94 protein-coding genes, 3 tRNA genes and 1 pseudogene (1 of these 98 cut by a window edge) are annotated in these 95,593 nt (G+C 66.8%); 60 read left to right on the plus strand and 38 right to left on the minus strand.

Translation table 11 applies throughout. The annotated features are described in order from the left end of the window. Positions 1-103: 103 nt before the first annotated feature. The gene (locus ACTHQV_RS15680; RefSeq protein WP_440491580.1) at positions 104-415 is read right to left on the minus strand and encodes a hypothetical protein; all 312 of its coding nucleotides are present in this window, start codon (positions 413-415) and stop codon (positions 104-106) included. A gap of 929 nt (positions 416-1,344) precedes the next feature. Here ACTHQV_RS15680 and ACTHQV_RS15685 point away from each other — a divergent pair. From ACTHQV_RS15685 to ACTHQV_RS15750, 14 genes are all read left to right on the plus strand, one after another. After that, entirely contained in the window at positions 1,345-1,770 is a 426-nt protein-coding gene (locus ACTHQV_RS15685; protein ID WP_440491581.1) for a LexA family protein, read from the plus strand. Continuing rightward, on the plus strand, positions 1,721-2,509 hold the full coding sequence (locus ACTHQV_RS15690) for a hypothetical protein (RefSeq protein ID WP_440491582.1): 789 nt from the start codon (positions 1,721-1,723) through the stop codon (positions 2,507-2,509). Before ACTHQV_RS15685 ends, ACTHQV_RS15690 begins: the two co-directional genes overlap by 50 nt. A gap of 129 nt (positions 2,510-2,638) precedes the next feature. After that, a complete protein-coding gene (locus tag ACTHQV_RS15695) occupies positions 2,639-2,869 on the plus strand; it encodes a hypothetical protein (RefSeq protein ID WP_440491584.1) in 231 nt (76 codons plus the stop codon). After that, positions 2,866-3,027, plus strand: a complete 162-nt coding sequence (locus ACTHQV_RS15700; protein WP_440491586.1) for a hypothetical protein — start codon at positions 2,866-2,868, stop codon at positions 3,025-3,027. Before ACTHQV_RS15695 ends, ACTHQV_RS15700 begins: the two co-directional genes overlap by 4 nt. Positions 3,028-3,113: 86 nt before the next feature. After that, the gene (locus ACTHQV_RS15705; RefSeq protein WP_440491588.1) at positions 3,114-3,662 is read left to right on the plus strand and encodes a DUF3164 family protein; all 549 of its coding nucleotides are present in this window, start codon (positions 3,114-3,116) and stop codon (positions 3,660-3,662) included. A 2-nt stretch (positions 3,663-3,664) separates the two neighbouring features. After that, complete coding sequence (locus ACTHQV_RS15710; RefSeq protein ID WP_440491590.1) at positions 3,665-4,021, plus strand: HNH endonuclease; 357 nt, start codon at positions 3,665-3,667, stop codon at positions 4,019-4,021. Positions 4,022-4,118: 97 nt separating this feature from the next. After that, positions 4,119-4,550 carry a P27 family phage terminase small subunit gene (locus tag ACTHQV_RS15715; RefSeq protein ID WP_440491592.1) on the plus strand — a complete coding sequence of 144 codons (432 nt, stop codon included), beginning with the start codon at positions 4,119-4,121 and terminating at the stop codon, positions 4,548-4,550. A 2-nt stretch (positions 4,551-4,552) separates the two neighbouring features. Continuing rightward, positions 4,553-5,926, plus strand: a complete 1,374-nt coding sequence (locus tag ACTHQV_RS15720; protein WP_440491593.1) for a terminase large subunit — start codon at positions 4,553-4,555, stop codon at positions 5,924-5,926. Next, positions 5,887-6,783, plus strand: a complete 897-nt coding sequence (locus ACTHQV_RS15725; protein ID WP_440491815.1) for a cellulase family glycosylhydrolase — start codon at positions 5,887-5,889, stop codon at positions 6,781-6,783. The genes ACTHQV_RS15720 and ACTHQV_RS15725 overlap by 40 nt, the downstream gene beginning before the upstream one ends. Before the next feature lie 15 nt (positions 6,784-6,798). Then, positions 6,799-7,029, plus strand: coding sequence for a hypothetical protein (locus ACTHQV_RS15730; protein ID WP_440491595.1), 231 nt, complete (start codon positions 6,799-6,801; stop codon positions 7,027-7,029). A 109-nt stretch (positions 7,030-7,138) separates the two neighbouring features. Continuing rightward, entirely contained in the window at positions 7,139-7,906 is a 768-nt protein-coding gene (locus ACTHQV_RS15735) for an N-acetylmuramoyl-L-alanine amidase (RefSeq protein ID WP_440491596.1), read from the plus strand. Next, positions 7,906-8,217 (plus strand): hypothetical protein, encoded by a 312-nt coding sequence (locus tag ACTHQV_RS15740; RefSeq protein ID WP_440491598.1) that lies wholly within the window; start codon positions 7,906-7,908, stop codon positions 8,215-8,217. The genes ACTHQV_RS15735 and ACTHQV_RS15740 overlap by 1 nt, the downstream gene beginning before the upstream one ends. A gap of 25 nt (positions 8,218-8,242) precedes the next feature. Further along, on the plus strand, positions 8,243-8,509 hold the full coding sequence (locus ACTHQV_RS15745; RefSeq protein WP_440491600.1) for a spike base protein, RCAP_Rcc01079 family: 267 nt from the start codon (positions 8,243-8,245) through the stop codon (positions 8,507-8,509). Further along, complete coding sequence (locus tag ACTHQV_RS15750; protein WP_440491602.1) at positions 8,509-11,433, plus strand: hypothetical protein; 2,925 nt, start codon at positions 8,509-8,511, stop codon at positions 11,431-11,433. The genes ACTHQV_RS15745 and ACTHQV_RS15750 overlap by 1 nt, the downstream gene beginning before the upstream one ends. Before the next feature lie 12 nt (positions 11,434-11,445). Here ACTHQV_RS15750 and ACTHQV_RS15755 read toward each other — a convergent pair whose 3' ends face one another. Continuing rightward, complete coding sequence (locus ACTHQV_RS15755; protein WP_440491603.1) at positions 11,446-11,580, minus strand: hypothetical protein; 135 nt, start codon at positions 11,578-11,580, stop codon at positions 11,446-11,448. Between the two features lie 107 nt (positions 11,581-11,687). Here ACTHQV_RS15755 and ACTHQV_RS15760 point away from each other — a divergent pair, with 107 nt between their 5' ends. Together ACTHQV_RS15760 and ACTHQV_RS15765 are read left to right on the plus strand one after the other, a co-directional pair. Next, the gene (locus tag ACTHQV_RS15760; protein ID WP_440491605.1) at positions 11,688-12,722 is read left to right on the plus strand and encodes a hypothetical protein; all 1,035 of its coding nucleotides are present in this window, start codon (positions 11,688-11,690) and stop codon (positions 12,720-12,722) included. A 368-nt stretch (positions 12,723-13,090) separates the two neighbouring features. Then, positions 13,091-13,888: a DNA adenine methylase gene (locus ACTHQV_RS15765; protein WP_440491606.1), complete on the plus strand. Its 798-nt coding sequence runs from the start codon at positions 13,091-13,093 to the stop codon at positions 13,886-13,888. Between the two features lie 104 nt (positions 13,889-13,992). Here the strand turns inward: ACTHQV_RS15765 and ACTHQV_RS15770 are convergent, their stop codons facing one another. Then, entirely contained in the window at positions 13,993-14,235 is a 243-nt protein-coding gene (locus ACTHQV_RS15770; protein WP_440491608.1) for a DUF6894 family protein, read from the minus strand. 143 nt (positions 14,236-14,378) lie between these two features. Here ACTHQV_RS15770 and ACTHQV_RS15775 point away from each other — a divergent pair, with 143 nt between their 5' ends. Beyond that, a complete protein-coding gene (locus tag ACTHQV_RS15775) occupies positions 14,379-15,593 on the plus strand; it encodes a tyrosine-type recombinase/integrase (RefSeq protein WP_440491610.1) in 1,215 nt (404 codons plus the stop codon). Positions 15,594-15,813: 220 nt separating this feature from the next. On the opposite strand, the gene ACTHQV_RS15780 is transcribed toward ACTHQV_RS15775, so the two are convergent. Next, a complete protein-coding gene (locus ACTHQV_RS15780) occupies positions 15,814-16,587 on the minus strand; it encodes a hypothetical protein (protein ID WP_440491612.1) in 774 nt (257 codons plus the stop codon). Between the two features lie 602 nt (positions 16,588-17,189). On the opposite strand from ACTHQV_RS15780, the gene trxB reads away from it, so the two are divergent. Continuing rightward, the gene (trxB, locus tag ACTHQV_RS15785) at positions 17,190-18,161 is read left to right on the plus strand and encodes a thioredoxin-disulfide reductase (RefSeq protein ID WP_440491614.1); all 972 of its coding nucleotides are present in this window, start codon (positions 17,190-17,192) and stop codon (positions 18,159-18,161) included. A gap of 39 nt (positions 18,162-18,200) precedes the next feature. Here trxB and ACTHQV_RS15790 read toward each other — a convergent pair whose 3' ends face one another. The 3 genes from ACTHQV_RS15790 to ACTHQV_RS15800 form a co-directional block, all read right to left on the minus strand. Beyond that, positions 18,201-19,157 (minus strand): aldo/keto reductase, encoded by a 957-nt coding sequence (locus tag ACTHQV_RS15790; RefSeq protein WP_440491615.1) that lies wholly within the window; start codon positions 19,155-19,157, stop codon positions 18,201-18,203. After that, the gene (locus ACTHQV_RS15795; RefSeq protein ID WP_440491617.1) at positions 19,154-19,336 is read right to left on the minus strand and encodes a hypothetical protein; all 183 of its coding nucleotides are present in this window, start codon (positions 19,334-19,336) and stop codon (positions 19,154-19,156) included. The genes ACTHQV_RS15790 and ACTHQV_RS15795 overlap by 4 nt, the downstream gene beginning before the upstream one ends. Positions 19,337-19,409: 73 nt before the next feature. Beyond that, the gene (locus tag ACTHQV_RS15800; RefSeq protein ID WP_440491619.1) at positions 19,410-19,751 is read right to left on the minus strand and encodes a hypothetical protein; all 342 of its coding nucleotides are present in this window, start codon (positions 19,749-19,751) and stop codon (positions 19,410-19,412) included. Positions 19,752-19,881: 130 nt separating this feature from the next. On the opposite strand from ACTHQV_RS15800, the gene ACTHQV_RS15805 reads away from it, so the two are divergent. The 4 genes from ACTHQV_RS15805 (at position 19,882) to metH (ending at position 25,655) form a co-directional block, all read left to right on the plus strand. Further along, the gene (locus tag ACTHQV_RS15805; RefSeq protein WP_440491621.1) at positions 19,882-20,835 is read left to right on the plus strand and encodes an ArsR/SmtB family transcription factor; all 954 of its coding nucleotides are present in this window, start codon (positions 19,882-19,884) and stop codon (positions 20,833-20,835) included. Further along, positions 20,832-21,773 (plus strand): methylenetetrahydrofolate reductase [NAD(P)H], encoded by a 942-nt coding sequence (gene metF, locus ACTHQV_RS15810; RefSeq protein ID WP_440491623.1) that lies wholly within the window; start codon positions 20,832-20,834, stop codon positions 21,771-21,773. Before ACTHQV_RS15805 ends, metF begins: the two co-directional genes overlap by 4 nt. A 23-nt stretch (positions 21,774-21,796) precedes the next feature. Further along, on the plus strand, positions 21,797-22,846 hold the full coding sequence (locus tag ACTHQV_RS15815) for a homocysteine S-methyltransferase family protein (protein ID WP_440491625.1): 1,050 nt from the start codon (positions 21,797-21,799) through the stop codon (positions 22,844-22,846). Between the two features lie 118 nt (positions 22,847-22,964). Beyond that, the gene (gene metH, locus ACTHQV_RS15820; RefSeq protein WP_440491627.1) at positions 22,965-25,655 is read left to right on the plus strand and encodes a methionine synthase; all 2,691 of its coding nucleotides are present in this window, start codon (positions 22,965-22,967) and stop codon (positions 25,653-25,655) included. Here metH and ACTHQV_RS15825 read toward each other — a convergent pair. The 3 genes from ACTHQV_RS15825 to ACTHQV_RS15835 are packed head-to-tail and all read right to left on the minus strand — an operon-like array spanning position 25,642 to position 27,343. Continuing rightward, the gene (locus ACTHQV_RS15825; protein ID WP_440491629.1) at positions 25,642-26,433 is read right to left on the minus strand and encodes a hydrolase 1, exosortase A system-associated; all 792 of its coding nucleotides are present in this window, start codon (positions 26,431-26,433) and stop codon (positions 25,642-25,644) included. The two genes, metH and ACTHQV_RS15825, sit on opposite strands and share 14 nt — an antisense overlap. Then, positions 26,418-27,074: a hypothetical protein gene (locus ACTHQV_RS15830; protein WP_440491631.1), complete on the minus strand. Its 657-nt coding sequence runs from the start codon at positions 27,072-27,074 to the stop codon at positions 26,418-26,420. Before ACTHQV_RS15830 ends, ACTHQV_RS15825 begins: the two co-directional genes overlap by 16 nt. Next, positions 27,071-27,343 carry an acyl carrier protein gene (locus ACTHQV_RS15835; protein WP_056451629.1) on the minus strand — a complete coding sequence of 91 codons (273 nt, stop codon included), beginning with the start codon at positions 27,341-27,343 and terminating at the stop codon, positions 27,071-27,073. Before ACTHQV_RS15835 ends, ACTHQV_RS15830 begins: the two co-directional genes overlap by 4 nt. A gap of 320 nt (positions 27,344-27,663) precedes the next feature. On the opposite strand from ACTHQV_RS15835, the gene ACTHQV_RS15840 reads away from it, so the two are divergent. The 13 genes from ACTHQV_RS15840 (at position 27,664) to ACTHQV_RS15900 (ending at position 45,758) form a co-directional block, all read left to right on the plus strand. Next, a complete protein-coding gene (locus tag ACTHQV_RS15840) occupies positions 27,664-29,157 on the plus strand; it encodes an AMP-binding protein (protein WP_440491633.1) in 1,494 nt (497 codons plus the stop codon). Further along, the gene (locus ACTHQV_RS15845; RefSeq protein ID WP_440491634.1) at positions 29,154-30,386 is read left to right on the plus strand and encodes a pyridoxal-dependent decarboxylase, exosortase A system-associated; all 1,233 of its coding nucleotides are present in this window, start codon (positions 29,154-29,156) and stop codon (positions 30,384-30,386) included. Before ACTHQV_RS15840 ends, ACTHQV_RS15845 begins: the two co-directional genes overlap by 4 nt. Before the next feature lie 133 nt (positions 30,387-30,519). Further along, complete coding sequence (locus ACTHQV_RS15850; RefSeq protein ID WP_440491636.1) at positions 30,520-31,152, plus strand: XrtA/PEP-CTERM system exopolysaccharide export protein; 633 nt, start codon at positions 30,520-30,522, stop codon at positions 31,150-31,152. Between the two features lies 1 nt (position 31,153). Beyond that, positions 31,154-32,677 carry an XrtA system polysaccharide chain length determinant gene (locus ACTHQV_RS15855; protein WP_440491637.1) on the plus strand — a complete coding sequence of 508 codons (1,524 nt, stop codon included), beginning with the start codon at positions 31,154-31,156 and terminating at the stop codon, positions 32,675-32,677. A gap of 14 nt (positions 32,678-32,691) precedes the next feature. Then, the gene (locus ACTHQV_RS15860) at positions 32,692-33,582 is read left to right on the plus strand and encodes an AAA family ATPase (RefSeq protein ID WP_440491639.1); all 891 of its coding nucleotides are present in this window, start codon (positions 32,692-32,694) and stop codon (positions 33,580-33,582) included. After that, a complete protein-coding gene (locus ACTHQV_RS15865; RefSeq protein ID WP_440491640.1) occupies positions 33,582-35,183 on the plus strand; it encodes a hypothetical protein in 1,602 nt (533 codons plus the stop codon). Before ACTHQV_RS15860 ends, ACTHQV_RS15865 begins: the two co-directional genes overlap by 1 nt. A 115-nt stretch (positions 35,184-35,298) precedes the next feature. Beyond that, on the plus strand, positions 35,299-36,420 hold the full coding sequence (locus ACTHQV_RS15870; RefSeq protein WP_440491642.1) for an AAA family ATPase: 1,122 nt from the start codon (positions 35,299-35,301) through the stop codon (positions 36,418-36,420). A 9-nt stretch (positions 36,421-36,429) separates the two neighbouring features. Next, a complete protein-coding gene (locus tag ACTHQV_RS15875) occupies positions 36,430-37,269 on the plus strand; it encodes an XrtA system polysaccharide deacetylase (protein WP_440491643.1) in 840 nt (279 codons plus the stop codon). After that, positions 37,221-38,315, plus strand: a complete 1,095-nt coding sequence (locus ACTHQV_RS15880; RefSeq protein ID WP_440491645.1) for a FemAB family XrtA/PEP-CTERM system-associated protein — start codon at positions 37,221-37,223, stop codon at positions 38,313-38,315. Before ACTHQV_RS15875 ends, ACTHQV_RS15880 begins: the two co-directional genes overlap by 49 nt. After that, the gene (locus tag ACTHQV_RS15885) at positions 38,312-39,448 is read left to right on the plus strand and encodes a TIGR03087 family PEP-CTERM/XrtA system glycosyltransferase (RefSeq protein WP_440491647.1); all 1,137 of its coding nucleotides are present in this window, start codon (positions 38,312-38,314) and stop codon (positions 39,446-39,448) included. Before ACTHQV_RS15880 ends, ACTHQV_RS15885 begins: the two co-directional genes overlap by 4 nt. A 5-nt stretch (positions 39,449-39,453) precedes the next feature. After that, positions 39,454-40,965 (plus strand): exosortase A, encoded by a 1,512-nt coding sequence (xrtA, locus tag ACTHQV_RS15890; protein WP_440491649.1) that lies wholly within the window; start codon positions 39,454-39,456, stop codon positions 40,963-40,965. A 2-nt stretch (positions 40,966-40,967) separates the two neighbouring features. Beyond that, entirely contained in the window at positions 40,968-42,854 is a 1,887-nt protein-coding gene (locus tag ACTHQV_RS15895; protein ID WP_440491650.1) for an XrtA/PEP-CTERM system amidotransferase, read from the plus strand. 96 nt (positions 42,855-42,950) lie between these two features. Further along, positions 42,951-45,758 carry a DUF3857 domain-containing protein gene (locus ACTHQV_RS15900; protein ID WP_440491652.1) on the plus strand — a complete coding sequence of 936 codons (2,808 nt, stop codon included), beginning with the start codon at positions 42,951-42,953 and terminating at the stop codon, positions 45,756-45,758. A 78-nt stretch (positions 45,759-45,836) separates the two neighbouring features. Here ACTHQV_RS15900 and ACTHQV_RS15905 read toward each other — a convergent pair whose 3' ends face one another. Beyond that, positions 45,837-46,889 carry a 1,9-bis(guanidino)-5-aza-nonane synthase gene (locus ACTHQV_RS15905; protein WP_242115386.1) on the minus strand — a complete coding sequence of 351 codons (1,053 nt, stop codon included), beginning with the start codon at positions 46,887-46,889 and terminating at the stop codon, positions 45,837-45,839. 184 nt (positions 46,890-47,073) lie between these two features. Then, entirely contained in the window at positions 47,074-48,315 is a 1,242-nt protein-coding gene (locus tag ACTHQV_RS15910; RefSeq protein WP_440491654.1) for a type III PLP-dependent enzyme, read from the minus strand. Positions 48,316-48,454: 139 nt separating this feature from the next. Between ACTHQV_RS15910 and ACTHQV_RS15915 the strand changes: the two genes are divergently transcribed. After that, positions 48,455-49,417 carry a threonine ammonia-lyase gene (locus ACTHQV_RS15915; protein WP_440491656.1) on the plus strand — a complete coding sequence of 321 codons (963 nt, stop codon included), beginning with the start codon at positions 48,455-48,457 and terminating at the stop codon, positions 49,415-49,417. After that, positions 49,414-49,581 carry a hypothetical protein gene (locus tag ACTHQV_RS15920; protein ID WP_440491657.1) on the plus strand — a complete coding sequence of 56 codons (168 nt, stop codon included), beginning with the start codon at positions 49,414-49,416 and terminating at the stop codon, positions 49,579-49,581. The genes ACTHQV_RS15915 and ACTHQV_RS15920 overlap by 4 nt, the downstream gene beginning before the upstream one ends. Before the next feature lie 3 nt (positions 49,582-49,584). On the opposite strand, the gene ACTHQV_RS15925 is transcribed toward ACTHQV_RS15920, so the two are convergent. Together ACTHQV_RS15925 and ACTHQV_RS15930 are read right to left on the minus strand one after the other, a co-directional pair. Beyond that, positions 49,585-49,812 carry a hypothetical protein gene (locus tag ACTHQV_RS15925; RefSeq protein WP_440491659.1) on the minus strand — a complete coding sequence of 76 codons (228 nt, stop codon included), beginning with the start codon at positions 49,810-49,812 and terminating at the stop codon, positions 49,585-49,587. A 171-nt stretch (positions 49,813-49,983) separates the two neighbouring features. Continuing rightward, the gene (locus ACTHQV_RS15930) at positions 49,984-50,640 is read right to left on the minus strand and encodes an alpha/beta hydrolase (RefSeq protein ID WP_440491660.1); all 657 of its coding nucleotides are present in this window, start codon (positions 50,638-50,640) and stop codon (positions 49,984-49,986) included. A gap of 86 nt (positions 50,641-50,726) precedes the next feature. Here ACTHQV_RS15930 and ACTHQV_RS15935 point away from each other — a divergent pair, with 86 nt between their 5' ends. Genes ACTHQV_RS15935 through ACTHQV_RS15945 form a run of 3 tightly spaced genes read left to right on the plus strand, consistent with a single transcriptional unit; the run spans position 50,727 to position 53,208 of the window. After that, positions 50,727-51,782, plus strand: coding sequence for a cysteine desulfurase family protein (locus ACTHQV_RS15935; RefSeq protein WP_440491662.1), 1,056 nt, complete (start codon positions 50,727-50,729; stop codon positions 51,780-51,782). Continuing rightward, a complete protein-coding gene (locus ACTHQV_RS15940) occupies positions 51,779-52,885 on the plus strand; it encodes a cysteine desulfurase family protein (RefSeq protein WP_440491664.1) in 1,107 nt (368 codons plus the stop codon). The genes ACTHQV_RS15935 and ACTHQV_RS15940 overlap by 4 nt, the downstream gene beginning before the upstream one ends. Then, positions 52,882-53,208: a 2Fe-2S iron-sulfur cluster-binding protein gene (locus tag ACTHQV_RS15945; protein WP_440491665.1), complete on the plus strand. Its 327-nt coding sequence runs from the start codon at positions 52,882-52,884 to the stop codon at positions 53,206-53,208. The genes ACTHQV_RS15940 and ACTHQV_RS15945 overlap by 4 nt, the downstream gene beginning before the upstream one ends. Here the strand turns inward: ACTHQV_RS15945 and ACTHQV_RS15950 are convergent. Next, complete coding sequence (locus ACTHQV_RS15950) at positions 53,133-53,558, minus strand: DUF2809 domain-containing protein (protein WP_440491667.1); 426 nt, start codon at positions 53,556-53,558, stop codon at positions 53,133-53,135. The two genes, ACTHQV_RS15945 and ACTHQV_RS15950, sit on opposite strands and share 76 nt — an antisense overlap. 93 nt (positions 53,559-53,651) lie before the next feature. Here ACTHQV_RS15950 and ACTHQV_RS15955 point away from each other — a divergent pair, with 93 nt between their 5' ends. After that, a complete protein-coding gene (locus tag ACTHQV_RS15955; RefSeq protein WP_440491669.1) occupies positions 53,652-55,103 on the plus strand; it encodes a helicase HerA domain-containing protein in 1,452 nt (483 codons plus the stop codon). A gap of 24 nt (positions 55,104-55,127) precedes the next feature. On the opposite strand, the gene ACTHQV_RS15960 is transcribed toward ACTHQV_RS15955, so the two are convergent. Genes ACTHQV_RS15960 through serS form a run of 6 tightly spaced genes read right to left on the minus strand, consistent with a single transcriptional unit; the run spans position 55,128 to position 61,671 of the window. Continuing rightward, on the minus strand, positions 55,128-56,510 hold the full coding sequence (locus ACTHQV_RS15960; protein WP_440491671.1) for a leucyl aminopeptidase family protein: 1,383 nt from the start codon (positions 56,508-56,510) through the stop codon (positions 55,128-55,130). 59 nt (positions 56,511-56,569) lie between these two features. Next, positions 56,570-57,898, minus strand: coding sequence for a 30S ribosomal protein S12 methylthiotransferase RimO (rimO, locus tag ACTHQV_RS15965; protein WP_440491673.1), 1,329 nt, complete (start codon positions 57,896-57,898; stop codon positions 56,570-56,572). A 52-nt stretch (positions 57,899-57,950) separates the two neighbouring features. After that, positions 57,951-58,295 (minus strand): DMT family protein, encoded by a 345-nt coding sequence (locus ACTHQV_RS15970; protein ID WP_440491675.1) that lies wholly within the window; start codon positions 58,293-58,295, stop codon positions 57,951-57,953. After that, the gene (locus ACTHQV_RS15975) at positions 58,295-59,305 is read right to left on the minus strand and encodes a potassium channel family protein (RefSeq protein ID WP_440491677.1); all 1,011 of its coding nucleotides are present in this window, start codon (positions 59,303-59,305) and stop codon (positions 58,295-58,297) included. Before ACTHQV_RS15975 ends, ACTHQV_RS15970 begins: the two co-directional genes overlap by 1 nt. After that, complete coding sequence (locus ACTHQV_RS15980) at positions 59,302-60,372, minus strand: peptidoglycan DD-metalloendopeptidase family protein (RefSeq protein WP_440491679.1); 1,071 nt, start codon at positions 60,370-60,372, stop codon at positions 59,302-59,304. Before ACTHQV_RS15980 ends, ACTHQV_RS15975 begins: the two co-directional genes overlap by 4 nt. A gap of 21 nt (positions 60,373-60,393) precedes the next feature. Continuing rightward, positions 60,394-61,671, minus strand: coding sequence for a serine--tRNA ligase (serS, locus tag ACTHQV_RS15985; RefSeq protein WP_440491680.1), 1,278 nt, complete (start codon positions 61,669-61,671; stop codon positions 60,394-60,396). 95 nt (positions 61,672-61,766) lie between these two features. On the opposite strand from serS, the gene ACTHQV_RS15990 reads away from it, so the two are divergent. The 3 genes from ACTHQV_RS15990 to dksA all read left to right on the plus strand — a co-directional run bounded on the left by ACTHQV_RS15990 (position 61,767) and on the right by dksA (position 64,095). After that, entirely contained in the window at positions 61,767-62,219 is a 453-nt protein-coding gene (locus tag ACTHQV_RS15990; protein WP_440491681.1) for a host attachment family protein, read from the plus strand. A 214-nt stretch (positions 62,220-62,433) separates the two neighbouring features. Further along, positions 62,434-63,453 carry a hypothetical protein gene (locus ACTHQV_RS15995; RefSeq protein ID WP_440491682.1) on the plus strand — a complete coding sequence of 340 codons (1,020 nt, stop codon included), beginning with the start codon at positions 62,434-62,436 and terminating at the stop codon, positions 63,451-63,453. A 183-nt stretch (positions 63,454-63,636) separates the two neighbouring features. After that, a complete protein-coding gene (gene dksA, locus ACTHQV_RS16000) occupies positions 63,637-64,095 on the plus strand; it encodes an RNA polymerase-binding protein DksA (protein WP_242115402.1) in 459 nt (152 codons plus the stop codon). A gap of 45 nt (positions 64,096-64,140) precedes the next feature. On the opposite strand, the gene ACTHQV_RS16005 is transcribed toward dksA, so the two are convergent. Next, positions 64,141-64,296 carry a YdcH family protein gene (locus ACTHQV_RS16005; protein ID WP_242115403.1) on the minus strand — a complete coding sequence of 52 codons (156 nt, stop codon included), beginning with the start codon at positions 64,294-64,296 and terminating at the stop codon, positions 64,141-64,143. Positions 64,297-64,446: 150 nt separating this feature from the next. On the opposite strand from ACTHQV_RS16005, the gene ACTHQV_RS16010 reads away from it, so the two are divergent. Together ACTHQV_RS16010 and ACTHQV_RS16015 are read left to right on the plus strand one after the other, a co-directional pair. After that, positions 64,447-64,644 carry a YdcH family protein gene (locus tag ACTHQV_RS16010; protein ID WP_440491684.1) on the plus strand — a complete coding sequence of 66 codons (198 nt, stop codon included), beginning with the start codon at positions 64,447-64,449 and terminating at the stop codon, positions 64,642-64,644. A gap of 83 nt (positions 64,645-64,727) precedes the next feature. Continuing rightward, positions 64,728-65,186, plus strand: a complete 459-nt coding sequence (locus ACTHQV_RS16015; RefSeq protein WP_440491685.1) for a DUF1465 family protein — start codon at positions 64,728-64,730, stop codon at positions 65,184-65,186. Here ACTHQV_RS16015 and ACTHQV_RS16020 read toward each other — a convergent pair. Continuing rightward, on the minus strand, positions 65,181-66,125 hold the full coding sequence (locus tag ACTHQV_RS16020) for an NAD(P)H-dependent flavin oxidoreductase (RefSeq protein ID WP_440491686.1): 945 nt from the start codon (positions 66,123-66,125) through the stop codon (positions 65,181-65,183). The genes ACTHQV_RS16015 and ACTHQV_RS16020 overlap by 6 nt on opposite strands. A 306-nt stretch (positions 66,126-66,431) precedes the next feature. Here ACTHQV_RS16020 and ACTHQV_RS16025 point away from each other — a divergent pair, with 306 nt between their 5' ends. Beyond that, positions 66,432-66,827 (plus strand): hypothetical protein, encoded by a 396-nt coding sequence (locus ACTHQV_RS16025; protein WP_440491688.1) that lies wholly within the window; start codon positions 66,432-66,434, stop codon positions 66,825-66,827. A gap of 7 nt (positions 66,828-66,834) precedes the next feature. Here the strand turns inward: ACTHQV_RS16025 and ACTHQV_RS16030 are convergent, their stop codons facing one another. From ACTHQV_RS16030 to cysS, 6 genes are all read right to left on the minus strand, one after another. Further along, positions 66,835-68,169 carry an Nramp family divalent metal transporter gene (locus ACTHQV_RS16030; RefSeq protein ID WP_440491690.1) on the minus strand — a complete coding sequence of 445 codons (1,335 nt, stop codon included), beginning with the start codon at positions 68,167-68,169 and terminating at the stop codon, positions 66,835-66,837. 26 nt (positions 68,170-68,195) lie between these two features. Further along, the gene (locus ACTHQV_RS16035) at positions 68,196-69,197 is read right to left on the minus strand and encodes a ferritin-like domain-containing protein (RefSeq protein ID WP_440491691.1); all 1,002 of its coding nucleotides are present in this window, start codon (positions 69,195-69,197) and stop codon (positions 68,196-68,198) included. Positions 69,198-69,217: 20 nt separating this feature from the next. Further along, positions 69,218-70,246, minus strand: coding sequence for a ferritin-like domain-containing protein (locus tag ACTHQV_RS16040; RefSeq protein ID WP_440491693.1), 1,029 nt, complete (start codon positions 70,244-70,246; stop codon positions 69,218-69,220). A 368-nt stretch (positions 70,247-70,614) separates the two neighbouring features. Beyond that, the gene (locus tag ACTHQV_RS16045; protein WP_440491695.1) at positions 70,615-71,988 is read right to left on the minus strand and encodes a class II 3-deoxy-7-phosphoheptulonate synthase; all 1,374 of its coding nucleotides are present in this window, start codon (positions 71,986-71,988) and stop codon (positions 70,615-70,617) included. Positions 71,989-72,085: 97 nt separating this feature from the next. Next, positions 72,086-72,526 (minus strand): TM2 domain-containing protein, encoded by a 441-nt coding sequence (locus tag ACTHQV_RS16050; protein WP_440491697.1) that lies wholly within the window; start codon positions 72,524-72,526, stop codon positions 72,086-72,088. A gap of 71 nt (positions 72,527-72,597) precedes the next feature. Then, positions 72,598-74,037, minus strand: coding sequence for a cysteine--tRNA ligase (cysS, locus tag ACTHQV_RS16055; RefSeq protein ID WP_440491698.1), 1,440 nt, complete (start codon positions 74,035-74,037; stop codon positions 72,598-72,600). Between the two features lie 190 nt (positions 74,038-74,227). Between cysS and ACTHQV_RS16060 the strand changes: the two genes are divergently transcribed. From ACTHQV_RS16060 to ACTHQV_RS16070, 3 genes are read left to right on the plus strand one after another with little or no spacing between them, the layout of a single operon-like run. Continuing rightward, a complete protein-coding gene (locus tag ACTHQV_RS16060; protein ID WP_440491700.1) occupies positions 74,228-74,800 on the plus strand; it encodes an SRPBCC family protein in 573 nt (190 codons plus the stop codon). Between the two features lie 13 nt (positions 74,801-74,813). Then, positions 74,814-76,016, plus strand: coding sequence for a zinc-dependent alcohol dehydrogenase (locus ACTHQV_RS16065; RefSeq protein ID WP_440491702.1), 1,203 nt, complete (start codon positions 74,814-74,816; stop codon positions 76,014-76,016). After that, the gene (locus tag ACTHQV_RS16070) at positions 76,016-76,786 is read left to right on the plus strand and encodes an SDR family NAD(P)-dependent oxidoreductase (RefSeq protein ID WP_440491704.1); all 771 of its coding nucleotides are present in this window, start codon (positions 76,016-76,018) and stop codon (positions 76,784-76,786) included. The genes ACTHQV_RS16065 and ACTHQV_RS16070 overlap by 1 nt, the downstream gene beginning before the upstream one ends. A gap of 207 nt (positions 76,787-76,993) precedes the next feature. On the opposite strand, the pseudogene purU reads toward ACTHQV_RS16070, so the two are convergent. The 7 genes and pseudogenes from purU to ACTHQV_RS16105 form a co-directional block, all read right to left on the minus strand. Next, positions 76,994-77,876, minus strand: a pseudogene (gene purU, locus ACTHQV_RS16075) (formyltetrahydrofolate deformylase). A gap of 48 nt (positions 77,877-77,924) precedes the next feature. Further along, positions 77,925-78,833, minus strand: a complete 909-nt coding sequence (locus ACTHQV_RS16080) for a copper resistance protein B (protein ID WP_440491706.1) — start codon at positions 78,831-78,833, stop codon at positions 77,925-77,927. After that, entirely contained in the window at positions 78,830-80,647 is a 1,818-nt protein-coding gene (locus ACTHQV_RS16085; protein WP_440491707.1) for a copper resistance system multicopper oxidase, read from the minus strand. Before ACTHQV_RS16085 ends, ACTHQV_RS16080 begins: the two co-directional genes overlap by 4 nt. Before the next feature lie 51 nt (positions 80,648-80,698). Next, positions 80,699-81,265, minus strand: a complete 567-nt coding sequence (locus ACTHQV_RS16090) for an RNA polymerase sigma factor (RefSeq protein WP_440491709.1) — start codon at positions 81,263-81,265, stop codon at positions 80,699-80,701. Beyond that, positions 81,262-81,702 (minus strand): periplasmic heavy metal sensor, encoded by a 441-nt coding sequence (locus ACTHQV_RS16095; protein WP_440491711.1) that lies wholly within the window; start codon positions 81,700-81,702, stop codon positions 81,262-81,264. Before ACTHQV_RS16095 ends, ACTHQV_RS16090 begins: the two co-directional genes overlap by 4 nt. Further along, a complete protein-coding gene (locus tag ACTHQV_RS16100) occupies positions 81,699-81,965 on the minus strand; it encodes a hypothetical protein (protein ID WP_440491713.1) in 267 nt (88 codons plus the stop codon). The genes ACTHQV_RS16095 and ACTHQV_RS16100 overlap by 4 nt, the downstream gene beginning before the upstream one ends. Before the next feature lie 118 nt (positions 81,966-82,083). Continuing rightward, a tRNA-Cys gene (locus ACTHQV_RS16105) sits at positions 82,084-82,157 on the minus strand. A 282-nt stretch (positions 82,158-82,439) separates the two neighbouring features. Between ACTHQV_RS16105 and ACTHQV_RS16110 the strand changes: the two genes are divergently transcribed. From ACTHQV_RS16110 to ACTHQV_RS16130, 5 genes are all read left to right on the plus strand, one after another. Next, entirely contained in the window at positions 82,440-84,296 is a 1,857-nt protein-coding gene (locus ACTHQV_RS16110; protein WP_440491715.1) for an acyltransferase family protein, read from the plus strand. A 138-nt stretch (positions 84,297-84,434) separates the two neighbouring features. After that, positions 84,435-85,106: a protein-L-isoaspartate O-methyltransferase family protein gene (locus ACTHQV_RS16115; protein ID WP_440491717.1), complete on the plus strand. Its 672-nt coding sequence runs from the start codon at positions 84,435-84,437 to the stop codon at positions 85,104-85,106. Positions 85,107-85,113: 7 nt separating this feature from the next. Then, the gene (locus tag ACTHQV_RS16120; protein WP_440491719.1) at positions 85,114-86,685 is read left to right on the plus strand and encodes a TolC family outer membrane protein; all 1,572 of its coding nucleotides are present in this window, start codon (positions 85,114-85,116) and stop codon (positions 86,683-86,685) included. A gap of 32 nt (positions 86,686-86,717) precedes the next feature. After that, complete coding sequence (locus ACTHQV_RS16125) at positions 86,718-87,281, plus strand: DUF2497 domain-containing protein (RefSeq protein WP_440491816.1); 564 nt, start codon at positions 86,718-86,720, stop codon at positions 87,279-87,281. A gap of 42 nt (positions 87,282-87,323) precedes the next feature. Next, positions 87,324-89,999 carry a valine--tRNA ligase gene (locus ACTHQV_RS16130; protein ID WP_440491721.1) on the plus strand — a complete coding sequence of 892 codons (2,676 nt, stop codon included), beginning with the start codon at positions 87,324-87,326 and terminating at the stop codon, positions 89,997-89,999. A gap of 33 nt (positions 90,000-90,032) precedes the next feature. On the opposite strand, the gene ACTHQV_RS16135 is transcribed toward ACTHQV_RS16130, so the two are convergent. After that, entirely contained in the window at positions 90,033-90,917 is an 885-nt protein-coding gene (locus ACTHQV_RS16135; protein ID WP_440491723.1) for a diacylglycerol/lipid kinase family protein, read from the minus strand. Between the two features lie 83 nt (positions 90,918-91,000). Here ACTHQV_RS16135 and hemB point away from each other — a divergent pair, with 83 nt between their 5' ends. The 3 genes from hemB to ACTHQV_RS16150 are packed head-to-tail and all read left to right on the plus strand — an operon-like array spanning position 91,001 to position 94,706. Then, complete coding sequence (hemB, locus tag ACTHQV_RS16140; RefSeq protein WP_440491725.1) at positions 91,001-91,987, plus strand: porphobilinogen synthase; 987 nt, start codon at positions 91,001-91,003, stop codon at positions 91,985-91,987. Then, positions 91,984-92,514 (plus strand): GNAT family N-acetyltransferase, encoded by a 531-nt coding sequence (locus ACTHQV_RS16145; RefSeq protein ID WP_440491727.1) that lies wholly within the window; start codon positions 91,984-91,986, stop codon positions 92,512-92,514. The genes hemB and ACTHQV_RS16145 overlap by 4 nt, the downstream gene beginning before the upstream one ends. Continuing rightward, positions 92,511-94,706, plus strand: a complete 2,196-nt coding sequence (locus ACTHQV_RS16150; protein WP_440491729.1) for a spermidine synthase — start codon at positions 92,511-92,513, stop codon at positions 94,704-94,706. The genes ACTHQV_RS16145 and ACTHQV_RS16150 overlap by 4 nt, the downstream gene beginning before the upstream one ends. A gap of 17 nt (positions 94,707-94,723) precedes the next feature. Here the strand turns inward: ACTHQV_RS16150 and ACTHQV_RS16155 are convergent, their stop codons facing one another. Beyond that, positions 94,724-95,218 (minus strand): hypothetical protein, encoded by a 495-nt coding sequence (locus ACTHQV_RS16155; RefSeq protein ID WP_440491731.1) that lies wholly within the window; start codon positions 95,216-95,218, stop codon positions 94,724-94,726. Between the two features lie 83 nt (positions 95,219-95,301). On the opposite strand from ACTHQV_RS16155, the gene ACTHQV_RS16160 reads away from it, so the two are divergent. After that, positions 95,302-95,378, plus strand: a tRNA-Arg gene (locus tag ACTHQV_RS16160). A gap of 158 nt (positions 95,379-95,536) precedes the next feature. Then, positions 95,537-95,593 (plus strand) — tRNA-Arg (locus tag ACTHQV_RS16165) (it continues 120 nt past the right edge of the window).

Genomic DNA, 95,593 nt, shown 5'->3' on the forward strand with positions numbered 1-95,593 from the left:
TACCGCGGGACAGATTGCGGGTATCGTCTGCCTTGGAAACGACGGACATCCGCGATAGCGACGGACGGTACGTCCGCCATTCCTAGGGTTACGACAAATCGTGTTAGTACTCGTATTCCAAGCCACTGACCGCCGGAAACGAGTATGCCATCAAGACGAAGTCGAGAATAAATATTGGCATAACTGCGATAGTAAGGCTGGGCATCCAATCGCCCCCCGCGGCGTACAGAGCTCCGCAATGGAGTGTCGAGAACCCAGCGAGGGTAAGCCAATATCGGGGCTCGTTCACACCTTCTCCATATTGGTAACCGGTGCTCGCTATAACCACCGCAGATAGGGCGGATAGAAACGCTACATTCTGGCTTGTTCCGGCGAGAAGCAGGAAGCCGCCCACGACGATCATCAGCGGGATCATCCACACCACATTTCGTCTTCGCACTGTGCGAACTTGGCGTGGTCGCGAGCACATTATAGCAGATACCGCCCAGAAAAAGATTGTAGTATTACCGGTAGATAGCCTTGCGACCGTGCGCAAGTTGCTGCGGGTACGGAACGGGTATCGTTCTTTCTAGGTCTTGAGATGCCGATGCCTGTTGCGGCTTCGCCAGGCGCAGCGGCGGACGGGTCGTCCGCCTCCACCTGTCATGTAACGGGGGAAAGCAGTTCGTTGCGCAGCATCCGGTACCTAAGGTGAAATGCTGCTAGTCGCGCTTAGAGGTACATTTCAATGAGAGGTTGGCGACAAACTTATCGAAGAGTGCCACTTCGTCTGCTCTTGGCTTCTCGCGCGCGACGGCGGTCACGTACAATGGTGCCCTCGGAGAATACGTGACGATGAAGTTCAGGCGCTCATTCGTAAGAATTGTTGCAAAAGCGTTGGAACGGGCTCGAAAACCATACTGGGCGGCGAACTCCGTTGCTTGTTTGACTACTCGCGAACTGGTTGGCGCATTTAGATCGCACGAAAGGTTGCGAAACGGAGATACGTTTACAATGACGTCGTCATTGAGTCCTGAACAGCAGGATAAACTCAGCAACATTGGAAGTAGCGCTCTCAGCATGATGCCATACTACGTAATCACCCGAATGTCGGCAATGTGGCTTTAGCATGCCGAAATGGGGTATCTTGTGGGTATGGACCGTCCTTTCGATCATAGGGACGGCAGATTTCTCCTGTCATCGACCGCTAGCGGCGGAGCGCATGTCCGCCGTTCCCACCGCCTAGGGCTTTTCACTGCCAAACTGACCGCTGCGCGTCACCGGAATAGCCGCCCCCTCGGCGATACCAGTCGTGCAAAATCAACAGATTCCGCTTATGTTCGCGCTGGGGATACCGGGGTGAATATGGATGTTGGTGATCGACTGACGGCCGAGATGGTGAGCCGTGCGCAACTCGCGCTGCACTTTATCGAGCGGTACTGGGATCGACACAGCACGTCGCCGAGCTATGGCGAGATTGCTGCCGGGATCGGTGTCGATCGATATCGAGCGCGCGACGCCGTGCGGGCGCTCGAACGGACTGGGCGTGTCCTGCGAAAGCGGGGAAAGGCGCGCGGCATCGTGTTGCCGACCCGGCGCGAAGCGGTGCTGAACGAACTGCGCCGCGAAGGCTGGCACATCAACGACGAAACCCTAGAGCTCTTCTCGCCCACATATACGCCACTGTCCGTCCCGGCCGCGCTCGATCACATCAGTGCCGTAGAGGGATGGGGGAATAACGGTGCGGATCGAGACAGCGGCGGAAGCAAAGGTGATGCGGGCGATCGTTGATCGCGAGCATCGCACAGCCATGGCGGAACGCCGCGCGGCGCGTGAAGCGCACGCCGGCGCAAATGCGGCGGCGGCGCGGCCACGGGTAGGGTGGTCGACGAAAGCGCCACCGCGCCGGAAGCCCAGCGATATCGATCGCGCGATCGCCGCGCGTGCCGAGGAGCATCGTCTCAATTGGGCGCGCCGTCATCCTGATGCTGCCAAGGCCGAACGGGCGTTTCGCAAGGGCCGGGCCGAGATGACCGACCGGTGGGACCACAAGCGTGAAGGCACAGTCGAGACCCACGAACGCGCGAGCCGCACCCATCAAGGCGCGCTGGCCCGCCTCTGGCAGAGCGGCGCCATCACTGCCGACCAACTAGCGGCGGCGGTCGAGATCGCGATGGTCGCCGAGCGGATCGGCGCCGACGTCGCTGTCCGCACCGCCAGTCTTGAAACGCGGATCAGCTCCGGGCGGCATGGCGACGGTGCGTTCTATGAGGCGTTGAGCCGCGTCCGGCACGAGGTGGCCTATACCCGGTGGCGCGCGGGGATTGACGGGCCGATCGGCGCGGTGCTCGACATGGTGGTTGGGGAAACGGTCGGCTTCACTGTCGTCGCAAAGCGGTACCGCATGCACAACCGCCGGGCGAAGAAGCTGCTGATCGACGCCTTGGACCTTTGGCCGCGCATCCTCGGGCAGGTCTGCAAAGAGATCGATCGGGCTGCGGTCGACCAGGCGCATGCAACCATTGCGTAGCTTCGCACATTTTCGCCACTCCCCGAACGGCCATAATTCGGCCAAATCCGACGCAGCGACACTTGCGTCCTTCGCCCGTCAGCCTCCCCCCCTTGGGCTGACGGGCGTTGTCGTTTTCGGGAGGTAGCGATGCCCCAGAGCACCCCGCTCCTCGACGCACTCGAGCGTCTCACCGACGAGATGGACCTCCTCATCGCCCGCGGTCGTGCCAGCATCCCCAGCCATCGGTTGGTGGAAGAGCTGGCTGACGAGGCGCGTGGAATTGCCCGCCGGCTCGATGAAGCCGCGCGGGGCGGGTGTCGCCCCCTTTCCAATCCGCCGGTCTACGTCAGCCCGGACAGGACCAAGGCAGGCTGGTGAGCACTATGCAACGGGTCGATATCGTGAAGCTTCAGGCAGCGGCAGCGGGCAAGGCCGATGAGGTTGTGCCGGTCACGCGCGGCCTGCTGGACATCATCGCCCGCGAGCTTGCCACGCTGCGCCATACGGTGGCAGCGCAGCCGGGCGCGGCATCGTGACGGACCAGCGTCACCCCGGCGCGATCGACGTCAACGGCGAACTGTACCTGCGGGACGCGAAGGGCAACCTCGTGCCCCTCACTGCGGTGAAGCCGGTCGACCTGCTGGTCGACGAGCTGGTGCGTAGCATCATCCAGCGTGCGCAGGTCATGTCCGATGCGCTCGCGCAATTCCGCGTCGATACGTTCGAACAGATCCGTTCGCTTCAGGAACTGCTCGACCAACAGTATGGCGCGACGGTCGGCGGCAAGAAGGGCAACATGACCCTGTCGACGTTCGACGGATGCCAGCAGGTCAAGGTGCAGGTCGCCGACTTGTTCGACTTCGGCCCTGAGCTGCTGTCTGCCAAGGCGATCATCGACGAATGCCTGAAGGAATGGGCGGGCGGCAGCCCGGCCGAGCTGCGGGCGATCGTCAACAGTGCCTTCTCGGTCGAGAAAGAAGGCCAGATCAACCGGGCTGGCCTGCTGATGCTGCTGCGCGTCCACAGCGACGATCCGCGCTGGAACCGCGCGATGGATGCCATCCGCGACTCCATGCGCACGATCGGCTCGCGCGAGTACATGCGTTGCTATCGTCGCCCGGCCCATGACGGCAAATGGCAGGGCATCACGCTCGACGTCGCTTCGGCCTGACGATGCCGGTGCAACCGCCGCGCTTCGGCCGGCAGGCGCCCCAGAAGGCCCATCGTGGCACCTACCAGCACAAGCGCCTGCGCGGCCGTGCTGGCGTCCGCCTGCGCGAGCTGGTGCGCCGCGAGGAGCCGCTCTGTCGCAAGTGCCTTGAGAACGGCGTGACCCGTGCGACCGAAGAGATCGACCACATCCGCCCGCTCAGCGCTGGCGGATCGAATGCCCGGTCGAACCTGCAAGGTCTCTGCATCCCCTGCCACAAGGCCAAGTCCGACAGCGAGCAACCGAACGGCAGGCCGGGGGGGTGGGTCAATCCCTCCAGGACGGCCCGAGCGGACACCGCACCGTCGCCAGATTTTTGAATAGGCCTATTCAAACCCCTTTTTGTGCGAGGTTTTCATGAGCCGTGGTGGTGCCCGCCCCGGCTCGGGGCCAAAGCGAAAATCGCCGATCATCTCGATGACCGCGAACGAGCGGGCGCTGGTGCCGGCGTCGCCCGGCGCCGCGATCAAGATGTTGCCGCCGCTCCATCTGGGCGAGCTGGCGCAACTGATTTTCGGCGAGATCGTCGATCAGCTCGAGCGCGATGGGCGCGCCGATGTTCGCTACGTCCAGCACGTCGCGCTGCTGGCGATGCGGCTAGAACAGGTCCAGCGCTGGCAGGCGGTACTGGAGACGACCGGCGACACCGCCACCAGTCGGTCGATCCGGAAGGTGGATGGCGAAACCGTGGTGACGGAGATGATCCGCGCCCGTCCCGAGGTCACGATGCTGTCGGACGCGATGCGGCAGGCGCAGTCGCTGATCGGCGAGCTGATGCTCAATCCCATGGCGGCGCTGAAGATCGCCAGCGGCAAGGATAATCTGCCGGGCGAATTCGACGACTTCTAGGCGTGGTTCGTGCGCCGGGCGCGCCGGCGCGGGACTATCCCGCGATCGCGCGTAAGTATGCCGCCGACGTCGTTTCAGGCACGATCCCGGCCGGCAAGTCGATCCGGCTGCAATGCCAGCGGTTCCTCGACGAGCTGAAGCTCGCTGAAGGCGTCGTCTTCCCTTACCGGTTCGACGACGATCGCGCTGCCCGGCCATGCCGGTTCATCGAGAAACTGCCGCATACGAAGGGGGAATGGGCGCGGCAGAAGAAGCGGTTGGTCCTCGAGCCGTGGCAGATCTGGAACATCTGCGTCGTCTTCGGTTGGCTCCACCGCGACGGACCGCAGAAGGATACCCGGCGATTTCGGCGCTGGGTGCTGGTGGTACCGCGCAAGAACGGCAAATCGGCGATCGCCGCCGGCATCGGCCTGTACATGCTGTGCGCGGACGGGGAGTTCGGCGCCGAGGTCTATTCGGGGGCGACCAACGAAAAACAGGCATGGGAGGTTTTCCGCCCCTCGCGCCTGATCGTCGACCGCTTCAAGCCGCTGCGCGACCGGTTCCGCATCCAGCTGCTCGCGAAAACGCTGCTGCGGCCGGACGATGGATCGAAGTTCGAGACGATCGTCGGCGATCCGGGCGACGGCCAGTCGCCAAGCTGCTCGATCCACGACGAGTATCACGAACACGTCGACGACGGACAGGTCGACACGATGATCACCGGCATGGGCGCGCGGACGCAGCCTCTGCAGCTGCTCATCACCACCGCCGGCGAAAACCTTGCCGGGCCTTGCTATGCGCTGATTCTTGAACAGCGCGAACGGCTCGCCGGCATTGGTCACAACGGCGGCCCGCCGATCGAGGACGACACCTTCTTCGCCGAATATGCGGCCGACGAGGGGGACGACTGGAAGGCGGAAGCCACGCTCCACAAGGCCAATCCCAATATCGGGATTTCGGTCAGTCTCGAGTTCCTGCTGGCCCGCCAGCGTGACGCGATCGCCACCCCGCGCAAGCGGGGTATCTTCAAGACCAAGCACCTCAACCTGTGGGTCGCGGCGAAGGCCGCCTTCTTCGATATCGAGGCGTGGCGACGGTGCGCCCACCCGGACCTGCCGAAGCGTTTCGCCGACGCGATCGAGCAGTTCCGCGGCCGGCGCTGCATCATCAGCCTCGATCTGGCGTCGAAGATCGACATTGCCGCGATCGAGTATCTGTTTCCGCCGATCGGCGACCGGCCGACGAAGGAAGATCCGTTTATCTGTCGCCGATCACCCTGCCAGTCATCCCGCCGAAGCAGTTCGGCATCAACTGTGCCGGCGCCGAGTTCGACACGAAGAACCTGCCCGGCGCGATCGGCACGAATTACGCCTATCCCAGCCAGACCGAGATGAACTGGTACTGGGCTAACAAGCTCAGGATCATGCGCGTACCGGTGAAGTGGGAGCGCCTTCAGCTGGAGCTGTTTGGGCCGCTCGCCGGCGCGAATGATGACATGACGCGGCTCGACAACGTCATCAACCATTTCGAGAAATTGGGCGGCACCGTCATCCTCGACGTCCATAATTACGGAGGCAACAAGGCGGGCGGCAAGATCGCGTTCGACAACCCGATCGTCTCGACGGCAGCGTTCGTCGATCTCTGGGTCAAGCTCGCCGCCCGGTATGCCAACCGTGCCGTTTGGTTCGACCTGATGAACGAGCCGGAGGGTGATCGGCAGGGGGCGATCCGGGTCGCCGCGTACATGCAGTGCGTGGTCAATGCGATCCGGGCGCGCACGGACGCGCTGAACATGATCCTCGTCGAAGGGCAGCGTTATTCCAGCGCGCAATTCTGGGTCCGCGAGGGGCAGGCCGCCGCGCTGGAAACGTTCTACGATCCGGCCGATAACTTCTGCTTCTCGCCGCACAGCTATGTCGATGGCGATGCTTCGGGCACATCGGCTGTCTGTGTGTCCGGGTCGGCGCGACTGACCGCGATTACCAAATGGGCGGCCGAGCGCGGCTTCAAGCTCTGGCTGGGCGAGATCGCCGGCGGCGACCATCTGATCCCGCTGCAGGAAAACTGCCTCGGCATCATGACCCAAGCCTATACCTACATCCGAGATCAGTCGCCTTGGCTGGGGGTCTCGGTCTGGGGAGGCGGCCGGCGCTGGCCCCTCAAGTATGAATTTCGGTTCGACCCGGCGAACTACGTGGATGCGCCGAACACCGGCTGTTTCAAAGCCGTGCAGCCGTTTCTGCCGGCCTGACCCGAAAGGACCGACATGACCGACACGACGCCGCCGGCGCCGCCGCGGTGGCTGGCGTGGATGCCTGCTGTTGCCGCCTGCTCGACTATCTTCGGCGGGCTCGCCGCCGGCGGAAGCCTGATCGCAGACGTACGCCAGAACAAGGTGACGGCCGAGCTTCAGGCGCGCGATATCCGCGAAATGCGCGAACGGCTCGCTCGCGTCGAGGTGCGGCAGGAAATGCAAGACCGAGGAGCGAGGCCATGATGATCGACCTTGGCATCGTCCTGCTGCTGATCGGCGGCGTCATGCCGATCGCGCAGGCGATCGCCGACACCATTCGCGGCTGACGCCGCCCTTTCCAAAGGAAATCGGAATGCTGAAAACGCTCCTCGATCGGGGGCGCGTCCTCGCACACGCCTATTCCGTCCAGCTCGCCGCGATCGGCGCGATCTTCTCAGCGCTGGCGGCGATCGACCCCGTCGCCCTGCAGACGTCGTGGCAAACGATGCCGACCGAGCTGCGCGCGCTGATCCCGGCGAATGTCGCGACGTGGATCTCGACCGCACTGTTCGTGCTCGTCATGCTGGTCCGCGCGGTACCGCAGCCGGCGGTCGTCCAGCGGCTCGGCCTGATCGGCGATGCGCCGCTGCCGGCGTGGATCCGCGTAGCCCGCGCGACGGTCAATCGCGCGATCGACGGCATCGTGATCCATTGTCTGGCGACGCCTGAAGGTCGCCACGTCGACGTCGCCACGGTCCGCAACTGGCACGTCCGCAACAATGGCTGGGCCGATATCGGGTATCACTTCCTGATCTGGGTCGACGGCACGATCGAAGTCGGCCGCCCGCTTGCCAAGGCCGGTGCGCACGTCGCGGGCTACAACGCCCGGACGATCGGCGTCTGCTATGTCGGCGGTTGCGCGGCCGACGGCGTGACGCCGAAGGACACCCGTACGCCCGCGCAGAAGGCGGCGCTGGTCCATCTGCTGACCGAGCTGCGCGCGAAGTATCCGAACGCGTCGATCAAGGGCCACCGCGACTATTCGCCCGATCGCAACCGGAACGGTTCGATCGAGGCGAACGAGTGGATCAAGGCGTGCCCGAGCTTCGACGCCGGCCGCGAATATGCGGGGCTCGTCTGATGCGCCGCGCCGCGATCGCGCTGGTGGTGGCGGTTGCCGCCGCCTCGCAGTCTGCATGTGTCGGCCTGCCAGCGCCATCGGCCGACACCATCGAGCGCATCCAGTCGCGCTTCGACCGGGCGCGTCCCTATGCCGAGCTGGCCCTGCCGCACCTGTCGCCTGCCCGGGCGGACCGCGTGCGGCTTGCGCTCGCCCTTGTCGAGCGTGCGCTTACGGCCGCGCGGACCGCGACCACGCTGATCGAGCAGCAGCGCGCCCTCAAGGCGGCCGAGACCGCCCTGTCGATCGTGCCGGCGCCCGTCGCCCGCTGATCGCCCACAACCAAAGGACCGAACCATGGCCGATCGTTTCCCCGGCATTGCCGACACCCTCATCAGCCCCGGCACGCGCGCGACGCCGGTGGTTCCCAGCGACACGGTCGATCTGCCGAACATCGGCAAGGCGCTGTATGTCGGCACCGGCGGCACGATCGTCATGATCGGCACCGGCGGGTCAACGCCGCGGACGTGGCTGAATGTGCCCGATGGCGCGATGATCCCGTTCCGCGCTTCGCGGATCTTCGCCACCGGCACGACCGCCACCGACATGCTGGTGATCGACTGATGCCGGGCCTTGGTATCTCGCTCGGCATCAGTGCCGGCGGTGGCGGCGGCGGCGGTGGTGGCATCGCTAATCCTGCCTCCGTCGATGCTGCGAAGACCGGTGCGGTCGCGCAGCTGCGGTCGTCGCTTAAGGGCGCACTGACGTGGTCGAAGCTGTCCGGTGCGTCGACGATCGCGATCTCGGCCGCCGGCGTCCTGTCCTTGTCCGGCGCTCTCGGCGCCGGCGGCAGCGCGAGCGCGGTCGTTCGGGTTCAGAACACGACCAACGATGCTGTCGAACGGTCGATCACGATCCGCGCGGCTGCCGTGACGCCGGCACCGGCACCGGCACCGACGCCTAGCGGCGCGCAGGAATGGCTCGCTGGCGATCAGCTCTCGTGGCCTACCGATCTCTCGGCCGCGACGACTGCTGACAACACCTGCATGGTGACGGCGATCGTGATGGAGGGGCATCCGTGGGTCTCAACCGGCCCGAGCTTCTGCTTTCACAACTATTATCGGTCGAGTTCGACGGCGGCCGAGAACGTCAGCCCGAGCAGCTACAGCTACGAGAACGTTTACATCGAGCTGCCTGACGGGACGCGCAAGCAGGTCTTCTTCGGCGGCAGCCCCTCGCTGTCGTTCACCGGCGGGACCGGAAAGTTCGCTTGGAATGACGTCGACCCGTCGATCGTCATCCCTGCCAACACCAGCTACCGCGTCGTCTATTCGATTTCCGCTCCGGTCGGTTCGCAGCTTCTCGCCAAGGGCAAGCCGGTGGTGCCTGCCTCGCAGCACTCGACGCCGCAGGGCGGCGACGTGTTTGCGACAGGCTCGGCTAGCTTCGCGGATAGCGTCGCCTCGGGAAACCTCCCCGCGACGCTGCCTCCGGGCACCTTCATAATGGGTGCACCCTGCCTCGCGACCCTGACCGGCGTGAACGATGGGCGGGACGTTGCGCTCGTCACATGGGACAGCCTCGGCCGCTATCACATGATGTATGCCGGGTACGCGGCCGGCAACATGCGCGGAAACTTCGGGTACGGTTATGCCCTCGCGGACCCGACCAATGGGCGCATCCCCTATGGATGTCTCTCGGTCAGCTCGAGCGGGCCGTTAAACCTCAGCGCCTCGGGTTTCGCTGCGCGCAAGGCGATGCTCGCTGCGAAGGGCTACCCCTTCAACAAGATCCTCAACGGCATGGGCGGTAACTCGCTGCGGTCGGCGTGGAAGAGCGATTTCGACAATATGTGGGCCTTCCTGGGGACGCTCACCAACGGCAGCCCGAAGCCGATTGTGCAGGCTACCGTCCCGCCGCGCCCCGACATGACGACGTCCAGCGGCGGCACCACCCTTTCGGGTCAGACCGCGGAGGTGAATTCCCTTCGGGACGCGGTGAACGAATACATCCTGTCCCTTCCCAGCGGCATCAGCGCCTATTGGGATCTCAACCGTGTGACCGAAGAGGCCGCGGGCGTGAGGGGCAAGATGCCCGTTCCGGGGTTCACCACCACCTTGGCGGCGCCGGCGGCCGTCGGCGCCACAGTGATCGTCCTGAACGCCGCTCCGCAACCCGGCGACTTCCTCGCGGTCGGGGTGGGCCTGTCGTCGTGCGAGAACGTGTTCGTCACGACAGTAACCAGCAATGGCGACGGCACGTTCAACGTCGGTCTCCAGAATGCCGGCCAATACACCGGCGGCATCAAGACTGCGCGTGCTGCCGGAGTAACGGTAGGCGGACAGGCTTCGATCGACGGCACGCACTATTCGAAGCAGCAGATGGTCGGCGTGCTCGCGCCAGCGCTCGTTAGCATCAAGGTCAACGGGCGCCTTATCGGCAAGACCACGCCGGCGCCGACCGTCGCGCTTTCCGACGCGCAGTCGAAGCCGGAAGGCAACAGCGGCACGACCGCCTTCGCCTACGTCATTACCCGGTCGACCAGCGTCGGTGCGGTGAACGTCTCGTGGGCGCTGGGATATGGCACCGCCGACGCCAGCGACTTCGATGCGGGACAAGCGACGAGCGGTGTCGTGACGATCGCGGATGGCAGTACGACCGGGACGATCACGATTCTGGTGAAGGGCGATACGTCTCCCGAGGCCGACGAAGCCTTCTCCGTCTCGATCAGCACGCCATGGGGCTACATTACCGGCGCGGTCATGAGCGCCAGCGGGACGATCCTGAACGACGATACCTCGTCAGCCGCGCCCACAGTGCCGGCGACGAACCTGCGGTTGCGCTATCCCTTCTACGACACTTCGAAGCTGTACAAGGACAGTGGTCGTACGCAGCAGGTGGCGGCAGATGGAGACGCTATCCAGTCGGTCACCGACACCGGTAGTGCGGGTGATGCTCCCCTCAGCGGCAACGCCACGTACCGCGCGAACGCGGCGAACGGGAAGGGTGGTGCGCAATTCAACGGCACCTCCGACGCACTCGTCGCCGCTACCTCGGCGATCGCGGCGATCTTCTCGGGCACCGACGTCCCGTACACGGTCCACTGGCTGGAAAAGGTAACTGCGACCCCCACCGCAACCGCCGCGCCGTGGGCGGTTAGCGGCACCGGCTTCTCACGCTTCAGCGCAAGCACCTCGAACAACTATTCGCACGGGAAACGCAACAACTCGGGCTCCAGTCAGTCGGTGATTACCGACACCTCGCACAACCCGGCAATCGGTAGCGGCAACGTCTGGTCTGTCGTCCACAAGGGCGCGAGCGTCGATATCTGGAAGAATGGGGTGCTCGTTAAGAGTGGCACGATCGTCGCAGGCGCCACGTCGTTGGCACGCCTGATTCTCGGTTCGAGCATGGTGACTGGCTCGACAACGCTCGAGCGGTTCTGGCCCGGCATCATCCTCGACTTCCTCGTCTATACCGGCGTGCAGGCCGAGGCCGATATCCAGTCGGTCCATGCCTATGGTAAGAATTTCCTCGGCACCGCCTAAGCCGTCGCCGGGTCAGATCGGGACGACGAAACCGTTCTCGCCCGGTTCGCTACGGGGTTCCGATAGCCCCCAGACAGTCACGGCCGTCAGCGCGATCGCAGCGATCAATACGATCACCGCGTAAATCCACTCTTCCTTGGTTCGCATGCATCCCATCCCGTTCCGGGTTCGGATTTTCTGCGTCCCGGCCGAGCACATTCGCCCGGTTTCCTAGCCCAAATCAATCACCTATCCAGAATGGAGCATTCTCTGCCATGACCCTTCCCGTCATCATCGCGAAGCACGGCCAAATGCCGACCCTGCAGCCCGGCCAGCTGATCAAGTTCCCCGCTGCGCTGAACACTACGGAGGGCTCGTGGCGCGCGGACAAGCGCCGATATGCGTATAAATGGGGTAGCCGCGTGTGCTTCCTCGCCGGCATCGAACGGCTGTATCTGGTAGAGGGGACGACCTACAGCGCGACCGCCCCGGTCGTCGTGCAGCCGCCGGCGCCTGAACCGTCGCCGGCGACGAAGGTCCGCACCGGCACCTTCACCACGGACGCCGGCGGGCTCGAGGCTTTCCTCCTGACCGACTTCTACGCCCTCGGCGTCGGTAGCCGCGGTAGCTTTGGCACCGCCGGCCGCCTGCCCGCCGACATTCCAACCGATGCCGACCGCGGGTTTCTTCGCGCCGGTATCTTCTGCCACGCCACGGTGCCGCTGATGGGCGACGCGGTCCTGTACGGCCGATCGGTCGAGGGCTTCGTCATCGCCCATCGCGCCGGCGGAAAGCAGGTCCAGTCGGCTTCGGCGCTGCTGACCGGCTATTACCAGATCCCCGGCGCCGTGTCGGCTGAGCCGGACGCGGTCCGCTTCATCGGTACCACGTCCGACAAGATCGGCGTCGACCAGCGGATCTCGGTCGACGGCAAGCTGATCCTGATCGACGTCGAGCTGACCAACCGGACCGGCGCCGATCTGGTCGACCTGCGATACATGCGCCTGATCGACTTCGATCAGCCCGGGGCCTTTGAGACCGTCAACGAGATCGTCGAGCGCGGCCGGGCCCGGGCGACGATGGCAGGTAATCGCGTCCTGCTGGTCGGTAGCGACGACCCGCGCGCGACGGTCGGGCTGGCGATCGCCGTCCCGCCCACGCTCGACCCGTACGCCATCAAGGCGCTGCCGGTCGGCACGAAGCGCAAGGGCGACGATTCGATCCACGTCTGCTTCGATATCGGCACGCTAGCGATCGGCGCGTCAGCGACGCTGCGGATCGTGATCGACGGGTCGGCGATCGCCTCTTGAGGCGTCCAGCTCGCCCGGGCATACCGGGCGAGCTGGTTCGAGCGCAGCCGTTAGGCCAGCCCGCGCGCGCGGTAAGCTCCCGGGTTCCGGTTCGCCGGGTGGCCCGCGGAATATAAGACCCCTTGGGGAAATACGCAGGGCGTAGATCCTCGGGAGCCTGCGTGGCTGACCACCCGGTTCGTCCGGAGATTGGTCACGCAGGCAACCCGCCAGCTCAGGTCTAAGCTTAGATCGCAACTTCGGACAATCGCGATCCTCCCAACCTTCGGACCAGAGGTCCGGAGGTTCGAAGGGTTGCGACCCTCGCCGCCGATCGCGGCGTCATCAGCGCGCGCAGCCATCGCGCTTCCTCCAGGAAGAAGCTGACCTTGACCGATCTCCCGAACGCATGCCCGCCGGCGCCATACCTCGGCGGCAAGCGCAATCTCGCCAAACGCCTCTGCGCGATCATCGAGACCATCCCCCACAAGGCGTATATCGAGCCGTTCGTTGGCATGGGCGGGATCTTCCTGCGCCGCGCCCGGCCGGCGGCCGTCGAGGTCATCAATGACTTGTCGGGCGACGTGTCGAACCTGTTCCGGATCGTGCGCCGGCATTACGAGCCCTTCGTTGACGAGATGGCTTTCCTGTTCGCCGGCCGGGCCGATTTCGATCGGATGCGGGCGGTCAATCCGTCGACCCTGACCGACATCGAGCGCGCGGTCCGCTTCCTCTATCTCCAGCGGCTCGGCTTCGGCGGGAAGGTCGTCGGCCGGACATTCGGCCTGCGACGCGAGCAGTCGTCGCGGTTCGATCACGCGCGGCTTCGCGCGGACCTGCGGCGGTTGAGCGCCCGCCTCGCGCCGGTGACGATCGAGCAGCTGGATGCCGTCGAGCTGATCGGCCGGTACGACAGCCGGGACGCGCTGTTCTACCTCGACCCGCCCTACCATGAGACGACCGGGTACGGGCTCGACTTCGGACCCGATCAATATCGCGCGCTTGCCGACCGACTGGACACGATCACCGGCAGCTTCGTGCTGTCTATCAATGATACGCCGCTGATCCGCGAGATCTTCGCGCGGTTCGCGATCGAGGAAGTCGCGACGACGTGGACGGTCTCGGGACATGCCGCCCGCGCTGGCACGAAGGTGACTGAGCTGATCATCCGCAACCACCCTCGGTAAGTGCGGGTACGGCGCGGGTATCGCCAGTTTGCGCAATTTCGCAAACTGGCGGTTTTCTGCGGCCTGTCAGATGCCAGCGGCGGACGGAATGTCCGCCGTGACGGTTACTCGGAGAGCGTCTCGCCACGGTCAATGGCTACGCTGATCTCGTATAAAAATTCGCCGCCTTCATCTCTTGCTTGGACGCGCCATGTGCCGGCCTGCCAAATCGAGGCCGCTTCTTCCTTCAGCAACTGCCCGGCGAAGCCCGCCATTTGCAATCGGAGTTGCGCGCGGTCGACGAGTAGCGCGGTTATCGTTTCGACTGACCCGTCGCTGCGATGTACGGCAATTTGATAATTTGGCATCGTCCATTTTCTCGCGTGCAGTGCCCTGAATTGGAGCCGCAGCGATAAAGCACGATCTGACCGCGCGCCTCCGCATGCATCAGTTTTCGCTCGGCGAGCGCCTTTCGTGCTTTCGGGTATAATTCTTAACATTGGAGACGGTCATGCTGACCAACGCTGCGGTGCGATCCGCGCGGCCGAAGCCGCGCGCCTTTAAGCTGTCGGACGGACAGGGCCTGCACCTGTACGTCGCGCCGACCGGCCTCAAATCATGGCGCGTCCGATTCCGCGTCGCCGGCCGCGAGCAGCTGCTGACGATCGGCCAGTTTCCCGACGTCGACCTGACCGCTGCACGCGAGGCGGCAGCAGCTGCGCGGGACGCACTGCGCGCCGGGCGAGATCCGCGCGAAGAGCGCGCAGCGCGTGTCGAGATCGACCGGACCTTCGCCACCGTCGCGCGCGCATGGCATGCGCACTGGCGGTCGAGCTGGACCGACGTCCACGCTAGCGACGTCATTACCAGCCTCGAACGCGATGTCTTCCCGGCGATCGGCGCGATCGAAGTCGACGATATCGGCGCCGGCGACGTCCGCGACCTGCTGCGCGCCGTCGAGGCGCGCGGCGCGATCGAGACCGCGAAGCGGCTTCGCCAGCGCGTCAGCAAGGTGTTCGGTTACGCGATCGCCAACGAGCTGGCCGAGGTCGATCCGTCGACCGCGGTCCGCCACGCGCTGTCGGCGGCGCCGATCGCAGGCGAGCAACTGGCGCTGATCACGCTCGACGACGCGCGCGAGTTGCTGGCCGCGTCGACCGCCGCCGGCGGCCCGGCGATCGTCGATCTTGCCTCGCGGTTCCTTGCGCTGACCGCCGTCCGGCAAGGCACGCTGCGAGGTATGCGCTGGGACGAGGTCGAGGGGCTGGACTGGACCGGTGACGCGATCGGCCCGGCGGCGCCGGTGTGGCGCGTGCCGGCGGCACGTATGAAGCTGGCGAAGGCGAAGAAGGGTGACGCCCGGTTCGATCACCTTGTGCCGCTGTCGCGGCAGGCGGTAGAGATCCTGCGGATCGTCCGTGCGTTCGGCATTGATGCGGATCTCGTCTTCGGCCGCCTCTCGGAGAGCGCGATCGGCGCGCTCTATCGGAAGGCCGGCTTCGCCGGCCGGCATGTGCCGCACGGTTGGCGCGCCACCTTCTCGACGATCCTGAACGAGCGGTTCCCGACCGAGCGGGTTACGATCGATCGCGCGCTGGCGCACGCGGGCAAGAAGGAGGCGGACGTCAACGTGAAGGTCGAGGGTGCCTATAATCGATCGAAGCAGATCCGCGCACGCCGCCGGCTGATGCAGGTCTGGGCCGATCTCCTATTTCCCGCCGCATGACCTGTGCGCGCGGGGGGCGGGGCGGCTCTTTCGGCACGATCCGTGCTCGTCCCCGTCGCTAAGCCTCGGGGCGGCGCAGCCGCCCTGTCCCGCGGCGTCCGCTGGACGCGAGGGCTCGTCTGCCGGGCGGTGGCGGGCGGGGACAAAACGCAAGGCGATCCGGTTGAGCTGGGTGGTGCTGCCTATTGATGCGTGTCGCGGGAGCGACACCTTCTAATCTTCATTCTGAGGGGGGAGACAGTCCATTATCCAGACTCGGGCCTGATCCTCGATCGACGGCGGCTCCCAAGGCGGCAAGGGCGGCAGCGAGGCCGATGGTCGCGGCGGGGCGGGGAGTAGGGCTGGGCGTGGGTGGGGGTGGCGCTTCGGGGCGCTGCTTCGCCCGCAGGACCATACGGGCCTTCGCGCGGGCGAGCAGTTGACGAAAGCGGTCGCGAACGTTCCGGCCGGCTCGGGAGGCGATGCGCGCCTCGTCCACGAAATAGGAGTTGTTCGTCTGCTGTCGGATCGGACCGCCCGCTATAGGGTTGCTGATCCGGATCGTGCGGCGGACCCACCCGATGAAGCCGTGACGCTCGAGGCGCGCTAGCGCGTCGACGATCGTCTGCCGGACATAGCCGGTCGCCTTCATAAGTTGGCTGATGGCCGGATCGATCCGGCCGGTCTTAAACTCGTGCCAGTGCTGCCGCAGCAACGCTTCCAGCACGACGATGCCGGTGTCCTTAAGGGGCCGCACTTTACCCTTGCCGCGCTCGAACAGGTCGAACTCGCGCGCGGTCTTCACCAGCGCATCAATGAAGGCGTGCGTTGCCGCCTCCGTGCCGTCCGCCAACTGGCGGGAGACCTGCGCGCGGCTGTCATGAACGTCATAGCTTTCGCGATGGACGGCGCGATCGCGTCCGCGCTCCCGGCCCGCGAAGCGCGCGCCGGTGCTGCGGATAAGCGCGCGGGTTGCGCGGGTTTGCTGAGCAGAATGGTGTTGGGCACGCGACATCGCGCCGGCTCCCGGATCGGAAGTCGATGGGGCGCACGAATGCGGCGCCGGAAGCAGCTTCCGACGTCGCCAGACGTGTTCGGATTGTTCAGCGAAGGCACGTCGCTACGGCGGCGCGCGCGTCCGTGCTTTTGCTTCGGGGGGAAGGGGACCGCCTACGGCGACCCGGGGGTTCAAACTTTCAGCGTTCGAATCGCTCGGTTATGCTGGGAGCGTTCCTTCGCTACCACCGAAATGTCGAGGATCGGAAAGCGCAAGCCGTTGCGAAGCTATGATTGGCGTCGCTGCGGCTTTTTCTGTGCCAAAATCGAACTGTTGCCACCTTCGTTCGTTAAGATTGAACAACGAAACCGGAGAGGTTCGGATAATGGGTACCATCAGTCAGCGTCGCCCGATGCTCGACGGATCGCGCGATCGTCCACGCAATATGACGGGCCTGATCCTCTGCACGCTATTGGCGTTGCCGTTTTGGGGGGTGGTGCTCGCAGTCGTTCTCTAGGGCGGCCGGCGGCGTGGGTTGCGGTAGCCTGGGGACGACCCATGTTGCGTTCGAACGGCGCGTCTGATTAGACGGCGCAAAGGCTTCGAACGGAACTATTGCAATGTCTGTGACCCATCATACCCGCATGCTCGTCCTTGGCTCGGGGCCAGCGGGATTGTCTGCCGCAATCTATGGCGCGCGCGCTGGTATGGAGCCGATCGTCGTGCAGGGCATTCAGCCCGGCGGTCAGTTGATGACCACGACCGACGTCGAAAACTATCCGGGCTTTCGCGATGTAGTGCAGGGCCCATGGCTTATGGGCGAGATGCAGGCGCAGGCCGAACATGTCGGCACGCGGATGATGTGGGACACGATCGTCGACGTCGATCTGACTCGCCGTCCGTTCCGGCTGACCGGCGACAGTGGCGACGTCTACGAGGGCGACGTCTTGGTGATCGCGACGGGCGCGCAGGCGCGCTGGCTGGGATTGGATAGTGAGGAGTTGTTGAAGGGCAAGGGCGTGTCTGCCTGCGCCACCTGCGACGGGTTCTTCTATCGCGGTAAGAAGGTGGCAGTGATCGGTGGCGGCAACACCGCCGTCGAAGAGGCGCTGTATCTGACCAATCACAGCGACGACGTGACGATCATCCATCGCCGGGACAGCTTCCGCGCCGAACGCATCCTGCAACAGCGGCTGTTTGCCAGCGACAAGATCAGCGTGCTGTGGAACAAGCAGGTCGAGCGCTTCGTCGGCGGTGGTGATCCGCATGGGTTGGTCGGTATCGAACTCAAGGATACTGTGACCGGCGAGTTGTCGATGCTGGACGTCGATGGCGGATTTGTCGCGATCGGCCATCACCCGGCGACCGAACTGTTCCGCGGCCATGTGGCGCTCGACGAGGACGGCTATATTACAGTCGAAACCGGATCGACACGGACCAGCGTGCCCGGCGTATTTGCGTGCGGCGACGTGATGGACAAGGTCTATCGTCAGGCGGTGACGGCGGCCGGCACCGGGTGCATGGCTGCGCTTGATGCCGAACGCTTCCTGCAAGCGGCCGAGTTCGACGAGCTGGCCGAAGCTGCCGAATAACCGATTGGGCGGGGGTGTGTGAACACCCCCGCGCTGTCATCACGCGCCGGCGTCGGTCAACCGAGCGAGCTGGTCGGTAGTCAGTTCGACCCGCCACGACCCGACTAATTCCTCGAGTTGCGCGACGCTGGTCGCGCTGGCGATCGGCGCGGTCACCCCCTCTTGCGCGGCGAGCCATGCCAGCGCCAGCTGCGCGAGCGTCGCGCCGGTTTCCTCGGCGACCGTATCCATCGCCGCCAGCACCGCCGCACCCTTGCCCTCGAGCAGCTTCGCCATGCCGGCGCCGCGCACGCTCTGCGACAGGTCGTCGGTCGTGCGATATTTGCCGGTCAGGAACCCGGCGGCGAGGCCGTAGTATGGCGCGACGCCGATATTGTGCTCGACGCAGAGGTTCTGGAGCTCGCCCTCATATTTGTGGCGGCTGACCAGATTATATTCGGGTTGCAGGACGTGGAAACGCGGCAGCCCCTCGGCAACCGCCAGATCGATCGCCGATTTGAGGCGCAGCGCTCGAAAGTTGGAGGCGCCGAGCACGCGCACCTTGCCGGCATCGATCAGCCGCCCGAACGCGGCGAGATATTCGGCCTGCGGCACGTCCTCGTCATCCTGATGGGCGTAATACAGGTCGATGCGATCGGTGCCGAGCCGGGCGAGCGACGCCTCCGCCGCCGCCGCGATCCGCGCCGGGGCCAGCTTCTCGCCGCCCTCGCCGGGCAGCATGCCGACCTTCGTCGCGATCAGTACGCGGTCGCGCTTGCCCGATTGCCGCAGCCATTCGCCGATGATCGTTTCCGACTCGCCGCCCTTATGCCCATCGACCCAAGCCGAGTAGACATCGGCGGTGTCGATCATCGTGCCGCCCATGTCGACAAAGGCGTCGAGGATGCGGAAACTCTGTGCACGATCGATCGTCCAGCCGAAGACGTTTCCGCCGAGGATCAGGGGCGGGGTGGCAAGGTCGGTCGCACCGAGCGTGCGCATCGGAACATCGGTCATCGGGGTTCTTTCTGTTGGGACGTCAGTACGTTGCCGTCGATGCTGTTCGCGTCGAGCATCGCCGCTGCATCGTTGAGCGCTGCGGCTTCGCTCTGGGTTACGCCACCCGGCCCGGACGGTTCGTCACCCCCGCTACAGGCGGCGAGAAGCAGCGGGGCGAGGGCAAGCAACTGGCGCATCGATCATCTCCCAACGAAAAAGGCCGCCCCCCGTTGCATCGGGGAGCGGCCTGTCGCTTCCAATCGGTTCGGGTCAGCGCTGCATGTCTTGCCCGGCCTTTTCCAGTTCCCGGCCAGCATCGCGCTGCGCGTTGTCGGCGGCGGCATCGGCCTTGGCAGCGCCACGATCGATGGCCGCACCGGCACTATCGGCGGCGTTCTCGATCTTGTCACCCGCGCGATCGGTCGCATTTTCTGCGGCGCCCAGTGCGCGTTCGCCGGCGGCCTGCACGTCGTCGACAGCCTCACCCATCGTGGCGTTCACGTCGGCAGCGACAGCATCGGCGGCCTCACCCGTTTCGTTCTGCGCCTTCTGGCTGCAGGCGCCGATCGAGAGGGCGGCAGCGGCGAGCGGCAGCAGGAGAAGCTTTTTCATGGCGGTTTCCCTTCCGTTATGATCCGCCGCCCAACGCGCCAACCCGGCGACAGTTTCCTTGGCGGAATGATGGTGCAGCACAGCGCACGATCGATTGACCTCATATAAAGATATCTTTATATGAAGATTCATGATTCCAGCCCTCGATATCCTGCGCGCGGCGAGCGACGCCACTCGGTTACGGGTGCTGATGTTGTTGCGGGCGATGGAATTGTCGGTCGGCGAACTGGCGCAAGTGCTCGATCAAAGCCAGCCACGGGTCAGCCGTCACGTCAAGATCCTGTGCGATGCCGGACTGGCGGTACGGCGCAAGGAAGGCAGCTGGGTCTTCGTTGCACTCGGACAGCGGGCGCTCGTCGGTCCATTGCTGGCGGCACTCGATGCATGGGTGCCGGCGGACGATAAGGCAACGGTTGCGGATCGCGAGCAGCTGGCGGCCGTACGCGCGGACCGGACCGCGGCGGCTGCGGCCTGGTTCGAGGCGCATGCCAGGGAATGGGATGCGATCCGATCGCTCCATGTTGCCGAGGAACAGGTCGAGGCGGCGATGGTCGCGGCACTGGGTGCCGAGCCGATCGGGCTGCTGGTCGATATCGGTACCGGCACCGGGCGGATGCTCGAACTGTTCGCCCCGCAGGCAACGCAGGCGATCGGCATAGACCGTTCGTCGGAGATGCTGCGACTGGCACGTGCGAAGCTGACCGAACAGGGGCTCGACCATGCCGAATTGCGGCAGGCGGACATTCATGCGCTGCCGCTGGCCGCAGCCGTCGCTGATGCGGCGGTGTTGCATCATGTGCTGCATTTCGTGCAGCATCCCGGCGCCGCAATCGAAGAGGCGGCGCGGGTCCTGCGCCCGGGCGGGCGGCTGCTGATCTGCGATTTCGCACCGCATGCGCGCGAGGAACTGCGACAGCGTGATGCCCATGCCCGGCTCGGCTTCTCGGACGAACAGATGCTCGGATGGTTCGCCGATGCGGGGTTAGCGCCGGTATCGACTCAGACGCTGGGTGGCGGCGAATTGACGGTAAAACTCTGGATGGCACGGCGAACGTTCGACGTGCGAGAGGTGAAGGCGGCATGACTCCTACCATTTCCGACCTCGAAGAAGCGCGGCGCGCGCTCGATGCGCCGTTGTTCGCCGATCTGGCGGGCGACTGTGCGGTCAGCTTCGAATTCTTTCCGCCCAAAACCGAAAAGATGGAAGCGGCGCTGTGGGAAACGGTGCGCGCGCTGGAGCCGTTGGCGCCGAAGTTCGTGTCGGTGACCTATGGCGCGGGCGGATCGACCCGCGAACGGACCCATGCCACCGTGGCCCGCATCGCCCGCGAGACGTCGATGCCCGCCGCCGCGCATCTGACCTGTGTCGAGGCGAGCAAGGCCGAGATCGATCAGGTCGCCGAGGAATATTGGCAGGCGGGGGTGCGCCACATCGTCGCGCTGCGCGGCGATCCGCCGACGATGGGGCAGAAGTTCGTCGCGCATCCCGATGGCTATGCCAATGCCGCCGATCTGGTCGCGGGATTGCAGAAGCTGCACCCGTTCGAGATTTCGGTCGCCGCCTATCCCGAATGTCACCCGGATTCGGCGCACCAGGCCGCCGATCTCGACAATCTGAAGCGCAAGATCGATGCCGGCGCGACGCGGGCGATCACGCAGTTCTTCTTCACGCCCGAGGCGTTTTTCCGCTTCCGCGACGCGGCGGGCGCGGCGGGGATCACCGCCGATCTGGTGCCGGGTATCCTGCCGGTGTCGAATGTGGGGCAGGTGCGCAAGTTCGCCGGGCTGTGCGGCGCGTCGATCCCCGCCTGGATGGACCGGCTGTTCGAAGGACTGGACGACCATCCGGGCGCGCGGCAGTTGGTCGCGGCGACGGTCGCGGCCGAGATGTGCCGCAAGCTGTATGCGGGCGGCGTGCGCGATTTCCATTTCTACACGCTCAACCGCGCCGAACTATCCTACGCCATCTGCCACCTGCTAGGGTTGCGGCCCAAGCCGACGCCGGTCGCGGCAGCCGCCTGATCCGAACGTCCGAAGGAAGACTCATGACCTCCGCCCGCGAACGGCTGAACGCCGAAGCTGCCAAGCGCGTCCTCATCACCGATGGCGCGTTCGGCACCGAGATCCAGAACTGGAAATTGTCCGAGGCCGACTATGCCGGCAGCCTGACGCTGGGCCACGATCAGAAGGGCAATAACGACATTCTGGCGATCACCAAGCCTGAGGTGCCGGAGACGATTACGCGCGCCTATCTGGACGCCGGGTCGGATATCGTGTCGACCAACACGTTCAGTGCCAACCTCATCAGCCAGGCGGATTACGGTGCGGAGGCGCTGGTCGCCGACATCAATATCCAGAGCGCGCGGATCGCGCGGGTATTGGCGGACGATTATGCCGCGCGCGACGGTCGGCCGCGCTTCGTCGCCGGGGCGATCGGGCCGACGAACAAGACACTGTCACTGTCGCCCGACGTTAACGATCCGGGCTATCGTGAGATCGATTTCGATTATCTGAAGACCGTCTACCGCGAACAGATCGACGCGCTGGTCGATGGCGGCATCGATTTCGTGCTGATCGAGACGGTGTTCGATACGCTCAATGCTAAAGCGGGGGTGATGGCGGCGATCGAGGCGGGGCAGGCACTCGGCCGCGACCTGCCCATCATGCTGTCGATGACGCTGACCGACCTGTCGGGCCGCAACCTGTCGGGGCATACGGTCGAGGCGTTCTGGCACGCGATCCGTCATGCCAAGCCGGTGACGATCGGACTCAACTGCTCGTTCGGCGCGGAACAGCTTCGCCCGCATGTGAAGACCCTGTCGGACATCTGCGACACGCTCATCATGGTCTATCCAAATGCTGGGCTGCCCAACGAACTGGGCGCCTATGATGAGGCGCCGGCGACCACTGCTGCGCTGGTCGGTGATTGGGCCGATCATGGCCAGGTCAATGTGCTGGGCGGCTGCTGCGGATCGACGCCTGCGCATATCAAGGCGATGGCCGAGCGAGTGCGCGGCGTCGCTCCGCGCCGGGTGCCGAGCGTGCCGGTTAGAACGCGGCTTGCGGGTCTCGAGCCGTTCACGATGGCAGCGTGACCCACTTAGCCCTCTCCCGTTCAGGGGAGAGGGTTGGGAGAGGGGCAGTCCACCGCCCTCTCCGATTTCCCCTCTCCCCGACCCTCTCCCCTGAAGGGGAGAGGTAGAGAAAGTTTCGATGACCAACGCCTCGACCAATTTCGTCAATATCGGCGAACGCACCAACGTTACCGGCTCCGCGCGCTTCAAGAAGCTGGTGATGGCCGGCGACTATGCCGCTGCGGTCGAGGTCGCGCTGCAGCAGGTCGAGAGCGGGGCGCAGGTGCTCGACGTCAATATGGACGAGGGGCTGCTCGACGCGCACCATGCGATGACGACGTTCCTGAAGCTGATCCAGGCCGAACCGGATATCGCGCGCATCCCGGTGATGGTCGACAGCTCGAAATGGGACGTGATCGAGGCCGGGCTGAAATGCGTCAGCGGCAAGCCGATCGTCAATTCGATCAGCATGAAGGAGGGCGAGGAGCAGTTCCTGCGCCATGCCCGCATCTGCATGAACTATGGCGCGGCGGTCGTGGTGATGGCGTTCGACGAGGTCGGGCAGGCCGATACCCAGGCGCGCAAGGTCGAGATCTGTACCCGCGCGTACGACCTGCTGATGACCATCGGCTTCCCGCCCGAGGACATCATCTTCGATCCGAACATCTTTGCGGTGGCGACGGGGATCGAAGAGCACAACAACTACGGCGTCGACTTCATCGAGGCGTGCCGCGAGATCAAGGCGCGTTGCCCGCACTGCCATATCTCGGGCGGGCTATCGAACCTCTCGTTCAGCTTCCGCGGCAACGAGCCGGTACGGCGCGCGATGCATTCGATCTTTCTCTACCACGCCATTCCCGCGGGGATGGACATGGGGATCGTCAATGCCGGGCAACTCGACGTGTACGACACGATCGATCCCGACCTACGCACCGCCTGCGAGGATGTGATCCTCAACCGTGATCCGGGCGCGACCGACCGGCTGATCGCGCTGGCGGAGAAGTATAAGGGCACCGACGCGGTCGCCGAGAAGGCAGCGGCGGAATGGCGGTCGCTGCCGGTCGTCAAGCGGCTCGAATATGCACTGGTCAAGGGCATCGACGCGCACGTCGTCGACGATACCGAGGAATGCCGTCAGCAATTCGCCCGCCCGATCGAGGTGATCGAAGGACCTTTGATGGACGGGATGAACGTCGTCGGCGACCTGTTCGGGTCGGGCAAGATGTTTCTGCCGCAGGTCGTGAAATCGGCGCGGGTGATGAAGAAGGCGGTCGCCCATCTCCTGCCCTTCATCGAAGCCGCCAAGGAGCCCGGTGCGAAGGGCAAGGGCAAGATCATCATGGCGACCGTCAAGGGCGACGTGCACGATATCGGCAAGAACATCGTCGGCGTCGTGCTTCAGTGCAACGGCTTCGACGTGGTCGATCTAGGCGTAATGGTGCCGTGGACTAAGATCCTCGAAGCGGCCAACGAGAACGACGCCGACATGATCGGACTGTCGGGCCTCATCACGCCGTCGTTGGACGAGATGGTCACCGTTGCCGAGGAGATGAAGCGCGCGGGCATGACCATGCCGCTGCTGATCGGCGGCGCCACCACGTCCAAGGTCCATACCGCGCTGCGCATTTCACCGGCCTATGACGGGCCGATTGTCCATGTACTCGACGCGAGCCGGGCGGTGGGTGTCGCGACGACGCTGGTGAGCGAGACCGGGCGGGATGCCTATGTCGAGCAGGTCGCGGCGGATTACGAGGCGGTGCGGATCGCGCGGGCGGGCAAGGGGCAGAGCGAGCTGACCCCGATCGCCGACGCGCGGGACAACGGCTTCAAGACCGATTTTGCGCAGAAGCCGGGTGCGCCGGCACAGCCCGGGCGGCATGTGTTCGACGATTGGGATTTGGCGGACCTGCGCGACTATATCGATTGGACGCCGTTCTTCCGGGCGTGGGAACTGGCGGGGAATTTCCCGGCGATCCTGACCGATGAGGTCGTGGGCGAGAGTGCGTCGTCACTGTACGAGGATGCCCAGGCGATGCTCGACCGGATCATCGCCGAAAAATGGCTAACGGCGAAGGGGGTTGCGGCACTGTGGCACGCCCATGCGCAGGGCGACGACGTGATCGTCGACGTGCCCGCAGAACAGATCGAACCAGCGCTGGAGGCGGGGCGGGTATCGCCGCTGTCGGGGGTGCCGCACGAGTTCGCGACGCCGCTGCAGAACAGCCATGCAACCCATGCCATCCGGATGCCGTTCCTGCGCCAGCAGGTGCAGAAGCGCGAGGGACGGGCGAATATGTGTCTGGCCGATTTCGTCGATCCGGCGGGCGACTGGATGGGCGGGTTCGCGGTCGGCATCCACGGCATCGACCCGCATATCGCGCGGTTCAAGGCCGAGAATGACGATTATCAGGACATCCTTCTCAAGGCGCTGGCCGACCGGCTGGCGGAGGCGTTTGCCGAGCGGCTGCACCATCATGTGCGGACGGTGCTGTGGGGCTATGCGCCCGACGAGCAGTTGACCAACGAGGCGATGATCCGCGAGCAATATCGCGGTATCCGCCCGGCGCCGGGCTATCCGGCGTGCCCCGACCATAGCCAGAAACCGATCCTGTTCGAGATGCTGGGCGCGACCCAAGCCACTGGAATCACGCTGACCGACAGCTTTGCCATGCTGCCGACGGCGGCGGTGTCGGGGTTTTATTTCGGGCATCCGGACAGCGCCTATTTCGGGGTGGCGCGGATCGGGCGGGACCAGTTGGCCGACTATGCGACGAGGCGCGGGGTGAGCGTCGAGCAGGCGGAGCGGTGGCTGCGGCCTAATCTCGATTGAGGGCGGCCAGGACCTGTGTCCGCAGCCAGTCGCGGTCGGCGGGGCGGGCGAAGCTGTGGCTGGCGGAATCGTGCTGGTGCAAGGGGATACGGGCGCGCAGTTGCGAAAGGTGACGAAGGTGCCACGCAGCGAGGAATGCCGTCGCGGTGTGGTCGCCGCTCGCCAGTAGGATTTCGACCGGCACCCCGGAACTTAGACCCTCGGCGAAGCGATTGGTCAGGCCAGTTGGGGCCTGGCGATCGGTGGCGAGGGTGACCAATCCGCGCGTCAGGCGGCGGAAGTTGACACGGCCGGTCAAAAGCCGCCGCCATGCGGAGGGCGAAACCAGTCGCTGGGCATAGGTTGCGCGGATCGCAGCATGGGGCGGCAGGTCGCCCGCTGGTTCGACGACCCACGGATTGGCGAGTAGCAGGCGGTCGATGCTGGCCTGTGCATGGAACAGCGCCAGGGTGGTCGCGGCATCGCAATTGCCGAAGCCGAGGATGCGCGTGGCGCCGGTGGTGGCGCGGAGCCACGTCGCGGCGGCGCTAAGGTCCGTCGCCGCCGACAGAAATCCGCCGTTGGTCCCGGTCGAATCGCCGATGCCGCGCCGGTCGTAGCGCAGCACCGGATAGCCGGCCGCGGCGACCGATGACGCCAGCAACGCCATGCCGCGATGCGCGCCGATGCGCAGTTCGTTGCCGCCCGAGACAATCAGCAGCGCGGTGTCACCTTCGGCGGGATCGAGCGTCGCGGCGATGGTTTCGCCGGCGCAGGGGATGGTTACCAGCCGGCGCATGCACGGCTCCATGCGGCGAGGTCGTCGGCAAGGGCATCGGCGAGGGCGGGATCGTCGCCGGGTTCGCTGCGTCGCCAGAGCGGGGCGGCGTCGAGGCGCAGGTCGGCGGGGCCGGGATCGGTGCCGAGGCGAACGGTCCGCAGCGGTTGCGTGGTTGCAGGCGTTGCGGTTTCGAGTTCGTCGAGGAGTGTCATGGACAGGCGGTTGCCGCCAACTTCGGCGATGTCGGGGCCGCGATCGATACCGATGCGGGTCAGTTCGCGGAGCAGCCGATCTCCCGATTGCGGGGCGAGGTGCCAGCGGCCGGCGACGTCGGCGTTATGGTCGAGCAGCGCGCCGGCGCGGATCGCGGCGGTGATGACCGGACGGTCGGTCGCGGCGGCAAGCGCGGCGACGGCGCTGCGCCAGTCGGCCAGCGTGACGGCTTCGGTCGGAATCAGGCTGTCACCCTGTCCGGGCAGGTCGGGCAGCATCGCGGCGGTATCGCGGGCGGCGAGCGCACGGAGCAGGCCGACCGCGAAGGTGCGGGTGCGGTTCGCCTCCTCGAACGGGGGCAGCAGCAACAGCACGACCGGTCCGGTGGCGGGACCGAAACGCCAGAGCGCCTCGCTGCCGCCGGGCCAGTCGTAGCGGTCGATCAAGCGGGCGCCTTGGCGCTCGCGAAGCGGACCAGCGAACCGAAGGTTTCCATCGTCTCGCCGTCGATATCGTCGTCCTCGATCAGGATGCCCAGGCGGTCCTCCATTTCGGTCAGGACGCCGGCGACCGCCATCGAATCGAGTTCGGGCAGCGCGCCGAACAGCGGCGTCGCATCGTCGAACGCGGCAGCACGTTCGGCGGACAGGCCCAGCACGTCGCGCAACACGGCGCGGACGGTTTCCTCGGTCGATGCTGAACCCTGTGCGATCACGTCGTTTCCCCTGTCGGCGATCGGCTCGCCGGATCGCGGGTGTTTAGGGGGTGGGCGGCGGGATGCCAAGGTGGCCGGTTGGGGGGCGGGGTATGGTTTGAGGTTCGATATAGGATCGTCTGTCGTACCCCCGCGCAGGCGGGGGTCCAGGGTTGCAGTCGCAGGCCGTTGTTTTGCTTGGCTCTGGGCCCCCGCCTGCGCGGGGGCACGGCTGGCTGATTGGATTGGATTCCACGCCGCAGGTGCTTCGAAACGGATCTTCGACTCTCCACCTAGCCTCGCCGGTTCAATCCAAGCCGCAACTGGTCTAAGGCGCGGACATGCTTGATCCGGTTCCGCAGACGATCGATCGCTTGCCGTTGCGTGGCGACCCCGATGCGCCGGCGTTGATCGACCGCGAGGGCATACTGACCTTTGCCGAACTCGAAACGCTGGTCGCGCGGGTGGCGGGGGGATTGCAGGGACTGCCGGCAGGGGCGCGGGTGGCGACGTGGTTGCCCAAGACGCGGCTGGCCTGCGTCATGCCGCTGGCGGCGGCGCGCGCCGGGCTGGTGCATGTGCCGGTCAATCCGGCGCTGAAACGGGCGCAGGTGGCACATATCCTCGCCGATAGCGGGGCGTCGCTGCTGGTGACGCAGGCGGCGCGGGTCGCGGCGCTGGAGCCGGGGGATGTGCCCGGCGGTTGTTCGGTGGTGACTGAGGCGCCCGAGGGCGTGCCGGTCGGAGCCAGCGATGGCGATCCGGGCGCGCTGGCGGCGATCCTCTATACCTCCGGGTCGACCGGGCGGCCCAAGGGCGTGATGCTGTCCCATGCCAATTTGTGGCTGGGGGCGATTTCGGTCGCGCACTATCTGCGGATCACGCCCGATGACCGGGTGCTGGCGGTGCTGCCGCTGAGTTTCGATTACGGGCAGAACCAACTGCTTTCGACCTGGGCGGCGGGGGGCGCGGTGGTACCGCTCGACTATCTGACCGCGCGTGACGTGGTGAAGGCGGTCGAGCGGTTCGGGGCGACGACGCTTGCCGGCGTGCCGCCGCTATGGACGCAGTTGCTCGAGGCGGAGTGGCCGGCCGAGACGGCGACGCGGTTGCGGCGGCTGACCAATTCAGGCGGGGCGCTGACGCCGCGTCTGGTGCGCGGCTTGCGCGAGCGTTTTGCGAGTGCCGAACTGTTTGCGATGTATGGGCTGACCGAGGCGTTCCGGTCGACCTATCTCGACCCCGACCTGATCGATGCGAAGCCCGAGGCGATGGGCCGCGCCATCCCCTTTGCCGAGGTGGCGGTGGTGCGCGCCGATGGCAGTCGTGCCGGGCCGGACGAGCCGGGCGAGCTGGTCCATGCCGGGCCGCTGGTGGCGCAGGGATATTGGCAGGATGTCGCGCGGACCGCGCAACGCTTTCGGCCGGCGCCGGGGTGGATGGCGAGCGGCGGCATGGCGGTATGGTCGGGCGATACGGTGGCGGAAGGGGCGGACGGATTGCTGCGCTTCGTGGGACGCGATGACGAGATGATGAAGGTGGCGGGCAACCGGATCAGCCCGACCGAGATCGAGGAAGTGGTCGAGGCCGGCGGTGAGGTCGCCGAGGCGGTGGCGGTGGGGCTGCCCGATCCCAGGCAGGGGCAGGCGATCGTCGTCGTCGCGCGCGCGGCGATCGACGGGGCGGAGGAAGCGGTGCGCGCCCGGCTCCGGCGCGACCTGCCGAGTTTCCAGCAGCCGGCGCGCTATGTCTGGGTCGAGGCGATGCCGCGCAACGCCAATGGCAAGCTCGACCGGGTGGCGGTGCGAGCGCTGGCGGAAGGGGCGGTGGCATGAAGCCGATCGGGCCGATCCCGGCGGGCTTTGCCGGGCAGTCGCGGTTGATGGTCGGCGGGGTCGATTTCGCCGAACTGTTGGCGCGTGCCGGGGATACGCCGGCATTCCTGTATGACGGGGCGGCGATCGCGGCGCGGGTGGCGCGGTTGCGCGCGGCGCTGCCGGACGGGGTCGGGGTGCATTATGCGATCAAGGCCAATCCGCATCCCGATGTGCTGGAAATGATCGCGCCGCTGGTCGACGGGCTGGACGTGGCGTCGGGCGGCGAACTGGCGATGGCGCTGGGACGGAAGCCGGCGGCGGCGATCAGCTTTGCCGGGCCGGGCAAGCGCGACGATGAACTGGCGGCGGCGATCGGGGCGGGCGCGACGCTGCATGTCGAGTCGGAGGGCGAGGCCGATCGGGCGCTGGCGATAGGCGATCGGCTGGGGGTGGCCCCCCGCATCGCGGTACGGGTGAACCCCGATTTCGAACTGCGCGGGTCGGGGATGCGGATGGGCGGGCGTGCTTCGCCGTTCGGGATCGATGCGGCGCGTGTGCCGGCGCTGGTGCGGCGGCTGGTGGCGGTCGGGGCGGACTGGCATGGGTTTCATATCTTTGCGGGGTCGCAAACGCTCGACAGCGCGGCGATCATCGAGGCGCAGGCGGCGACGGTGACGCTGGCCGAACGGCTGGCGGAGGAAGCGGGCGCGGTGCCGGCGTTCATCAATCTCGGCGGCGGGTTCGGCATCCCCTATTTCGCGGGCGATATGCCGGTCGATGTCGAAAGCGTCGGGGCAGCACTGGGTGAGCGGTTGGCGGTGCGAGGCGATGCGTTGCGCCAGACCGGGTTCGCGGTCGAGCTGGGGCGCTGGCTGGTCGGGGAGGCGGGCGTCTATTGCACGCGGGTCGTCGATGTGAAGGACAGCGGCGGCGAGACGTTCGTGGTGGTCGATGGCGGGCTGCATCACCAATTGGCGGCGAGCGGTAATTTTGGCACCGTGGTGCGGCGCAACTATCCGGTGGCGGTGGCCGAGCGGATGGACGCGGCGGCGACGATGACCGCATCGGTGGTCGGGTGCCTGTGCACGCCGCTCGACCGGCTGGCGGACCGGGTGGCGCTGCCGCCGGTCGCGGTCGGCGATACGATCGTGCTGTTCCAGGCGGGGGCGTACGGCGCGACCGCCAGTCCGGCCGCGTTTCTGGGGCATCCGCCGGCGCGCGAATTGCTGGTCGGGGGTGGCGGGTGACCCACCGACTGTCGCAAAATGGGACAGGGTCGGCGCTTGGCGCTGTACTCAACCGGATATTTACCCCTTGGCCGGCATAGCGGGCTACAGTCCTGCGCGGTCCGGGCCGTGCGCGTTCGAACGAGGAAGTGATATGCGTCGAAAGGGTGGAGTTGCCGGGGTGGCGCTGTGCGCGGTGCTGGGCGGTTGCGCCGGCGGCGCGACGCGTCCCGAACTGCCGCCCGCGCCGTTCGTGCAGGCGAAGGAGGCACCGGGCGAGGCCTATGTGATCGGGCCGCTCGACCAGCTGAGCATCTTCGTTTGGCGCAATCCCGAACTGTCGGCGAAGGTGCAGGTGCGGCCCGACGGGCGGATCACCACGCCGCTGATCAACGACATGCCCGCCACCGGCAAGACGCCGGCGATGCTGGCCGACGACCTGAAGCTGGCACTGGGCGAATATGTGAAGGACCCGTTGGTATCGGTGATCGTCGAGAATTTCTCAGGCACCTTCAGCCAGCAGGTGCGGGTGGTCGGTGCGACCGAGAAGCCGGCGTCGCTGCCCTACCGGGCGAACATGACGCTGCTCGACGCGATGATCGCGGTGGGCGGGCTGAACCAATATGCGTCGGGCAACCGCGCGCGGCTGGTCCGCTATGACCGGACGACGGGCAAGCAGCAGGAGTTCGGCCTGCGCATCTCGAGCCTGCTCAAGAATGGCGACTCGAGTGCCAATGTGAAGTTGCAGCCGGGCGACGTCATCATCATCCCCGAGAGCATGTTCTGAGATGGACGGGCTGGTTGGCGAGCTGAAGCTGATCCTCCACGCGATCTGGCAGCGGCGCTGGATCGCGCTGGCGATTGCGTGGGGCGTGTGTCTGGCCGGGTGGCTGGTCGTCAGCCAGATCCCCAACAGCTATCAATCGACCGCGCGGGTGATGGTCGAGATGCGGCAGGTCCTGCCCGGTGCCGAAGCGGCGGTGGCGCAGAATGCGCAGGCCAAGGATATCGATCGCATCCGCCAGACGCTGACCTCGGCGGTGAACCTGGAAAAGGTGGTGCGCGGCACGTCGATGGCGGAGACGATCGCCAACGACCGCGACGTGGCCGACCGGGTGGCGTCGCTGCAGAACGCGATCAAGCTGACCGCGCAACAGGACAATCTGTTCGAGATTTCGGCGACGGCGGGCAATCCGAAACTGGCGCGCGAGATCGTGCAGAAGATGATCGACATCTTCGTCGAGGATAATCTGGCGAGCGACCGCGATGCGACGGTGCAGTCGCTGCGCTTCCTCGACCAGCAGTTGGACCAGCGGCAGCGTCAGCTGGCCGATGCCGAGGCGCGGCGGCAGGCGTTTCAGGCGCAGTATATGGCGATGCTGCCAGGGACCGGGTCGCTCGACGACCGCATGTCGAACGCCCGCGCCGAACTGGCGCAGATCGACGGCGACCTTGCGGCGGCGCAATCGAGCCTGTCGGCGGCCAACGCGCAGCTGGCGGGTACGGCGGCGACGCTGCCGGGAACGGCGGGGACGGCGACGGTCGGGCCGGCACGCGCCCGGCTGAACGCGATCGAGGGGCAGATCGCCGAGGGGCGCAGCCGGGGTTGGACCGATGCGCATCCCGACATGGTGGCGCTGAACCGGCAGCTGGTAGCGGCACGCGCGGCGGCACGGGGCGAGGGCGGTGGCGTGAGCGGGGGGACGGCGGCATCGCCCAATCCCTTCTACCTGCAACTGCGCGCGACGCAGGCCGACCGGCAGGCGACGGTCGCGGAACTGACGCAGCGCAAGCAGCAGATCGAAGGGCAACTAAACGGATTGCAGGCGAAGATCGCCGCCGATCCGCAGGCGGCGGCGCAGCAGTCGCAGCTCGACCGCGATATCGCGTCGCTTAAAGGACAATATGATACGCTGTTCCAGAATCGCGAGCAGGTGCGGCTGCAAAGCAGCGTGCAGACCGATACCGATGCGGTGAAGTTCAGCGTGATCGACCCGCCGACCCAGCCGCGTGCACCCACCGCGCCGAACCGGCCGCTGCTGCTGCTGGGCGTGCTGGTCGTCGGGATCGGCGCGGGGGTCGGTGCGGCGTTCGCGCTCAGCCGGTTGAAGACCAGCTTTGCGACCGTCGCCCGGCTGGAGAAGATCAGCGGCATGCCGGTGCTGGGCGCGATCGGCGAGGTGGTGACCGATGCGGTACGGGCCGAACGCCAGCGGCGGCTGAAGCTGTTCGCCGGCGGGGCGGGGGCGCTGCTCGCCGCGTTCGTGCTGTTGCTGGGCCTCGAGTTCGCGCAACGCGGGCTGGTAGCCTGAAGGGAGGACGGCCAGTGAACGATCAGTCGCATCGTGGCCTGCGGAGCCAATCGCTGCTGGAGCGGGCGGCAGCGCGTTGGCAGATGGGGCCGGCTCCTGAGGTCCCGGTCGAACCGGTCGCGGAGGTCGCGCCTGCGCCAAGGAAGCCGATGCCCGCCGCGCGCATCCGGCCGGTCGATCCGGCGAAGATCGATCGCGATGCACTGGCCGAGGGCGGGATGCTGGTCCCCGGCGGGCCGGTGACCGCGCTGGCCGAGGAATTCCGGCTGGTGAAGCGCCAGCTGCTGGCGACCGGTGCCGATATCGCCAAGCGCGACGAAGATGCAGCCCGGATGATCCTGCTGTGTTCGGCACAGCCGGGCGACGGCAAGACCTTTTGCGCGATCAACCTGGCCCTGTCGCTGGCGGCGGAGCGCGACCTGAACGTCCTGCTGGTCGATGCCGATTTCGCCAAGCCCGACATTCTCGACCGGCTGGGGCTGAAGGCCGAACGCGGGCTGCTCGACGCGCTGGGCGATGCGAGCGTCGATCCCGAGGCGCTGGTGATCCCGACCGACGTGCCGCAGCTGTCGATCCTGCCGGCGGGGAAGCGGACCCATGCCGATACCGAGTTGCTGCGCAGCGACCGGGCGCGGGCGGTGTTCGACGCGCTGCTGGCGGCCGATCCCGATCGCATCATCCTGTTCGATTCGCCCCCAGCGCTCGCGGCGTCGCCGGCCGCGGTGCTGGCGACGCTGGTCGGGCAGACGGTGCTGGTGGTGCGGGCCGATCGCAGCAGCGAATCCGACCTGCGCGGAGCGGTGGCGTTGCTGGATGGGTGCGAGGAAATACAGTTGTTGCTGAACGCGACGACCTATCGCGCCGAGGGGCCGCGCTTCGGCTATTACGGGCAGGAACAGGATTGATGCGGGCGGCGGTCCTGCCGGTGCTGGTCGCGACCGCCGTGCCGGCACAGGCGCAGCGGGTCGATGTCAGCCCCTATATCGAGGTCGGACAGGCGGTTGCCGCCGACCTGACCGACGGCGATGTGGTGACCTATACGCAGGTGACCGCCGGCATCGATGCGCAGATCACGACACAGCGCGTGCAGGTGCAGGCCAATTACCAGTATCAGCGGATTTTCGACTGGGGCAGCGATTTCGGCGACGGCGAGATCCATTCGGGGCTGGCACGCGCCAATGTCGCCATCACCCGCTGGCTGAACCTGGAAGGCGGGGCGATCGCGACGCGGGCGCGCGGCGACCAGCGCGGTGGCGGCTTCGGTCCGTTCGTCAACGCCAGCAACGTCAACACCGCGCAGGTCTATGGCCTGTACGCCGGACCGACGATCGCGACGCGGGTCGGGCCGTTCGCGGTCAACGGCACCTATCAATTCGGCTATGTGAAGGCCGAGGCGCCGGGCGCGATCGACCTGGCGCCGGGCCAACGGCGCGTCGATTATTTCGACGAGGCGACCAGCCATCTGGTGATGGGCAGCGCCGGCACGCGGGCGGGCACGATCCTGCCGATCGGCTTCACGGTGTCGGGCGCATGGCTGCGCGAGGATGCCGGGCAACTCGACCAGAGATTCGAAGGCGCATACGGGCGGGTCGACGCGGTACTGCCGATCACCCGTACGCTGGCGGCGGTCGGAGGCGTGGGGTACGAAAAGATCGAGGTGACGCAGCGTGATCCGCTGCTCGATGCGCAGGGCCAGCCAGTGCTCGACGGGGCGGGGCGGTTCGTGACCGATCCGGCATCCGCACCGCGCATCGCATACGACATCGACGGGCTGATCTGGGATGCGGGCGTGCTGTGGCGGCCGTCGCCGCGCACCGCGCTGGAGGCCCGGCTGGGCCGGCGTTACGGTTCGATGAGCTATACCGCGTCGCTGCAATGGCAGACCGGGCCGGGCGCGGCGGTGCAGGTCGGGGTGTATGACAGCGTCACCACCTTTGGCCGGCAGCTGACCGGATCGCTGGCGCAGTTGCCGATCAACTATATCGACGGGCAGGACCCGTTCGGCGCGCGCTATGGCGGGTGCGTGTTCGGCGGCGGGGTGACGCCCGAGGGGCAGTCGAATGCCGGCGCCTGCCTGACCCCGGTATTCCAGTCGATCAGCGCGGCGACGTTCCGCGCGCGCGGCATCGACGCGGTCTATTCGATCACCCGCGGGCCGACCCGGCTGGGGCTGGGCGCGGGCTATGCCAGTCGGCGCTTCTACCTCCCGCCGGTGCCGGGCGCGGTCGTCTATCGATCGCGCGACGAGAGCTATTATGTGCAGGGCTTCGGCCAATGGGCGATCGACGGGCGGTCGTCGATCGGCATCGACGTCTATGGCAATTATTTCGTCAGCGGGATCGAGGGCGGGCTGGACGCATGGGGCGCCGGCGCGCAAGGCGGCTATTATCGCCGGTTCGGGCGCGCTTATGGCAGCCTGACCGCGGGGCTGTACGGGTTCGATGTCGAAGGCGCCGAGTCCGACGTGATCGCGCAGGCGTTGCTGGGGATCGGGTACCGGTTCTAGGGCCTTGCGTCGCGCGTGCGTGACGGAAGGTCCGACTTCTGCGAACCACGCAGCCCGCGAAATTTTAAGAAGAATAAACCGATCGGGGGTTATACAACTCCCAACGGAGATGTTGATGTACGACGATCACTATGGCCTGACCGGTCGCCCGTTCCAGCTGACGCCTGACCCGGCCTTCTGGTTCGATACCGCGACGCATCGCAAGGCGATGGCGTATCTCGGCTATGGATTGAGCCAGGGCGAGGGCTTCATCGTCATCACCGGCGATCCGGGTACCGGCAAGACCACGCTGCTCGGCCATCTGATGCGGACGATCGATGCCGCGCGGCTGAACGTCATCCGCATCGTCACGACCCAGATCGAGGCCGACGACCTGTTGCGGCTGGTTGCCGCCGGCCTCGACGTCGAGCACGACGGGTTGACCAAGGCGCAGTTGCTGAGCGGGATCGAGCGCGGGCTGCACAATGTCGCGCGATCGGGGCGGCGGACACTGCTGGTGATCGACGAGGCGCAGTCGTTGCCGGTCGCGTCGATCGAAGAATTGCGGATGCTGTCGAATTTCCAGGCGGGCGGCTATGCGCTGTTGCAGATCTTCCTGCTCGGCCAGCCCGAATTCCGCCAGCGGCTGCACGGATCGGACCGGCTGGAACAGCTGCGCCAGCGGGTGATCGCGATGCATCACCTCGACCCGATGGAGGTCGAGGAGGTCGGCCCGTATCTGGAGCACCGGCTGCGCGTGGTCGGATGGAGCGGCAGCCCGAGCTTCTCGCCCGATGCGCTGGAGTCGCTGCATCGCTGGTCGGGGGGCATCCCGCGCCGGTTGAACCAACTGGCGAGCCGGGTGCTGCTGTTCGGCGCGATCGAGGGGATCGACCGGTTCGGTGCGCTCGACGTCGAGAATGTGATCGCCGATCTGGACAAGGACGGGCTGGGCAGCCGCGCGGGCGATGCCGAGGCGGACGAGCCGGCGGCGTTCGGCGACGCCGAGGCGCGGCCGATGACCCCGACCCCGCCGCCGATGCCGCCGCGCCCGATCCATCTGTCGGTGGTCGACAGCGGGCAGCGTCCGGCGGCCCCGGTCGCCGATACCGCGGCGTTGCTGGCGCGGATCGAATCGCTCGAATCGCGGCTGGAGCAGCAGGACCTGGCGCTGCGCCGGGTGCTGACGCTGCTGGTCGACTGGGTCGAGGGCGAACAGCGCCGGCCCGATTTGACGTCCGTGCGCGTCGCCGGCTGAGGTTTCCCCATGCGCAACGCGATGTCGGTCGACGTCGAGGACTGGTTTCAGGTCGGCGCGTTCGAAACGGTGATCGACCGGCGCGACTGGGACGCGCTGGAGCACCGGGTCGAGGCGAATACCGATGCGGTGCTCGACCTGTTCGCTGCTGCTGGCGTCACGGCGACCTTCTTCACGCTCGGCTGGGTGGCGGATCGGTTTCCGGCGCTGATGCAGCGGATCGTCGCCGGCGGGCATGAGCTGGCGAGCCATGGCTGGGACCACAAGCGCGTTTTCACGATGACCGCCGAGCAGTTTCGCGATGATCTGGCGCGGGCGCGGACGGTGCTGGAGGACGCCGGCGGGCAGGCGGTGACCGGATATCGCGCGCCGAGTTTTTCGATCGATGCGCGGACGCCGTGGGCGCACGGCGTGCTGGCCGATGCCGGCTATGCCTATTCGTCGTCGGTCGCGCCGCTGACCCACGACCATTATGGCTGGGCGGGGGCGCCGCGCGGGCTGTACCGGCCGGTAACGGGCAATGCGCTGATCGAATGGCCGATTACGCTGGCGAAGGTGCTGGGGCGCGATGTCTCGGCGGGGGGCGGGTTTTTCCGGCTGCTGCCGAACAAGGTGGTCGAGGATGCGGTGGTGCGCAGCAACCGGGTGGAGGCGCATCCGGCAATGTTCTATTTCCACCCATGGGAGATCGATCCCGGCCAGCCGCGGGTGGCGAATGCGCCGCTGAAGTCGAAGCTGCGCCATTATCCGCGGCTTGGCGCGATGGCGGGCAAGCTGGAGCGGCTGATGGCGCGGCACGAATGGGGTCGGGCCGATGCGATCGTCGCCGAGCGTGCGGTCGCACTGTGAGCCTGCGCGTCCGGCGGGCAAATCTGGGCGACGTCGGCGAACGCGCGCGGATCGTGGCGTTCGTCGCGGCGCGGGCCGATGCCACGCCGTTCCACTTGCCGGTCTGGGGCGAGGCGACGGCGGCGGGGTGCGGGCAGGCGTACCGGATGCTGCTGGCGGAGGATGCTGGGGCGTTGGCCGGTCTGGTGCCGCTGACCCATGTGCGATCGCCGCTGTTCGGGGCGGCGCTGGTGTCGACCGGCTTCGGGGTCGGCGGCGGGGTGCTGGGCGACGGCGCGGCGGCGCGGATGCTGGCGGAGGCGGCGGTGGGCGTCGCGCGCGAGCTGGGCTGTCCGACGATCGAGATGCGCGGCGGGGCGGCGATCGATGCGGGCGGCTGGACGTTCGACGACAGCCGCTATCTGGGCTTCGTGCGGCCCCTGGCGGCGGATGACGATGCGGAATTGCTGGCGATCCCGCGCAAGCAGCGCGCCGATGTCCGCAAGGCGCTGGCCGCGCCGTTCGAGGTGGCAATCGGGCGCGGTGCGGCGGCGCTGGCCGAGCATTTCCGCGTGTATGGCACGTCGGTGCGCAATCTCGGCACGCCGGTGTTCCCGAAGGCGCTGTTCCGCGAGGTCGTGGCGGCATTCGGCGAGGATGCCGATGTGCTGACCATCCGCCACGAAGGACAAGCGTTGGCGAGTGTGTTGTCGGTCTATTGGCGTGGGACGGTCTATCCCTATTGGGGGGGCGGCACGGCCGAGGCGCGGGGCCTGCGTGCGAACGAGCGGATGTATTTCGAACTGATGCGCCATGCGCGGCGGCGCGGATGCGAGCGGTTCGATTTCGGACGGTCGAAGGTCGGGACCGGGCCGGCGGCGTACAAGAAGAATTGGGGGTTCGTCGGCGAACCGCTCGGCTATCCGACCTGGACCGCCGATGGCGCGGCGCCGCGCGATGCCAGCCCGCTCAATCCCAAATACCGGTTGAAGATCGCGGCTTGGCAGAAACTGCCGCTGGCGGTGTCGAACCGGGTCGGGCCGTGGATCGCGAAGGGGCTGGGGTGAGCGACATCCTGCTCCTTACCCACCGCGTCCCCTATCCCCCCAATCGCGGTGACAAGGTGCGCAGCCACCATGTGATGCGGCATCTCTCGACGCTGGGGCGGGTGCATCTGGCGGCGTTTGCCGATGATCCCCGCGATCTGGGGCATGATGCGGCGCTCAGCCAATGGTGCGCTAGTACGGTGGTGGTGCCGCGGACAAAGGGCAATGCGCGGGCGGCGGTCGAGGCTTTGGTGAGCGGGCGGCCGGTGTCGATGACGGCGTTCGATCATGAAGCGATGCGGGCGGCGGTGGCGGGTTTGCTGGGTGAGCGGCGTTACGATGCGATCTATGTCTATTCGGGGCAGATGGCGCAGTATCTGCCCGCCGACGCGCGGTTCGTGATGGATTTCGTCGACCTCGATTCGGCGAAGTTCTCAGGGTACGCCGCGGATGCGCGCGGGCCGATGCGCTGGATGCTGCGGCGCGAGGCGCGGCTGCTGGGGGCGTTCGAGCGGGCGGTGGCGGCGCGGGCGCAGGCGACGCTGTTCGTCAGCGCGGCCGAAGCGGCTTTGTTCGGCGGGCAGGCGCAAGCGGTCGAGAACGGGATCGACACCGGCTATTTCGATCCCACGGCGGTTGTGCCGGTCGAGACGGCAGGGCCGCTAATCGTGTTCACCGGGCAGATGGATTATCGGCCGAATGTCGATGCGGTGCGCTGGTTCGTGAAGGAAGTGCTGCCGGACGTGCCGGGGCGGTTCGCGATCGTCGGGCGCAGTCCTACGGCGGCGGTTCGGGCGCTGGCGGGGGAGCGGGTGATCGTGACCGGCGAGGTCGCCGATGTGCGCGGCTCGATCGCCGCGGCGGATGTCGTCGTGGCGCCGCTGCTGCTGGCGCGCGGCGTGCAGAACAAGGTGCTGGAGGCGATGGCGATGGCGAGGCCGGTCGTCGCCTCGACCGCGGCGGCGGAAGGGATCGATCATGGCGGATCGATCCGGGTTGCCGGGGACGCCGGAGCGTTTGCGAGCGAGATCAGGGGGTTGCTTGATGATCCTGCCACGGCGTCTGCGCTGGGGCAGGCGGCGCGGGCGCGGACGATCGCGCGCTATGGCTGGGATGCGCGGTTGGCACCGCTGGCTGGGTTGCTGGAGCTGTGAGTAGCGTGGCGATCGAGCGGCCGGCGCAGGTGTTGACGCCCGAATGGCGGCGGTCGCTGATCGCGCTTAGCGGCATCTGGGCAGCGCTGCTGCTGATCTTTCGACGCGATGTCGGCGATGTCGTCGATATCTGGTGGAATTCGACCACCTATGGCCATTGCCTGTTCGTGGTCCCGATCATCGGCTGGCTGGTATGGCAGCGGCGGCGCGAGGTGCTGGCGTTGCAGCCGGGGGCGTGGTTGCCGGGGCTGGCGATCGTCGGCGCGGGCGGTCTGGGCTGGCTGGTCGGGGAGGCGGCGGCGGTGGCGCTGTTCCGGCATGTCGGGCTGGTGATGTTGTTGCAGGGGGCGGTGGTCACGCTGCTGGGACCGCGTGTCGCGCGCGGGCTGTTGTTTCCGCTCGGCTATATGTTCTTCCTCGTGCCGTTCGGCGACTTCATGGAGCCGTGGCTGCAATCGGTGACGGTCGCGCTGACCATGCCGATTCTCCACGCGCTGGGGGTGCCGGCGAGTGTTGACGGGGTGCTCATCACCATCCCGAACGGCTATTTCGAGGTGGCCGAGGCATGTTCGGGCGCGAAGTTCGTGATCGCGATGATCGCGTACGGCGCACTGGTCGCCAATGTTTGTTACGTGGCCTGGCCGCGGCGGGCGGGGTTCATGGCGCTGGCGCTGGTCGTGCCGGTGCTGGCCAATGGCGTGCGCGCGGCGGGGACGATCTATGCCGCGCACCTGACCTCGGTCGAGGCGGCGACCGGGTTCGACCATATCGTCTATGGCTGGGTCTTCTTCGCGCTAACCATGGCCGGCGTGCTGGCGATCGGGTGGCGATGGTTCGACCGCGATCCCGATGCGCCGTGGTTCGACGTCGCGCGGGTGCAAGCGATGCCGATGCGCGTCGCCGACCGGTCGATGGCGGCAGGCACGGTGCTGGGCATTGCCGTTGCCTTTGCCGGATGGGGATGGGTGATCGACAGCCGCGCCGACCGCCTGCCCGAGCGGATCGACCTGCCGGCCGTACCGGGGTGGCAGCGGATCGCGATCACCGGCGAGCCATGGGTGCCCAACTATCCGGGTGCCGACCATTTCCTGATTGGCCGCTATGGCGATGCGCGCGGGCAGAGCGTCGACATGGCGATCGCCGTCTATGCCGCGCAGGGCGAGGGGCATGAGCTGGTCGGGTTCGGACAGGGACCGATCCGCGAGAACGACCGCTGGGTCCGCATCGCCGATACCCCCCCGATCGCGGGCGGCCGTGCGCTGCGCATGGCCGCCCCCGGCCCGGTCGAGCGCGAGGTCGCGACCTGGTATCGCATCGGATCGATCACGACCGGCAGCGAGGATCGGGTCAAGCTGGAAACGCTGAAGACGCGGCTGATGGGCGGGCGCCAGCGTGGGGTGGCGGTGCTGGTATCGGCGCAGAAGGGCGCGGGCGATCCGCGCGCCGCCATCGCCGATTTCCTGCGCGCGGCGGGACCGGTCGACGCCATCGCCGATCGCGCCGCAGGAGCAGACTGACCATGTGCGGCATCGCCGGCCTCTTCTATCCCGCCAGCCCCAAGCCGGTCGATCCGACGCGGATCGTCGCGATGACCGACGCGCAAGCGCATCGCGGGCCGGACGGGTCGGGAGTCTGGACGGCGCTGGGCGTGGGGCTCGGCCATCGCCGGCTGTCGATCATCGACGTGGCGGGTAGTCCGCAGCCGATGGCGCTGCCCGGTGAGCGAATCGTCGTCACGTACAATGGCGAGATCTACAATTTCGCCGAATTGCGCGCCGAACTGATCGCGCAGGGCGCGGTGTTCCGAACGCAGGGCGATACCGAGGTGCTGCTGCACGCATGGAGGGCATGGGGGCCGGACATGCTGGCGCGGCTGAACGGCATGTTCGCCTTTGCGATCCACGACGCCGATCGCCAGTCGCTGTTCATCGCGCGCGACCGGATGGGGGTGAAGCCGCTTCACTATGTCGAATTGGCCGATGGCGCGGTGGTGTTCGCGTCCGAACTGAAGGGGTTGCTGGCGCATCCGCTGGTGCGGCGGACACCCGACAGCCGGGCGATCGAGGATTACATGGCGCTCGGCTATGTGCCCGACGACGCCTGTATCGTCGCCGGCGTGCGCAAGTTGCCGGCCGGGCATTTCCTGCTGATGCAGCGCGGGCGGCCGGTGCCGCCGCCGGTGCGCTGGTGGGATATCGACTTTTCGAAGCGCGCGAAGGGCAACGCGCGCGATCTGGAGGCCGAGCTGGTCGAGCGGATGCGGCAGGGGGTGCGGTCGCGGATGGTCGCCGACGTCCCGCTCGGCGCGTTCCTTTCGGGCGGGGTCGATTCGTCGGCGGTCGTCGCGCTGATGGCGGAGGCGAGCAAGGCGCCGGTGCGAACTTGCACCATCGGCTTCGACGAGGCCGGGCATGACGAACGCGCGCCCGCGGCCGCTATCGCCACGCGCTTTGCCACCGATCATGCGGTGCGGACGGTGCAGTCGGACGACTTCGCGCTGATCGACACGCTGGTCTCGGCGTTCGACGAACCCTTTGCCGATGCTTCTGCGCTGGCGACCTACCGTGTCTGTGCACTGGCGCGCGAGCGGGTGACGGTGGCGCTGTCGGGCGATGGTGCCGATGAGGCGCTGGCCGGATATCGGCGGTACAAGTTCCATGCCGCCGAGGAGCGGGTGCGCGGATTGCTGCCACCGGGGTTTCGCGAGCCGGTGTTCGGGGCGCTGGGCGATGTCTATCCCAAGGCCGATTGGGCGCCGCGCCCGTTCCGTGCCAAGACGACGCTGCTGGCATTGGCGCAGGATGGCGATGAAGCCTATGCCGGTGCGGTTGGGGTGACGACGCCCGGCGTGCGGCAGGCGCTCTATACACCGGCAATGGCTCGGCAACTGGGCGGGCATCGTGGCGAGGACCGCTATGTCGCAGCGATGCGGCAGGCGCCGGGTCGCGATGCGCTCGACCGTGCGCAATATGCCGATTTCCGCCACTGGTTGCCGGGCGATATCCTGACCAAGGTCGACCGGACGAGCATGGCGGTCGGGCTGGAAGCGCGCGAGCCGTTGCTCGATCACCGGCTGATCGAGTTCTGCGCGACCCTGCCGCCGAAACTGCGGCTGCGGCGCGGCGAGGGCAAATGGTTGATGAAGAAGGCGCTGGAGCCATGGCTGCCGCGCGACATCCTCTACCGCCCCAAAATGGGATTCGTGACGCCGGTCAGTGCGTGGTTTCGTGGGGCACTGGCCGATGAGGCTGCCGCGCTCGCCCGATCGCCGATGCTGGCAAGCTGGTTCGACCTGCACGCGATCGAACGCATCGTCGCCGACCACCGGGCTGGGCGGGCCGAGCATGGCCGGACGCTGTGGCAGCTGGTGATGCTGGAGCGCAGCGCCACGCAGCTGTTCGCCTGATCTCCTTCGAATCTGCACCCGATCGCCACTCGACAAGTCGGGGCACTGCGATAGACCTTGGCATACCGGCGGGGGCCGGTGGACAAGGGGGACGACGTGAAGCCTTTCGTGATGGCTCGCGCTGCGGCGATGGCAGCGGTATGTATTCCGGCACTGGCATGGGCGAGCGATACGCCCCTGTATCAACCTGCGCCGGCATGGGTGATCGCACCGCCCGCCGTTCCGGCCACCGCCGGAGAGGAATTGCCGCCGATCGTTCTGCTGGATTTCCAGAAGCGGATCGAGGGCGACCGGTTGTGGTCCTATGTCCATCAACAGACGCGGATCGCCAGCAGCGAGATGCTGTCGCAGGCGGCGACGCTAACGCTGCCATGGGCACCGGACAAGGGCGACCTGATCGTCCATGGCCTGACCATCCTGCGCGGCGACCAGCGCATCGACCTGTTGGCGAAGGGGCAGAAATTCGTCGTGCTGCGACGTGAACAGTCGCTGGAACAGCGCGAGCTGACCGGCATCCTGACCGCGACGATGGCGGTCGAGGGGCTGGAGGTCGGCGATATCCTCGACATGCGCTTCTCGGTCACCGGGCGCGATGCGGCGCTGCGTGGTCGGGTGCAGGACGTCATCCCGCTGGTCGCCGCCCCCATGCGGATCGGGGCGGGGCGGGTCCGCTATAGCTGGCCGAAGGGGAGCCAGCCCAAATACCGTTTCCTCGCCGAAGGCGTGCAGGCGACGCCGGTGACCAAGGGCGACTTTACCGAACTCAGCTTCGCGCTACCGTTGGCCAAGCCCAAAGACATGCCGGAGGATGCGCCGTCGCGTTTCCGTCATCCGCCGCTGATGGAGGTGGCGAGCTTCGCCGACTGGGCCGATGTGTCGAAAACCTTTGCCACGCTGTACAGGACCGACGGGCTGGTGACGGGCGGTGGTCCGATCGCCGCCGAAGTCGCAGCGATCATGAAGGCGGAGGCAACGCCGATCGGCCGGGCGCAGCGCGCACTGGAGGTGGTGCAGGACAAGATCCGGTACCTCGCGGTCGGGATGGACGGCGGCAACTATGTCCCGCAAACCCCTGCGAAGACGTGGGAAGTCCGCTATGGCGATTGTAAGGCGAAGACGTTGTTGCTGCTGGCCATGCTGCGGGAAATGGGGATCGAGGCGGAGCCGGTGATCGCGAGCGTCGGCATGGGCGACTTCGTCCCCGAACGGCTGCCGAGTGCGGCGGCGTTCAACCATGTGTTCGTGCGGGCGACGATCGGTGGCGAGACGTTGTGGCTCGACGGCACCGGCAGCAATGCGCGCATCGCCGATATCCATGACACGCCGGGCGTCGGCTATGTCCTGCCGCTCCGCGTCGCGGGTGCCGAGCCGATACGGATCGAAACCCATGCCAATGCACGACCCTTTGCCAGCGTGACCGTCGAGGCCGACGAAAGCGGCGCAGTCGACCTGCCCAGTGCCGTTCAGGTCACGCTGGTCGCGCACGGAGTGATGGCGGCGCAGTTGCGTGCGGCGAAGAGCCAGATGGGAGCTAAGGAACAGCGCGAGCTAATCTCGACGATCTTGCAACAGGCGGTCGGCGAAGGGCAGTTCGCGGATGGGACGATAACGCCCGATCCGGTGAGCGGCGATGTCGTCGTGCGCGCGGCGGGCGTGGTCGGCACCAAATGGGCGATGGAGGACCGACGGCGCAAGCGGGCGCTGGGTGGGCCGCTCAGCGACCTGACCTTCGCGCCCGACCGCAGCCGTCCCGATTGGAACGGCATCCCGGTCGTCGCGCCGCCGGTGTTCGGCGTGGAACGGCACTTGCGGGTCCGGCTGCCCGATGCCGGACGCGGCTTCACGCTCGACGGCACGGCCGATACCGACCAGCGGCTGGCCGGCCATGTCGTCAAGCGGACGACGCGGCTCACCAACGGCACGCTGGCCATGGACGAACGGATGGACGCGCTGGGCATCGAGGTGCCGGCGGCGCGGATCGCAGGCGAACGTGATGCGGTGGCGACGGCGACCGCCAACATCCCGCGTCTGATCGCGCCGGCCGATACGCCGCGCCGCTGGACGCTCGACGCCGCGACCGTCGCGCAGTCGAGCCAGATCAAGGCGATCCGTTCGGTCTATGGCAAGGCGATCGCCGATGATCCCGACGAGATGAGCGGTTATCTCAGCCGTGCCAATTTCGAGAGCGGGGTCGGCAACTACCGCGGCGCACTGGCCGATCTCGACCGGGTGATCGCCAAGGAACCGAGCATCGAGATGTATCTGCAGCGTGCCTATGTCCACGACATGCTGGGCGACCGGGCGAAGGCGCTGGCCGATGCCGACAGCGCGCGGCAACTCGACCCGTCGAACCAGGGTGCGACGGCGCGGTTGGCGTGGCTGAAGGCGGAGAATGGCGACCTCCCCGGCGGAGTCGCGCTGCTCGACCAGCGGATCGCACTGGGCGGCGAGCAGAAACGTGCGGCACGGCAGGACAAGGCAGCGCTGATCGGCGAGTTCGGTGATGCGGCGGAGGCGGTCAAGCTGTACGACGCGATGATCGCCGAGAAGCCGGGGTCGCCGAACCTGCTGAACGGGCGCTGCTGGATCAAGGGCACGCGGTCGCTGATGCTCGATACCGCGCTCAAGGACTGCACCAGCGCGATCGAGCTCAGCGACAGCACGCTCGCCGCGCTCGATAGCCGGGCGATGGTCTGGTACCGGATGGGCCGCTATCCTGAGGCGCTGGCCGATCTCGACGCGGTGCTGGCGGCCGAACCCGATATGGCCGGCAGCCGCTATCTGCGCGCGGCGGTGCTCAAGGCGATGAAACGCGATGCCGATGCGGTCGCCGATCTGGCGATGGCCCGGCGGGTCGCGCCGCAGATCGATCGGCAATATGCACGGTTCGGATTCAAGATGTAGGCGGCGGCAACACCCTCCATACGAGAACGGCGAGGGATCGCTCCCCCGCCGTTTCCATTTGCAGCGATGTGTCGAGGATCAGTCGAACATCTTGCCGAAGGCGCGCTTCGCACGGTCCTTCCACGCGCCGCGGTGATAGGCGTCCGACGCCAGCAGCGGCATGACCGAACCGGCTTCGGCAAAGACCATCTGTTCGAGCGCGGTGTCGACCTTGCCCCAGCTGGCCGCTTCCTTGAGCGTCGACGACGAGCAGGCGCCGTCGCGCACGTCGGCGACCGTGATCTGCACCGCGTACTTGTGCATCTCGACATCGTCATGGCCGAGGATCTCGGCGCAGACGACCGTGTCCTGGATGAAGTTCTTCGGCACGCCGCCGCCGATCATCAGCAGGCCGGTGGTGCCGGCCTTGATCTTGATATCGGTCAGTTCGCGGAAGTCGGCGATGGCGTCGAGCACCATGTACGGCTTGCCTTCCTTCGCGCGGTCGACCTGGTGCTTGACCAGACCGAAGCCGGCCGAGCTGTCGACGAATGCCGGGCAGAAGATCGGCACGTCATGCTCGTAGGCGAGCTTGACGAGGCTGTTTTCCTTCTTGCCGTGCTCCGACAGATATTTGCCCATCTCACGGATGAAGGCGCGCGACGAATAGGCCTTGGGCTCCAGCGAGTCGGCGATCTTGCCGATCGTGTGGTCGCAGTCCTGCAGCTGCTCTTCGTCGATATAGGTGTCGTAGATGCGGTCGATGTAGAGCGAACGCAGCGTATTGTCGTCGGGGATTTCCAGCGCCTGGTAATGCTTGTGGCCAAGCCCTTCGAAGAAATCCATGTCGACGATCGACGCGCCGGTGGCGACGACGCCGTCGATCATGTTCGAGCGCAGCAGTTCGGCATAGAGGTCCATGCAGCCGCCGGCCGAGGTCGAGCCTGCGATCACGAGGAAGATCGAGCAGTCCTTGTCCTCCAGCATCTGGTTGTAGATGCGGGTGGCGCGCGCGAGGTCGCGGCTGGTGAAGCTCATCTTGCCCATGGCGTCGATGATCGGGCGGGCGTCGAACTTGGTGATGTCGACATGCTCGACGGTGGTCGAAAGCAGTTCGGCCTTGCGGGTGTCGTTGATCGTCGTGTCGGTCATGATGGTCCCATCATCATCGATAAGCCGTCGTCGTTATGGGGACGCGGAAACCCGGTTGGCCTCCTGCCCACAAAGCGCGGGAGGAGCCGATGGCGGTCGCATAGCGGCAAAGCCATGCAAAGCCCACCCCCGGCCCCTCCCGCCAGATGTGGGAAGGGGGAGGTGGTCGGTTAGGATAAAGGCGTTACAGCTTGACGACGTTGTTCGACACGAACGCCGGAACGGGATCGAGCTCGATATACATCGACTCCATCGGTTCGTCGTCGGTCACGACGGTCTCGCCATTGCCGAAGCCGTTGAACGCGGTGCGCATCGCCGAGCCATAGGCGCCGAGCATACCGATCTCGAAATAATCGCCGCTGCGGGTATCGGCCGGAAGCGGGAACGGGCCCTGCATCTGGTCGATATCGTCGCAGGTCGGACCCCAGAAGCTGAAGTCCATATCGCGCGCGTCCGATTCCGGCTGCCGCAGCAGCTGCACCGGATATTTCCAGCCGATATGCGCGGCATCGAACAACGAGCCATAGGCGCCGTCGTTGATGAACAGCTCCGACCCGCGGCGATGCTCGACGCGGACGACGACCGAGGCGTATTCGGCGCACAGCGACCGGCCCGGCTCGCACCACAGTTCGGCCGAGTAGCTGACCGGCAGGCTTTCGAACGCGCGGTGGATCGTTTCGAAGAAACGCTCCAGCGGCGGCGGGGTCATGCCTGGATAGCGCGACGGGAAGCCGCCACCGACATCGATGACGTCGACGGTGACGCCGGCATCGACGATCGCACCACGGACTCGCTCCATCGCGTTGCTGTACGCGTCGGGCGACATGGTCTGGCTGCCGACATGGAAACAGATGCCGAGCGCGTCGGCGACCTGGCGGGTCGCGATCAGCAACTCCTTCGCCTCGCCCGGACCCACACCGAACTTCGACCCCAGCGACAGCTTCGCATATTCGGACGACACGCGCATGCGTACGCACAGCGTCAGATCGGTCGCGCCATTGGTCGCGGCCTCGATCTTGCGCAGTTCGTCCATGCTGTCGAGTGAGAAGGTGCGCACGCCATGCTCGAAATAGGCTTCGGCAATCGCTTCCGGCGCCTTGATCGGGTGCATGAAGTGGCAAACTGCGTCCGGCAACGTCGACTTCACCAGACGAACCTCGCCGATCGACGCGGTGTCATAGTGGACGATGCCGTTGTCCCACAGGACAGCGAGCAGGTCGGGCGACGGATTCGCCTTTACCGCATACATCGAGCGCCCCGGAAACTTCTCGACGAAGAATCGGGCTGCGCGCGCGGCGGCGTGCGGGCGAACGAGCGTTACCGGTTCGACCGGTCGGCGCTCTGCAATGTCGATCCCGCGCTCGAACGAGGAGTCACGGGCGATAAAGGGGGCAGCTAGCCCCAGCGCGCTATGGTGCTTGGCCAATTCAAGGGACCTCCAATTGCCTTTCGGCATACGGTGACAAAAGCTGCCTTGCGGTTGGAAGTCCCATGGGGCAGCGGAGGCGCGATCTATGACCCACAAACCTTGATGTAAAGTGTCTGTGCGGCAGAAAGTGCAATTTATGACGATTATGCGACAACCTACCCGCGCCGGCGTGCGCGACGCCGCCGCGAAGATCGCGGAAATCCTGCCGCCCTCGCCACTGATGATACGCGAAATCAATGGCTTGCCGGTCGCTTTGAAGATGGAATCGTTGCAACCGATCGGCGCGTTCAAATTGCGTGGTGCGTGGCACCGGTTGACGGCGTTGAGCGACGAATCGAGGGCGCGCGGGGTCGTCGCCTTCTCCTCGGGCAATCATGCGCAAGGGGTGGCGTGGGCGGCCAAACGTCTGGGGATCGCCGCGACGATCGTGATGCCCGCCGACGCGCCCGAGACGAAGCTGCGCGCGACGATGGCGCTGGGCGCAGAGGTCGTTCGCTACGACCGGGCGACCGAGAGCCGCGAAAAGATCGCCGCGCATCTGGCGCATGCCCGCGGCGCGACGCTGGTGCCGAGTTTCGACGATGCGTGGGTGATCGAGGGGCAGGGATCGGCGGGGATCGAGGCGGCCGAGCAGATGGTGGCGGCCCGGCTGCCCGCGCCGTCGCGCGTGATCGTGCCGTGCGGTGGCGGAGGATTGGCGGCGGGGATCGCGCTGGCGCTGCCCGATGCCGAGATGGTGACGGTCGAGCCCGAGGGATGGGACGACATGCGCCGCAGCCTGGAGGCCGGGTGGATCGAGCCGGTCGGCGATACGCCGCCGCCGACCGCGTGCGACGCGCTTCAGACGATGCGGGTGGCCGAACGGACCTTCGACGTACTGTCGCGACGCGGGGCAACCGGCGTCGCGGTCAGCGAAGGCGAGATCGCCGAGGCGCAACGCTGGGCGGCGCGGCAATTGCGGTCGGTGGTCGAGCCGGGTGGCGCGGTGGCGCTGGCGGCGATCCTGTCAAAACGCGTCGCGGTGATGCCGGGCACGCTGGTGCTGGTGTCCGGCGGCAATGTCGATCCCGTCGCCTATGGCAAGGTCATCGCCGCGTGACGCCCGGTCCGGCGGGAACGCTGCTCGGCGTGCTGATGCTGGTCGCGATCCTGCTGATCGTGTTCGGCATCCGCATGATCGCGCGGGGCGAGCGGCGCAACGGCAGCCTGATGCTGGTCTGCGCGCTGGTTATGATCGGGAACGTCGCGATCTGGACGGTGTGAGCGTCAGTCGCGTTGCGGCGACATGCGGTAGCTGCGCTGGTCGAGCGCCTGCCCGGCATTGGCCGCGTTCTGGTTGTCTATCTGCATCCACTCCGCCTTGGTATGGCAGACCGGCCGCGCCATGATCGATCCGGTCGTTACCTCGCGGCGGCAGATTTTCTTTTCAGGCTTCGGGGCTTGCGCAGCGGGCGCGGTCTGGGTCGCGGCGGCGAGCAGCAGCAAGGTCAGCATGGTCCGGTCGTCCTGTAACGGAGGGTTGCCGGTATCCTATGGCGTTGATGCAATATGGCAAGCTTGAAAGGCGCGCCACGGCGAAGCCACGTCGTCGGTCGGTGCCGATCGGCACCGCCGGCCGGTCCGACGCAAAGGCACGGGTCGGCGTAGCGACCCGCGGCGTCGGACTTACTTGATCGGCGAGTTGGGATCCAGCCGCATGTCGAGATAGCGGTCTACGCTGCCCATCAGTTCGGGCATCTCGTTCTGGAAGAAGTGGTTGGCGCCGGGGATCACGTCGTGATGGATGGTGATGTGCCGCTGCGTCCGCAGCTTGTCGACCAGCTTCTGCGTGGCGGCGGGGGTGACGACTTCGTCGGCATCGCCCTGGATGATGATGCCCGAGGACGGGCAGGGCGCGAGGAAGGTGAAGTCGTACATGTTCGCGGGCGGCGCAATCGAGATGAAGCCGCGGATTTCCGGACGGCGCATCAGCAGCTGCATGCCGATCCACGCGCCGAAGCTGACGCCCGCGATCCACGTCGTCTGCGCCTCGGGATGGAAGCTCTGCACCCAGTCGAGCGCCGAGGCAGCGTCCGACAATTCGCCGACGCCGTTGTCGAACGTGCCCTGGCTCTTGCCGACGCCGCGGAAGTTGAAGCGCAGCGTCGCGAAGCCGCGGCGCTGGAACGTCTTGTAGAGTTCCTGGACGATGCGGTTGTTCATCGTGCCGCCCGACGAGGGATGCGGATGTAGAATCATCGCAACCGGCGCGCGCGGGCGGGGAGCGGGGGCGAAACGGCCCTCCAGTCGACCTTCGGGACCGGGGAAGATGACTTCGGGCATGGGACGTCCTGCTGACAATTGGGCGCGGCGATGGCGCGGAATGGGATCGCGGCTATATAGGCCTACGCAATCGGAACGGAAGTGTTTTGACGACCCGCATCTATCTCGACCATGCCGCGACGACCCCGATCCGTCCGCAAGCGGCCGCCGCCGTCGCCGACGGGATGGCGCGCTGGGCGAATCCGTCGAGCCCCCATGCGGAGGGGCGTGCAGCGCGGCGGATGCTGGAGGACGCGCGCGGCCGGATCGCGGCGGAGCTGGGATGGGACGGGGAGGTGATCCTCACCAGCGGCGCGAGCGAGGCGCTGGCGATCGGGCTAGGCCGCGCGAAGCGGGCGCGGCGGCTGGTGTCGGCGGTCGAGCATGATGCGGTGTTGCGCGCCGCACCGGGCGCGGACGTGCTGCCGATCGTCGCGGGCGAACCGGACGAAGATGCGCTGGCGCGATATCTTGCCGACGGAGCGCCCCCGGTGGTCGCGGTGCAGGCGATCAATTCGGAAACGGGTACGATGCTGCTGCCCGGGTCCCACAGTCCGGCGATCGCGATGGTGCGGGATGCGGGCGGGCTGGTGCTGGTCGATGCGTCGCAGGCGGTGGGGAAGCATCCGCTGCCCGACGCCGACATGATCGTGGTGTCGGCGCACAAGCTGGGCGGGCCGCCGGGGATCGGCGCACTGTTGCTGCGCGACTATGCAATGGTCGCGCCGGGTGGCGGGCAGGAATCGGGCTATCGCGGCGGGACTGAGAATGTGCCCGGGGCGCTGGGCTTCGCCGCTGCGCTGGAGGCGGGGGGGGGCGACGGCTGGGCGACCGATATTGAGCAACGGTTCCGATTCAAGGATCGGCTGTACGAAGCGGGCGAGGTGATCCAGCCCGGCGTGCAATGCTCGCATATCTTCGCGGTCGCGCATGCGACCCTGCCGGCGGCCGCGCAACTGATCCGGCTCGATGCGATGGGGTTTGCGGTATCGGCGGGAAGCGCCTGTTCGTCGGGGACGCTGAAGCGCAGCCGCGCACTGGCGGCGTTTGGGGTGGCGGGCGAGGTCGCCGACCGGACGATCCGGGTGAGCCTGGGCTGGTCGACCACGCCCGAGGAACTCGATCGCTTCGCCGATGCCTATGCCGGGCTGGGGCGGCGATGACCTATCTCGATTATCAGGCGACGACGCCGCTGGCCCGCCAAGCGTTCGAGGCGATGGTGCCGTGGCTGCGCGACCATCACGCCAACCCGCATTCGCCGCATCGCGAGGGGCGGCGGGCGAAGGCGGCGGTCGAAGTCGCGCGGGCGCAGGTGGCGGCGGCGCTGGCGCCAGGCGAGGACGGGCGCCTGTTCTTTACCGGCGGCGCGACCGAGGCGGCGAACTGGGCGATTGCGGGCACGTTCGAACGGCTCGGCGCGCGCCGGTCGAAGGTGGTGACGATCGCAACCGAGCATAGCTGCGTGCTCGACACCGTCCGCGCGCTGGCTGGGCGAGGGGCGGAGGTCGTGGTGCTGCCGGTCGGAGTGGATGGGCTGGTCGATCGCGACGCGGCACAAGCGGCGATCGACGAGCGGACGGCGGTGGTCGCGGCGATGCTGGTCAATAACGAGATTGGCGTGGTGCAGCCGATCGCGTGGCTCGGCGAACTGGCGCGGTCGGTCGGGGCGGTCATGTTTTGCGATGCGGTGCAGGGCTGGGGACGGGTCGCGCTGCCGGTCGCCGCCTGCGACCTCATCGCGGTATCGGCGCACAAGGTCTATGGGCCGAAGGGTATCGGGGCGCTGTGGGCGCGGGCCGGCGCCGAGCCGGCGGCGATCCTGCATGGCGGTGGGCAGGAGGGCGGGTTGCGATCCGGGACGCTCAGTCCGGCCCTGTGCGCAGGGTTCGGGGAGGCGGCGGCGTTGCTGGCGCAGGATGAGCCGTCCCATATCGAGACGTTGTGGAGCGCGGCGCGTGCGGTGCTGGCGGCACCCGACTGGGTGCTGAACGGCGATGGCGAGGCGCGCTGGCGCGGCAATCTGAACGTGCGGATGGATGGGTTGGACGTCGCGCGGCTGATGAGCGAGTGCCGCGACATCGCCTTCTCGGCGGGATCGGCCTGTGCCAGCGGGTCGGGGCGGACCAGCCATGTGCTGCGCGCGATCGGACTTAGCGATGCGCAGGCGAAGAACGCGATCCGCGTCGGTTTCGGGCGGTACACGACGCAGGAGGAACTGGTGACGGCGGTGCAGGCGATCGATCAAGCGGCGCGGGGGCAGCGATGATCGTCCGGTTCGTCCGGGCGGACGGCAGCGTCGAGGAAGCGCGTGGCGCAGCGGGCGACCGGCTGCTCGATCTCGCGCAGGCCTATGACCTGCCGCTGGAGGGGACGTGCGGCGGACAGATGGCGTGTTCGACCTGCCATGTGATTGTCGATCCGGCTGACGCGCCGCGCCTGCCCGCGGCCAGCGAGGAGGAGGAGGACATGCTCGATTTCGCCGAAGGGGCGGTCGCGACCAGCCGGCTGGCGTGTCAGATCGTGCTGGACGACTCGCTCGACGGGCTGACGGTTCGGATTCCGGCATCGGCACGTGACGCGCGGCGGTAACGCTCGATCAGCAGCACCGCTACGGCACCGCTGGCATAGGCGATGAAGTCCTTCGGATCGAAACCGCTGCCGAGGATCATCCGGGCGAACCGGTTTTGGTCGAGGCCGATTGCCTTCAGCAGACGAAAATACTGGCTGAACTCGATCGCGACGGCGACCGCGAACGCGATCAGCGCCGCCGGGACGACCGGCAATCGCGTGACGGCGCGAATGCCCGCATAGACCAGCACCACCGCCAGCGCGTCACCGACATAAGGGCGGACGATCGGATCGTTCAGGAACAGTGCGATGGCGAGTTCGATCGCGAGCAGCGCGATGGTCAGTGCGGCATAGCCCCTGTTCAGTCGCATCGTCGCTCTCCTCGAACTGCAACGGCCATGGCGTGCGACGGACGCCGATGCAAGCGCTTGCCCCGATGCGGCACCACCGCCTAAAGACCCGCGATGACCGTGAACGTCGATATGGGGACGGACCCGGCGGGCAAGACCGTTCCCCTTGATCTCGAAGAATTGTTGGCGACCCGATTGCTGGTGCAGGGCAATTCGGGATCGGGAAAGTCGCATCTGCTGCGCCGCCTGCTCGAACGCAGCGCCGGCCATGTCCAGCAGGTGGTGATCGATCCCGAAGGCGATTTCGTGACGCTGGCCGGGGCATACGGCCATGTCGTGATCGAGGCCGCCGACCATAGCGAGCGTGAGGTCGCGAAATTTGCCACCCGCGCCCGCGAACACCGCGCCTCCGTCGTGCTCAGCCTAGAAGGGCTGGAGGCCGAGGGGCAGATGAAGTGCGCTGCGGCGTTCCTCAACGCGCTGTTCGATGCGCCACGCGAGCACTGGTACCCGGCGCTGGTGGTGGTCGACGAGGCGCAGCTGTTCGCGCCGGCGGGCGGCGGCGAGGTGGTCGAGGAAGTGCGGCGCGCATCGCTGTCGGCGATGACCAACCTGATGTGTCGCGGGCGCAAGCGCGGGCTGGCCGGGGTGATCGCCACGCAGCGGCTGGCGAAGCTGGCCAAGAATGTCGCGGCCGAGGCGTCGAACTTCCTGATGGGGCGGACCTTTCTCGACATCGACATGGCGCGCGCGGCGGACCTGCTGGGCATGGAACGGCGACAGGCGGAGGCGATCCGCGATCTGCAGCGCGGGCATTTTCTTGCGCTCGGACCGGCGGTGTCGAGACGGCCGCTGTCGATCAGGATCGGGCCGGTGCAGACCTCTGCCCGCAGCGGCAGTCCCAAGCTGACCCCACTGCCGAGCGCACCGGTGGCCGATATCAAGGACTTGTTGCTGGCTCCGGTCGAGGCGATGCTGCCGCTCGGCCCGCCGATCCGGCATGTTGCGCCGCCCGAGACGGTCGAGGCGGCGATCGCCGCGCCGCCGCGAACGAACGTCGCTCCCGATCTGCCCGAACGGTCGGCGGACGAGACCGATAGCATCGTCGCCGACGTGCTACGCGCGCTGGTCGAGGACGAGGGCGATCAGCCGCGCGCGGCGGCGGTACTGTATCAGGATTTCGACGTCCGGTGTCGGATGGTCGGCCTGCCGCGTCCTCCGCTCGACCTGCCGGCGTTCACGCGGCGGCTGGCGTGCGCGCGGGCGGGGATTTTCGAGGCGCCCGATGACGAATGGGCGCAGGCGCTGGCGATCGCCGACGTGCTGCCCGACGATATGCTTGGCGCGTTCATGCTGATCGCGCGCGCGGCGCGCGAGGGGCGGCCGTGTCCCAGTGATGCGGAGATCGCGCGGACCTATGGCACCAGTTCGCTCGGGCGGGTGAAGCGGTTGCTGGCCTATATCGAGGGGCGCGATCTGCTGGTGTGCCGGATCGATCTGGCGGGTAAGCGCTCGATCGCACTGCCGCATCTGGGGTGGACGACCGAAGCGGCCGAGGCGGCGTAGGTCCTTCCCGGGACGGGGAGGATGTTACGGTCTCGAATACCGATCCTTCAGCAATCGCCACGTCGCGCGCAGGCCGTATGCTTCGCCGCCTTTGGCACGACCGGGTTTGGCGGCGGCGCGCCAGGCGAAGGTGTCGAGATGCGCCCAAGCCGTACCCGGCGTCACGAAGCGGCGCAGGAACAGCGCCGCCGTCACCGCGCCGGCCATGCCGCCATCGGGGGCGTTGACCATGTCGGCGATGTCGGACTTGAGCATGTCGTCATAGCCGTCCCAGAGCGGCATCCGCCACAGCGGGTCGTCCTCCGCCATGCCGGCCGCGAGCAGATCGGCGGCAAGTGCTTCGTCATTGGCGAAGGTCGCGGGCAGATCGGGGCCGAGCGCCACGCGCGCCGCACCGGTCAGCGTCGCGAAGTCGATCAGCAGCTCGGGCCGGTCTTCACACGCTTTGGTCAGCGCATCGCCGAGCACGAGGCGACCTTCGGCATCGGTATTGGTGTTCTCGACCGTCAGCCCCTTGCGCGTGGCGAGCACGTCGCCGGGGCGGAAGCTGTCGGCCGACACGCTGTTCTCGACCGCGGGGATCAGCAGGTGGAGCCGGACGGGCAGGTGTGCCTCCATCACCAGTCCGGCCAGCGCCAGCGCATGGGCCGCACCGCCCATATCCTTCTTCATCAGCCGCATGCCCGCAGACGGCTTGATATCGAGGCCGCCGCTGTCGAAGCACACGCCCTTGCCGATCAGTGCGACACGCGGATGAGCGGAGTTGCCCCAAACCAGTTCGATCAGGCGCGGCTCGCGGCCCTTGGCGGCGGCCTTTCCGACGGCGTGGATCATCGGATAGCCGGTTTCGAGATCGCGGCCTGCGGTGACGGTAACGGTCGCGCCGTGCGCGTCGCCCAGCGTGCGGACGGCGGTGGCAAGTTCGGCGGGGCCGAGATCGGCGGCGGCGGTATTGACCAGGTCGCGGACGCGGGCGGTGGCGGCGGCCTGTCGCAATGCTTCATCGATGCGGGCGGGTTCGGTCGAGAGCAGGACGCGGGGAGCGTCGTCCTCGCCCCGACGATAGCGGGTGAAGCGGTATTGCGCGGTCGCCCAGCCGAGCTTCGCCGCGCCGGGGGTGCCGGTGGCTAGGCGGTAGGCGCCGGCGGGAAGCTGCGCGGGCAGATGGGCGAGATCCCAGGACGCGAGTGCTTCGGGATCGGTGACGACGGTCGCGACCGACCAGTCTTCGGGCTGTTCGCCGGGCAGGGTCGCGGTCTTGCCGGGCTTGGCGGTCAGGCGCTGCGCGGTCGCGGCGGTGAGGATGCGCGGCGGCTGCGACGCGAACCAAGCATCGAAGGCGGCGGCGGAGATCAGGTGGATGGTACGGGCGTCCTGCCCGCGGTCGGCGACGATCGTCGGTGTCATGATCGCGATGGTGGGGATGGCACGCGGAAAACGCAATCCTCCCCGCCACGGCGAGGGTTTTAGAGCGGCACGCCGTACAGGTCGTGTTCGTCGGCGTCCTCTACCTCGACCTTCACGATATCGCCCTGGGCGAGATGCCCGGCGTCGCGCAGGAATACCTCACCGTCGATGCCCGGCGCGTCGGCGGTGCTGCGGCCGGTCGCGCCACCTTCTTCGCCAACCTCGTCGATGATGACGTCGATCGTCCGGCCGACCTTTGCGGCGAGTTTCGCGGCCGAAATCGCGGCGGTCTTTTCCATGATCCGTGCGTAGCGCTCTTCCTTGACCGCCTCCGGCACCGGATCGGGCAGTGCGTTGGCGGCGGCACCTTCGACGGGTTCGAAGCGGAATGCGCCGACGCGATCAAGCTGTGCCTCGTCGAGCCAGTCGAGCAGATACTGGAAATCGGCTTCGGTCTCGCCAGGGAAGCCGACGACGAACGACGAACGGATCGCGATATCGGGGCAAACCTCACGCCAGCCGCGCAGGCGTTCGAGCACCTTGGCATCGTTCGCCGGGCGCTTCATCGCCTTCAGCACATTGGGCGAGGCGTGCTGGAACGGAATGTCGAGATAGGGCAGCACCAGCCCCTCGGCCATCAGCGGGATGACGCTGTCGACATGGGGGTAGGGGTAGACATAGTGCAGCCGTACCCATGGCGCGATTGCCCCAAGTTCGCGGGCGAGATCGGTCATGTGCGGCACGACCTCGCGCCCCTTCCACGCGCGCGGCTCGCGGCGGATGTCGATGCCGTAGGCTGAGGTATCCTGGCTGATGACCAGCAGTTCCTTCGTGCCCGCGGCGACCAGCTTCTCCGCCTCGCGCAGGATCGCGTCGGGCCGGCGGCTGACCAGATCGCCGCGGATCGACGGGATGATGCAGAAGGAGCAGCGATGGTTGCAGCCCTCCGAAATCTTCAGATAGCTATAGTGACGCGGCGTCAGCTTCAGACCGCTCTCGGGGACCAGATCGACGAAGGGCGAGGGGATCGGCGGTGCGGCTTCATGGACCGCATCGACGACCTGTTCATACTGATGCGCGCCGGTGACGGCCAGCACCTGCGGGAAGCGGGCGCGAATCGTCTCCGCCTCCTGCCCCATGCAGCCGGTGACGATGACGCGGCCATTCTCCGCAATCGCCTCGCCGATCGCTTCCAGCGACTCTTCCTTGGCGGAATCAAGGAAGCCGCAGGTGTTGACCAGCACGACATCGGCGCCGGCATAGTCGGGCGACATCTGATAGCCGTCGCTGCGCAGCTTGGTCAGGATGCGTTCGCTGTCGACGAGGTTCTTGGGACAGCCGAGCGAAACCATCCCGACACGGGGGGGCGAAGGAAGACGAGTTGCCATGATCGCCGCGTCACATAGCGATTTCGGCGAAAAATGATAGGGGCAGCGGAACCTATTGCCGGAACAGGAAGAAGGCGCCCCCGGCGATCAGCGTGAAGCCGATCATGTGGTTGACCGTGATCTTCTGCCCCAGATACGCGACCGAAAAGATCGCGAAGACGGTGAGGGTAATGACCTCCTGCATCCCCTTCAGCTGTGCCGCCGAATAGACCTGCGATCCGATGCGGTTGGCGGGGACGGCAAGCCAATATTCGAAGAAGGCGATGCCCCAGCTGACGACGATCACGAAGAACAGGGGCGCGCCCTTGTGCTTGAGATGGCCGTACCAGGCGAAGGTCATGAAGATGTTGGAGGCGATCAGCAGCAGGATCGGCCAGAGACGGGCAGCGTCGGGCATTATCGGGTCACCACTTCGACGATCGTGTCGCCGGGTTGCAGGTTGCGGGCTTCTTCGCTGTCGAACCGGATCTTGCCGCCCTGCCGATAGATGCGCAGGCCAAGTCCGGTGGTGATCGCCGACAGCGGCTGGCCGACCTCATGCGGAGCGACCGGGCGTTCGGACAGCGCGACCGCGCCATCGATCGAGGCGAGGTCGAGCATATAGTCGGCGATGTGCGGCCCGCGGCACGATCCGGCGAGCAGCAGTCCGGCGAAGCTGACCGGGTTGATGACCGTCGTAGCGCCGGCGGCGCGGGCGGGAAACTCGTTATCCTCGGCCTTCACGATCACGCTGATCGTCAGGTCGGGGGCGAGGTGGCGGGCGGTCAGCGTCACCAGCACCGACGTGTCGTCGCGTCCGGTCGCGACGATCAGCGCGCGGGCACGGGCGATGCACACGTCGTTCAGCGTGGCATCGCGGGTGGCATCCGCCTGCAGCACGATGCAGCCCAGCTTCTGCGCAGCGTCGAGCTGGGTCTGGTGCGGTTCGATGACGACGATCCGGCGCGGATCCTCGCCACGCGCGATCAGTTCGTCGACCGCTTCCGACCCCGTCTTGCCGAAACCGGCCACGACGATGTGCCCGGTCAGCTTGTCTTGCAACAGCGCCATGCGCCAACGCTCCCAACTGCGCCGAAGGACGAATTGATAGGTCGTGCCGATGAACAGCAGCACGACGAACACCCGGATCGGCGTAACGATCAACGCATCGAATAGTCGCGCGCGTTCGGTGACCGGCGCGATATCGCCATAGCCGGTCGTCGTGATCGAGATCATCGTGAAGTAGATGACGTCGGCAAAGCTGACCTTGCCGTCGTAATTGTCGCGCAGCCCTTCGCGATCGAACCAGTGCACCGCGACGGCGATACCGACCAGCGTCAGCACCGCGACCACCCGCCACAGGATCGACGCCCAGACCGGCAGCGGCGACGATTGCCGCAGGATCGCGCGGCGGGCGGGCGGGGTCACTGGCGCGGCAGCCGCGACAGCGGGTCGATCGGGGTGCGGCCCGAGCGGATTTCGAAATGCACCGCCGGACGCTCGGCATAGCCGGTGTCGCCCGACAGCGCGATCTTCTGCCCCTTCTTCACGGCCTGTCCGCGCTGGACCAGCAATTGGCTGGCATGGCCATAGACGGTGGTCAGCCCGCTGCCATGGCGGATGATGACCACGCCGCCCAATCCCGGCACGCCGGTGCCGACATAAGCGACGGTGCCGGCGGCGGCGGCGGCGATCGGCGTGTCGAGCGGGACCGCGATCTTGATGCCGTTGTTGCGCTCGCCGCTGTCGCCCGCGCCGAAGCGTTTGAACACGCGGCCATCGACCGGCCAGATCAGCGTGCCGGGATTGGTGCTGGGCGGTGCGACGGCGGCGGTCGAGGGCAGGACGCGTCGCGGCGAGGTCACGGCGGGGGCGGGGCGCGCGTTCGGCTCGATCGCCGGTTCGCCGCCGGTGAGGATGTCGTCGATGTCGAGCTGGAACGCCGCCGCCCGCTCCGCTGCCGAGCGGGGCAGGGCGTCGCCGGGGATCAGGATACGCTGTCCGGCGCGCAGGATGAACGGCTCGGTCAGCGCGTTGGCAGTGGCGATGCGCGACCAGTCGACGCCATAGGCGCGGGCGATGGCGATGCCGCTCTCGCCCTTGCCCACCATGTGATAGCGGCCGCCGGGGATGGTCAGCCGCTGCCCGGCGCGGATCAGGAAGGGCGGCGGCAGGTTGTTGGCGCGCGCGATCGCCTCGGTCCCGGCGCCAGTCGTGTTGGCGATGCCGCGCAGCGTATCGCCGGGGCGGACGACATAGCTGCTGGGCGGGACACTGCGGGCGTTCGGCTCGACCCGCTTGGCTTCCCATGCCGGCGGGGGCGACGGCAGCGACGTCACGCCCTCCCCTTGCGGTTCGGTGGCGGGCGGCGTGCCGGGGGCGATGGTCGGTGGCCGTTCCTGCGCCGTCGCGACCCGGCGCTCGTTGGACGGGATACAGCCGCTTGCGCCGATCGTCAGCGCCGCCGCCATCATCGCCCGTGTCGCGAACCGCATCGCCGCCCCCCCGTTCGTCGCTCAACCCGCCGGGGTCAGCACATCCTGTCCGATATAGCGCCGGAGTGCTTCGGGCACGACGACCGAGCCGTCGGCCTGCTGGTAATTCTCCAGCACCGCGACCAGCGTGCGTCCGACCGCAAGGCCCGATCCGTTGAGCGTATGGACGAAGCGTGTCGCCTTCTCCCCCTCCGGCCGGTAGCGGGCGTTCATCCGCCGCGCCTGGAAATCGGTGCAGGTCGAACAGCTCGAAATCTCGCGATAGCGGGCCTGACCCGGCAGCCAGACTTCGAGGTCGTAGGTCCGTGCCGCCGAAAAACCCATGTCGCCGGTGCACAGCTTCATTCGCCGGAACGGCAGGGCGAGGCGGTTGAGAATATCCTCCGCCGCCTGCGTCATCCGTTCATGCTCGGCATCCGACTGGTCGGGGGTGGTGATCGACACCATCTCCGCTTTCTCGAACTGGTGCTGGCGGATGAAGCCGCGCGTGTCGCGCCCGGCGGCGCCGGCCTCCGAGCGGAAGCACATGGTGAGCGCGGTGAAGCGCAGCGGCAACTCGCGCTCGGGCAGGATCTGCCCGGCGACGATATTGGTCAGCGAGACCTCGGCAGTCGGGATCAGCCAGCGATCGTCGGTGGTGCGAAACAGGTCCTCGGCGAATTTCGGCAACTGCCCGGTGCCGAACAGCGCGTCGCCGCGCACCAGCACCGGCGGCACGACCTCTTCATAGCCGTGGATGCCGGTCAGCGTATCGAGCATGAACTGGCCAAGCGCGCGGTGCAGCTTGGCGGCAGCACCCCGGACCAGCGTGAAGCGGGCGCCCGACAGCTTGGCCCCTGTTTCGAAATCGAGGCCGATGGCCGGGCCGATCGCGTCATGTTCGCGAGGGTCGAAGCCGAAGGCAGTCGGATCGCCGACGGTCTTCTCGACCACGTTGTCGTCTTCGTCGGCACCCTGCGGCACATCGGCAAGCGGCAGGTTGGGGATCGCGGCAAGATTGGCGTTCAGCTCCTCGGCGAGCGTCGCTTCCTCCGCCTCGATCGCGGGCATCCGTTCCTTCAGTGCGGCGACTTCTGCCATCAGCGCGGCGGCGGTGGTTTCGTCGCGGCTCGCCTTGGCCGCGCCGATCGCCTTCGACGCTTCGTTGCGGCGCGCCTGTGCGACCTGCACTTCGGTCAGCAGCGCGCGGCGGCGTTCGTCGAGATCGGCGAGTGCCGCCGATCGCGGCTCGACGCCGCGGCGGGCAAGAGCGGCATCGAAGGCGGCGGGATCGTCGCGGATCAGGCGGATATCGTGCATGGCCGGGCTATGGCGAGCGATCCGCAGCCATGCAAGCCGCAACCGCCGCCGCCGCCGGTGCGTTGGGCGGGCAGCGAAACCCGAGGAGAGATGGAATGCGGATACCCCATGACGCCTGCGTATTAGTCGCCGATGGCCGCAAAATGCTGTTCTTTCGCAACGAAGGCGATGCGAACACCCCGAACCTGATCGTGGAGGATCAGGCCATGCAGGCGAACCCCGCCGATCGTCATCAGAAGACCGATGCCGCAGGCCAGGCGCAGTCGATCCGTGGCGGCAATTTCGCGCAGGGCGGCGGCAGTATGGGCGAGACCGATTATCATCAGCAGGCCGAGGACCGCTTTGCCGCCGAGGCCGCCGAACTGCTGCGCAAGCGGGCGCTGGCGAATGAGTTCGAAGCGCTGATCGTGGTCGCACCACCCAAGACGCTGGGCGAAATGCGGAAGCACTATCACAAGACGGTCAGCGACCGGTTGGCCGGCGAACTCGACAAGGACCTGACCGGGCACCCCGTCGATCAGATCGAGAAGCTGATCACCGCCGCCTGATCGTCAGACGGACCGCACGTGGTCAGGCGCGGCCCGTTATGCGGCGTCGGTCGTCTTGCGGCCGAAGCGCTTGCGCACGACCAGCGCTGCGGCGGCACCACCGAACAGCAGCAGCATCGGCGGCGCGGGCACCGGCGTCGGGCCGTCGGGGCCGGGTGGCGGGTTTCCGTGCGAGCTGCCGTTCGAGCTCCAGCCGCCATTCGAGCTCCAGCCCTTGCTCGACGAACCGTTCGACGACGAAGAGGTCGAGGTCGAGGTGCTGGTCGACCCCGACGAGGCCGAGGACGTGCTGGTTGAGACGTTGCCGCTCGACGACGAAGAGGTCGACGACGACACGTCGCCGCTGGACGACGCCGACGACGAGACATTGCCGCTCGAGGAGGAGGATACGTTCCCGCTCGACGACGATGACACGTTGCCGCTGCTGCCGCCCGATGCGGACGAGGTGCTGCTGGTGCTCGACACGCCGCCGGTGCTGGTCGACGATCCGCCCGACGAGGTCGAGGATGAGCTGGCACCCGACGACGTCGACGACGAGGAGCCGCCCGAGCCCCCGGACGACGTCGACGAAGACGATCCGCCCGAGCCCCCCGACGACGTCGAGGTCGAGCCGCCACTGGTGCTGGAGGTCGACGACACGATGATCCCGCTCGACCCGCCGCCAGCGCCGCCCCCGCCGAAGAAGCCGCCGGCAAAGAAGCCGCCGCCGATCCCGCCGCCGCCGGTGCCACCGACCAGCACTGGGCCGCCGCCGAAACCGCCGCCACCGATCATCGGCGGCATCTCCGCGCCGGTGAAGGCGGGGGGCAACGGGACGGGCGCCGCCTGGCTGGCGACGGTGACCACGGTCGGCGGGCAGACCGTCTTGGTCCGGGTGACGACGCGGGTGACGACCCGGCGCGGGGCGGGGCGGGGCGCGGCACGTTTGGTGATGGCGCGCTTGGTGATCGCGCGCTTCGTAATCTCACGGTTCTGGCTCGATTCGGCGACATGCACCGCGCCGCCGCCGATGACCGCGCCACCGCAGGCACATGCGCACAGTTTCGCCAGGGCCATCCTTACCGACATGCCGCACCATTCTTCCGTTAGAATCATCGACCACCGCGTCGCCGCGATGCATCGGATCGACTTGCCCCACCAAGGCAAAACAAAGCGTAAAACTCAACCCATGCCGGGTTCAAATCGCAGCCTTATTTCGGAACGGGACGACACGCCAGCGGGCGATGCTGGTTAACGTACCGTAAAGGGACGTGGGAGGATAAGGAAACCTATCCGGTTAACCCTGTGAACAACGGGCATTTCGTCGGTTGGTCCTGAACGCTTGTCGTGCTGCCCTCTGCCCGATATAGGCGCGCGGACAATGAGAGGGGGCGCCCGGCCGATTTGGTCTGGGGAAGCTCCGGGGTGGAGATTGGGGATGGCCACGGTTTTGAGCGACACGACACAACCTCTCGACATACCGCCGCCGGCGAACGACGACGGGTATCGCCCCCATGCGGACGAGCCGTTCATGAACCCGCGGCAACAGGCCTATTTCCGGGCCAAGTTGCTGGCATGGAAGGATGCTATCCTGCGCGAGTCGCAGGATACGCTGGCGCATCTCCAGAATGAATCGCTGCGCGAGGCGGACCTGACCGACCGCGCATCCAGCGAAACCGACTGGTCGATCGAGCTGCGCACCCGCGACCGGCAGCGCAAGCTGATCTCCAAGATCGAGGCGGCGCTGCGCCGAATCGACGATGGCGAATATGGCTATTGCGAAGTGACCGGAGAGCCGATCGCGCTAGGCCGGCTGGAAGCGCGTCCGATCGCGACGATGACCGTCGAGGCGCAGAGCCGCCACGAACGGCAGGAAAAGGTCTCGCGCGAGGAATAGCGCGGATGCGAAGCGCGGGGCCGGTGGCCGACCCCGCGCGGTGCGTCACAGCGACGCGATCTCCTGCTTCACCAGCAGCTTGCGTTTCTTGAGCGACGACAGCAGCGATTGATCGGGCGAGGGGCGCTGCGTTTCGACCGCGATTTGTCGGTCGAGCGTCGCATGTTTCGCTTCGAGTGCGGTGAGGTGGGCAGACTGCATCGTTGCATCCTCCTGCTTTGCTGTTGGGGGAGTGAGTAAAACACACGATCGGGCGAATGTCGCCATGTCTGGTGGGATTTTCGACACGACGTGCGAAAATCGCTGACGGACCGTTGCCAGCGCCCGGGCGTCGGGTGAAAGTGGCCGGCGATGGACGAATCGGACCTTGAACAGCGGCTCGGCATGCTCCGGATCGAGCACCGCGACCTCGACGACGCGATCGCGGCGTTGGGTTCGGCGACTCACCTCGACCAGTTGCAGCTGGCCCGGCTGAAACGCCGCAAACTGCGCCTGCGCGACGAGATGGCGGCGATCGAGGACCAGTTGATCCCCGATATCATCGCCTGACCGTCGCGTTCGGGGACGGTCGGCACAGGCGGTCGATCCGGCTGCCCCTTTCGCGAGTCGCGGCAGCGTGGCATTCTGCAGATATGGACGTACCGGCAAACGGCGCGATGGTGCATCGCCGACTTATCGATTCGATGTATGTCGAGGCGATGGTGCTGGCCGACGAGGCGCGGGCCTATTTCGATCAGGGCGGGCTGGCTGAACGCGCAATGCTCGAGCCGATGGCGCGGGTCGTACTTTCATGCGAGTCGCTGAAGATTACCACGCGGTTGATGCACGTCATCGCGTGGCTGCTGACACAGAAGGCGATCGATGCCGGCGAAATGACGGCGGCTATGGGCGACGATCCGCTGCGTGCGCTGCCGCCCGGGCCGGAGACCGAGGACGACGCGCTGGCGACGATGCCGACGGGTACACAGACGCTGATCCGCGCGAGCATCGACCTGTACCGCCGCGCCGAGCGGATGGAGCGGTCGCGCAGTGCCCCGCCCGCCGCCAGTCCCGCGCGGGCGATGTTCGAACGGCTGGCGACGCGGCTATAGCAGGCGGGCGCGGGCGGCCTGATATTCGGCGGCCATGCGGGCGATGCGATCGGCGGCGGGGACGACCGCATCGACCGCGCCAATCCCCTGGCCGGCGCCCCAGATATCCTTCCAAGCCTTTGCGCCAGAGCCGAAATCCATTGCCGAGCTGTCGCTCTGCGGCAGCGCGTCGGGGTCGAGACCAGCGGCGACGATCGATCCGCGCAGGTAATTGCCGTGCACGCCGGTGAAGAGGTTGCTGTAGACGATATCGTTGGCGCGACCGTCGACGACCGCCTGCTTGTAGGCGGGCACGGCATTGGCTTCGGCGGTGGCGATGAAGGGCGAGCCGACATAGGCGAGGTCGGCGCCCGCCGCCTGCGCCGCCAGCACCGCGCCGCCATTGGCGATCGCGCCGGACAGGGCGAGGGGACCGTCGAACCACTGGCGCACCTCCTGAGTGAAGGCGAAGGGGTTGAGACGACCGGCATGGCCGCCGGCGCCGGTGCAGACGAGGATCAGGCCGTCGGCGCCCTTTTCGACCGCCTTGTGGGCGAAGCGGTCGTCGATGACGTCGTGCAGGGTGATGCCGCCCCAGCCATGGACGGCGGTGTTCAGATCTTCGCGTGCGCCGAGCGAGGTGATGACGATCGGCACCTTCCATTTGGCGCAGGTGGCAAGATCCGCCTCCAGCCGGTCGTTCGAGCGGTGGACGATCTGGTTCACCGCGAAGGGGGCGGCGGGGCGATCGGGATGGGCGCGGTCGTGCGCGGCCAGTTCCTCGGTAATGCGATGCAACCATTCGTCGAGTTGCGCCTGCGGCCGGGCGTTGAGCGCCGGGAAGGAGCCGACGATCCCGGCCTTGCACTGGGCGATCACGAGGTCGGGGCCGGAGATGATGAAGAGCGGCGAGCCGATCACGGGGAGGGCGAGCGTGTCGAACAAAGGGGGAAGCGCCATATGAGTTTCATAGCGCAACCGTAATGGCTGTCCAGTGGCGGAAGTTGACGAAGGTGACACAATGTTGGTGTTGCAGAGCGGGATTTGTTCACAACAAAAATAGCAATTCTAATTAGTTAGGTTGCATCGTCGGCGTCGAAGTTGACGCCGAATGCGACATTGGCGGCAGATTGGAACGGCGCTGTCAAAGAACACTGCCCTTGTCGCATCCGCCGATGCTGTAGGAAAGTTCGGCCGGCGGGGATGACCAACGCCTTCTTAACCCTCCCCATCTACCCTTTGCCGACGAAGAGAGGGGAAGGATCGATGGTCGAAGTCGCACGCAAACGGAGCCTGGTGCTGTTCGAGATCGGGGCAGCGGCGCTGTTGCTGTTGCTGGCGTTCGGCGTGGCGGCAAAGGGGGTGCTGGAGATGCACCGCTATCCCAGCCAGCCGGTCGTGGCGGCAGCGTTCGAGACGCCCGCCGGGTGCGACTATACCGGTGCGAAGCCGGTCGCGCGGGTGCCGGCGGCGTGCGTGACGGCGGCGTATCGGTTGACCAAGCTGACCGACCTGGGGCTCGGTGCCGCCAAGGGCGATGAGCATTGGTACCGGGTCGGCGACGATGCGCTGTTGCTGCTGTGCTTCGAGGGCGGCGACGCCTGTGCCGTGCGCGGGCGGGTGTCGGGCAAGTTCGTGCGAGCGCAGGGCGATCAGGCGTAGGCGGGGATCAGCCGGTCACGACCTGATACAGCAGCACCGAGTTGAGCACGATTACCGCGGCGCAGATCGTCCAGGCGGCGATGGCGAGGATCGGGCGGTTGGCGAAGTCGCCCATCTTGCCGCGATCACCGGTGAAGCGGACGAGCGGATAGACGGCGAAGGGCAGTTGCAGGCTGAGCACCACCTGGCTGGCGATCAGCAGTTGCGCGGTGCCGCTCTCGCCATACAGGCTGGCGACGACCACGGCGGGAACGATCGCGATCAGCCGGGTGACGATGCGGCGCAGCCATGCCGGCAGGCGGATGTTGAGGAACCCCTCCATCACGATCTGTCCGGCGAGCGTGCCCGTGATCGTCGAATTCTGGCCCGATGCTAGCAGGGCGACGGCGAACAGGATGCTGGCGGCCCCGGCGCCGAGCATCGGCGTCAACAACTGATAGGCGTCTTGAATCTCGGCCACGTCGGTGCGGCCGGCAGTGTGGAAGGTCGCGGCGGCAAGGATCAGGATCGATCCGTTGATGAACAGCGCCAGCATCAACGCGACCGAGCTGTCGATGGTGGCGAGCTTCACCGCCTCGCGCCGGCCCTCGGGCGACCGGTCGAAGCTGCGCGTCTGCACGATCGAACTGTGCAGGTAGAGATTGTGCGGCATCACGGTCGCGCCGAGAATGCCGATCGCGATGTAGAGCATCGCCGGGTTGGTAACGATTTCCGAGCGCGGGATCAGGCCGTTGGCGATGGCGGCGATCGACGGTTGCGCGAGGAACAGTTCGACCGCGAAGCAGCCTGCGATCACGATCAGCAACGCGACGATGAACGCTTCGAGTTTGCGGAAGCCATATTGCTGAAGCAGCAGGATGAGCATCACGTCGACCGCGGTGATGCACACCCCCCAGACCAGCGGGATGCCGAACAAAAGTTGCAGCGCGATGGCGGTGCCGATCACCTCCGCCAGATCGCAGGCGATGATGGCAAGTTCGCATAGCGCCCACAGCACCCAGCGGACCGGGGCGGGATAATATTCGCGGCACGCCTGCGCCAGATCGAGGCCGGTGACGATGCCAAGCTTCGCCGACAGCGATTGCAGTACCATCGCCATGACGTTCGACAACAGGATGACCGACAACAGCGTATAGCCGAACGCCGATCCGCCGGCGATGTCGGTCGCCCAGTTGCCCGGGTCCATATAGCCGACCGCGACCATATAGCCGGGACCGGCAAAGGCGCCGAGCTTTCGCCAGAACTGCCCCGCACCGGCCGGGACCGGCACGGTGCGGAACGATCCGGGAAGGCTGGGCCGACGTTCCGGGGTGATGTCGGCGGCAGACGGTGGTGGAGCCATGGTCGGTCGCTGTCCCCGGAAAAACGTCAAATCGCGGCGCTGGTTTTCAGGAAACCGTTGACGCCCGCAGGGAAGAACCCGCCGAGGGCGACCGAGGTCCGTGTCTGGAACGCGATGTTCAACACCTGCGCCGGTGCGCGGGCATAGGTAATGCCGCTGCCGTCGGTGGGCACGATGTTCGATGCGTTGTTCGCCGGGCGCACGCCCTGATCGATATCGGCCGCACCATCGAAATTGTCGCGCGCGGTCGACAGCGCCTCGGTCGCGTCGATCAGCGCCGGGGTGGCGATACCGCGCCGGTAGAGCGCCTGGCGGATCAGGCCGGCATGATAGGCCTTTGCCCCCTGCATACCCGCTGCCGCATCAAGGAACGCCGCCCCGGCGAGCGAGGCGATGATGCCGCGATAGGCAGTGACGACGACATCTTCGAACACGAATGCGCCGAGCAGGAAGCGATCGTCGCTTTCATACACGTCGTACGTCGCCGCCGCGGTGGTGATGAGCGCGGCGGTGCGGGCGAGGTTCGAAAAGGCGCTGGTCGCGGCGACGCCGAGGTCGATGGCCGGCTGCGCGATCACCGTCGAACCGATCACGCCACGCAGATAGGCGACATGCGCACGAGTATCGGCGGCGAGTTCGCGGGCATAGCGGCCGATCGTCGCGTCGCTGAAGGCGACCTGCCGTGCGCCAGTCGCGGCACCGGGGGTACCGGCACCGCCGAGCAGGCCGGCGTCGAGCCCGGCACCGGTCGTGGCGTAGCTGTAATACTGCGCCTGAAGATAGGCGAAGTTCAGCGTGAAGTTGAGGATGTCGGCATCGGTCGCCGGGCTCGGCACCGGGGTCGGGGTGCCCGATGCGGTCGGCGTGGGGGTCGGCGTCGGCGTGGGAGCCGGGTTGCCGTTATTGCCACCGCAAGCGGCGAGCAGTCCGGCCCCGGCGACGGCGGCGGATACGCCCCCGGCAGTGCGCAGGAAGTCGCGGCGGCTGTCATTCCGATCCAGCACGGGCAGCATCGATTCGTTGGTCATGTGTCTCGCTCCCGAAAGGCTCAGTTCGCCGCGCTGGTCTTGATGTTGCCGTTGACGCCGGCGGGGAAGAACCCGCCGGTCGCGACTGCATTGCGGTTCAGATAGGCGATGTTGAGCACCTGTCCGGTGGTGCGGCCATAGGGAAGGCCGGTAGTCGGGTTGAACGGGGTGATGTTCGACTGGTCGCCGATCGGGCGGATGCCCTGATCGATATCGGTGCTGCCGTCGAGGCTGTCGCGCGCGGTCGAGATCGATTCGGTCGCGTCGATCAGCGACGGGGTCGACAGGCCGCGGACATAGAGTGCCGAGCGGATCATCGAGGCGTGATAGGCTTCAGCGGCGAGGATGCCGGCCGCCGCCTGTCGGATCAGCGTGTTGGCGATTCCGGGCAGCGCGCCGCGATAGGCGGTGACGCCCACATCCTCGAAGATATAGGCGGCGAGCAGGAAATTGTCGTCGCTGGCATAAGGATCGAAGGTGTCGTTGGCGCCGATCAGCCCGGCGGCACGGGCTGCGTTCGAAAAGGCGCTGGTCGCGGTGGCGCTGAGGTCGAGCGCGGGCATGGCGATCGCCGAACTGCCCAGCGCATTGCGGATGAATTCGACGTGCGCGACCTCGTCCTGCGCGATTTCGCGGGCGAAATTGGCGACGACGGGATCGTTCAGCGTCGCCTTGCGCCCGCCGGTCACCGCGCCCGGCGTGGTGCCGCTGGGCCCGGTCAGCAGGTTGGCGGCAAGGCCGGTGCCGTTGGCGGCGAAGGCATAGAATTGCGCTTCGAGATATTCGAGGTTCAGCGCGAAGTTGAGGACGTCGACGTCGGACGTTCCGGCGGTGCCCGATGCCGTCGGGGTCGGGGTGGGCGTGGGGGTGGTGGTTGCGGTACCGGTAGGGGTGGGCGTGGGCGAGGAATCGCTGTCGCCGCACGAGGTGAGCGCGAGACCGCCGCCGATCGCCGCCGCCGCACCGAAGGCGCGGAAAAAGTCGCGGCGTTCTTCGCGCCGACGCGCCCGTGCGTCCAGCGCCTCAACCATCTGTGTCTCGTCGGTCATCTACCGGTTCCCTTAACGCATTCGGCCCCGCTCCGCGTGGAGACGCGGAACGACCCGGGCCAGTCGTCTGACGTACGCGCCGTGGCGGCGCGCGTGCCCGATGTCGGTGTGCTGTATTGCGTGTCGCGCCAAGAGGCTAGGGGGTGGTTGTCGCGCCGATCGAAGTTGGCGTCGGGTTGGCGGCATCGCGTGCCCGACGCGAACGTCGCCGCCTGCGTCATTCCAGCGAAGGCTGGAATCTTCTGGTTGTCGGACACGGCAAGAGCCGGTTGAGGCCCCAGCCTTCGCTGGGGCGACGTTGTTTGGCGGGGTGGGACATTGCCGATGCCGTCCCCGCGCCACGAGAAGGGACGGCGTATGCCGGAACGTTACGCCGCGACGGCGCGGCGTTCGGCCATTTCCTCGTTCAGCATTTCGGCCAGCAGGAAGGCGAGTTCGAGACTCTGTCCGGCGTTGAGGCGCGGGTCGCAGTGGGTGTGGTAGCGGTCGGCCAGGCTCTGTTCGGTGACCGCGATCGCGCCGCCGGTGCATTCGGTGACGTTCTGTCCGGTCATCTCGGCATGGATGCCGCCGGCATGGCTGCCCTCCGCCCGGTGGACGGCGAAGAAGCCGCGGACTTCGGCGAGGATGCGGTCGAACGGCCGTGTCTTGTAGCCGGTCGTCGCCTTGATCGTGTTGCCGTGCATCGGATCGCACGACCACACCACCGGATGCCCTTCGCGCTGGACGGCACGGATCAGCTTGGGCAGGCCCGCCTCGATCTTGTCGTGGCCGTAGCGGGTGATGAGGGTCATGCGGCCCGCCACCCGGTTCGGATTGAGCGTGTCGAGCATCCGCAGCAGCGCGTCGGGCTCGAGCGTCGGGCCGCACTTGATGCCGATCGGGTTGCCGATGCCGCGCAGGAATTCGACATGCGCCGATCCGTCGAAGCGGGTGCGGTCGCCGATCCACAGGAAATGCGCCGAGGTGTCGTACCAGTCGCCGGTCAGCGAATCCTGCCGGGTGAGCGCCTGTTCGTAGGGCAGCAGCAGCGCTTCGTGGCTGGTGTAGAAGCTGGTGGCCTTCAACTGCGGCACGCTGTCGGCGTCGATGCCGCACGCCGCCATGAAGTCGAGCGCCTCGCCGATGCGGTCGGCGACGTCGGCGTACTTCTTCGCCCAGGGGCTGCGGCCCATGAAGTCGTGGGTCCAGCGATGGACCTGATGCAGGTTCGCATAGCCGCCGGTCGCGAAGGCGCGCAGCAGGTTGAGCGTCGCCGCCGCCTGCGAATAGGCGCGGATCATGCGCTGCGGATCGGGCACGCGGCCTTCGGCGGTGAAGGCGATGTCGTTGATATTGTCGCCACGGTAGCTCGGCAGTTCGACGCCGCCGACGACCTCGGTATCGGCCGAGCGCGGCTTGGCGAACTGACCCGCCATGCGACCGACCTTCACCGTCGGCAGCTTCGAGGCGAAGGTCAGGACCACCGCCATTTGAAGAATGACGCGGAAGGTGTCGCGGATATAGTTGGGATGGAACTCGGCAAAGCTTTCCGCACAGTCGCCACCCTGCAGCAGGAACGCGCGCCCCTCGGCCACTTCGGCGAGTTCGGCGGTCAGGCTGCGCGCTTCACCGGCGAAGACCAGCGGCGGATAGCTGGCGAGCTGTGCCGTGGTCGCGTCGAGCGCGGCGCGGTCGGGATAGTTGGGAAGCTGGCGCGCTTCGGCGGTGGTCCAGCTATCGGGGGCCCAGTTGGCGGCCATCAGAAATTCCATCCAGTCGGTTCGGGCAATTCCCATGCGCGAAACCGGCCGTTCGCGCAATGAAGGAAAGGTTGGTCGACCCGATCGACTGCTTCGATCAACCGTAGCGGTGATGGAATTCGTCGTGATCCATGACGAGGTAGCGGATGAAATCGATCAGCGACCAGATGCCGGTGACGATCGTGCCGACGATCGTGCAGGTCAGCAGCAGCATGACGATGCCCGATCCAGTCTTGCCCAGATAGAAGCGGTGGATGCCGAAGATACCGAGGAAAAAGGCGAGCAGCGCGGCCGCCACCTTGTCCTTGCGCGGGCGGCGGCGGCGGTCGTCGTTGGCGGGGCGGGGGGCGACGGTGCCGGGGACGTGGTAGATGCGCAGTGCGCGGCCGTTCGATACCTCGAAATCGACCTGTGCGCCGACCGACGGGCCGACGCGGTCGCTCCAGTCGTCGGGCTGGAACCAGTAACGCTGGCCATCGTCGCCGGCGATCCGCCCCTCGCGTCCGTCCCGATCGACGCCCAGCACCTGTCCCCGCATATCGTCCCCCGATGATTCGCGCCGAAGGGTATGACGGGGAAGCAGGGGCGGGAGCAAGAGGTTAGCGCTGCCTACCCCAGTGTCGGGCGCCAGTCCCAGCCGAGCGGGTCGCCGTCCATGACCTCGACCCCGGCGGCGGTCAGTTCGTCCCGGATCGCGTCACTTTTGGCGAAATCTTTCGACGCGCGGGCTTCGCGGCGGTCGGACAGGCGGGCTTCGATCGTGGCCGCGTCGATCGTCGCACCGGCGGGGCGGACGCGCAGGTCGGCGCGCTCGATCGTGGCAAGACCCAGGCCGAGCACCGCATCGAAATCGGCGAGCGCCGCCAGACGATCGGCGGGTGTCAACTTCTTGTCCGCCAGCAGTTCGTCGAGCACCGGCAGCGCGCGCGGCGTGTTGAGGTCGTCGGACACCGCCGCGTCGAGGCGCTCGCGATAGGCCGCGGCCTTGCTCGCATCCCCTTCGCCCGAGGCGCGGGTGCGCAAACCGACGACGGTCATCGCCAGCCGCTTCAGTCGGGTCAGCGCCGCGATCAGGTTTTCGGCGGAAAATTCCAGTTCGGAGCGATACTGCGCCGACAGGCACATCAGGCGATAGGCGAGCGGATGCACGCCGCCGTCGATCAGCGTCTGGAGCGTGGTGAACACCCCCTTCGACTTCGACATCTTGCCCGATCGGTCGACGAGGAAGTTGTTGTGCATCCAGAACGCAGCCCCGCTATCGGCGCAACCGCAATAGGCCTGGTTCTGGGCGATTTCGTTCGGGTGGTGGATCTCGCGGTGGTCGATGCCGCCGGTATGGATGTCGAACGGGGCGCCCAGATATTTGAGGCTCATGACCGAGCATTCGAGATGCCAGCCCGGTGCGCCCTTCCCCCAGGGCGAGTCCCATTCCATCTGTCGCGTTTCGCCAGGCGGAGTCTTGCGCCAGATGGCGAAGTCCTGCGGATGGCGCTTGCCCGCGACCGGATCGATGCGGCCCTCACCGGCATCGTCCTGCCCGCCGGCCAGCGCGCCGTAGTTCGACACGGTGCTGCTGTCGAAATAGAGGCCGCTGTCGAGTTCGTAGCAATGGTCGGGGGCGATCTTCTCCGCAAAGGCGATCATCTCGGCGATGTGATCGGTCGCAACCGACCAGCGCGTCGGGTCGTCGATGTTGAGGTCGCGCAGATTGCCCTTGAACGCGGCGGTATAGTGGGCGGCAATGTCCCAGATCGACTGGGCGCGCGCCTTCGCCGCCGCCTCCATCTTGTCGTCGCCGGCATCGGCGTCCGAGGTCAGATGACCGACATCGGTGATGTTGATGACATGGGTGAGCGGGTAGCCCTTCCACCGCAGCACCCGGCTGAGCGTGTCGGTAAAGACGTACGCGCGCAGGTTGCCGATATGGGCGTAGTTGTAGACGGTCGGCCCGCACGAATAGACGCGCACCCTCTTGGCCGGGTCGAGCGGTTCGAAGCGCTGGAGGCTGCGGGTCAGCGAATTGTGAAGCGTGAGCGGGGCACCGTGCATGGCCGAGCGCATAGCGCGGTGCGACCCGTCTGCAAATCCGTACCGTTGACCTGCAAAAGGACGGACGCGTCGGAACAGCCCGCGACGACAGCGGTTGGAGTGACCGTGGTCGAAAAACGACGTTCGATCAATAATTTAATCTAGATCAATCGGCCGGACCGGGCGGTTCGGCCGACGGGAGAGCACGGCCATGGCCCATAGCGATCACCCCGGCGATATCGAGCGCGACGACGCGCCGGCCTTTACCGCCAAGGACAGGACCGAACGCGCGGAGGCCGCGCCGGGCGGCGAATCGTCGGTTTCCGGCGTCGCGGTCACCATCAATCGACCGCGTCACGAACTCTACGCCTATTGGCGCGACTTCGGGAATCTCGCGACCTTCATGCTGAACGTCGAGCGGATCGAAGTGCGCGACCGGGAACGTTCGCACTGGTCAGTCAGCGGCCCGAACGGCAGTTATGAATGGGACGCGGTCGTCACCGAGGACGTCGATGGCGAGCGCATCGGCTGGCAGGCCGAGAATAGCGACGTGCCGAACAGCGGCTGGGTGTCGTTCCACGAGGCGGCACCCGGGCGCGGCACGGTGGTGACGGCGATGATCGCCTACGACCCGCGGGCCGGCATCCTCGGCAAACTGGTCGCCAAGGTTACGCAGAAGGAGCCGGCGATCCAGGCACGGCGCGACCTGCGGCGCTTCAAGCAACTGATGGAAACCGGCGAGATCGCGACGACCACGCCGCCCAACCGCGAACCCAAGTCTTAAGAAGGAGCCGGCGATGCGCGCACTCACCTGGCACGGCAAGCACGACGTCCGCGTCGACAGCGTTCCCGATCCCGAGATCATCAATCCACGCGACGCGATCATCAAGATCACGTCGACCGCAATCTGCGGGTCCGACCTGCACCTGTATGACGGCTATATCCCGACGATGCAGGCGGGCGACATATTGGGCCATGAGTTCATGGGCGAGGTGGTCGAGACCGGCCCCAAATCGACCCTGAAGAAGGGGCAGCGCGTCGTCGTGCCCTTCGTTATTGCCTGTGGCAGCTGCTATCATTGTTCGAAGCAGCAATATTCGGGCTGCGATAACGGCAACCCGGCCGACAATCAGGATATCGCGCAAGAACTTTGGGGACAGGTCGCCCCCGGCCTGTTCGGGTACAGCCATATGACCGGCGGTTATCCGGGCGGGCAGGCCGAATATGTCCGCGTGCCGTTCAGCGATGTCGGACCGATCGTCATCCCCGACGGCATCGAGGATGAGAAGGTCCTGTTCCTGTCGGACATCCTGCCGACCGGATGGATGGCGGCGGAGAATGCCGATATCGAGGATGGCGACATCGTCGCCGTCTGGGGCTGTGGCCCGGTCGGGCTGTTCGCGATCCAGTCGGCGCTGCTGATGGGTGCCCACCGGGTGATCGCGATCGATCATTTCCCGCACCGGCTCGCACTGGCCAAGGGATTGGGTGCGGAGGTGCTGAATTTCGAGGAAACCGACATCTATGACGCGCTGATGACGATGACCGGCGGGATCGGCCCTGATGCGGTGATCGATAGCGTCGGCCTCGAAAGCCATGGTCTGTTCGTCGACAATATCGTCGACCAGATCAAGGCGTCGACCTTCCTCGGCACTGATCGTCCGCATGCGTTGCGGCAGGCGATCGTGGCGTGCCGCAAGGGCGGGCGGGTATCGGTGCCCGGCGTCTATGGCGGGATGATCGACAAATTCCCGTTTGGCGCGCTGATGGAAAAGGGGCTGACGCTCAAGACCGGGCAGACCCATGTCCAGCGCTACCTGCCGGGGCTGTTGGCGGCGATCATGGAAGACAAGATCGACACGACCTTCCTGATCTCCGACCGGATGGCGCTGGAGGATGCGCCCACGGGCTACAAGAAATTCCACGACGAACAGAATGTCTGCACAAAGGTCGTACTGAAGCCCGACTGGGCGAAGGCCGATGCAGCGGGAGAAGCGTAATGGCGAACAAGCTGGCGGTGATTACCGGTGCATCGACGGGTATCGGCTATGAATTGGCGAAGATCGCGGGTGCGGAGGGCTATGACCTGATCGTCGTTGCCGACGAACCGCAGATCCGCGTTGCGGCCGAGGAACTTGGCGCAGGTGCGGTGCGGGCGGTCGAGGCCGACCTGTCGACCTTCGACGGCAACGAACAGTTGCTGGCCGAGGTCGGCGGGCGGCCGATCGATCTGCTGATCGCCAATGCCGGGCGAGGTCTCGGTCATGCGTTCATCGAACAGGACGTGTCGGCGTGGCGCAAGGTCATCGACACCAACGTCACCGGCACAACGTATCTGTTGCAGAAGGTTGCGCGTGACATGGCGGCGCGGGGTGATGGCCGCATCCTGATCACCGGGTCGATCGCCGGGCTGATTCCCGGCAGCTATCAGGCGGTCTATAACGCGACGAAAGCGTATCTCGACAGCTTCGCCTATGCGCTGCGCGAGGAACTGAAAGACAGTGGCGTCACGATCACCGTGCTGATGCCGGGGCCGACCGATACGCCGTTCTTCGAACGGGCGGGCATGATGGACACGCCGGTCGGCCGGGATGATTCGAAGGAGGATCCGGCGAAGACCGCGCGCAATGGTTGGGATGCGGTCATGGCCGGTTCGGCGCATGTCGTGTCGGGGGCAAAGAACAAGATCCAGGCGGCGATCAGCCATGTCACGCCCGACAGCGTGCTGGCGAAAATGCATACCAATATGGCGAAGCCGGACGGAGAGTGAGGCTGGCCCCTCACCTCGGGGCAGCCTCTTCGAAGATCACTACCGTCGACTCTTTTTCCGTACCCCCGCGTAGGCGGGGGGCCAGGGTTGCAGTCATAAGTCTCTGCTTTGCTTGGCTCTGGACCCCCGCCTGCGCGGGGGTACGGCAAGTACGTGGCAGGGCACGCGGCCTTTCGCGCGTGTTTCCTTCGACGGAAGGGGCGCAGGTCAGCGAAACACCACCGTCCGGTGCCCGTTCAGGAACACCCGCCGTTCCGCCGCCCAGCGGACGGCGCGGGCGAGGACCTGTGCCTCGACATCGCGGCCGATACGGATCAGGTCGGCTTCGGTGTCGCGGTGGTCGACGCGCTCGACCGCCTGTTCGATGATCGGCCCTTCGTCGAGGTCGCCGGTGGACGTAATGGGCGGTCGCGCCGATCAGCTTGACGCCGCGGTCGTGCGCGCGGGCATAGGGACGGGCGCCCTTGAAGCTCGGCAGGAAACTGTGGTGGATGTTGATGCAGCGTCCGGCGAGCCGCTGCGACAGGTGGGGCCCCAGCACCTGCATATAGCGGGCGAGCACCAGTAGTTGCGCATCGGACTGTTCGAACACGCGCAGCATCGCCGCCTCCTGTCCCACCCGGTCGCCGTCGACGATCGGCAGGTAATGGAACGGCACGCCATGCCATTCGGTCAGCGCGCGGAGCGATTCGTGGTTGGACAGGACGCCGACGATCTCAACGGGCAGGTCGCCGGTCTTCCACCGGTGGAGCAGGTCGTTGAGGCAATGGCTGCCCTTCGACACCGCGATCAGCACCCGCATGCGTTCGGCGCGAGGCACGATTTCCCAATCGAGTGCGAAGTCGGTGCCGATCACTGCGAACCCCTGCACTAAGGCGTCGGGATCGGCGGGGAAGTTGGGACCGGCCGCGGCGAATTCGACGCGCATGAAGAAACGCCCAGCCTCCAGATCGGCATATTGCTGGCTGTCGAGGATGAAGCCGTCGATCCGCGCCAGATGCCCGCTGACCGCCGCGACCAGCCCCACGCGATCGGCGCAGGACAGCGTCAGCACATAGGCGGGCGACCCCGCTGCGTCGGATACCGGCATCGACTTTTCCCCTGTTGAAGGGGCGGCCTTAGCGGCAAGCTCGTGCGTTTAGAACCATGCGCGAATACCAGCGACCAAACCGATGCCGCCACTGTCCTCGCCGGCCGTCCGAGCGAACCGGCGCGTGTCGCCGAAGCGGCGTTCCCAGTTTAAGCCGACATAGGGCGCGAATTCGCGGGCGATCTCGTAGCGCAGGCGCAGGCCGAGTTCGGCATTGGTCAGCCCCGATCCGGTGCTGGTCTCGGCGATATCCTGCGCGGACAGGTTCAGTTCGGCGCGCGGTTGCAGGATCAACCGCTGAGTGATGCGCTGGTCGTAATAGCCTTCGATCCGGCCGAGCAGTTCGCCCCTGGTCGACAGGAAGGCGGCGGCGTTCAGTTCGAACCAATAGGGGGCCAGCCCCTCAACGCCGACGGTGACATAGGTCCGCGCCGGGGTCGGGCGGATATCCTGGCGGATGCCCGCCTGCAGGTTGAAATAGGGGTCGATCGCGCGGGAGTAGAGCGCCTGCACCTCGGCGGACTCGACGCGGTCGCCGCCTTCGCCCTCGCTCTTGACGACGAGGCGGTGGATGTCGCCGCCAACCCAGCCTTCGCCTTCCCAAGCATAGCCGCCGTCCTTCCACTCGACGCGGTCGAGCAGAAGCTGGGCGAAGCGCTGGCCGCCGCCTTCCTCGGCCATCATCGCTTCGCGCGACCGGGCCATGACGTCGCCGCCCCAGACGCGGTCGGCATAATGCGGCATCGGCACCGGTGGCGGCGGGGCGCTGCCCGGCGACTGATCGGTGCCGGTCGGTTCGGCCGGTTCCGGCGCGGCGGCGGGTGCGGACGCGGTCGGCGCGGCGGGCTGCGCCGGCGGTGCATGGCCCATTTGCGCATGCTCCATATGGCTATGGTCCTGCGCGACGGCGGGCGCGGCGATCGACAGCGCGAGCAGGGCGGCGAGGGTGCGGGTCATGCGGCGCCTCCCTGCGGACGGACCGAAACGACGCGCATCATCCCCGACAGCATATGGTAGAGCATGTGGCAGTGGAACGCCCAGTCGCCGACCGCATCGGCGGTCAGGTCGAGGCTGACGATGCCGCCCGGCTGCACCAGCACGGTATGCTTGCGGGGGCTGTGGTCGCCGTGCCCTGTGACCAGTTCGAAGAAATGGCCGTGCAGATGGATCGGATGCGCCATCATCGTGTCGTTGATCAGGTTGATGCGGACGCGTTCGCCTTCGGCAAAGGCGAAGGGTTCATGGGTGTCGACCATGCGTTTCCCGTCGAAGCCCCACATGAAGCGTTCCATGTTGCCGGTCAGGTGGATATCGATCTGCCGTCCCGGTGCGCGGACATCGGGGTTGCGATCGAGCGCGCGGAGCTGGCGATAGGTCAGCACGCGGTGACCGACATCCTCCAGCCCCTGACCCGGATAGTCGGTACGATCGGCGGCCATCGGGGAAATGGTCTGGACGCCGGGCGTCTTGGCGACGCCGGGCGCGTTGGCGAAGTCGCGCATGCCGTGCTGCATCTCGCCCATGCCATCCATGCCATCCATGCCGCCCATCGCGTCGCCATGGCCCATCGCCGCATGGTCCATCGCCGGCTGCGGCGGGGTAGCCGCGGTCGTGGCGAGCTTGCGCGATCCATTCTGCTCGGCGGTCGGATCGGGGCGGCCGGGTTTGCTTTCATGGCCCATGCCGCCCATGCCCATGTCGGTCATCGTCGCCAGCGGACGCGCGCGGAGCGGCGGGACCGGGGCGGCCATGCCCGCGCGCGGCGATAGCGTCGCGCGCGCCATGCCCGACCGGTCGACGCTCTCGCCGACCAGCGTATAGGCCGCGTCACCGGGGGTGACGATCGCGTCATAGGTCTCGGCGACGCCGATCTGGAATTCGTCGACCGTCACCGGCTCTACGTTCAGCCCGTCCGCCTGAACGATCGTCAGCGGCAGTCCGGGGATGCGGACGTTGAACGTCGTCATCGCCGACGCATTGACGATCCGCAGCCGCACCCGCTCGCCGGGCGTGAACGCGCCGGTCCAGTTGTCGCCGGGGCCATGGCCGTTGACCAGATAGGTGTAGGTCGCGCCAGTGGCATCGGCGATGTCGGCGGGGTCCATGCGCATCCTGCCCCATTCCGCGCGGTCCTTCGCCTTCTGGTCACGGCCCGCCAGCAGCCCGACCAGTGTCTGGCGCTGGAAATTATAATAGCCGGGTTGCAGTTTCATCCGGCGAAAGATCGTCGTGGGGCTCGACCGGCTGTGGTCGGACAGGACGATGACATGTTCGCGGTCGAACGCGACCGGATCGGGCGCGGCGGGGTCGATCACGATCGGGCCGTACAGCCCCTCCTGCTCCTGACCGCCCGAGTGGCTGTGATACCAGTAGGTGCCGTTCTGCCGCACCGGAAAGTCGTAGAGGAAGCTCTGCCCCGCCGGGATGCCGGGAAAGGAGATGCCGGGGACGCCGTCATATTGGAACGGCACCAGCAGCCCGTGCCAGTGCAGCGAAGTCTCGACGTCGAGGTCGTTGACGACGCGGATCCGCGCACGCTGCCCCTCGCGCAGGCGGATCAGCGGGGCGGGGGACATGCCGTTGATGCCGATGCTGCGCGACGGGCGGCCATCGACCATGCGGTTGATCCGGCCGATGCGCAGTTCGATCAACTCGCCCGACACGACCGGGCCGCTTGCCGCCTGCCGCGCGCCGAGCGGGGTCCACGCGCCGAGTGCAACGCCCCCCAGCGCCGCACCCCGTAGCACCCGGCGGCGATCGATCGTCGTCATGCAGAAATCCTCATCATCCAACCGGTCCTACGCAGCGAAAGCGCGTTCCCCTCAGCCGTCCAGCAATTCGGCGAGTTTGGCGCGGGCGCGACGGATGCGGGTCTCGACCGCCTTAGTCGAAATGCCGAGCAGCGCCGCCGCTTCGGACTGGCGCATCTCCTCGACGGTGCATAGCAGCAGCGGTTCGCGCAGCGTCGCGGGCAGCAGTGCCAGTGCGGCACGTAACCGGGCGGTCTCCTGCCGCTGTTCCGCCGCCTGCGCCTGATCGGGATGGGCGGCAGCGAGCGTGTCGGCCAGATCGTCGATCGTCCGCGCACCGAAAAAGAAACGCCGTAACGCCCGCCGTCGCGCCCGGTCGCGGCATTTGTTGAGCGCGATCGTCGCCAGCCATGCCGCCATCGGCCGCGCGGCGTCGTAGCGGCTAAGCGCGCGAAAGGCCGACAGGAACGTCTCTTGCACCAGGTCGAGCGCCTCGTCGGGATCGGCGACACTGTTCAGGATCAGGCGATAGACCCGGCTGCGATGTCGCTGCATCAGCGTGGCGAAGGCGGCCTCGCTGCCGGCCAGCGCCTGTGCCGCCAGCACGCCGTCATCGGGGCCAGGATCGGCGGGGGTCACTGGCCGGGATGTGTCAGCGCACGTGCCACCGCCCGGTCGAAGGCCGGGGTCTGATCGGGCCGGAGCAGCCGCCGCATCGCGAAGACATGCGCCAGCGTCGCCTTTTGCAGCGTACCCATCGTCCGGTGCGAGGCATCGACCGCGGCGGCGACGCGCGGGCCGTCATCCTGTTCGGCGGAGATCGCCTGTGCCAGCCGGGCGTTGTCGGCCCGCATCTGCGCCTGCAACGCTGCGCGCCGCGTCGCATAACCGGCCTCCAGCGCGTCGAGCCGGCGCATCTGTTCGGGGGTCAGCTGCATATGATCGTGCAGCAGGGCGTGCAATTCGCTGCCATGGCCCGCGCCATGGTCGCCGATCGCGCGCCCGGCCAGCACCCCGGCGAGCGCCGCGACGAAGGCGACGATCGCGACAAGGATCGTCCAGCGTGTCCGGCTCATCGCCCGGCCAGCAGCGTCGAGGGGGCGAGCGCCATGTCGTCGGCAAAGGTCGCCGCCGGTTGTGGCCGCGGGATCGGATCGGCGGCGATCAGTCCCATCGTCACCGCCCCAACCGCGGCAAGGCTGGCAAGGCGGACCCCGGCGGCCCGCGCCGCGCCATCGGCCCGCACCCGCGCGAACACGGCCGGCGCCAGCGTGTCGAGCCGCGGATCGTCGGTCACGTCGGACAGCAGGCGCAGCGATCGGTCGAGGTCGTCGGTCATGGCATCCATTCCATGGGTACACAGCAATGCTACGCAGCGGCTGCGGTCAACCCTCGTCCGGGTGGCGGATCATGCCGATTTTTCGAAAGCAACCGATTCGGGCGGCAGTTGCCAACCCTGGAGGCGCGACCGGGAATCGAACCCGGGTGCAAGGATTTGCAGTCCTCTGCGTCACCACTCCGCCATCGCGCCTCGATACGGTGGGAGCGGCCGTTTGCGTTCGTTTGAACGTCACGTCAACCCCATGACCCGCAATACTCCCGGGCAAACGCAAAACGACCTTTGAGCAGGTCGGCAAACACTGATGCAATTCCGATGAGAGCAAACTGCGCTCCGCTCGCACGGGGGCATCGCGAAAGCACGAATGCAGCGCTTCGAATTGCAACGATGTAGCCGCTATTAAAATTCAACCGGCCTTTTTATAGGCCGGCCGCCTTCAGGCGTAGGAGCCGCCGGCACGAATGGGGGATATGGATGGAACACCGGAACGATATCGACGGACTGCGCGCAGTCGCGGTGATACCGATCCTGCTATTTCATATCGGGGTAACGATTTTGCCCGGTGGCTTTGCCGGCGTCGACGTCTTCTTCGTGATATCGGGATACCTTATTACGTCGATCATTTGCCGGGAGATGGACGACGGAAAGTTTTCCATCGCCGCATTTTACAAACGGCGCATTGTTCGGATTTTGCCCGCGCTAGTTTTCATGCTCGTCGGAACGCTGATCGCCGGAAAGTTTCTCTTGCTGGCGGTAGAGCTACGTGATCTCGGACGCAGCGCGGCAGCAGCGATCGCCTTCGTCGCGAACGTTCATTTCTGGAATTCGACGGATTACTTCGACGCCGCCTCCGAGACCAAGCTGTTGTTGCACAGTTGGTCCCTGGGAGTAGAGGAGCAATTTTACCTATTTTATCCTATCCTGCTTTTAGTCGTTCGGCGCTGGTTCCCACGCGCCCTGACCTTCGCGGTGTCGATCGTCACCGTCGGATCGTTCGTCCTGTGCCTATATTACAGCAAATCCGACCCTGCGACCGCCTTCTATCTCTTGCCAATGCGCGCCTGGGAATTGGGCGTCGGAGCGCTGGTCGCGCTGAACGCGCTACCAAGGCTGGCATCGCGCCGCGTCCAGAACCTTGCCGCGCTCACGGGTGCAGTGCTGTTATTCGTGGCGTTCGCGCAGATCCGCACCGACTTCGCCTTCCCTGCCCCTTGGGCGTTGCTACCGTGTATCGGGACGATGTTGTTGATCGCTTACGGTCGCCACGCGATCACGGCCGCAATACTTTCGTTGCCACCTGTACGCGCGGTCGGGCTGATTTCCTATTCCCTGTATCTTTGGCACTGGCCGATCGCGACCTTCTATCGTCTCGAAAACGGTATGGTACTGAGTCTTGGCGGGAAGGCGGTCGTTGTTTCGCTGACCTTTGCCATCGCCTCGATATCCTATTTGGTGATCGAGCGGCCTTTTCTGCGTCGATACCGGCCGGCCCCGGTTCGCCCGGTGCTGGTCGCGGGCGGCGCCGCGATCGCAACGGTGGCCGGCGCTTCGCTTCTGATCGCGGCACGAGCGGAAGCGGTGGTCGAACATCCAGCGCAAGTCGATCTGGTTGGCGGGTATCTCGACTACCGGGATATGTCACAGCACCGATATCAGTTTCGGCCCGATTCTTGTTTCATCGGGAAGGGTGAGCGGTATGATTTTGCGCGATGCCTCGTTCTGCGACCCGATCGAGCGAATGTCATCGTGATGGGTGACAGCCATGCGGCGCAATATTGGCGAGCGATCGCGTTGCGCTTCCCGAACATCAACGTCGTGCAGGCAACCGCATCGGGTTGCCGTCCGACCGTGGCGCTGACCGGGAAGGACCGCTGTGTTTCCGTCGTGCGGACGGTGTTCAACGACGTCATTGGACGACCGGGTGTCGTTGGCGTCGTACTGGCGGGCCGGTGGCAACAGAACGAGGTTGCCGCGTTGGGCAAAACCGTCAAGCGGCTGCGGGAGCGCAAGTTGGCGGTTACGGTCATTGGACCGAACGTCGAATACCAGGAGGATATGCCGCGCATCCTTGCCCGTGCGATGTTGCGCGGCGATTTGGCGAGCCTTGCCAGGCGGCAGCGGCCGCAGCGGAGCGCGCTCGACCATGAGATGCGCCCGGTCGTGGAGGCTGCGGGCGGGAGATACGTCTCAGAAATCGACATCGAGTGCCCGGGCGGACATTGTCAGCTCTTCGACAGCGACGGCGGACCCTATCATTTCGATTACGGGCATCTAACGTTCGCGGCTTCGCGCGACGTCGTCCGGCATCTGCCGAACGTGGCCGTCCAGTGATGCCATCGCGAGGCGACCGCTTCGGTCTCAAATTATACGCCGCCCCATCCTTGGCGGAGGCCGCGTGTCGCGATAGACAGCGCGTCGCGATGCGATGTGTATTGCGTGGCTAAAACAGTTGTGCGACAGGATTGCACCATGACCGACTCGAACCAGACCCGACCCGATTTCGAAGCGATGCGCCACGCGATGGTCGTCAGCCAGCTTCGCACCAGCGCCGTCAGCGATCCGCGCGTCGTCGATGCGATGGGCGACGTGCCGCGCGAGGCGTTCGTGCCGGCTGCGCAGACAGCGCTGGCCTATCGCGACGCGCCGTTGCCGCTGGGGGGCGGCCGCGCGATCAATCCGCCGCTGATTACCGGCCGGTTGCTGGTCGCCGCCGACATCCGACCGACCGACCGCGTGCTGCTGGTCGGGGCGGCGATGGGCTATGCGGCGGCGGTGCTGGCGCGGCTCGCGGGGTCGGTCGTCGCGCTGGAGGAAGATACCGCGCTTGCCGGTGCAGCGCGCGATGCGATCGCCGATGCGAAGGTGCGTGTGGTCGAAGGTCCGTTGAAGGCCGGTTGGGTCGAAGGTGCGCCCTATGACGTCATCGTCATCGACGGAGCCGTCGAGGAAGTGCCCGACGCGATCGCCGGTCAGCTCGCCCCCGGCGGGCGGCTGACGACCGGGCTGGTCGATCGCGGCGTGACGCGGCTGGCGCTCGGCCGTCGCAGCGAAGGCGGGTTCGGGGTGGTGGATTTCGCCGATCTCGAATGTGTCGTCCTGCCGGGCTTCGCGAAGCCCAAGACGTTTCAGTTCGCAAGGTAGGAAAAAGATGCGGGGGGGGAAGTTCATCGGCGGGGTTGCGGTGCTGGCATGGCTGGCCCAACCCGCCAGTGCGGAGACGTTGCGCGAAGCGCTGGCGCGCGCCTATGCCACCAATCCGCAGCTGACGCAGGCGCGCGCCAATCAGCGCGCCACCGACGAAACGGTGCCGATCGCCCGGTCGCAGGGGCTGCCGCAGATCGTTACTCAGGGCCAGGTCATCGAGAATGTGCTGACCCCGGCCAGTCGCGGTTTCGCCCAGGCGCCGCGCGTCGGCAACGCGCAGCTGAACGTCACCCAGTCGCTCTATGCCGGCGGATCGGTGCGCAACAGCGTACGCGCCGCCGATGCGCGGGTCGATGCGGGCCGCGCCAATCTGCGCAGTACCGAAGCGAATGTCTTCACGCTGGTCGTCGCCGCCTATAACGACGTGATCCGCGACGAGGCGATCGTGCGGCTGAACCAGCAGAATGTCCGCGTGCTCGAGGTCAATCTGCAGGCGTCGCAGGACCGGTTCCAGGTCGGCGACCTGACCCGCACCGATGTCGCCCAGTCCGAGGCGCGGCTGGCATCGGCACAGGCGCAGCTGCGCAATGCCGAGGCGTCGTTGATCCGCAGCCGCGAGAACTATGTCGCGACGACCGGTGCGCCGGCGGCCACGCTCGACGCGCCGCCCGCGCTGCCCAACCTGCCCGCCGATCCGAACGGCGCGGTGGGCGTGGCGGTCGCGAACAATCCGGCGCTGATCGCCGCCCGGCGCAGCAGCGATGCCGCCGGGTTCGATGTGCGCGTCGCACGCGCCAACCGGCTGCCGCAGGTGAGTGCCGTGGCGGGCGGCAGCTATACCAGCTTCCTGGGGTCGGCCCAGTCGGTGAACGGCATCGTGCTGCAACAGGATGGCGGGCAGGCGCAGGCCGGCGTGCAGTTCAACCTGCCGCTGTTTCAGAGCGGCCGGCCAAGTGCGCAGATCCGCCGGGCGCAGGCGCTGGAGGGCGCCGCGATCGAGCAGGTGACGCAGGTCGAACGTTCGGTGGTGTCCGACGCCAGGTCGGCGTTCGCGAATTGGCAGTCGGCGCTGCGCGTGATCGAATCGTCGGAAGTGCAGGTCCAGGCCAACCGCCTGTCGCTGGAAGGCGTCCGCGCCGAAAACAGTGTCGGCACGCGCACCATCCTAGACATTCTGAACGCCGAGCAGGAATTGCTCAATTCGCAGGTGCAACTGGTGACGGCTCGGCGCGACGCCTATGTCGCCGGTTTTGCACTGCTGGCGGCGATGGGCCGGGCCGAAGCGCGCGACCTGGGGCTGGACGGCGGCGCGCTGTACGATCCGATCGCGAATTACGAACGGGTCCGCAACCGCATTTGGGACTGGAGCGACGATCCCGCGCCGGTGCCGGTCGCGCCGAGCACGGTCAACACCCCGGCGCAGACGCCGGTGGTGACCCGCGAACTTGATCCCGCATTGCAGCGGACGCCCAATCCCTATACCCCGACCCAGGGCATAGACGCGCCAAATCGGCAGGGTGGAGCCCCGCGCGCAACGCAAGGCGTTGACACGCCGCGGATCAACCCCGAAGGCTAGGCGTTCAAGGGGCGGAACGGATGAGGGTTGCGATGGGCGATATCAGCAACGAAACGTCGATGGAGGACATTCTTTCCTCGATCAAGCGGATCATCGCCGAGGAGGGCGAAGGATCGGCCCAGGCGTTGCGCGGACGCAAGTCGATCCGCACGGCGCAGGCGCGTGACCTCGACGACCGCGACGAAATCCTCGAACTGAATCAGAGCGTTGCGGCGCCACCACCGCCGCCGCGCATGGAACAGCGGGTCGAACCGGCGCGGGTCGAGCAGCCGCGTGCCGAGGCAGCGCGGGTCGAGCGCCCTCGTGCGCCCGAGCCGCGCATGGAAGCCGAACCGGAACCGATGCCCACCGCACCCGCACCCGGCAAGACCGATGCATCGATCGTGTCGGACCGCGCTGCCGAGGCGAGTCGCGGTGCGCTGGACCAGTTGTCGCGGATGCTGGTGAAGCCGGAAACGCCGGGTGCCGACTCGCTCGAAGGGCTGGTGCGCGAGATGCTCCGCCCGATGCTGCGCGAATGGCTTGATGCAAAGCTGCCGGGCATCGTCGAGACGATGGTCGCACGCGAGATCGCCCGGATCAGCGGCCGCGAATAACGCTCTCTTGCAACGCCGCCGCATCCGCGCCATGCGGCGGCGATGAGCGAACTGCCCAAGACTTTCGATCCCGCCGCCATCGAAGCGCGCTGGTATGCCCATTGGGAACTGGGCGGCCTGTTCCGCCCCGAGCGTCCGAATGCGACGCCATGGACCATCGTCAACCCGCCACCCAATGTGACGGGCAGCCTGCATATCGGCCACGCGCTCGACAACACGTTGCAGGACATTCTGGTCCGCCATGCCCGTTTGCAGGGCAAGGACGCGCGCTGGGTGGTCGGTACCGACCATGCCGGCATCGCGACGCAGATGGTCGTCGAACGGCAGATGAATGCCGCCGGACAGAAGCGCACCGATTTCAGCCGTGACGACTTCATCGCCAAGGTCTGGGATTGGAAGGCCGAGAGCGGCGGACAGATCACCGGCCAGTTGCGGCGGCTGGGCTGTTCGATGGACTGGACGAACGAACGCTTCACCATGGACGACGGCTTTTCGAAGGCGGTGCTCAAGGTCTTCGTCGAACTGCACCGCCAGGGCCTGCTCTATCGCGACAAGCGGTTAGTCAACTGGGACCCCGGTCTCGGCACGGCGATCAGCGACCTCGAGGTGGAAACGCGCGAGGTAAAGGGCAACTTCTGGCGCCTGCGCTACCCGCTGGCCGACGGGTCGGGCTTTATCGAGGTGGCGACGACGCGGCCGGAAACGATGCTCGCCGACATGGCGGTCGCGGTCCATCCCGACGATGCGCGCTACACCGCACTGATCGGCAAGCAAGTGCGCCTGCCGATTACCGGTCGGCTGATCCCGATCGTCGCTGACGAACATGCCGACCCCGAACTGGGTTCGGGCGCGGTCAAGATCACGCCGGGCCACGATTTCAACGATTTCGAAGTCGGCCGCCGCGCCGGCATCGAGGCGCGCGACATGCTCAACATGCTCGATGCGAAGGCGCATATCGTGCAGACGGCCGACGGGCTGATCCCTGAGGAGTTGCTGGGCCTGTCGAGCGCCGAGGCGCGCAAGGCGGTCGTCGCGCGGCTGAAGGACGAAGGTGTCCTGATACCGCATGTCGACAAGGACGGTGGCGAGCACGACGCCGAACCGCGCACGATCCAGACGCCCTATGGCGACCGGTCGGGGGTGGTGATCGAACCGTGGCTGACCGACCAATGGTATGTCGATGCCGCGACGCTCGCCAAGCCGGCGATCGAGGCGGTGCGATCGGGCGCAGTCAAGATCGTGCCGAAATCGTGGGAAAAGACCTATTTCAACTGGATGGAGAACATCCAGCCATGGTGCGTGTCGCGCCAGTTGTGGTGGGGCCATCGCATTCCGGCCTGGTTCGCCGAGGACGGCCGGGTGTTCGTCGCCGAAACCTATGAGGAGGCCCAGGCTGAGGCGGGTGCGGGGGTCGCGCTCGCCCAAGACGAGGACGTTCTCGACACCTGGTTCTCCTCGGCATTGTGGCCGTTCGCGACGCTCGGTTGGCCCGAGAATGACGATCCGACGCTCGGCGGGCGCTACAGCAACGACGTGCTGATCTCGGGCTTCGACATCCTGTTCTTCTGGGACGCACGGATGTTGATGCAGGGCATCCATTTCATGAAGGAGGTGCCGTTCAAGACGCTGTACCTCCACGGCCTCGTCCGCGCAGCCGATGGTGCCAAGATGTCGAAGTCGAAGGGCAATACCGTCGATCCGCTCGGACTGATCGACCGCTATGGCGCCGATGCGCTGCGCTTCTTCATGGCGGCGATGGAAAGCCAGGGCCGCGACATCAAGATGGATGAGAAGCGGGTCGAAGGCTATCGCAACTTCGCGACGAAGCTGTGGAACGCGACCCGCTTCGCGCAGGCCAATGGCATCGGCGCGTCGGCGACGATCGAGCCGCCCAAGGCCGAACTGGCGGTCAATCGCTGGATCATCGCCGAGACGATCGAGACGGTGCAGGCGTTGGATCTGGCGCTGGCCGACCTGCGCTTCGATGGCGCGGCGAACACCGTCTATCAGTTCACGTGGAGCCGGTTCTGCGACTGGTATCTCGAACTCATCAAGCCGGTGTTGCAGGGCGGGGCCGAGGGCGGTGACGAAACGCGCGCGGTCGCGGGCTGGGTGCTCGACCAAATATTGGTGATGCTGCACCCGTTCATGCCGTTCATCACCGAGGAACTGTGGCATGCGCTGGGGCAGCGGTCGAACGACCTGATCGTCGCGCGCTGGCCGACAGCGGATGCCCGCGCGATCGATCCGGCGGCGCGCGCGGAGATCGACTGGCTGATCCGGCTGGTAAGTGAAATCCGCGCGGCGCGGACCGAGCTGAACGTACCGCCCGGCGCGCAGCTGCCGCTGCATGTCCGCGATGCGTCGGCGGAAACGGTCGAGCGGCTGGCGCGGCAGGGGGCGGTGCTGGCACGGCTGGCGCGGGTCGATGCCGCGACGGGCGATGCGCCGGCGGGCGGGGCGTTGCAGATCGTGGTGGACGAGGCAACCTTCGTCCTGCCGCTAGGCGATGTCATCGACCTCGACGCCGAGCGGGTGCGCCTGACCAAGGCGATCGCGGCGGCAGAGAAGGAACGCGACGCGCTGGGCGGACGGCTCAGCAATGCGAGCTTCGTCGAGCGTGCCAAGCCGGAAGCGGTCGAGAAAGCGCGGGCGGACCATGCCGACAAGATGGCCGAGGCGGCGCGATTGCACGCGGCGCTCGGACGGCTGGGCTGATGTTGCTCCTTCCCGAAAGGGACGGGAGAGGCGTTACCCCTGCACCGGCGCCATCACTTCGATGATGCCGGCCGCGACCTTGGCCATGATTGGCGTCTTGGCCAAGACCTCGCCATCGATCGAGATCGGTAGCGGCGGCACGGTTTCGATGCGCAACGCTTTGCCGTGGAAGGTGACCGTATCGACCCGGCGCGAATTGAGCCGGAAGAAGCCCGCCGCCCAGTTGCGCACCAGGCTGCGCTTGCCCTTGCCGCACACGACCTGAACGATGATCTCGCCGCTGTCGAGCCGAGCTTCCTCGACCAGTTCGGTGCCGCCGTGGAAGCGGCCGTTGGAGATGCGGACCTCGGTCGCGGTCATGCGCTTGGCGTTCGTCCCTTCGCCGACGATCAGCTGGAAGGGGTGGAACTTGGCGAATTGCAGCGTCGCCCAAGCGAGGTAACCGGCGCGGCCGAACAGTTTCTTGACGCCGTGCGGCACGGTCTGCGCGATCTGCGGCGACAGGCCGATCGCGGCGCAATTGGCGAAATAATCACCGTCGATCATGCCGAGATCGATGCGCCGCGGACGGCCGGTCTTCAGCACCTCAACGGCGCCTGGAATGTCAAGCGGGATGCCGAGCGTCCGGCAGAAGCTGTTGGCGGTGCCGAAGGGCAGGACGCCGAGAATCACGTCATGGCCGAGCAGATAGTCGACCAGGCTGCTGATCGTGCCGTCGCCGCCGCCGAGGATCACCAGATCGGGCTTGCGCTCGAGTGCGCGTTTGAGCGTTGGCACTAGCTCGTCGGGGTTCTCGACGGCGTGGGCGTCGACCTCGAACGGCATGCCCTGCATCGCGCTGCACGCCTCAGCGAACTGGTCCTGGCCGCTGCGTGACCGGGCATTGACGATCATGGCGGCGGAGCGGATCTGCGTCATGCGGTCGGTAACGCTCCGTAACGAAAATCGAGCCACGCGACTTTGGGTTGAACGTGCTGCCGCTCTGGCCCACAAGTCGCGCCATGTCCGCTGCTTATCCCGCGCTGCGCCTGCGCCGCACCCGCGCCTCCGGCTGGAGCCGCCGCCTCCATGCCGAGACGGTCCTGACCCCCGCCGACCTGATCTGGCCGCTGTTCGTGACCGAAGGCGAGGGCGAGCCGATCGGATCGCTGCCGGGCGTATCGCGCTGGAACCTGACCGGCATCGTCGAGCGTGCGCGCGAGGCACGCGGCCTCGGTATTCCGGTGGTGGCGCTGTTCCCCAACACGCCGCCGCATCTGCGCAGCGACGACGGGGCGGAGGCGCTGAACCCCGACAATCTGATGTGCCGCGCGATCCGGGCGATCAAGGATGCGGTGCCCGAGATCGGCGTACTGACCGACGTCGCGCTCGACCCCTATACCTCGCACGGTCATGACGGCATCGTCGATGCGAACGGCTATGTGTTGAACGACGCAACGTCGGACGCGCTGGTGCAGCAGGCGATCGTGCAGGCGGAGGCGGGGAGCGATATCGTTGCGCCGTCGGACATGATGGACGGCCGGGTCGGAGCGATCCGCGAGGGGCTGGAGAGCGATGGCCATGTCAACGTCCAGATCATGGCGTACGCTGCCAAATATGCGAGCGCCTTCTATGGTCCGTTCCGCGACGCGGTCGGATCGCGCGGGCTGCTGAAGGGCGACAAGAAGACCTATCAGATGGACCCGGCGAACAGCGAGGAAGCGCTGCGCGAGGTGGCACTCGACATTGCCGAGGGCGCGGACAGCGTGATGGTGAAGCCGGGGCTGCCCTATCTCGACATCATCACCCGGGTGAAGGCGGCGTTCGAGGTGCCGGTCTTCGCCTATCAGGTGTCGGGCGAATATGCGTTGATCGAGGCGGGCGTGGCGGCAGGAGTCGCCGACCGTGACGCGCTGGTGCTCGAAACGCTGCTGGCGTTCAAGCGAGCGGGGTGTTCGGGGGTGCTGACCTATCATGCGGCGCATGCCGCTCGGTTGCTGGGAGCATGATCGATACGCAGCGACTGGTGCTGCGGCGCTGGCAGGAGCGGGACCGTGCGACCTTCTACGCGCATTGTTCGGACCCGGAGGTCATGCGCTACTTTCCCGCGCTGATGACCCGCGAGGAGGTCGACGCCGCCATCGCGCGGCAGGACGGGTTCGCCGATCTGCATGGCTATTGCTTCTGGGTCGTCGAGGATCGCGCCAGCGGACAGATGCTGGGCTTTTGCGGGTTGAAGCCGGGTGCGGAAGGTACGCCGCTGGAGGGTGAAGTCGAGATCGGGTGGCGGTTCGGCAAGGAGCATTGGGGCAAGGGGTTCGCCCGCGAAGCGGCGCAGGCGAGCCTCGAATGGGGGTTCGCCAACCTGCCGGTCGACCGGATCGGCGCGATCACCAGCCCGCCCAACACCCGCAGCTGGGGGTTGATGGAGCGGCTGGGCATGGTCCGCGACGCGGCGGGAGATTTTGATCATCCGGCCGTGCCCGACGACAGCCGACTCAAACGCCACATCACCTATTGGAAGCAGCGAGCGTGAGCGCGCCCGAAAGGACCGCGGGCTGGCCGATCCGCTGGATCTTCGTGGCGACGATCCTGACCGGATCGTTCCTGCTGTTCCTCGTCCAGCCGATGGTCGCGCGCATGGCGCTGCCGCAACTGGGCGGGGCGCCGGCGGTGTGGAATTCGGCGATGCTGGTCTATCAGGCGCTGCTGCTCGGCGGCTATGCCTATGCGCATCTGCTCGGCAAGCTGATGCCCAAGGCGCAGGCGGCGGTGCATTTGCTGGTGCTGCTGTGCGCGGCGGTATGGCTGCCGATCGGGGTCAATGCGACGCAGGTGCCCGCCGGGGTCGAGCCGGCGCTATGGGCGCCGTGGCTGCTGGCCGCGTCGATCGGTCCGCTCTTCTTTGCGGTGTCGGCACAGGCGCCGCTGCTGCAACGCTGGTTCGCGTTCCTCTGTCCGGGACGCGACCCCTATGCACTCTATGCGGCGTCGAACGTCGGCAGTTTCGCCGGGCTGATCGCCTATCCACTGATCGTGGAGCCGCTGCTGCCGCTGCGCTCGCAAAGCTGGGGATGGAGCGCTGGCTATGCGCTGCTGACCGTGCTCGTCACCGGTTGCGGCTGGTTGCTGCCGCATCGGCGCGAGCAGGCGGTGACCCTCGATCCCGGCGACGCACCGACGAAGCGGCGGGTGCTGCACTGGATCGTGCTGGCGCTGGTCCCATCGGGACTGATGCTGGCGACGTCGACCTTCCTGACCACCGATATCGTCGCGGTACCGCTGCTGTGGGTGCTGCCGCTGGGACTGTATCTATTGAGCTTCACCGTCGCCTTTGCCGACCGGCGTGGGCTGGCAGAGGCGATCACCCGCTATGCGCCGATCACCATCCTGGTGTTCGGGGGGATGATGATCGGCGGACATCACGACTGGCCGTTGCTCAGCGCGCTGGCGGCGCTGATGCTGTTGTTCGCGGTTTCGGTGGCGCTGCATACGAAGATGTATGCGCTGCGGCCGGCGCCCGCGCGGCTGACCGGATTCTACCTGGCGATGTCGGTCGGCGGCGCGCTGGGCGGGGTGTTCGCCGGGCTGGTCGCGCCGGTGCTGTTCGACTGGACCTATGAATATCCATTGCTGATCCTGGCGGCCGGAATACTCGCGCCGCTGCCGTTCCTGTTGCCGGCGACCGAGCGGCTGTGGCGCCTGGGCGGCGTGCGGCTGACCATCGCCGCGCTGGTCGCCATCAGCGCGCTGATCGTGCTGGGCCTTGCCAATCCAGACGACGTGCTTGGTGCGGCGCCAGAGCCGATCGCGTTCCTCGCCATCACCATCGTCGGAGCCGTCGCGATCGGATCGCGCGTGCCCTATGTCTTTGCGCTGGCCGGCGCGCTGTTCCTGTTTGGCGGCTATCGCGCGATCCAGTTATCGCTGGAACCCGGCGCGCGGACGCGAAGCTATTTCGGCGTCTACACCATCACCCGCGGGCAGGGGGTGAACGAGTTGCAGCACGGCACCACGCTGCACGGCATCCAACTGACCGGCAGTCCCGAGCGCGAGCGGACCGCGACCACCTATTATGTCCCCAATTCGGGGGTGGGGGAGGCGCTGCGGGCGGCGCCCGCGCTGTACGGTCGCAATGCGCGGATCGGGATCGTCGGGCTCGGTACCGGGACGCTCGCTTGTTACGCGCAACCGGGCCAGCAATGGCGCTTCTACGAAATCGATCCGGTCGTAGTGCGGATCGCGCGCGATTCGGGCGCCTTCACCTTCCTGCGCCGCTGTGCGCCCGATGCGCAGATCGTTCTGGGCGATGCGCGGCTGAGCATCGCCCAGGCGGCGGCGGGGAGCCTCGACCTACTGGCGCTCGATGCCTTTTCATCGGATGCGGTGCCGATGCACCTGATGACGCGCGAGGCGTTCGATACCTATGGCCGGGTGCTGGGGCGGCGCGGGCTGTTGCTGGTGCATGTCTCAAACCGCTATCTCGACCTCGCGCCGGTCGTGGCGCGAACGGCATCGGGATGGATGGCGGCGCAACTGGCCTATCAGCCGGTCGGTGGCGCGGCCGGGGACAGCGGATCGGTATGGATCGCGCTGACCCGCGATCCCGAGGTGCTCGGCGAATTGCTGGCGAGCGGTGGGTATTGGGAGCCGCTGCCGGTCACCGATACCGCGCCATGGACCGACGATTATGCATCGATCCTCCCGGTGCTGCGCGCGTTGCAATAAAGGCGTTCGAAGCACCCTTACCGCAAACTCGTCCCCAGCGTCGCGATGGTCGTGCGTTGCGCGTTGGCGGCTTCGGTCGCCCTCGCCAGCGCGGCGTCGAGCGCGGGGTAGGGCGGGGCACCGCCGGCGGCGCGGTCGATCGCGAGGCGTTCGAGATCGGCGAGCGGCGTGTCGATCGCGGTGCGCGCAACGTCGAGCTCGGCCAGCGCCACCTGTGCGTTCAGCCACGTTTCGCTGCCCTCGGCCTTGCCGGCGGCGGCGCGCACCAGTGGGCGTGCGCGGGCGACCGCCGCCTCGAACGATCGGGTCGCGGCAGCAGCCGCGCCGGTCGCGGCGGCGATCTTTCCGTCCAGTGCGGCGTCGGGTGTCGCGACCGGTACCGGCCGCATCGGCTCGGTAAGGCTGATCTGCTCGATCGGGCGCGGCAGCAGCGACGGATAGTCCCCACGCGTTGCGGCACAGGCCGACAGCAGGGCGGCGAACAGGATGGGCGGGAGCAGAGCGGCTTTCATCGGCCCCCGTTATGCGTCCAAAAAAAATCGTACAACAGGCTTGCCAGACCAAAATGCCACGTCTAACAGGCTGCCTCCACCGGGCACCCGTAGCTCAGCTGGATAGAGCATCAGACTACGAATCTGAGGGTCGGACGTTCGAATCGTTCCGGGTGCGCCATGGAAAACCCCGCCTGACCAGTGGTTCGGCGGGGTTTTCTTTGTCCGTTGTGTCCTGAGCGGCAGCGATAGGGTCGCAAACTTCGACGGCCGATGCGAACATTTGGCGCAGGGGCTTGCCAACCCAAAACCTCGCGTTTAACAGGCTGCCTCCACCGGGCACCCGTAGCTCAGCTGGATAGAGCATCAGACTACGAATCTGAGGGTCGGACGTTC

The sequence above is a fragment of the Sphingomonas sp. SAFR-052 genome (genome assembly GCF_051965015.1).
Classification (GTDB): domain Bacteria; phylum Pseudomonadota; class Alphaproteobacteria; order Sphingomonadales; family Sphingomonadaceae; genus Sphingomonas.

Bases quoted from the DNA above. Each gene is read 5' to 3' on its own strand.
- ACTHQV_RS15680 (WP_440491580.1), bottom strand. From the start codon at position 415: ATGATCCCGCTGATGATCGTCGTGGGCGGCTTCCTGCTTCTCGCCGGA.
- ACTHQV_RS15685 (WP_440491581.1), top strand. From the start codon at position 1,345: ATGGATGTTGGTGATCGACTGACGGCCGAGATGGTGAGCCGTGCGCAA.
- ACTHQV_RS15695 (WP_440491584.1), top strand. From the start codon at position 2,639: ATGCCCCAGAGCACCCCGCTCCTCGACGCACTCGAGCGTCTCACCGAC.
- ACTHQV_RS15710 (WP_440491590.1), top strand. From the start codon at position 3,665: ATGCCGGTGCAACCGCCGCGCTTCGGCCGGCAGGCGCCCCAGAAGGCC.
- ACTHQV_RS15715 (WP_440491592.1), top strand. From the start codon at position 4,119: ATGACCGCGAACGAGCGGGCGCTGGTGCCGGCGTCGCCCGGCGCCGCG.
- ACTHQV_RS15730 (WP_440491595.1), top strand. From the start codon at position 6,799: ATGACCGACACGACGCCGCCGGCGCCGCCGCGGTGGCTGGCGTGGATG.
- ACTHQV_RS15735 (WP_440491596.1), top strand. From the start codon at position 7,139: ATGCTGAAAACGCTCCTCGATCGGGGGCGCGTCCTCGCACACGCCTAT.
- ACTHQV_RS15740 (WP_440491598.1), top strand. From the start codon at position 7,906: ATGCGCCGCGCCGCGATCGCGCTGGTGGTGGCGGTTGCCGCCGCCTCG.
- ACTHQV_RS15745 (WP_440491600.1), top strand. From the start codon at position 8,243: ATGGCCGATCGTTTCCCCGGCATTGCCGACACCCTCATCAGCCCCGGC.
- ACTHQV_RS15750 (WP_440491602.1), top strand. From the start codon at position 8,509: ATGCCGGGCCTTGGTATCTCGCTCGGCATCAGTGCCGGCGGTGGCGGC.
- ACTHQV_RS15755 (WP_440491603.1), bottom strand. From the start codon at position 11,580: ATGCGAACCAAGGAAGAGTGGATTTACGCGGTGATCGTATTGATCGCT.
- ACTHQV_RS15760 (WP_440491605.1), top strand. From the start codon at position 11,688: ATGACCCTTCCCGTCATCATCGCGAAGCACGGCCAAATGCCGACCCTG.
- ACTHQV_RS15770 (WP_440491608.1), bottom strand. From the start codon at position 14,235: ATGCCAAATTATCAAATTGCCGTACATCGCAGCGACGGGTCAGTCGAA.
- ACTHQV_RS15775 (WP_440491610.1), top strand. From the start codon at position 14,379: ATGCTGACCAACGCTGCGGTGCGATCCGCGCGGCCGAAGCCGCGCGCC.
- ACTHQV_RS15780 (WP_440491612.1), bottom strand. From the start codon at position 16,587: ATGTCGCGTGCCCAACACCATTCTGCTCAGCAAACCCGCGCAACCCGC.
- trxB (WP_440491614.1), top strand. From the start codon at position 17,190: ATGTCTGTGACCCATCATACCCGCATGCTCGTCCTTGGCTCGGGGCCA.
- ACTHQV_RS15790 (WP_440491615.1), bottom strand. From the start codon at position 19,157: ATGACCGATGTTCCGATGCGCACGCTCGGTGCGACCGACCTTGCCACC.
- ACTHQV_RS15795 (WP_440491617.1), bottom strand. From the start codon at position 19,336: ATGCGCCAGTTGCTTGCCCTCGCCCCGCTGCTTCTCGCCGCCTGTAGC.
- ACTHQV_RS15800 (WP_440491619.1), bottom strand. From the start codon at position 19,751: ATGAAAAAGCTTCTCCTGCTGCCGCTCGCCGCTGCCGCCCTCTCGATC.
- ACTHQV_RS15805 (WP_440491621.1), top strand. From the start codon at position 19,882: ATGATTCCAGCCCTCGATATCCTGCGCGCGGCGAGCGACGCCACTCGG.
- metF (WP_440491623.1), top strand. From the start codon at position 20,832: ATGACTCCTACCATTTCCGACCTCGAAGAAGCGCGGCGCGCGCTCGAT.
- ACTHQV_RS15815 (WP_440491625.1), top strand. From the start codon at position 21,797: ATGACCTCCGCCCGCGAACGGCTGAACGCCGAAGCTGCCAAGCGCGTC.
- metH (WP_440491627.1), top strand. From the start codon at position 22,965: ATGACCAACGCCTCGACCAATTTCGTCAATATCGGCGAACGCACCAAC.
- ACTHQV_RS15825 (WP_440491629.1), bottom strand. From the start codon at position 26,433: ATGCGCCGGCTGGTAACCATCCCCTGCGCCGGCGAAACCATCGCCGCG.
- ACTHQV_RS15840 (WP_440491633.1), top strand. From the start codon at position 27,664: ATGCTTGATCCGGTTCCGCAGACGATCGATCGCTTGCCGTTGCGTGGC.
- ACTHQV_RS15845 (WP_440491634.1), top strand. From the start codon at position 29,154: ATGAAGCCGATCGGGCCGATCCCGGCGGGCTTTGCCGGGCAGTCGCGG.
- ACTHQV_RS15850 (WP_440491636.1), top strand. From the start codon at position 30,520: ATGCGTCGAAAGGGTGGAGTTGCCGGGGTGGCGCTGTGCGCGGTGCTG.
- ACTHQV_RS15855 (WP_440491637.1), top strand. From the start codon at position 31,154: ATGGACGGGCTGGTTGGCGAGCTGAAGCTGATCCTCCACGCGATCTGG.
- ACTHQV_RS15865 (WP_440491640.1), top strand. From the start codon at position 33,582: ATGCGGGCGGCGGTCCTGCCGGTGCTGGTCGCGACCGCCGTGCCGGCA.
- ACTHQV_RS15870 (WP_440491642.1), top strand. From the start codon at position 35,299: ATGTACGACGATCACTATGGCCTGACCGGTCGCCCGTTCCAGCTGACG.
- ACTHQV_RS15875 (WP_440491643.1), top strand. From the start codon at position 36,430: ATGCGCAACGCGATGTCGGTCGACGTCGAGGACTGGTTTCAGGTCGGC.
- ACTHQV_RS15880 (WP_440491645.1), top strand. From the start codon at position 37,221: ATGGGGTCGGGCCGATGCGATCGTCGCCGAGCGTGCGGTCGCACTGTG.
- ACTHQV_RS15895 (WP_440491650.1), top strand. From the start codon at position 40,968: ATGTGCGGCATCGCCGGCCTCTTCTATCCCGCCAGCCCCAAGCCGGTC.
- ACTHQV_RS15905 (WP_242115386.1), bottom strand. From the start codon at position 46,889: ATGACCGACACGACGATCAACGACACCCGCAAGGCCGAACTGCTTTCG.
- ACTHQV_RS15915 (WP_440491656.1), top strand. From the start codon at position 48,455: ATGACGATTATGCGACAACCTACCCGCGCCGGCGTGCGCGACGCCGCC.
- ACTHQV_RS15925 (WP_440491659.1), bottom strand. From the start codon at position 49,812: ATGCTGACCTTGCTGCTGCTCGCCGCCGCGACCCAGACCGCGCCCGCT.
- ACTHQV_RS15930 (WP_440491660.1), bottom strand. From the start codon at position 50,640: ATGCCCGAAGTCATCTTCCCCGGTCCCGAAGGTCGACTGGAGGGCCGT.
- ACTHQV_RS15940 (WP_440491664.1), top strand. From the start codon at position 51,779: ATGACCTATCTCGATTATCAGGCGACGACGCCGCTGGCCCGCCAAGCG.
- ACTHQV_RS15945 (WP_440491665.1), top strand. From the start codon at position 52,882: ATGATCGTCCGGTTCGTCCGGGCGGACGGCAGCGTCGAGGAAGCGCGT.
- ACTHQV_RS15950 (WP_440491667.1), bottom strand. From the start codon at position 53,558: ATGCGACTGAACAGGGGCTATGCCGCACTGACCATCGCGCTGCTCGCG.
- ACTHQV_RS15955 (WP_440491669.1), top strand. From the start codon at position 53,652: ATGACCGTGAACGTCGATATGGGGACGGACCCGGCGGGCAAGACCGTT.
- ACTHQV_RS15960 (WP_440491671.1), bottom strand. From the start codon at position 56,510: ATGACACCGACGATCGTCGCCGACCGCGGGCAGGACGCCCGTACCATC.
- rimO (WP_440491673.1), bottom strand. From the start codon at position 57,898: ATGGCAACTCGTCTTCCTTCGCCCCCCCGTGTCGGGATGGTTTCGCTC.
- ACTHQV_RS15970 (WP_440491675.1), bottom strand. From the start codon at position 58,295: ATGCCCGACGCTGCCCGTCTCTGGCCGATCCTGCTGCTGATCGCCTCC.
- ACTHQV_RS15980 (WP_440491679.1), bottom strand. From the start codon at position 60,372: ATGCGGTTCGCGACACGGGCGATGATGGCGGCGGCGCTGACGATCGGC.
- serS (WP_440491680.1), bottom strand. From the start codon at position 61,671: ATGCACGATATCCGCCTGATCCGCGACGATCCCGCCGCCTTCGATGCC.
- ACTHQV_RS15990 (WP_440491681.1), top strand. From the start codon at position 61,767: ATGCGGATACCCCATGACGCCTGCGTATTAGTCGCCGATGGCCGCAAA.
- dksA (WP_242115402.1), top strand. From the start codon at position 63,637: ATGGCCACGGTTTTGAGCGACACGACACAACCTCTCGACATACCGCCG.
- ACTHQV_RS16005 (WP_242115403.1), bottom strand. From the start codon at position 64,296: ATGCAGTCTGCCCACCTCACCGCACTCGAAGCGAAACATGCGACGCTC.
- ACTHQV_RS16010 (WP_440491684.1), top strand. From the start codon at position 64,447: ATGGACGAATCGGACCTTGAACAGCGGCTCGGCATGCTCCGGATCGAG.
- ACTHQV_RS16015 (WP_440491685.1), top strand. From the start codon at position 64,728: ATGGACGTACCGGCAAACGGCGCGATGGTGCATCGCCGACTTATCGAT.
- ACTHQV_RS16020 (WP_440491686.1), bottom strand. From the start codon at position 66,125: ATGGCGCTTCCCCCTTTGTTCGACACGCTCGCCCTCCCCGTGATCGGC.
- ACTHQV_RS16025 (WP_440491688.1), top strand. From the start codon at position 66,432: ATGGTCGAAGTCGCACGCAAACGGAGCCTGGTGCTGTTCGAGATCGGG.
- ACTHQV_RS16030 (WP_440491690.1), bottom strand. From the start codon at position 68,169: ATGGCTCCACCACCGTCTGCCGCCGACATCACCCCGGAACGTCGGCCC.
- ACTHQV_RS16035 (WP_440491691.1), bottom strand. From the start codon at position 69,197: ATGACCAACGAATCGATGCTGCCCGTGCTGGATCGGAATGACAGCCGC.
- ACTHQV_RS16040 (WP_440491693.1), bottom strand. From the start codon at position 70,246: ATGACCGACGAGACACAGATGGTTGAGGCGCTGGACGCACGGGCGCGT.
- ACTHQV_RS16045 (WP_440491695.1), bottom strand. From the start codon at position 71,988: ATGGCCGCCAACTGGGCCCCCGATAGCTGGACCACCGCCGAAGCGCGC.
- ACTHQV_RS16050 (WP_440491697.1), bottom strand. From the start codon at position 72,526: ATGCGGGGACAGGTGCTGGGCGTCGATCGGGACGGACGCGAGGGGCGG.
- cysS (WP_440491698.1), bottom strand. From the start codon at position 74,037: ATGCACGGTGCCCCGCTCACGCTTCACAATTCGCTGACCCGCAGCCTC.
- ACTHQV_RS16060 (WP_440491700.1), top strand. From the start codon at position 74,228: ATGGCCCATAGCGATCACCCCGGCGATATCGAGCGCGACGACGCGCCG.
- ACTHQV_RS16065 (WP_440491702.1), top strand. From the start codon at position 74,814: ATGCGCGCACTCACCTGGCACGGCAAGCACGACGTCCGCGTCGACAGC.
- ACTHQV_RS16070 (WP_440491704.1), top strand. From the start codon at position 76,016: ATGGCGAACAAGCTGGCGGTGATTACCGGTGCATCGACGGGTATCGGC.
- ACTHQV_RS16080 (WP_440491706.1), bottom strand. From the start codon at position 78,833: ATGACCCGCACCCTCGCCGCCCTGCTCGCGCTGTCGATCGCCGCGCCC.
- ACTHQV_RS16085 (WP_440491707.1), bottom strand. From the start codon at position 80,647: ATGACGACGATCGATCGCCGCCGGGTGCTACGGGGTGCGGCGCTGGGG.
- ACTHQV_RS16095 (WP_440491711.1), bottom strand. From the start codon at position 81,702: ATGAGCCGGACACGCTGGACGATCCTTGTCGCGATCGTCGCCTTCGTC.
- ACTHQV_RS16100 (WP_440491713.1), bottom strand. From the start codon at position 81,965: ATGACCGACGACCTCGACCGATCGCTGCGCCTGCTGTCCGACGTGACC.
- ACTHQV_RS16110 (WP_440491715.1), top strand. From the start codon at position 82,440: ATGGAACACCGGAACGATATCGACGGACTGCGCGCAGTCGCGGTGATA.
- ACTHQV_RS16115 (WP_440491717.1), top strand. From the start codon at position 84,435: ATGACCGACTCGAACCAGACCCGACCCGATTTCGAAGCGATGCGCCAC.
- ACTHQV_RS16120 (WP_440491719.1), top strand. From the start codon at position 85,114: ATGCGGGGGGGGAAGTTCATCGGCGGGGTTGCGGTGCTGGCATGGCTG.
- ACTHQV_RS16125 (WP_440491816.1), top strand. From the start codon at position 86,718: ATGGGCGATATCAGCAACGAAACGTCGATGGAGGACATTCTTTCCTCG.
- ACTHQV_RS16130 (WP_440491721.1), top strand. From the start codon at position 87,324: ATGAGCGAACTGCCCAAGACTTTCGATCCCGCCGCCATCGAAGCGCGC.
- ACTHQV_RS16135 (WP_440491723.1), bottom strand. From the start codon at position 90,917: ATGACGCAGATCCGCTCCGCCGCCATGATCGTCAATGCCCGGTCACGC.
- hemB (WP_440491725.1), top strand. From the start codon at position 91,001: ATGTCCGCTGCTTATCCCGCGCTGCGCCTGCGCCGCACCCGCGCCTCC.
- ACTHQV_RS16145 (WP_440491727.1), top strand. From the start codon at position 91,984: ATGATCGATACGCAGCGACTGGTGCTGCGGCGCTGGCAGGAGCGGGAC.
- ACTHQV_RS16155 (WP_440491731.1), bottom strand. From the start codon at position 95,218: ATGAAAGCCGCTCTGCTCCCGCCCATCCTGTTCGCCGCCCTGCTGTCG.